102 protein-coding genes and 1 tRNA gene (2 of these 103 cut by a window edge) are annotated in these 114,942 nt (G+C 63.7%); 60 read left to right on the top strand and 43 right to left on the bottom strand.

What is annotated here, in order from left to right; all coding sequences use genetic code 11:
* Positions 1-222 carry the 5' portion of a CerR family C-terminal domain-containing protein gene (locus AC0L2M_RS10020; RefSeq protein ID WP_473534728.1) on the bottom strand. 507 nt of this gene lie to the left of the window's left edge, so the window shows 222 of its 729 coding nt (coding positions 1-222); the start codon lies at positions 220-222; its stop codon lies beyond the left edge, outside the window.
* Between the two features lie 90 nt (positions 223-312).
* On the opposite strand from AC0L2M_RS10020, the gene AC0L2M_RS10025 reads away from it, so the two are divergent.
* Together AC0L2M_RS10025 and AC0L2M_RS10030 are read left to right on the top strand one after the other, a co-directional pair.
* A complete protein-coding gene (locus AC0L2M_RS10025; protein ID WP_473534729.1) occupies positions 313-786 on the top strand; it encodes a CYTH domain-containing protein in 474 nt (157 codons plus the stop codon).
* Positions 783-1,730 (top strand): CHAD domain-containing protein, encoded by a 948-nt coding sequence (locus AC0L2M_RS10030; protein ID WP_419695355.1) that lies wholly within the window; start codon positions 783-785, stop codon positions 1,728-1,730. Before AC0L2M_RS10025 ends, AC0L2M_RS10030 begins: the two co-directional genes overlap by 4 nt.
* Before the next feature lie 45 nt (positions 1,731-1,775).
* Here the strand turns inward: AC0L2M_RS10030 and AC0L2M_RS10035 are convergent, their stop codons facing one another.
* The 4 genes from AC0L2M_RS10035 to AC0L2M_RS10050 all read right to left on the bottom strand — a co-directional run bounded on the left by AC0L2M_RS10035 (position 1,776) and on the right by AC0L2M_RS10050 (position 5,248).
* Positions 1,776-3,497, bottom strand: coding sequence for a SulP family inorganic anion transporter (locus AC0L2M_RS10035; protein WP_473534730.1), 1,722 nt, complete (start codon positions 3,495-3,497; stop codon positions 1,776-1,778).
* A 122-nt stretch (positions 3,498-3,619) separates the two neighbouring features.
* Positions 3,620-3,889 carry a helix-turn-helix domain-containing protein gene (locus tag AC0L2M_RS10040; protein WP_023801411.1) on the bottom strand — a complete coding sequence of 90 codons (270 nt, stop codon included), beginning with the start codon at positions 3,887-3,889 and terminating at the stop codon, positions 3,620-3,622.
* Positions 3,890-4,088: 199 nt separating this feature from the next.
* On the bottom strand, positions 4,089-4,790 hold the full coding sequence (locus AC0L2M_RS10045; protein WP_023801412.1) for a phosphatase PAP2 family protein: 702 nt from the start codon (positions 4,788-4,790) through the stop codon (positions 4,089-4,091).
* Between the two features lie 119 nt (positions 4,791-4,909).
* On the bottom strand, positions 4,910-5,248 hold the full coding sequence (locus AC0L2M_RS10050; RefSeq protein ID WP_023801413.1) for a hypothetical protein: 339 nt from the start codon (positions 5,246-5,248) through the stop codon (positions 4,910-4,912).
* A 204-nt stretch (positions 5,249-5,452) separates the two neighbouring features.
* On the opposite strand from AC0L2M_RS10050, the gene AC0L2M_RS10055 reads away from it, so the two are divergent.
* Positions 5,453-7,441 carry a PhoX family protein gene (locus AC0L2M_RS10055; RefSeq protein ID WP_473534731.1) on the top strand — a complete coding sequence of 663 codons (1,989 nt, stop codon included), beginning with the start codon at positions 5,453-5,455 and terminating at the stop codon, positions 7,439-7,441.
* Positions 7,442-7,531: 90 nt separating this feature from the next.
* On the opposite strand, the gene AC0L2M_RS10060 is transcribed toward AC0L2M_RS10055, so the two are convergent.
* The 4 genes from AC0L2M_RS10060 to AC0L2M_RS10075 all read right to left on the bottom strand — a co-directional run bounded on the left by AC0L2M_RS10060 (position 7,532) and on the right by AC0L2M_RS10075 (position 10,547).
* Entirely contained in the window at positions 7,532-8,212 is a 681-nt protein-coding gene (locus AC0L2M_RS10060; RefSeq protein WP_023801416.1) for a GNAT family N-acetyltransferase, read from the bottom strand.
* Positions 8,209-8,700, bottom strand: coding sequence for a MarR family winged helix-turn-helix transcriptional regulator (locus AC0L2M_RS10065; protein ID WP_473534732.1), 492 nt, complete (start codon positions 8,698-8,700; stop codon positions 8,209-8,211). Before AC0L2M_RS10065 ends, AC0L2M_RS10060 begins: the two co-directional genes overlap by 4 nt.
* A gap of 162 nt (positions 8,701-8,862) precedes the next feature.
* Complete coding sequence (locus AC0L2M_RS10070; RefSeq protein ID WP_128245696.1) at positions 8,863-9,624, bottom strand: ABC transporter permease; 762 nt, start codon at positions 9,622-9,624, stop codon at positions 8,863-8,865.
* Positions 9,621-10,547 (bottom strand): ABC transporter ATP-binding protein, encoded by a 927-nt coding sequence (locus AC0L2M_RS10075; protein WP_128169311.1) that lies wholly within the window; start codon positions 10,545-10,547, stop codon positions 9,621-9,623. The genes AC0L2M_RS10070 and AC0L2M_RS10075 overlap by 4 nt, the downstream gene beginning before the upstream one ends.
* Here AC0L2M_RS10075 and AC0L2M_RS10080 point away from each other — a divergent pair.
* The 7 genes from AC0L2M_RS10080 (at position 10,534) to AC0L2M_RS10110 (ending at position 16,208) form a co-directional block, all read left to right on the top strand.
* Complete coding sequence (locus tag AC0L2M_RS10080; RefSeq protein ID WP_156941598.1) at positions 10,534-10,695, top strand: hypothetical protein; 162 nt, start codon at positions 10,534-10,536, stop codon at positions 10,693-10,695. The genes AC0L2M_RS10075 and AC0L2M_RS10080 overlap by 14 nt on opposite strands.
* Before the next feature lie 70 nt (positions 10,696-10,765).
* The gene (locus AC0L2M_RS10085) at positions 10,766-12,124 is read left to right on the top strand and encodes a cytochrome ubiquinol oxidase subunit I (protein ID WP_287206317.1); all 1,359 of its coding nucleotides are present in this window, start codon (positions 10,766-10,768) and stop codon (positions 12,122-12,124) included.
* A 10-nt stretch (positions 12,125-12,134) separates the two neighbouring features.
* Positions 12,135-13,139 carry a cytochrome d ubiquinol oxidase subunit II gene (locus tag AC0L2M_RS10090; RefSeq protein ID WP_287066694.1) on the top strand — a complete coding sequence of 335 codons (1,005 nt, stop codon included), beginning with the start codon at positions 12,135-12,137 and terminating at the stop codon, positions 13,137-13,139.
* Positions 13,140-13,354: 215 nt separating this feature from the next.
* Positions 13,355-14,125, top strand: coding sequence for a transporter substrate-binding domain-containing protein (locus AC0L2M_RS10095; RefSeq protein ID WP_128169341.1), 771 nt, complete (start codon positions 13,355-13,357; stop codon positions 14,123-14,125).
* A gap of 38 nt (positions 14,126-14,163) precedes the next feature.
* The gene (locus tag AC0L2M_RS10100) at positions 14,164-14,835 is read left to right on the top strand and encodes an amino acid ABC transporter permease (protein ID WP_473534733.1); all 672 of its coding nucleotides are present in this window, start codon (positions 14,164-14,166) and stop codon (positions 14,833-14,835) included.
* 10 nt (positions 14,836-14,845) lie between these two features.
* Entirely contained in the window at positions 14,846-15,505 is a 660-nt protein-coding gene (locus AC0L2M_RS10105) for an amino acid ABC transporter permease (RefSeq protein ID WP_091591934.1), read from the top strand.
* Positions 15,483-16,208: an amino acid ABC transporter ATP-binding protein gene (locus AC0L2M_RS10110; RefSeq protein ID WP_027154711.1), complete on the top strand. Its 726-nt coding sequence runs from the start codon at positions 15,483-15,485 to the stop codon at positions 16,206-16,208. Before AC0L2M_RS10105 ends, AC0L2M_RS10110 begins: the two co-directional genes overlap by 23 nt.
* 170 nt (positions 16,209-16,378) lie before the next feature.
* Here the strand turns inward: AC0L2M_RS10110 and msrA are convergent, their stop codons facing one another.
* The 3 genes from msrA to AC0L2M_RS10125 form a co-directional block, all read right to left on the bottom strand.
* Positions 16,379-17,119, bottom strand: coding sequence for a peptide-methionine (S)-S-oxide reductase MsrA (msrA, locus tag AC0L2M_RS10115; RefSeq protein ID WP_473534734.1), 741 nt, complete (start codon positions 17,117-17,119; stop codon positions 16,379-16,381).
* 113 nt (positions 17,120-17,232) lie between these two features.
* Positions 17,233-17,511 (bottom strand): hypothetical protein, encoded by a 279-nt coding sequence (locus AC0L2M_RS10120; RefSeq protein WP_473534856.1) that lies wholly within the window; start codon positions 17,509-17,511, stop codon positions 17,233-17,235.
* 215 nt (positions 17,512-17,726) lie between these two features.
* The gene (locus AC0L2M_RS10125; RefSeq protein WP_473534735.1) at positions 17,727-18,794 is read right to left on the bottom strand and encodes a TadE/TadG family type IV pilus assembly protein; all 1,068 of its coding nucleotides are present in this window, start codon (positions 18,792-18,794) and stop codon (positions 17,727-17,729) included.
* Positions 18,795-18,958: 164 nt separating this feature from the next.
* Here AC0L2M_RS10125 and lepA point away from each other — a divergent pair, with 164 nt between their 5' ends.
* The 4 genes from lepA to AC0L2M_RS10145 all read left to right on the top strand — a co-directional run bounded on the left by lepA (position 18,959) and on the right by AC0L2M_RS10145 (position 25,918).
* Entirely contained in the window at positions 18,959-20,764 is a 1,806-nt protein-coding gene (gene lepA / locus AC0L2M_RS10130) for a translation elongation factor 4 (RefSeq protein WP_473534736.1), read from the top strand.
* 111 nt (positions 20,765-20,875) lie between these two features.
* Complete coding sequence (locus AC0L2M_RS10135; RefSeq protein ID WP_473534737.1) at positions 20,876-22,897, top strand: hydantoinase/oxoprolinase N-terminal domain-containing protein; 2,022 nt, start codon at positions 20,876-20,878, stop codon at positions 22,895-22,897.
* Positions 22,898-23,041: 144 nt separating this feature from the next.
* The gene (locus tag AC0L2M_RS10140; protein WP_473534738.1) at positions 23,042-25,234 is read left to right on the top strand and encodes a malate synthase G; all 2,193 of its coding nucleotides are present in this window, start codon (positions 23,042-23,044) and stop codon (positions 25,232-25,234) included.
* A gap of 141 nt (positions 25,235-25,375) precedes the next feature.
* Positions 25,376-25,918 (top strand): hypothetical protein, encoded by a 543-nt coding sequence (locus tag AC0L2M_RS10145; RefSeq protein WP_473534739.1) that lies wholly within the window; start codon positions 25,376-25,378, stop codon positions 25,916-25,918.
* A gap of 103 nt (positions 25,919-26,021) precedes the next feature.
* Here AC0L2M_RS10145 and AC0L2M_RS10150 read toward each other — a convergent pair whose 3' ends face one another.
* Complete coding sequence (locus AC0L2M_RS10150; protein WP_473534740.1) at positions 26,022-27,554, bottom strand: YifB family Mg chelatase-like AAA ATPase; 1,533 nt, start codon at positions 27,552-27,554, stop codon at positions 26,022-26,024.
* Positions 27,555-27,736: 182 nt separating this feature from the next.
* Entirely contained in the window at positions 27,737-28,678 is a 942-nt protein-coding gene (gene gshB / locus AC0L2M_RS10155) for a glutathione synthase (protein WP_473534741.1), read from the bottom strand.
* A 420-nt stretch (positions 28,679-29,098) separates the two neighbouring features.
* On the opposite strand from gshB, the gene AC0L2M_RS10160 reads away from it, so the two are divergent.
* The 12 genes from AC0L2M_RS10160 to AC0L2M_RS10215 all read left to right on the top strand — a co-directional run bounded on the left by AC0L2M_RS10160 (position 29,099) and on the right by AC0L2M_RS10215 (position 39,958).
* On the top strand, positions 29,099-29,866 hold the full coding sequence (locus AC0L2M_RS10160) for an SDR family NAD(P)-dependent oxidoreductase (protein ID WP_473534742.1): 768 nt from the start codon (positions 29,099-29,101) through the stop codon (positions 29,864-29,866).
* Positions 29,863-30,816, top strand: a complete 954-nt coding sequence (locus tag AC0L2M_RS10165) for a 2-dehydro-3-deoxygalactonokinase (protein ID WP_473534743.1) — start codon at positions 29,863-29,865, stop codon at positions 30,814-30,816. The genes AC0L2M_RS10160 and AC0L2M_RS10165 overlap by 4 nt, the downstream gene beginning before the upstream one ends.
* Complete coding sequence (locus AC0L2M_RS10170; RefSeq protein WP_473534744.1) at positions 30,813-31,454, top strand: 2-dehydro-3-deoxy-6-phosphogalactonate aldolase; 642 nt, start codon at positions 30,813-30,815, stop codon at positions 31,452-31,454. The genes AC0L2M_RS10165 and AC0L2M_RS10170 overlap by 4 nt, the downstream gene beginning before the upstream one ends.
* Positions 31,451-32,332 carry an SMP-30/gluconolactonase/LRE family protein gene (locus AC0L2M_RS10175; RefSeq protein ID WP_473534745.1) on the top strand — a complete coding sequence of 294 codons (882 nt, stop codon included), beginning with the start codon at positions 31,451-31,453 and terminating at the stop codon, positions 32,330-32,332. Before AC0L2M_RS10170 ends, AC0L2M_RS10175 begins: the two co-directional genes overlap by 4 nt.
* 95 nt (positions 32,333-32,427) lie before the next feature.
* A complete protein-coding gene (locus tag AC0L2M_RS10180) occupies positions 32,428-33,498 on the top strand; it encodes a D-alanine--D-alanine ligase family protein (RefSeq protein ID WP_128169327.1) in 1,071 nt (356 codons plus the stop codon).
* A gap of 107 nt (positions 33,499-33,605) precedes the next feature.
* Complete coding sequence (locus tag AC0L2M_RS10185; protein ID WP_473534746.1) at positions 33,606-34,274, top strand: helix-turn-helix domain-containing protein; 669 nt, start codon at positions 33,606-33,608, stop codon at positions 34,272-34,274.
* Between the two features lie 30 nt (positions 34,275-34,304).
* Positions 34,305-35,375 (top strand): extracellular solute-binding protein, encoded by a 1,071-nt coding sequence (locus tag AC0L2M_RS10190; protein ID WP_473534747.1) that lies wholly within the window; start codon positions 34,305-34,307, stop codon positions 35,373-35,375.
* Positions 35,376-35,385: 10 nt separating this feature from the next.
* Entirely contained in the window at positions 35,386-36,276 is an 891-nt protein-coding gene (locus tag AC0L2M_RS10195) for an ABC transporter permease (protein ID WP_128169330.1), read from the top strand.
* Positions 36,276-37,091, top strand: a complete 816-nt coding sequence (locus AC0L2M_RS10200) for an ABC transporter permease (RefSeq protein ID WP_473534748.1) — start codon at positions 36,276-36,278, stop codon at positions 37,089-37,091. Before AC0L2M_RS10195 ends, AC0L2M_RS10200 begins: the two co-directional genes overlap by 1 nt.
* Positions 37,058-38,167: an ABC transporter ATP-binding protein gene (locus AC0L2M_RS10205; RefSeq protein WP_473534749.1), complete on the top strand. Its 1,110-nt coding sequence runs from the start codon at positions 37,058-37,060 to the stop codon at positions 38,165-38,167. Before AC0L2M_RS10200 ends, AC0L2M_RS10205 begins: the two co-directional genes overlap by 34 nt.
* Positions 38,168-38,193: 26 nt before the next feature.
* Entirely contained in the window at positions 38,194-39,579 is a 1,386-nt protein-coding gene (locus tag AC0L2M_RS10210; RefSeq protein ID WP_473534750.1) for an NAD(P)/FAD-dependent oxidoreductase, read from the top strand.
* 25 nt (positions 39,580-39,604) lie between these two features.
* Positions 39,605-39,958 carry a cupin domain-containing protein gene (locus AC0L2M_RS10215; protein WP_023801450.1) on the top strand — a complete coding sequence of 118 codons (354 nt, stop codon included), beginning with the start codon at positions 39,605-39,607 and terminating at the stop codon, positions 39,956-39,958.
* A 68-nt stretch (positions 39,959-40,026) separates the two neighbouring features.
* Here AC0L2M_RS10215 and AC0L2M_RS10220 read toward each other — a convergent pair whose 3' ends face one another.
* The 6 genes from AC0L2M_RS10220 to dnaK form a co-directional block, all read right to left on the bottom strand.
* Positions 40,027-40,314 carry a DUF1330 domain-containing protein gene (locus AC0L2M_RS10220; protein WP_023801451.1) on the bottom strand — a complete coding sequence of 96 codons (288 nt, stop codon included), beginning with the start codon at positions 40,312-40,314 and terminating at the stop codon, positions 40,027-40,029.
* Between the two features lie 17 nt (positions 40,315-40,331).
* Entirely contained in the window at positions 40,332-41,015 is a 684-nt protein-coding gene (pyrF, locus tag AC0L2M_RS10225; protein WP_128174823.1) for an orotidine-5'-phosphate decarboxylase, read from the bottom strand.
* 20 nt (positions 41,016-41,035) lie between these two features.
* A complete protein-coding gene (locus tag AC0L2M_RS10230) occupies positions 41,036-41,632 on the bottom strand; it encodes an NADPH-dependent FMN reductase (RefSeq protein WP_128174788.1) in 597 nt (198 codons plus the stop codon).
* Positions 41,633-41,902: 270 nt separating this feature from the next.
* Entirely contained in the window at positions 41,903-42,508 is a 606-nt protein-coding gene (gene pmtA / locus AC0L2M_RS10235) for a phospholipid N-methyltransferase PmtA (protein ID WP_027154687.1), read from the bottom strand.
* 142 nt (positions 42,509-42,650) lie between these two features.
* Positions 42,651-43,781, bottom strand: coding sequence for a molecular chaperone DnaJ (dnaJ, locus tag AC0L2M_RS10240; protein ID WP_473534751.1), 1,131 nt, complete (start codon positions 43,779-43,781; stop codon positions 42,651-42,653).
* Between the two features lie 310 nt (positions 43,782-44,091).
* Entirely contained in the window at positions 44,092-46,008 is a 1,917-nt protein-coding gene (gene dnaK / locus AC0L2M_RS10245; protein WP_091591896.1) for a molecular chaperone DnaK, read from the bottom strand.
* Between the two features lie 558 nt (positions 46,009-46,566).
* Between dnaK and AC0L2M_RS10250 the strand changes: the two genes are divergently transcribed.
* From AC0L2M_RS10250 to AC0L2M_RS10265, 4 genes are all read left to right on the top strand, one after another.
* Positions 46,567-50,187 (top strand): hypothetical protein, encoded by a 3,621-nt coding sequence (locus AC0L2M_RS10250; RefSeq protein ID WP_473534752.1) that lies wholly within the window; start codon positions 46,567-46,569, stop codon positions 50,185-50,187.
* Between the two features lie 147 nt (positions 50,188-50,334).
* A complete protein-coding gene (locus AC0L2M_RS10255; RefSeq protein WP_023801458.1) occupies positions 50,335-52,293 on the top strand; it encodes an EB domain-containing protein in 1,959 nt (652 codons plus the stop codon).
* 132 nt (positions 52,294-52,425) lie between these two features.
* On the top strand, positions 52,426-53,103 hold the full coding sequence (gene rpe / locus AC0L2M_RS10260; protein WP_473534753.1) for a ribulose-phosphate 3-epimerase: 678 nt from the start codon (positions 52,426-52,428) through the stop codon (positions 53,101-53,103).
* A 226-nt stretch (positions 53,104-53,329) separates the two neighbouring features.
* On the top strand, positions 53,330-54,709 hold the full coding sequence (locus tag AC0L2M_RS10265) for a malonyl-CoA decarboxylase (RefSeq protein ID WP_473534754.1): 1,380 nt from the start codon (positions 53,330-53,332) through the stop codon (positions 54,707-54,709).
* Between the two features lie 41 nt (positions 54,710-54,750).
* On the opposite strand, the gene nagA is transcribed toward AC0L2M_RS10265, so the two are convergent.
* The 4 genes from nagA to AC0L2M_RS10285 are packed head-to-tail and all read right to left on the bottom strand — an operon-like array spanning position 54,751 to position 58,614.
* Positions 54,751-55,929: an N-acetylglucosamine-6-phosphate deacetylase gene (nagA, locus tag AC0L2M_RS10270; protein ID WP_473534755.1), complete on the bottom strand. Its 1,179-nt coding sequence runs from the start codon at positions 55,927-55,929 to the stop codon at positions 54,751-54,753.
* Positions 55,926-56,957, bottom strand: coding sequence for an SIS domain-containing protein (locus AC0L2M_RS10275; RefSeq protein ID WP_287290142.1), 1,032 nt, complete (start codon positions 56,955-56,957; stop codon positions 55,926-55,928). Before AC0L2M_RS10275 ends, nagA begins: the two co-directional genes overlap by 4 nt.
* The gene (locus AC0L2M_RS10280; RefSeq protein WP_128174772.1) at positions 56,954-57,736 is read right to left on the bottom strand and encodes a GntR family transcriptional regulator; all 783 of its coding nucleotides are present in this window, start codon (positions 57,734-57,736) and stop codon (positions 56,954-56,956) included. Before AC0L2M_RS10280 ends, AC0L2M_RS10275 begins: the two co-directional genes overlap by 4 nt.
* Positions 57,733-58,614 carry a glucosamine kinase nucleotide-binding domain-containing protein gene (locus AC0L2M_RS10285; protein ID WP_473534756.1) on the bottom strand — a complete coding sequence of 294 codons (882 nt, stop codon included), beginning with the start codon at positions 58,612-58,614 and terminating at the stop codon, positions 57,733-57,735. Before AC0L2M_RS10285 ends, AC0L2M_RS10280 begins: the two co-directional genes overlap by 4 nt.
* 200 nt (positions 58,615-58,814) lie before the next feature.
* Between AC0L2M_RS10285 and AC0L2M_RS10290 the strand changes: the two genes are divergently transcribed.
* The 6 genes from AC0L2M_RS10290 (at position 58,815) to AC0L2M_RS10315 (ending at position 65,157) form a co-directional block, all read left to right on the top strand.
* Complete coding sequence (locus AC0L2M_RS10290) at positions 58,815-59,771, top strand: N-acetylmuramic acid 6-phosphate etherase (RefSeq protein WP_287208334.1); 957 nt, start codon at positions 58,815-58,817, stop codon at positions 59,769-59,771.
* Between the two features lie 2 nt (positions 59,772-59,773).
* Complete coding sequence (locus tag AC0L2M_RS10295; RefSeq protein WP_287282984.1) at positions 59,774-61,033, top strand: ABC transporter substrate-binding protein; 1,260 nt, start codon at positions 59,774-59,776, stop codon at positions 61,031-61,033.
* Between the two features lie 231 nt (positions 61,034-61,264).
* Positions 61,265-62,188: a carbohydrate ABC transporter permease gene (locus AC0L2M_RS10300; RefSeq protein WP_023801467.1), complete on the top strand. Its 924-nt coding sequence runs from the start codon at positions 61,265-61,267 to the stop codon at positions 62,186-62,188.
* An 8-nt stretch (positions 62,189-62,196) separates the two neighbouring features.
* Positions 62,197-63,036: a carbohydrate ABC transporter permease gene (locus tag AC0L2M_RS10305; RefSeq protein ID WP_128185665.1), complete on the top strand. Its 840-nt coding sequence runs from the start codon at positions 62,197-62,199 to the stop codon at positions 63,034-63,036.
* Positions 63,033-64,094, top strand: coding sequence for a Gfo/Idh/MocA family protein (locus AC0L2M_RS10310; RefSeq protein WP_473534757.1), 1,062 nt, complete (start codon positions 63,033-63,035; stop codon positions 64,092-64,094). The genes AC0L2M_RS10305 and AC0L2M_RS10310 overlap by 4 nt, the downstream gene beginning before the upstream one ends.
* Before the next feature lie 64 nt (positions 64,095-64,158).
* Positions 64,159-65,157 carry an ABC transporter ATP-binding protein gene (locus AC0L2M_RS10315; protein WP_473534758.1) on the top strand — a complete coding sequence of 333 codons (999 nt, stop codon included), beginning with the start codon at positions 64,159-64,161 and terminating at the stop codon, positions 65,155-65,157.
* A gap of 203 nt (positions 65,158-65,360) precedes the next feature.
* Here AC0L2M_RS10315 and AC0L2M_RS10320 read toward each other — a convergent pair whose 3' ends face one another.
* From AC0L2M_RS10320 to AC0L2M_RS10340, 5 genes are all read right to left on the bottom strand, one after another.
* Positions 65,361-66,206 (bottom strand): fumarylacetoacetate hydrolase family protein, encoded by an 846-nt coding sequence (locus AC0L2M_RS10320; protein WP_473534759.1) that lies wholly within the window; start codon positions 66,204-66,206, stop codon positions 65,361-65,363.
* A 61-nt stretch (positions 66,207-66,267) separates the two neighbouring features.
* Positions 66,268-66,999 (bottom strand): SDR family oxidoreductase, encoded by a 732-nt coding sequence (locus AC0L2M_RS10325; RefSeq protein ID WP_473534760.1) that lies wholly within the window; start codon positions 66,997-66,999, stop codon positions 66,268-66,270.
* A gap of 182 nt (positions 67,000-67,181) precedes the next feature.
* Complete coding sequence (locus tag AC0L2M_RS10330) at positions 67,182-69,554, bottom strand: aldehyde dehydrogenase family protein (protein WP_473534761.1); 2,373 nt, start codon at positions 69,552-69,554, stop codon at positions 67,182-67,184.
* Between the two features lie 16 nt (positions 69,555-69,570).
* Complete coding sequence (gene deoC / locus AC0L2M_RS10335; RefSeq protein WP_473534762.1) at positions 69,571-70,620, bottom strand: deoxyribose-phosphate aldolase; 1,050 nt, start codon at positions 70,618-70,620, stop codon at positions 69,571-69,573.
* A 397-nt stretch (positions 70,621-71,017) separates the two neighbouring features.
* Complete coding sequence (locus AC0L2M_RS10340; RefSeq protein WP_091591868.1) at positions 71,018-71,845, bottom strand: ferredoxin--NADP reductase; 828 nt, start codon at positions 71,843-71,845, stop codon at positions 71,018-71,020.
* 220 nt (positions 71,846-72,065) lie between these two features.
* Between AC0L2M_RS10340 and AC0L2M_RS10345 the strand changes: the two genes are divergently transcribed.
* The 10 genes from AC0L2M_RS10345 (at position 72,066) to AC0L2M_RS10390 (ending at position 85,516) form a co-directional block, all read left to right on the top strand.
* The gene (locus AC0L2M_RS10345) at positions 72,066-74,153 is read left to right on the top strand and encodes a hydantoinase/oxoprolinase family protein (RefSeq protein ID WP_473534763.1); all 2,088 of its coding nucleotides are present in this window, start codon (positions 72,066-72,068) and stop codon (positions 74,151-74,153) included.
* 1 nt (position 74,154) lies between these two features.
* Positions 74,155-75,900, top strand: coding sequence for a hydantoinase B/oxoprolinase family protein (locus tag AC0L2M_RS10350; RefSeq protein ID WP_473534764.1), 1,746 nt, complete (start codon positions 74,155-74,157; stop codon positions 75,898-75,900).
* Positions 75,901-76,016: 116 nt separating this feature from the next.
* Entirely contained in the window at positions 76,017-76,793 is a 777-nt protein-coding gene (locus AC0L2M_RS10355) for an ABC transporter substrate-binding protein (protein ID WP_473534765.1), read from the top strand.
* 595 nt (positions 76,794-77,388) lie between these two features.
* The gene (locus tag AC0L2M_RS10360) at positions 77,389-78,516 is read left to right on the top strand and encodes a transporter substrate-binding protein (protein ID WP_473534766.1); all 1,128 of its coding nucleotides are present in this window, start codon (positions 77,389-77,391) and stop codon (positions 78,514-78,516) included.
* Positions 78,513-79,115 (top strand): ANTAR domain-containing response regulator, encoded by a 603-nt coding sequence (locus AC0L2M_RS10365; protein WP_473534767.1) that lies wholly within the window; start codon positions 78,513-78,515, stop codon positions 79,113-79,115. The genes AC0L2M_RS10360 and AC0L2M_RS10365 overlap by 4 nt, the downstream gene beginning before the upstream one ends.
* Positions 79,093-80,001 (top strand): ABC transporter permease, encoded by a 909-nt coding sequence (locus tag AC0L2M_RS10370; protein ID WP_374120329.1) that lies wholly within the window; start codon positions 79,093-79,095, stop codon positions 79,999-80,001. Before AC0L2M_RS10365 ends, AC0L2M_RS10370 begins: the two co-directional genes overlap by 23 nt.
* Positions 79,998-80,918: an ABC transporter permease gene (locus AC0L2M_RS10375; protein WP_473534768.1), complete on the top strand. Its 921-nt coding sequence runs from the start codon at positions 79,998-80,000 to the stop codon at positions 80,916-80,918. Before AC0L2M_RS10370 ends, AC0L2M_RS10375 begins: the two co-directional genes overlap by 4 nt.
* Positions 80,919-80,960: 42 nt before the next feature.
* A complete protein-coding gene (locus AC0L2M_RS10380) occupies positions 80,961-82,604 on the top strand; it encodes an ABC transporter substrate-binding protein (RefSeq protein ID WP_473534769.1) in 1,644 nt (547 codons plus the stop codon).
* Positions 82,594-83,538: an acetamidase/formamidase family protein gene (locus AC0L2M_RS10385; RefSeq protein WP_473534770.1), complete on the top strand. Its 945-nt coding sequence runs from the start codon at positions 82,594-82,596 to the stop codon at positions 83,536-83,538. The genes AC0L2M_RS10380 and AC0L2M_RS10385 overlap by 11 nt, the downstream gene beginning before the upstream one ends.
* A 208-nt stretch (positions 83,539-83,746) precedes the next feature.
* A complete protein-coding gene (locus tag AC0L2M_RS10390; RefSeq protein WP_473534771.1) occupies positions 83,747-85,516 on the top strand; it encodes an ABC transporter ATP-binding protein in 1,770 nt (589 codons plus the stop codon).
* Positions 85,517-85,546: 30 nt separating this feature from the next.
* Here AC0L2M_RS10390 and AC0L2M_RS10395 read toward each other — a convergent pair whose 3' ends face one another.
* Positions 85,547-86,029 (bottom strand): methyltransferase family protein, encoded by a 483-nt coding sequence (locus AC0L2M_RS10395; RefSeq protein WP_473534772.1) that lies wholly within the window; start codon positions 86,027-86,029, stop codon positions 85,547-85,549.
* Between the two features lie 131 nt (positions 86,030-86,160).
* Between AC0L2M_RS10395 and AC0L2M_RS10400 the strand changes: the two genes are divergently transcribed.
* A complete protein-coding gene (locus AC0L2M_RS10400; RefSeq protein ID WP_473534773.1) occupies positions 86,161-86,664 on the top strand; it encodes a MarR family winged helix-turn-helix transcriptional regulator in 504 nt (167 codons plus the stop codon).
* 183 nt (positions 86,665-86,847) lie between these two features.
* Positions 86,848-87,162: a hypothetical protein gene (locus tag AC0L2M_RS10405; RefSeq protein ID WP_473534774.1), complete on the top strand. Its 315-nt coding sequence runs from the start codon at positions 86,848-86,850 to the stop codon at positions 87,160-87,162.
* Between the two features lie 78 nt (positions 87,163-87,240).
* Here AC0L2M_RS10405 and AC0L2M_RS10410 read toward each other — a convergent pair whose 3' ends face one another.
* The 5 genes from AC0L2M_RS10410 to AC0L2M_RS10430 all read right to left on the bottom strand — a co-directional run bounded on the left by AC0L2M_RS10410 (position 87,241) and on the right by AC0L2M_RS10430 (position 98,290).
* Complete coding sequence (locus AC0L2M_RS10410; protein WP_287072072.1) at positions 87,241-87,474, bottom strand: hypothetical protein; 234 nt, start codon at positions 87,472-87,474, stop codon at positions 87,241-87,243.
* Between the two features lie 426 nt (positions 87,475-87,900).
* Positions 87,901-89,805: a DrmB family protein gene (drmB, locus tag AC0L2M_RS10415; RefSeq protein WP_473534775.1), complete on the bottom strand. Its 1,905-nt coding sequence runs from the start codon at positions 89,803-89,805 to the stop codon at positions 87,901-87,903.
* A gap of 1 nt (position 89,806) precedes the next feature.
* Positions 89,807-93,259, bottom strand: coding sequence for a helicase-related protein (locus AC0L2M_RS10420; RefSeq protein ID WP_473534776.1), 3,453 nt, complete (start codon positions 93,257-93,259; stop codon positions 89,807-89,809).
* A complete protein-coding gene (locus AC0L2M_RS10425; protein ID WP_473534777.1) occupies positions 93,240-94,940 on the bottom strand; it encodes a nuclease-related domain-containing DEAD/DEAH box helicase in 1,701 nt (566 codons plus the stop codon). The genes AC0L2M_RS10420 and AC0L2M_RS10425 overlap by 20 nt, the downstream gene beginning before the upstream one ends.
* 26 nt (positions 94,941-94,966) lie before the next feature.
* Positions 94,967-98,290: a DrmE family protein gene (locus AC0L2M_RS10430; protein ID WP_473534778.1), complete on the bottom strand. Its 3,324-nt coding sequence runs from the start codon at positions 98,288-98,290 to the stop codon at positions 94,967-94,969.
* 192 nt (positions 98,291-98,482) lie between these two features.
* Between AC0L2M_RS10430 and AC0L2M_RS10435 the strand changes: the two genes are divergently transcribed.
* Positions 98,483-98,905, top strand: a complete 423-nt coding sequence (locus tag AC0L2M_RS10435; RefSeq protein WP_473534779.1) for a very short patch repair endonuclease — start codon at positions 98,483-98,485, stop codon at positions 98,903-98,905.
* Here the strand turns inward: AC0L2M_RS10435 and AC0L2M_RS10440 are convergent.
* From AC0L2M_RS10440 to AC0L2M_RS10450, 3 genes are all read right to left on the bottom strand, one after another.
* On the bottom strand, positions 98,856-100,136 hold the full coding sequence (locus tag AC0L2M_RS10440; RefSeq protein ID WP_473534780.1) for a DNA cytosine methyltransferase: 1,281 nt from the start codon (positions 100,134-100,136) through the stop codon (positions 98,856-98,858). The two genes, AC0L2M_RS10435 and AC0L2M_RS10440, sit on opposite strands and share 50 nt — an antisense overlap.
* Positions 100,137-101,633: 1,497 nt before the next feature.
* Positions 101,634-101,710: transfer RNA gene (locus AC0L2M_RS10445), tRNA-Arg, on the bottom strand.
* Positions 101,711-101,901: 191 nt separating this feature from the next.
* Positions 101,902-102,789 carry a D-alanyl-D-alanine carboxypeptidase family protein gene (locus AC0L2M_RS10450; protein WP_473534781.1) on the bottom strand — a complete coding sequence of 296 codons (888 nt, stop codon included), beginning with the start codon at positions 102,787-102,789 and terminating at the stop codon, positions 101,902-101,904.
* A gap of 424 nt (positions 102,790-103,213) precedes the next feature.
* Between AC0L2M_RS10450 and AC0L2M_RS10455 the strand changes: the two genes are divergently transcribed.
* From AC0L2M_RS10455 to AC0L2M_RS10465, 3 genes are all read left to right on the top strand, one after another.
* Positions 103,214-104,320 (top strand): hypothetical protein, encoded by a 1,107-nt coding sequence (locus AC0L2M_RS10455; protein ID WP_473534782.1) that lies wholly within the window; start codon positions 103,214-103,216, stop codon positions 104,318-104,320.
* Between the two features lie 321 nt (positions 104,321-104,641).
* Positions 104,642-105,262 (top strand): nucleoside triphosphate hydrolase, encoded by a 621-nt coding sequence (locus AC0L2M_RS10460; protein WP_473534783.1) that lies wholly within the window; start codon positions 104,642-104,644, stop codon positions 105,260-105,262.
* A gap of 89 nt (positions 105,263-105,351) precedes the next feature.
* On the top strand, positions 105,352-105,738 hold the full coding sequence (locus AC0L2M_RS10465; protein ID WP_473495048.1) for a hypothetical protein: 387 nt from the start codon (positions 105,352-105,354) through the stop codon (positions 105,736-105,738).
* 27 nt (positions 105,739-105,765) lie between these two features.
* Here AC0L2M_RS10465 and AC0L2M_RS10470 read toward each other — a convergent pair whose 3' ends face one another.
* The 3 genes from AC0L2M_RS10470 to AC0L2M_RS10480 all read right to left on the bottom strand — a co-directional run bounded on the left by AC0L2M_RS10470 (position 105,766) and on the right by AC0L2M_RS10480 (position 108,025).
* On the bottom strand, positions 105,766-106,470 hold the full coding sequence (locus tag AC0L2M_RS10470) for a glutathione S-transferase family protein (protein ID WP_473534784.1): 705 nt from the start codon (positions 106,468-106,470) through the stop codon (positions 105,766-105,768).
* 87 nt (positions 106,471-106,557) lie between these two features.
* The gene (locus tag AC0L2M_RS10475; RefSeq protein ID WP_473534785.1) at positions 106,558-107,766 is read right to left on the bottom strand and encodes a beta-ketoacyl-[acyl-carrier-protein] synthase family protein; all 1,209 of its coding nucleotides are present in this window, start codon (positions 107,764-107,766) and stop codon (positions 106,558-106,560) included.
* 4 nt (positions 107,767-107,770) lie between these two features.
* Positions 107,771-108,025 (bottom strand): acyl carrier protein, encoded by a 255-nt coding sequence (locus AC0L2M_RS10480; RefSeq protein ID WP_010912831.1) that lies wholly within the window; start codon positions 108,023-108,025, stop codon positions 107,771-107,773.
* Between the two features lie 208 nt (positions 108,026-108,233).
* Here AC0L2M_RS10480 and AC0L2M_RS10485 point away from each other — a divergent pair, with 208 nt between their 5' ends.
* The 4 genes from AC0L2M_RS10485 to AC0L2M_RS10500 are packed head-to-tail and all read left to right on the top strand — an operon-like array spanning position 108,234 to position 110,057.
* On the top strand, positions 108,234-109,070 hold the full coding sequence (locus AC0L2M_RS10485; RefSeq protein ID WP_473534786.1) for an urease accessory protein UreD: 837 nt from the start codon (positions 108,234-108,236) through the stop codon (positions 109,068-109,070).
* A gap of 43 nt (positions 109,071-109,113) precedes the next feature.
* Complete coding sequence (locus AC0L2M_RS10490) at positions 109,114-109,416, top strand: urease subunit gamma (protein ID WP_023801505.1); 303 nt, start codon at positions 109,114-109,116, stop codon at positions 109,414-109,416.
* 40 nt (positions 109,417-109,456) lie between these two features.
* Positions 109,457-109,714, top strand: coding sequence for a DUF1272 domain-containing protein (locus tag AC0L2M_RS10495; protein ID WP_473534787.1), 258 nt, complete (start codon positions 109,457-109,459; stop codon positions 109,712-109,714).
* 37 nt (positions 109,715-109,751) lie between these two features.
* On the top strand, positions 109,752-110,057 hold the full coding sequence (locus AC0L2M_RS10500; RefSeq protein ID WP_473534857.1) for an urease subunit beta: 306 nt from the start codon (positions 109,752-109,754) through the stop codon (positions 110,055-110,057).
* 26 nt (positions 110,058-110,083) lie between these two features.
* Here AC0L2M_RS10500 and AC0L2M_RS10505 read toward each other — a convergent pair whose 3' ends face one another.
* Both AC0L2M_RS10505 and AC0L2M_RS10510 read right to left on the bottom strand, forming a co-directional pair.
* On the bottom strand, positions 110,084-110,578 hold the full coding sequence (locus AC0L2M_RS10505) for a hypothetical protein (RefSeq protein ID WP_473534788.1): 495 nt from the start codon (positions 110,576-110,578) through the stop codon (positions 110,084-110,086).
* Between the two features lie 126 nt (positions 110,579-110,704).
* A complete protein-coding gene (locus tag AC0L2M_RS10510; RefSeq protein WP_473534789.1) occupies positions 110,705-111,088 on the bottom strand; it encodes a hypothetical protein in 384 nt (127 codons plus the stop codon).
* A 179-nt stretch (positions 111,089-111,267) separates the two neighbouring features.
* On the opposite strand from AC0L2M_RS10510, the gene ureC reads away from it, so the two are divergent.
* The 4 genes from ureC to AC0L2M_RS10530 form a co-directional block, all read left to right on the top strand.
* A complete protein-coding gene (ureC, locus tag AC0L2M_RS10515; RefSeq protein WP_473534790.1) occupies positions 111,268-112,980 on the top strand; it encodes an urease subunit alpha in 1,713 nt (570 codons plus the stop codon).
* Between the two features lie 104 nt (positions 112,981-113,084).
* A complete protein-coding gene (locus AC0L2M_RS10520) occupies positions 113,085-113,573 on the top strand; it encodes a DUF29 domain-containing protein (protein WP_473534791.1) in 489 nt (162 codons plus the stop codon).
* Positions 113,574-113,729: 156 nt separating this feature from the next.
* Complete coding sequence (locus AC0L2M_RS10525) at positions 113,730-114,299, top strand: urease accessory protein UreE (RefSeq protein WP_287238323.1); 570 nt, start codon at positions 113,730-113,732, stop codon at positions 114,297-114,299.
* A protein-coding gene (locus AC0L2M_RS10530; protein ID WP_473525370.1) for an urease accessory protein UreF crosses the window boundary here: on the top strand, positions 114,292-114,942 show its 5' portion. The gene runs 21 nt beyond the window's last position; 651 of the gene's 672 nt are visible here — the first part of the coding sequence; the start codon lies at positions 114,292-114,294; its stop codon lies beyond the right edge, outside the window. Before AC0L2M_RS10525 ends, AC0L2M_RS10530 begins: the two co-directional genes overlap by 8 nt.

Here is a 114,942-nt window from a genome sequence, read left to right on the forward strand (position 1 = left end):
GATATAGTCGGCCGCAGCGTTGCGAAGCCCTTCCTTGCCGCCGAAATGATAGGCGATCGAGCCGATGTTGGCCCTGGCCTCAGCCGCGATCTCGCGCGTCGAGGTGCCGTCGAAACCCTGGCGTCCGAACAGTTTTAGCGCTGCGCGAACAAGAGCCGCGCGCGTCATGTCGGCGGGGGATGCCTCGCGTCGCGGAATTTTGGCGTTTGTCGGCTTGCTCATAACAAACATTTAATCAATCGAATGATTAAAGTCAATACTAGCCTATCTCAACCTTGCCATCTCCAGCCGCACGCGCTTTAGTGCGGAGCCATGGTCAAGGAAATCGAGCGCAAGTTCCTGGTCTCCGGCGATGGCTGGCGGGATCTGGTCGAAGCGGACATCCGCATTCGCCAGTTCTATCTCGTTGCCGCGCCCGACCGCTCGGTCCGCGTGCGTATCAGCGACGGCGCCTCGGCAAAGCTGACGCTCAAATTCGGCAGCAAGGCCCGCGAACGCGACGAATTCGAATATCCGATCCCTCTGGCGGATGCGGAAGAGATGCGGGCCTTCGCCATCGGTTGTGTCATCGAGAAGACACGCCACCATGTTAGGCACCGCGGCCATCTCTATGAAGTCGATGTTTTCGGCGGGATGCTCAGCGGCCTGGTGGTCGCCGAGCTTGAGACGCCGCAGGACGTGCAGGGCGAAATGCTGCCAGATTGGCTCGGCCGCGAAGTCACCGGCGAGCACAGGTTCTACAACGCGTCGCTCGCCCTCGAGGGGATTCCGGAGATCGCCGCATGAGCTATCGCATCGATCCGCGCCTGCCGTTGACTGGCGAGGTCAGGCGCATCCTCGCTGAGGAGATCGGCAAGGCGCTCGTCCATCTGGATGCGGCGCATGACAGGCCGGAGCAGGCGCTGCACAAATGCCGCAGGCGGCTGAAGAAGGTGCGTGCCTTGCTGCGCCTGGTCCGTCCCGGAGACGAAACATTTTGCAGTACCGAGAACCAATGCTACCGAGAGGTGGCTGCCCTGCTTGCCGGCCCGCGCGAGGCGACCGCGCTGGTTGAAACCATCGACCGGCTGGCAAAAAACTTTCCCGAGCAAAGCGCCGGCGGCGGTCTCGATGCCGTTCGCGACACGCTGGTGGCGCGCCAGCACCAATTGCATGGTGGAGTTGGCCTCGGCGCCGCGATAGCTGCCGCGACTGCCGCTTGCGAGGATGGCATCAGCCGCATCGATACTCTGGTCTTGCCCGACCAGCCCGAACAGGCCGCCGATGTGCTTGCCGAAGGCGCCCGCATCACTCTGCGTCGCGCCAGAAAGGCGCTGGACAAGGCGGGCTCCCGCGGTGATGCCGACGATTTCCATGATCTGCGCAAGGCGGCAAAGACTCACGGCATGCATCTGTCGCTGCTTGGAAGGCTGTGGCCGACGCCGATCAAGGCACGGCGCAAGGCGGTCGACGAACTTGGCGAAAAGCTGGGCGAACTGCATGATGTGTTCGTCTTGCGCACGCTTCTCGAGGCCCACGACCGGCCGCTCGGCTCTCCCCAGGAAACGCGACTGCTGAGCAAGCTGTTGAAGCGCTCGGAGAAAAGCCTGAAAAAGACCTGTCTTGCGGCGGCAGCCGATCTGTTCGGCGACAGGCCCAGGCGCTCGACAAAAAAACTCGCGCGCAAGGCGCGCACCGATCTGGCCGCCGCGCCGCACGAAGACGCCAGCGCGCCCGGCGCCGCTGCCTGACGCGGTGCTTGCGTCCGTCCGACATCGCTGACGATGAGGAGAGGGTTAGACCTCTCCCGGCGCGGCATTCTTCAACTGCGCTCGCGCGTCCCTGATCGAGGCGGCGTATGTCACCAGCGGCCGTTTGACGCCGTGGTTGATCAGCATGCGGCGTGTCTGCGGCGAAGCGCCTGATATGATGAAGCGCACGCCGGCGCGCCTCGCCTTGTGGGCAGCGCTCTCGATGACGTTGGCCGCCGTTGAATCGAAGAATGGCACGGCCGAGCAGTCGAGGATGAAGTTCTTGCGCTGGTCGGCGATGCGGTCCAGCACCGTGGCGACGGTCGAGGCGGCGCCGAAGAAGAAGGCGCCGGAAATCCGGTAGACGACGGTGTCGGCATCGCTGGCCTCGCTGGAATCGTATGCGCTGGCGGCGCCGGTTCTGTCGGCGACATCGTCCTGCACCAGTCCCTGATCCGGCTCAACCGCAATGCTCTTGGCCATGCGGTCGATGAACAGGATCGAGCCCAGCGCGAAGCCGACGACGATGCCTTCGGTGAGATCACGGAAGATGACGATCAGGAAAGTCGCCATCAGCACCAGCGCGTCGCCGCGCGAGGCACGCAGCAGCGTGGCAAAGGCCTGCTTCTCGAACATGTTCCAGCACACCACCGCCAGCACGCCGGCAAGGGCTGCAAGCGGGATGTAGCTGGCCAGCGGCGCCGCCACCAGCATCAGGGCAAGCAGGAGGGCCGAGTGGATCATGCCCGAGACCGGTCCATGCGCGCCGGCTCGCACATTGGTCGCGGTGCGGGCTAGGGTGCCGGTGGTGCAGATGCCGCCGAACAGGGCGGACGCGATGTTGGCGAAGCCTTGCGCCACGAGTTCGCAGTTGGAGCGGTGCCGCCTTCCTGTCATGCCGTCGGCGACCACCGCCGACAGCAGCGATTCGATCGCGCCGAGCAGCGCAAAGGCTAGGGCGTCCGGCAGGACGTCGATCATCCTGCCGAAGCTGATCGGCGGAAAGGCCGGCATTTGCAGGCTGCGCGGGATACCGCCGAAGCGCGTGCCGATCGTTTCGGCAGGCAGAGAAAACAGCGCCACGACAAGCGACGCCAGACCGATGGCGATCAGCATGGCGGGCCATTTCGGCCGCCACCGTTTCATCAGGGCAATGACGACGATGGTCAGCAGAGCGACGAAGGTGGCGGCGAGATTGATCGTGCCGGCCGCCTCGCCGATCGCCATCAGCTTCGGCACCAGCGGTCCAGGTTCTTTGCCGGCGAGTTTTAGCCCGAACAGCTCGACGATCTGGCCGGAGAAGATGATGATGGCGATGCCGGCGGTGAAGCCGACGGTCACCGGATAAGGAATGAATTTGATGTAGGTGCCAAGCCTGAGGTAGCCGATGACGAGCAGCAAGACGCCGGCCATCATCGTCGCCAGCAGCAACCCGTCGACGCCGACCCGTGCCACGGTTGCCGCCATCAGCACGATAAAGGCGCCCGCCGGCCCGCCGATCTGAAAACGGCTGCCGCCCAGAGCCGAGACGAGGAAACCGCCAATGATGGAAGTGTAGAGCCCGCGCTCCGGAGACACGCCCGATGCGATCGCGATCGCCATCGACAGCGGCAGCGCCACGATGGCCACGGTCAGTCCGGCGATGGCATCGGCCTTGAAGTGCTCTGATGTGTAGCCTTCGCGCAGCACCGTCGCCAGCTTCGGCGTGAACAGTTCGGAAAATGTCGGCTGCGCCGGTTGATGAATTGCCCGCTGGGTTCGATGCATGGACTGCCTTCCGCTCCTGATGCATGCCGCCAAAAAGTGCACAGCGGCCACGCATAAAACCAAGCAGGCAGCGGGATCGTCGGCAGGACTGTCGGCGGTCGCCGTCGCGACTCTATTTCGGCTCAGCCTGGCGGGTTCTGCGGCACGACCGGCTTGAGGCGCACCCCCCTGCCGCCGCGCTCGCTGGCCTGGTTCTCGCCGATCAGCTCCACGCCGGCCCGGTCGAGGGCCTGGATGACCTTCATCAGCGTATCGACCACGCCCCTGACCACGCCGTCGCTCGCTTCCATGCGCTGAATGGTTGGAAGCGAAACCCCGGCGCGCTCGGCGAGCGTCTTCTGATCGATGCCGGCCAGAGCCCTTGCGGCGCGCATCTGCGCGGCAGTGATCATCGGCTAAAAACCCCCGTCTGAGTCTGCATTCCATGTATAATACCATCATTGTGATGGATCAAGCATCATCATGCACATGTCAGACATGTGCACACCAGGCCGTTTGCATCTTGGCGAGCCTGCGCGCCCGCTGGGCCAGCACGCCCCAGCCGCCGCAACTTAGAGGAGAATTGGCGCAGCGTCGTTCGGAACGGGCGGTTCAGGCGCCGGCGGTCTGCCCGCGCCATCGCTGGAACGCCCATGCGACCAGCCAGCACAGCATCGCCCAGGCGAAGCCGGCGCACCAGCCGGCCAGCACGTCCGATGGCCAATGAACGCCGAGATAGACGCGGCTGATGCCGACGAGCAGTGCTGTCAGCACGGCAAGTGCCAGCACATAGATCTTGGTCGTTCGCCCAGGCAGGAAACGCGACGCCATGCTGCCCAGCGTCAAATATGTCACCGCCGACAGCATCGCATGGCCGCTTGGAAACGAAAGCGTCGCCACGTCGGCGAGATGCGAGACCAGGTCGGGGCGCGGCCGATCGATTCCGAGCTTCAGCGTGCTCGACAGGGCCTGCCCGCCCGCCACCGCGACGAAGACCAGAAACGCTGCTCCCGGCTTGTGGATCAGCAGCAGATAGACGATCACCGCCACTGTGATCAGCCCGAGCACGATGGCGCTGCCGAGGCTGGTAATGTCGCGCATCGCCCCTTCCAGCCATGGCGGTCCGATCGGATTGTCGGGCTGGCCCGCTTCACGGAAGGCGAGCATGATTTCCGTGTCGAAGGCGTGCGGCGTGGTGTCCCGCGCCACCTCCATCAGTTCCTCGAACCCCCACAGCCCGCCGGCGATGACCAGACCGGACAAAAGCACCGGGAATTCGATCCAGTTGAGCAGCTTGCTTGCAGTATTCTTCATCGACCCAATCGTCCTACAGCGCCGCGCGTCCTTTTGGACGCGCACAGGACGCTGTAGCACTTTGATTTGGCGCATGATCCCCAGCGAAAATCGTTTCCGATTTTCGGGGTCATGCGCAACTACAGTTTTTGCAGATAGGGTCCGAGCGTGATCAGCGCCACCGCTGCGACGGCGAGCACGATGCCGGTCGCCTGCAACGAATTGACGCGCTCGCCGAAGAACACCAGTGCCACCACGTTCACCGACACCAGTTGGATCACCGCCGACAGGCTGAACGACACCGACATGCCGAATTCACGGATCAGCCTCAGCATGATCAGATTGCCCGCTGAATAGAGCGCCAGAGTCAGAAGAATCTTGCCGAGGCTCGGCGCCAGCCCCCATTGCTTGGCCGCCGTCGCCGCCAGCAGGAAGATCACTGTCGAAATGCCGAGCTGCCCCAGTCCCCAGAAACTCACTTTTTTGCTCCTCCCGACGCCGTGCTTGCGCGCCTGCCGCAGATCTTGTTTCGGAAGCGTCGGTCGCGGTCAAGCGGCCTGATCAAAGACATGAAATCGGGCTGGAAATTGGTCGGCAACGTCATCAAACTGTGATCTGCTGGCGATACGCGGTCAGTCAAGCAACACGCTCCAGCCATCCCAAAGAGCCAGAGGCACGCCCCCATGACTGAACATCGCCCCGACGCCCATTTCCGCACCAGCCTGCTCGAGGAAAACGATGGGCCAGGAACCAATCCCACTGACAACCAGACGATGGGCGAAATCATCGCCGCGCGATTCTCGCGCCGTGGTTTTCTGCAGGGATCGCTCGCGGCAACCGCCATCGCCGCCACCGTCAGCCCGCTCGCGCTGATCCTCGCCGACGATGCCCGCGCCGGCGGCGGCTCGGTCTTCAGTTTCGACGAGGTCGAGGCAGGCGTCGACGACAAGCACCATGTCGCTGCCGGCTACGACGCCGACGTGCTGTTGCGCTGGGGCGATCCGCTGTTTGCCGATTCGCCGGAATTCGATCCGACAAAACAGTCGGCGCAGGCCCAGGAAAGACAGTTTGGCTACAATAACGACTATGTCGGCTATATCCCGATCGACGGCTCGGCCGAGCATGGCCTGCTGGTGGTCAACCACGAATACACCAATCCGCATCTGATGTTCCCGGGCCTTGTCACCATCGTCGATGGGGAGGCCAAGCAGGCGCCGCTGAGCAAGGAACAGGTCGACGTCGAGATGGCCGCGCATGGCGGCACCATCGTCGAGATCCGCAAGGCATCAGGCAAATGGCAGGTGGTGCGCGACGGCAAGCTCAACCGCCGCATCACCGCCAACACCGAGATGGCACTGTCCGGCCCCGTCGCCGGCCACGACCGCGTCAAGACCAGTGCCGATCCGACCGGCACGAAGGTCATCGGCACTGTCAACAATTGTGCCGGCGGCGTCACGCCCTGGGGCACCTACGTCATGGCCGAGGAAAACATACACGGCTATTTCTCGGGCGAGCTGCCGGAAGGCCACAAGGAAGCCACCAACTACAAGCGCCTGGGTATTCCCGAAGGCGCCTATGAATGGGCTGCGCATTACGATCGCTTCGACATCGGCAAGGAGCCGAACGAGCCGAATCGCTTCGGCTGGATTGTTGAGGTCGACGTCAACGATCCGACCTCGGTGCCGAGGAAGCGCACTGCCATGGGCCGCTTCAAGCATGAGGGCGCTGAATCGATCGTCGCCAAGGATGGCCGTGTCGTTTTCTATCTCGGCGACGACGAACGCTTCGACTATGTCTATAAATTCGTCACGGCCGGCAAGTTCAACGCCGAGGACCGCGCCGCCAACATGGATCTCCTCGACGACGGCACGCTCTACGTCGCCAAATTCGCCGAGGACGGGTCGATCGAATGGCTGCCCATCGTCTTCGGCCAGGGCCCGCTGACGGCGGAGAACGGCTTTGCCAGCCAGGCCGACGTGCTGATCGAGACGCGCCGTGCCGCCGATCTGCTCGGTGCCACCAAGATGGATCGCCCCGAGGACATCCAGCCCAATCCGACGACTGGCAAGGTCTACGTCATGCTGACCAACAATTCGAAGCGCAAGACGGACCAGGTCGACGCCGCCAATCCGCGCGCCGAAAACGCCTTCGGCCACATCGTCGAGATTGTTGAGGACGGTGGCGATTTTACTGCCACCAAGGGCAAGTGGGAAATCATGTTGAAATGCGGCGATCCCTCAGTGGCCGAAGTTGGCGCCACCTTCTCGACCGCAACCACCGCCAATGGCTGGTTCGGCATGCCGGATAATTGCGCCATCGATTCGGCCGGCCGGCTTTGGGTCTCGACCGATGGCCAGGGCCCGAAGGCCACCGGCCGCACCGATGGCCTGTGGGCGGTCGACACCGAAGGCGAGGCGCGGGCGACCTCGAAACTGTTCTTCCGCGTGCCGATCGGCGCCGAAATGTGCGGCCCGCTATTCACGCCCGACGACCAGACCGCCTTCGTCGCGGTTCAGCATCCGGCCGATGGCGGCGAAGACTGGGAGGCTTTTGGCCGTCCCTCTTACTACGAGGACCCGTCGACCCGCTGGCCTGACTTCAAGCCCGATATGCCGGTGCGGCCGTCGGTCGTCGCCATCACCAAACAGGGCGGTGGCAAGATCGCGGTCTGAATCGCCGCAAGGCGCTAGCAGCGCCAAGGAAGGATTTCGTCGATACGAAATCCTTCCTTTTCCTGATGCGCGGGAATGCGCCTGATGGGCTCATTCGGCGCGCTGAACCACGGCCACGTTCATCATGCTTCTCAACCTGAAGCCAATGGACTCGTATAATCCTATGGCCGTGGTGTTGCTGGCATAGGCGTGGAGATAGGGAACTTCGCCGCGCGCCGCTATCCGGTTTGCCACGAACAGCGACAGCAGCCTGCCCAGGCCACCGCCTCGAAATTCCGGATGTGAGCACACCCCGCTAAGTTCGGTATAGCCGGGTTGCTTCATGCGTTCGCCGGCCATCGCCGCAAGTCGGCCCTCGATCTTCACACCCCAAAAATCGCCGAGGCTCAAGGCTTCGAGCGTGAATGGGCCGGGCTTGGTCACCAATGCCAAGGCGAGCATCTCAGCTGCATCGTCCCGCGTCAGACGTTGCACGCGCTCGTCGGAGACCATCTGCAATGGCCGCTCGGCAATCATCTGAACCCCGGGCGCGGTCGAAGTCGCCGAAAGTTCCGCGGGCAGAGCAATGGCGTCCACCTGAAGCAGGATCGCACTCTCGCCTGGGGAGACAAGTTTTCCGAGCGCCTGCAGGCTTTCCGCATCGTCCGCGGCACTGGCAGCGAACGGAGCTATCGAGGGCCGATACCGCATGGCGAGGTCGTCACCTTGCGCGAAGGCGTGGTGTCGCGTCCGAAGCGCGCTCCACACGGGACGGTCAAGCAGGTGTTTCATTGCGCGGCACCTTCCGGCTTCTTTACACGACGGTCGAGAGGCGCCGCGGCGAGGCCGTCCTCGATGGCGGCCAGCTGATCAAGAAGCGGCCCAGAAAGATCCGCGCACAGATCCGCGACGGCATTCTCGATGCGCGGCCAGACGTCGTGCTTTGCAATATCGGCCAGCCGCTGGCCGTGCAGGGTAAGGCAGACAATCCTGCGCCGCTGGTCATCATCCGATGGACTGACCTCGACCAGTCCCAATTCGGCCAGAAGCGACACGCTCCGCGTTACACCTGGCTGCGCGACCCCGAGGGATTGCGCCAGTTCCCCGACTGGCAGCGGGCCCAGCCTGTCGAGCGCAGCCAGCAGCGGGTATTGGCTCGACTGAACCGGCACATCGAGGCAGTCGAGCAGGCGCTGCGTATCCGCCTGCAATTGCTCGCCAATACGCTTCAGCCTGCTGCCCAGGCACAGGAAGCCAAGGGACCTTATGACGTCTTCCATAATCAACCTGCCAGGCAATTGATAACATGATATATAACATTATATGGAAATCAAGCGCCGCCATCGCACGGCCGCTTTCAAGCGTCGTCACCAGATTTGGTCGTCTTGGGTCGGGAACATCGCTCGGATGCTGGCGCTGCGTCGCCTGGGCAGGCCGTTCAGTCAGTTCCGCAGCCGGTAGCCGGTCCTGAAAATCCACGCGACGATCGCTATGCAGATAAGCAGGAAAACCACGGTCATGCCGAGGCTGATGCCGATCGAGACGTCGGACTTACCGTAGAAACTCCAGCGAAAGCCGCTGACCAGATAAAGGACAGGGTTGAACAGCGTCACCGTGCGCCAGGTGCCGGGCAGCATGTCGATCGAATAGAAGCTGCCGCCAAGGAAGGTAAGCGGCGTGATGATCAGCAGCGGCACCAGCTGCAGCTGCTCGAAGCTCTTTGCCCAGATGCCGATGATGAACCCGAACAGGCTGAAGGTCACCGACGTCAGCACCAGGAAGGAGAGCATCCAGAACGGATGCTCGATGGTCAGCGGCACGAACAGCGACGCGGTCCCCAGGATGATCAGGCCGAGTATGATCGACTTGGTCGCCGCACCCCCGACATAGGCGATGATGATCTCCAGATAGGACACCGGCGCCGACAGCAGCTCGTAGATCGAGCCGACGAATTTCGGGAAATAGATGGCGAAGGAGGCGTTGGAGATCGACTGCGTCAGCAGCGACAGCATGATCAGCCCCGGCACGATAAAGGCGCCGTAGCTGATGCCGTCGATCTCGGTGATGCGCGAGCCGATGGCCGAGCCGAAGACGACAAAATAGAGCGATGTCGAGATGACCGGCGAGACAATGCTCTGCAGCACGGTCCGAAAAGCGCGCGCCATCTCCATCTTGTAGATCGCCCAGACTGCTCGCGGGTTCATGCGCCCTTCCTCACCAGGTTGACGAAGATCTCCTCGAGCGAGCTGTTTTGCGTGTCGATATCGCGGAACTGGACGCCGGCCGTCTCAAGGTCGCGCAGCAGCGAGGCGACGCCCGGCCGCTCGCTCTGGTTGTCATAGGTGTAAGTCAGTCGATCACCGTCCGGCGAAAGCTCCAGCGCGTAGCGCGACAATTTCTCGGGTATGGTGGCGAGCGGACTGCGCAATTCCAGCAACAGCCGTTTGCGGCCGAGCGTGCGCATCAGTTGCACCTTGTCCTCAACCAGCACGATCTCACCGCGATTGATGACGCCGACGCGGTCGGCCATCGCCTCGGCCTCCTCGATGTAGTGCGTGGTCAGGATGATGGTGACGCCATCCTCGCGCAGCCGGCGCACCATCGCCCACATGTCCTGACGCAGCTCGACGTCGACGCCGGCTGTCGGCTCGTCGAGGAACAGCACCCTCGGTTCGTGCGACAGCGCCTTGGCGATCATCAGCCGCCGCTTCATGCCGCCGGACAGGGTGATCGCCTTGGCGTCCTTCTTGTCCCACAACGACAGGTCGCGCAGCACTTTCTCGACAAAGGCGTGATTGGCCGGCTTGCCGAACAGGCCGCGGCTGTAGTTGACCGTCGCCCACACGCTCTCGAACGCGTCGATGGTCAGTTCCTGCGGCACCAGCCCGATGAGGCTGCGTGCGGCGCGATAATCCCGGCTGATGTCGTGGCCGTCGACGCTGACCGTGCCCGACGAGCGGTTGACGATACCGCAGACGATCGAGATCAGCGTCGTCTTGCCGGCGCCGTTCGGCCCGAGCAGCGCAAAAATCTCGCCGCGCTCGATATCGAGGTTGATCTCCTTCAGCGCTTTGAAACCGGTGGCGTAGGTCTTGGTGACCCCGGAAATGGAAATGATCGATGGCATGGTTGAAAAACGGCTGCTTGAAAGGAGGTCTGTTGATTTTAGTCCGCTGAATGTCGGTGCGCGCGGCCGGAAGTCAATGGCACTCCTGACATTCTGGACATCGGCGCATCCACCGCTGCGCGGTCCTGCGGCGTTCCGCCTCGCGTGACGCCACGCCGCTTTGACCGCCTGGCGCATCCGGCCTATCTTCCCTGACATAGCAGCAGCCGGAGCCCGCCATGGACCCGCTCATCCTTTCGCGCATCCAGTTCGGCGCCAACATCTCGTTCCATATCCTGTTTCCGGCTATCACCATCGCGCTTGGCTGGATGCTGCTGTTCTTCAAGCTTCGCTACAACGCCACCGGCGATACCGCCTGGATGCGCGCCTATTTCACCTGGGTGAAGGTGTTCGCGCTGTCCTTTGCCATGGGCGTGGTTTCGGGCGTCACCATGAGCTTCCAGTTCGGCACCAACTGGCCGGGCTACATGGAAATCGTCGGCAACATCGCCGGCCCGCTGCTCGCCTATGAGATACTCACCGCCTTCTTCCTCGAGGCGGCGTTCCTCGGCATCATGCTGTTCGGCTTCCGCCGCGTCTCCAACCGCATCCACACGCTGGCAACCGTGCTGGTGGCCGGCGGCACCACCCTGTCCGCCTTCTGGATCATCGCGCTCAATTCATGGATGCAGACGCCGGTCGGCTTCGAGATGCGCGACGGCGTAGCCCACGCTACCGACTGGTGGGCGATCGTCTTTAACCCGTCCATGCCCTACCGGCTCGTCCACATGCTGCTTGCCTCCGGCCTGACGGTTTCGTTCCTGATCGCCGGCCTGTCGGCGCTGCGCTATCTCTATGGCGACCGTTCGGAATCGATGTGGAAAGCCTTGCGCACCGGTGTCTTCACCGCGGCGATCCTGATCCCCATCCAGATCTTCGCCGGCGACCAGCATGGCCTCAACACGCTCGAGCATCAGCCGCAGAAGATCGCCGCCATGGAAGCCAACTGGAACACCGGCCCCAACGTGCCGCTGGTCCTTTTCGCGCTTCCCGACGAGGCGGCAAGGGAGAACAAATACGAGATCACCATCCCCGATGGCGCCAGCCTCATCCTCAGGCACAGCGCCAGCGGCGTCGTGCCGGGGCTGAACGACTATGCCGGCAACCACCCGCCGGTGTTCCCGGTGTTCTGGGCTTTTCGCATCATGGTCGGCACCGGCGTCCTGATGCTCGTCGTCTCCTGGTCGGCCGCCTTTTTCCTCAAGCGCCGGCATAGCCTGCCGAGACCGCTGGCGCTGGTGATGGTGCCGATGGCGCTGTCCGGCTGGCTGGCGACGCTGGCTGGCTGGTACACTACCGAGATCGGCCGCCAACCGTGGCTGGTCACCGGCGTGCTGAAAACTGTCGATGCCGTCGGCCCGGTCGCCGGCAGCCAGGTCGCGCTGTCGCTCGCGGTTTATCTCATCCTCTATGCGCTGCTTCTGATCGCCTATCTCGGCGTGCTGGTCTATCTGGCGCTGAAGGCGGCGAAGGACGGCGATGCCTCGCCGCTGCCGGGCGTTCTCGACGCGCCGCTGTCGCAGCCGGCGGCGAAATAGGAGAACGGCGATGACCCTCGACTGGCCGACATTGCTCCCCCTCATCTTCGCCGGCCTGATGGGCCTTGCCATCCTGATCTACGTCATCCTCGACGGCTTTGATCTCGGTATCGGCATCCTGTTCGCAGCCGCCGGAGACGCCGAGCAGGACACGATGATCGCCGCAATAGGCCCGTTCTGGGACGCCAACGAGACCTGGCTGGTGCTGGCCGTCGGCCTGCTGCTGGTCGCCTTCCCGCTGGCGCACGGCACCATCCTCACCGCGCTCTACATTCCGGTCTTCCTGCTCCTTGTCGGCCTGATCCTGCGCGGCGTTGCCTTCGATTTCCGGGCCAAGGTGCCGGCCGGTCACAAGCATCGCTGGAACCGCATCTTCTTCCTGGGCTCGGTCATCGCTTCGCTGGCGCAGGGCTACATGCTGGGGATCTATGTGCTGGGCCTTGATGTCGGCCCCGGCGGCATGGCCTTCGGCGCGCTGGTGGCGCTCTGCCTTGCCGCCGCCTATGCGGCGATGGGCGCGGCCTGGGTCATCTACAAGACGGAAGGCGAATTGCAGAAGAAGGCGGTGCTATGGCTGCGCCGGGCGCTGGTGCTGACCGCGCTCGGCATGGTCGCCGTGTCGCTGGCCACGCCGCTCGCCAGTCCGCGCATCTTCGACAAATGGTTCGTCTGGCCGGCCATGCTCTATTTGTCGCCGCTGCCGGTCCTGTCGGCGGTGCTGTTCGCATGGCTGTGGCGGCAGACCTTCCATCTGCCCAAGGCCGGCGACCGCCATGCGCTGACGCCGTTCCTGACGCTGGCCGCCATCTTCACGCTGGGCTTTGCCGGCCTCGCCTGGTCGTTCTATCCCTTCGTCGTGCCCGACAGGCTGACCATCTGGCAGGCGGCGTCCGCGCCGGAAAGCCTCGCCATCATCCTGGCCGGCACGGTGGTGGTGCTGCCGATCATCATTTTCTATTCGTTTTATGCCTACCGCGTCTTCGGCGGCAAGGCGACGGATCTGACCTACGACTGACTGGCAAACCGCCGAACTGCACAATATTTAGGCAGTCGATTGCTCGGGCGGCAGCGGCTCGTGAAGACTGCCTTGCCAATCCCACCTTGCCAATCCCGCCGGGAAAGTCCGATTCGCAGCGATTTCGATGGTCTGGCATGTCTGTTGCTTTGCCCTGGCAACCAATTGGTTTTGTCCAGTCAAAGGGAAAGATAATGAACCGTCGCAATGTCTGCATGCTGGCCTTCGCCGCCGCCGTTGGAATGGCCATGGCTTCGTCTCCGCAGGCGCGGGCCGACGCCTTGAGCGACATCGCGGCGCGCGGCACCGTCCGCATCGCCGTTCCACAGGATTTCCCGCCCTTCGGCAGTGTCGGCGCCGACATGACGCCGCAAGGCTACGACGTCGACATCGCCAATCTGATTGGCGAAAAGCTCGGCGCCAAGGTCGAGATCGTCCCGGTCACCAGCGCCAACCGCATTCCCTATCTCCAGACCAACAAAGTCGACCTGGTCATTTCCAGCCTCGGCAAGAATCCCGATCGCGAGAAGGTCATCGACTTTTCCGAAGCCTATGCTCCGTTCTACAACGGCGTGTTCGCTCCGGCAGACGTCGCCGTCGCAAAAGCGGAAGACCTCGCCGGCAAGACCGTTGGCGTCACCCGCGGCGCGATCGAAGATCTCGAACTGACCAAGGTTGTGCCCGCGAGCGTCGAGATCAAGCGCTACGAGGACAATAACGGCACTATTTCGGCTTTCCTTTCGGGCCAGGTCGAGGTGATCGCGACCGGGAATGTCGTCGCCGCCGCCATCCTCGAAAAGAACCCGCCCAAGCGGCCGGAGCTCAAGTTCCTGATCAAGAACTCGCCTTGCTACATCGGCATGAACAAGGAGCAGCCGGCGTTGATGGCCAAGATCAACGGGATCATCGCCGCCGCCAGGTCCGATGGCGCCCTCAACGCGATTTCGCAAAAATGGCTGAAGGTGGACCTGCCGGCTGAGCTGTGATCGCCGCCCGCCGCGTGTGGGAGGTCGGATAGCAAGCCATGACCTATCAGTTCGATTTCAGCTGGCTGATCGGATCTCTGCCGGTGCTGCTCAAGGGCATCCGGATCACCGTGCAGCTTATCCTGATCGGCGCGGTGTTCGGCGTGGCATTGGGCATTGCCTGCGCCTGGGTGCGGGCGCTGGGGCCGAAATGGCTAAAACCCGTCGTTGCGACCTATGTCGAGCTGATCCGCAACACGCCCTTCCTCATCCAGCTGTTCTTCATCTTCTTCGGCCTGCCGTCGCTTGGCATCAGGATGTCGGAACTGACCGCCGCCAACCTCGCCATGATCGTCAACCTCGGCGCTTACAGCTGCGAGATCATCCGCGCCGGCATCCGGGCCACGCCGCGCGGCCAGTTCGAGGCCGGCGCCAGCCTCGCCATGACCCCGTTCCAGACCTTCTGGCACGTGGTTCTGGTCCCGGCGCTGCAGCGCATCTGGCCTGCGCTGTCGTCGCAGATCGTCATCGTCATGCTGGGTTCGGCCGTCGTTTCGCAGATTGCCGCTGAGGACCTGACCTTCGCCGCCAATTTTATCCAGTCGCGCAATTTCAGGGCCTTCGAAACCTACATCGTCTCCACCTTGATCTACCTGGCGCTCGCCATCCTGCTGCGCCAGCTGCTGGCCGGCCTGGGCGGGATGCTGTTCCCGAGGAAGGCGTCGCGATGAGACAGGCGCCATGACCGAGTTCAGCTTCTGGGACATCCTGCGCAACCTGCTTCTGGCCGCCCGCTGGACCGTTGTCCTCTCGCTGGTCTCCTTCATCGGTGGCGGCATCGTCGGCGCGGCCCTGCTTTTCTTGCGCATCGGCGGCCGGCGTGGGATGCAGTTTCTGTCACGCGGCTACATCCAGCTGTTTCAGGGCACGCCGCTGCTGATGCAGCTCTTTCTGGCTTTCTTCGGGCTTGGCCTGTTTGGCATCGACGTTCCCGCCTGGCTTGCCGCCTGTGTCGCGCTCATCCTGTGGACCGCAGCCTTCCTCGCCGAAATCTGGCGTGGCTGCGTCGAGAGCATTGCCAAGGGCCAATGGGAGGCGTCAGCCAGCCTCGGCATGGGTTATCTCCAGCAGATGCGCTACGTCATCCTGCCGCAGGCACTGAAAGTGGCGGTGCCGCCGACCGTCGGCTTCTCGGTGCAGGTGGTGAAGGGCACCGCGCTCACCTCGATCATCGGCTTCGTCGAACTGTCGAAGGCCGGTTCGATCGTCACCAACGCGACGTTCCAGCCGTTCACCGTCTATGGCCTGGTCGCGCTCATCTACTTTGCTTTGTGCTGGCCGCTGTCGAAATCCAGCCAGCTCCTGGAAAGGAAGCTCAATGTCGCTCATCGCAATCACTGAGGTGAAGAAGCGCTTCGGCGACAACGAGGTGCTGAAGGGGATTTCCATCGACGTCGCGCCGGGCGAGGTCGTCGCCATCATCGGCAAGAGCGGTTCGGGCAAGTCGACGCTGCTGCGCTGCATCAACGGGCTCGAGACCATCGATGAAGGCTCGATCGTCGTCGCCGGCGCCCAGTTCCTGCCCGACGAGGTGCATCTTAAGGCGCTGCGCCTGAAGGTCGGCATGATTTTTCAGCAATTCAACCTGTTCCCGCATCTCACCGCCGGTGGCAATGTCATGCTGTCGCAGATGGTGGTGAAGAAGACGCCGAAGAAGGACGCCGAGGCGGTCGCGCGAAAAATGCTCGACCGCGTCGGTCTCGCCCACAAGTTCGATGCGTTGCCGGACGAATTGTCCGGCGGCCAGCAGCAGCGCGTGGCGATCGCCCGGGCGCTCGCCATGCAGCCCATCGCGCTGCTATGCGACGAGATCACCTCGGCGCTCGATCCCGAGCTCGTCGCCGAGGTGCTGGCCGTCGTCAAGGAATTGGCGGCGGAAGGCATGACGCTGGTGATGGTCACCCACGAGATGCGCTTTGCCCGCGACGTCTGCTCGCGCGTCGTCTTCATGCATCAGGGCCGCGTCCATGAGATCGGCGCCCCCGAGGACGTTTTTTCCAATCCCAGGACGCCGGAGCTCCGGCAGTTTCTGGGCGTGCAATAAGCTGTGTTGATATTCAGCCGGCCTGCAACCGGCGCTACTCGCGTACCCGAAAGTACGCTCCGTTCCGGTTCTCGGAATCCACCATTTTCGGCGCGGCCTGACCTGGTACCTCACCACACCTGACGCCGACATGCGTCCATTAGGACGCACCAAGTACACACGGGCAAAGATCAGCTCTTGTTGCCGGCCAGCACCAGCACCGGCTTGTCGCTGTAGCGGTCTGGGAATAGCGTCTTCAAATTCTCGACCTTGGGCAGGTCGTTGTAGACGATGTAGGGATAGGTCGGGTTCAGCGTCAAAAAGTCCTGGTGGTAGTCCTCGGCCGGATAGAATTTTTCCCCCGTCTCCAGCGTAGTCACGATCGGCTCCGGAAACACGTTGGCCTTGTCGAGCTGGGCGATATAGCTCTCGGCGATCTTCTTCTGCGCGTCGCTTTCGGCAAAGATCGTCGAACGGTATTGCGGGCCGCGGTCCGGGCCCTGGTAGTTCAGCTGCGTCGGGTTGTGCGCGACCGAGAAATACACCTGCAGCAACTGGCCGTAACTGACTTTGGACGGCTCGTAGATGATCTCGACGGCTTCGGCATGCCCGGTCCGGCCGGTGCCGACCGTCTCGTAGACGGCGGTGTCCTTGTCGCCGCCGGCATAGCCGGAGACGGCGCTGGTCACGCCCTTGACGTGCTGGAACACGCCTTGCACGCCCCAGAAGCAGCCGCCGGCGAAGATCGCCCTGGCGATGCCGGCGGCGGGTTTTTCGTCCATCGTCGGTGGCGGGATCACCACCGCCGCCTCGGCCGAGATCGCCGGCGTCTGCCACAAGGCGGCGCCGGCCGCCGCGAGCATCAGCGCCGCAAGCGCGCCCCAGGCGACGTTGGTCAATCGTTTCGCGGCGGTTCTTTCAATGCCGGCCATCTCTGATCTCTCCTGCATGAGGTTTTTCGACTATACGACAGATAGGTTCGTCGCGGTTTCACATTGCCGTGCGGGCGTGTGCATCGGCGGCCCGGCAGCGTTCCGGACGTGGCCTACTTGGCCGTGCCCATTGCGTCGCAGGTCTTGGTCGCCTCGTCCTTCTTTATCGCGTCGGTTTCCATGACACTCTTGTCCATGCAGTCCTTCAGCTTTTCGGCCGCCATCGGATCCGCGGGCTTCATCGCGTCGATCGCCGGCTTCATGGCGTTGGTCGCCATCGCATTGGCCGGCTTCATCGCATCTTCGGCGCGCGCGATGCCGCCGGCAAAAAGCGCCGTTGAGCAAAGCCCGAAGGCGAGTGCCGGCAAGGTCAGGCGGGTGAAGGCGGTCATGATGGTCTCCCAGAGTTGGTGGCGCGCCGGAATGGCGGTCACATCAGCTCTTCGCCGCCGCCTGGGCCTTCGTTACAGCCATCACCGCTTCGTGATCGCCCATCTCCGCCCGTCCTCGAATTGGCGCACAAATAAAAACGCCGCCCGGTGGCGGGCGGCGTTGTGATTTGCATTGCTTCGATAAGGTCGAGCGTTGCGCCGTTCCGCGTCCAGCGCTACTGCGTAAGCACTGTTTGCGAAGGCCGTTGATTGAAGTCGCACTTGCCGGTCACGGTGTAGAAGAAGTCGGCATTGGACACCGGAGCCGGCACGGGATTTCCGCCGTCCTCCCAGGCCTGCTGGCTGGATTGGCCGCACGGTACTGCGGTGAAGATGTCCACCTTCTCGCCGTTCGCGACCTCGACGCCGTCGATGTACAGCCGGTTCGATGTCGCCGAATCGTTGGATTTGAGCACGGGTGGCTTGGGCGGGTTTGCTCTTGCGGCATCCGGCACATCCATCTGCAGAAACAGTGAGTCCATAAGGCTGACATCGATCACCGCGCCGGCGCCGTTCGCCGGGTACATGGTGTTGGTGCAGGTGGTCAGGTATTTCTTGTTGCCGCTAACCTGGGTGATCGCCCCGGTTGGCAGGTTGTTGAAATTCTGCACCGTCTTGGTCGTGCATTTTTGTTCCTGGACCTTCGTCTCCGTCGCTCCATTGACCGTATACACTGTCGACGTGCCGTAGCCTTTCGGATCACCAAAATTGTTATAGACATAGGTGATCTTCATCAACGGGTTGACCGCCGTCTCGATAAATTTCGTGCCGAAGAGCGACACCGTCTTGTTCCAATGGCCCGACACCTTTTGGACCTTGAACGTGGTTTGCACCAGTGCCGGCCTCTTGCGCACCGCCGAAGCGACGCCGATCTGCACGGTATCGACGCGGGCGATCTGCATGAAGTTCGTCGGCATGGCAAAACTGGCCGAAGCATTGATGCTGGCGGTGCCATCGGCGGCGACGACGAAGCCGTCGAGCTTGGCGGTGCCTTGCCCGCTATTGGCCGCAAACGACTCATGCAGTTTCACCTGACGGTCCGCCAATGACGTGCTGGTCGGCAGCGTGGTGATCGCCAGGGTCGCGGCATCGAGCGCATTCTGCATCGAGCCCTTGGTCGCAACGGCTGAGTTGTAGTCGATTGAAAAGCCCAGAGCGGCACACATCGGGATAAGCATGATGGCGAGTATCGGCGCGAGGGAGCCGCTCTCGGAATTGAGAAAATGACGTCCAGATTGTGGCATTGCTTGGCCCCCCAAACGGTGACAGCTCGTGGCCTGTCACGCAGGGCGCGAACTATGCCCTAATCTGATGGACCAAAGTTTAACGGCTTTGCGTCCGCCGGCGGCTTATGCGCCGCGCCCGCCGCCGCTTGCCCGGGCAAGCTGCCCCTGCTAAAGCGCGCGACATGACCACGCCGATCAAGAACATCCGCAATTTCTCCATCGTCGCCCATATCGACCATGGCAAATCCACGCTTGCCGACCGGCTGATCCAGTCCACCGGCGGGCTGGAGCTGCGCGACATGAAGGAGCAGGTGCTGGACTCGATGGATATCGAGCGCGAGCGCGGCATCACCATCAAGGCGCAGACGGTGCGATTGAAATACCGCGCCAACAATGGCGAGGATTTTATCCTCAATTTGATCGACACGCCCGGCCATGTCGACTTCGCCTACGAAGTGTCGCGGTCGCTCGCCGCCTGCGAGGGCTCGCTGCTGGTTGTCGACGCCAGCCAAGGCGTCGAGGCGCAGACGCTGGCCAATGTCTACCAGGCCATCGACAACAACCACGAGATCGTCGTGGTGCTGAACAAGGTCGACCTGCCGGCCGCCGAGCCCGAGCGCATTCGCGAGCAGGTCGAGGAGGTGATCGGCATCGACGCCTCCAACGCCGTGCTGATCTCGGCCAAGACCGGCCTCGGCATCCCCGACGTGCTGGAGGCGATCGTCAACGACCTGCCGCCGCCGCGCGAAGGCGACATCACGGCCCCGCTGAAGGCGATGCTGGTCGACAGCTGGTACGACGCCTATCTCGGCGTCATCGTGCTGGTCCGCATCATCGACGGCGTGCTGAAGAAGGGTCAGACCATCCGCATGATGGGCACCGGCGCCAAGTATCTGGTCGAGCGCACCGGCGTCTTCACGCCGGCCCGCATCAATGTCGACGAGCTCGGCCCAGGCGAATTCGGCTTCCTCACCGGCTCGATCAAAGAAGTCGCCGACACCCGCGTCGGCGACACCATTACCGAGGACAAGCGCCAGACGGCGCAGGCCCTGCCCGGCTTCAAGCCGGCGCAGCCGGTGGTGTTTTGCGGCCTGTTCCCCGTCGACGCCGCCGATTTCGAGGATCTGCGCGCCGCGGTCGGCAAACTGCGCCTCAACGACGCTTCTTTCTCCTATGAAATGGAAACCAGCGCGGCGCTCGGCTTCGGCTATCGCTGCGGCTTCCTTGGCCTGCTGCATCTGGAAATCATCCAGGAGCGGCTGGAGCGCGAGTTCAACCTCGACCTCATCGCCACCGCGCCCTCGGTCGTCTATCGCTTGGCTCTGACCGACGGCACGACGAAGGAACTGCACAACCCGGCCGACATGCCCGACGTGGTCAAGATCCAGGCGATCGAGGAGCCGTGGATCCGCGCCACCATCCTCACCCCGGACGAATATCTCGGCGGCATCCTGAAACTCTGCCAGGATCGGCGCGGCATCCAGGCCGATCTCTCCTATGTCGGCAAACGCGCCATGCTGACCTACGATCTGCCGCTCAACGAGGTCGTCTTCGACTTCTATGATCGGCTAAAATCGATCTCCAAGGGCTACGCCTCCTTCGACTATCACCTGACCGACTACAAGGAAGGCGACCTGGTGAAGATGTCGATCCTGGTCAACGAGGAGCCCGTCGACGCGCTGTCGATGCTGGTCCACCGCACGGCGGCGGAAAAGCGCGGCCGCCAGATGTGCGAGAAGCTGAAGGAACTGATCCCGAACCATCTGTTCAAGATCCCGATCCAGGCGGCAATCGGCGGCAAGGTCATCGCCCGCGAGACGATCTCGGCCCTGCGCAAGGACGTCACGGCCAAATGCTACGGCGGCGACGTCTCGCGCAAGCGCAAGCTGCTCGACAAGCAGAAAGAGGGCAAGAAGCGGATGCGCCAGTTCGGCAAGGTCGACATCCCGCAGGAGGCGTTTATCCAGGCGCTGAAGATGGGCGATTGAGAAGCCGTCCGCGCGCAGCTGAGGGGGATCAGGCTTCGTGGCCCAGCGCTCGCGGCTTTATCAGCCGGCGCGTATCGGCTAAGGGCGGGGAGCAAAATCCCGGATCCGCCAATGACCGCCAAATCCTCCCCCCTGTTCCTCGGCATCGACACCGGCGGCACCTATACCGATGCCGTGCTGTGGTCGGAAGCCGGTGGCGCTAACGGAAAGGTTCTGGCCAAGGCCAAGGCGCTGACCACCCGCCACGATCTGGCGGTCGGCATTTCGGGCGCGGTCGATGCGGTGCTGCAAAAAGCCGCCACCGATCCGGCAGCAATAAAACTGGTGTCGATGTCGACGACGCTTGCCACCAACGCGCTGGTCGAGGGTCAGGGCGGCCGCGTCGCGCTGGTGATGATCGGCTTTTCCGAGGGCGACCTTGCCCGCGACGGGCTGAAGGCCGCGCTCGGCACCGACCCTGTGGTGTTCTGCCCGGGCGGCCACGATGTCCATGGCAATGCGGCAAAACTCGATCTGTCCGGGCTGGAGGCAGCGCTGCCGGAACTCGGCGCCTCGGTGTCCGGCTTTGCCGTCTGCGCCTATTTCGCCACTCGCAACCCGGCGCATGAGCTAAGCGCGCGGAACCTGATCCGCGGCATAACAGGCCTGCCGGTCACCGCCAGCCACGAGCTTTCGGCCAAGCTCGGCGGCCCGCGCCGGGCGCTGACGACGCTGCTCAACGCCAGGCTGATCTCGATGATCGACCGGCTGGTGGCGGCGACCGAGAGCTTTCTTGCCGCGCGCGGCATCGCCGCCCCGCTGATGGTGGTGCGCGGCGACGGCGCGCTGGTTTCCGCCGCCTTCGCCCGCCAGCGGCCGATCGAGACGATTCTTTCAGGCCCGGCCGCCAGCCTTGTCGGCGCTCGCCACATGACCGGCCTCGACAATGCAGTCGTCTCCGACATTGGCGGCACCACCACCGACGTGGCCGTGCTCGACCAGGGCCGTCCCAGGCTTGACCCGGAAGGCGCCACCGTCGGCGGCTTCCGCACCATGGTCGAGGCGGTCGCCATGCGCACCTTTGGGCTCGGCGGCGATTCCGAAGTGACGCTGGAGGACGGCGCGCTCAACCCAAGAATCCTGCTCGGGCCGCGCCGCCTGGTGCCGCTGGCGCTGGCCGGCATGATGCATGGCGAAGCGGTGACCGTCGAACTGGAACGCCAGATCCGCGCGGCCAACCCCAGCCGCATGGATGGCCGGCTGGCGGTCAGGACCGGCGTGCCGGAGCGGCTGGCTGCCGGCCTGACCGGCGCCGAGGCCAAGCTTTATGAGCTGATCGGCTCGACGCCTCTCGCCGTCGACAGGCTTTTGACATCAAACGCCCAGAACGCCACCTTGAACCGGTTGGTGTCGCGCGGGCTGGTGCATGTCGCCGGCTTCACGCCGTCGGACGCCGCCCATGTGCTGGGCAAGCAGGCCAACTGGGATGCCGCCACGGCTCGGCTCGGCGCCGAGCTGTTCGCCCGCAAGCGCGACGGCCGCGGACAGGCGATCGCCGCCACGCCGGAGGCGATCTCGGAACGGGTGCTGACCACGCTGACCCGGCTGTCGGCGGAAGTCATCCTCGAAACCGCCTTTGCCGAGGACGGGCTGGATGGCGCGGCGACCGTGGCGCACGCGCTGGTGCAGCGCGCCGTCGATTCCCATCCCGGCATCGCACGGCTGAGCGTCGCGCTCGACCGCCCGGTCATCGGCCTCGGCGCCTCGGCGCCGCTGCATTATGCCGGGCTGCCACCGCTGGTCGGCCATGACTGCGTGGTGCCCAAAGATACCGATGTCGCCAATGCGCTCGGCGCCGTCGTCGGCCAGGTCAGGGTTTCGGCGGAGGCGCGCGTCAGCCAGCCCCAGGAAGGGCTGTTTCGCGTCGCCTCAGGCGAAAGCGTGCGCGACTTCAATGACGAGGCGGCGGCGATCGCGGCAGCGGAAACCGATGTCCGCGCCATTGCCGCCGGGCGGGCCAGGGACGCCGGCACCGACAGCGCCGAAATCGAGATCGCCAGCGAATTCCGCGTCTCGACCGTCGAGGGCCAGCGCATGTTTATCGAGGCGCATGTGGTGGCGGTGGCGTCGGGCAGGCCAAGGATCGCGGTTTGAGGGAGAGCGCAATCTCCCCCAAAAGGGGAGATTGGCGGCTTTGGCCGGCGGCGAAAATGCCCTACCTTCACCCTAAGCTGAATTGACCCTGCCACCCTGACATGTCAAAGGCCCGGCCAAAGCCCTTCGTCTGGAGAAGCCCCGATGACCGATCGCGTCGAAATCGCCGGATTGCGGATTGCCCGCGAGCTTTATGATTTCGTCGTGAACGAGGCGCTGCGGGCCACCGGCATTGCAGCCGACGCCTTCTGGACCGGCTTCTCGGCCATTGTGCATGATTTGGCGCCGAGGAACCGGGCTCTGCTCGCAAAACGCGACGCGCTGCAGGGCCAGATCGACCACTGGTATCGCGACAATCGCGCGCCCGCCGACATGGAAGCCTACAAGGATTTCCTGAGGGAAATCGGCTATCTCGCGCCGGAAGGGCCGGCCTTCTCCGTCGCGACGGACAATGTCGACCCCGAGATCTCGGTGGTTGCAGGGCCGCAATTGGTAGTGCCGGTGATGAACGCGCGTTACGCGCTGAATGCCGCCAATGCGCGCTGGGGCTCGCTCTATGATGCGCTCTACGGCACCGACGCCATTCCCGAGACCGACGGCGCCGAGAGGGGCGCCAGGTTCAATCCCGTGCGCGGCGCCAGGGTCATTGCCTGGGCGAAGGGTTTTCTCGACGAATCGGTCCCGCTGACGACCGGCAAATGGGCAGGGGTGAACGGGCTTGCCGTGGCCAACGGCATGCTGCGGCTGAGCGAGGGCGCCGGCGCCACCACGCTCGCCGATCCCAAACAGTTTGCCGGCTATCGCGGCGACGCCGATAATCCCGAAGCCGTCCTGCTCACCCGCAATGGCCTGCATATCGAGATTGTGATCGACCGCAGCAACCAGATCGGCAAGACCGATCCGGCCGGCATTGCCGATGTCGTGCTGGAATCGGCGCTGACGACCATCCAGGACTGCGAGGATTCGGTCGCGGCGGTCGATGCGCAGGACAAGGTTTTGGTCTACCGCAACTGGCTCGGCCTGATGAAGGGCGACCTTGCCGAGGAGATTACCAAGGCCGGCAGCACGTTTACGCGTAAACTCAATCCCGACCGGTCGTACACCGCGCCTGATGGTGGCGCGCTGTCCCTGCCTGGCCGCTCGCTGATGCTGATCCGCAACGTCGGCCACCTCATGACCAATCCGGCGATTACAGATCGCGACAGCAACGAAGTGCCGGAAGGCATAATGGATGCGGCGATGACGGCGCTGATCGCGCTGCACGATATCGGCCCGAACGGACGACGCGCCAATTCCCGCGCGGGCTCGATGTATGTCGTAAAGCCCAAGATGCACGGGCCGGAGGAAGTCGCCTTCGCCGTCGAGATATTCGACCGTGTCGAGGCGCTGCTCGGCATGGCGAAAAACACCATCAAGATGGGCATTATGGACGAGGAGCGGCGCACCACCGTCAACCTCAAGGAGGCGATCCGCGCCGCCAAGGATCGCGTCGTCTTCATCAACACCGGTTTCCTCGACCGCACCGGCGACGAGATCCACACCTCGATGGAAGCCGGCCCGATGATCCGCAAGGGCGACATGAAGCAGGCCGTCTGGATTGCCGCCTACGAAGCCTGGAACGTCGACACCGGGCTGGACTGCGGGCTGGCCGGCCGCGCCCAGATCGGCAAGGGCATGTGGGCGATGCCCGATCTGATGGCGGCGATGCTGGCGGAAAAGATCGCCCATCCCAGGGCCGGCGCCAACACCGCCTGGGTGCCGTCGCCGACAGCGGCGACGCTGCACGCCACCCACTACCACAAGGTCGACGTCGACGCTGTGCAGGCGGCGCTGAAGAGCCGCCCCAAGGCAAAGCTCGACGACATCTTGTCGGTGCCGGTAGCGGTGCGGCCGAACTGGTCGCCGGAGGAGGTCCAGAACGAGCTCGACAACAACGCGCAAGGCATTCTGGGCTATGTCGTGCGTTGGATCGACCAGGGCGTCGGCTGCTCGAAAGTGCCTGACATCAATGACATAGGCCTGATGGAGGACCGCGCGACGCTGCGCATCTCCTCGCAGCACATCGCCAACTGGCTGCATCACGGCGTGTGCACCTCAGACCAGGTGATGGAGACGATGAAGCGCATGGCCGGCGTCGTCGACCGCCAGAACGCAGGCGATCCGCTCTACCGGCCGATGGCCCCTGACTTCGACAAGTCGATTGCCTTCCTCGCCGCCTGCGACCTCGTCTTCAAGGGCCGGGTCCAGCCCAACGGCTACACCGAGCCGGTGCTGCACGCGCGGCGGTTGGAGCTGAAGGCAAAGGAAAGACCCTCGATAGCGCGCACAGAGTTCTAGTATAACCCGACAGATATTAGCAATTGCTAAAACGTCGTTGTCCCGGTGCACGCGATCTGCTACGATTCAACCACCGACAAACGGCTCTGGGAGGCCGTGCGTCCGACATCATGCACAAGAACTCAAAACCGGAGAACGGCCATGACACGGCTTCTGACGGTCGCTGCCCTTGTGGCGGCGGGCAGTTTGGTTGCGATGCAAGGCGCAGCCGCCGATGACGCTGCGATGATCAAGAGCGCTGAATCCGCCGCACCCCCCGCTGTATCAAGCGGCGCTGCGATCCACGCTATGGATGAGAAGGGTGCAATGCGCACACTGCGCGAGGGCACAAACGGCTTCTGGTGCATGCCGGACAACCCGGCCACACCTGGCCCGGATCCAATGTGTGGAGATGCCAACGCGATGGAATGGGCGATGGCGTGGATTGGAAAAAAGGAACCGCCCAAGGGCAAGGTCGGCTTCATGTATATGCTGGCAGGCGGCACCGATGGCAGCAACACCGATCCTTATGCGACGAAGCCCGAGGAAGGCAACAATTGGGTGGAGACTGGACCGCACGTGATGATCGTCAACGCAACGGACATGATGCAGGGCTATCCGGCTGACCCCAAACCTGACACGTCCAGGCCATATGTGATGTGGGCGGGCACTCCCTACGCACATCTCATGATTCCGGTTAAGTAGCTGCCGCCGAATTGACTGGCGATAGCGATCAGGCTGCGTAGCGTCAGACTGTCGAGCTCCTGCGGGCCGGGCCGGTCACCCTGCCTCAAGGGGGAGGGGAACGTCACGCCGCCTGCGCCATTCGCTCCGAACTCATGCGGTACGAAATCGCCTCGGCCAGATGGATGCGGCCGACAGTCTCGCTGGCCTCGAGATCAGCCAATGTCCGCGCCACCTTCAGCACCCGGTGATAGGCCCGCGCCGAAAAGCCGAGCTTTTCACTGGCATCCCTGAGCAGCGACAGGCCTGATGCATCCGGCATCGCGATCTCCTCGATAACAGAGGGTGAGCAGTGCGCGTTGGTGGTGACGGAGGTAGCGCCGAGCCGCTCGAAACGTTCGCGCTGGGTTGTCCGCGCGCGGGCCACGCGCAGCGCCACATTGGCACTCTTCTCCGCCCGGTCCGGCCGGATCAGATCGCTGGCCGAGACCGCCGGCACCTCGATCCGAAGATCGATGCGGTCGAGCAGCGGGCCTGATATGCGCGCCTGATAGTCGGTGCGGCAACGATCGCCGCGCAGGCAGCGATAGCCCGGCTCGCCAGCCATGCCGCAGCGGCACGGGTTCATCGCCGCGACCAGTTGGATGCGCGCCGGATAGGTGACGCGATGATTGGCGCGGGCGATCATGCAGTCGCCGGTCTCCAGCGGCTGGCGCAGCGCATCGAGCGCCTGCGGCGAGAATTCGGGAAACTCGTCGAGGAACAGCACGCCGTGATGGGCCAGCGAGGCCTCGCCCGGCCGCACGCGCAGGCCGCCGCCGACCAGCGCCGCCATCGAGGCCGAATGGTGTGGCGCGCGGAACGGCCGCCGGTCGGTCAGCTTGCCTTCGCCAAGCTCGCCGGCCACCGAGGCGATCATCGAGACTTCGAGCAATTCCCTCGGCGCCAGCGGCGGCAGGATCGACGGCAGCCGCTGCGCCAGCATCGATTTTCCCGATCCTGGCGGACCGATCATCAGCATGTTATGGCCGCCGGCCGCCGCCACTTCGAGTGCCCGCTTGGCGGTCTCCTGGCCCTTGATGTCGGCAAGATCCGGCAGGTCGCGCGCCGAGGCATGGATGCCGGCCTCCGGCCGCGACAGCACCTGCGTGCCGCGAAAATGATTGGCGATGGCGATCAGGCTGCGCGGCGCCAGGATGTCGAAATCCTTGCCGGCCCATGCCGCTTCCGGGCCGCAGGCGAAAGGGCAGATCAGGCCCTTGCCTTCGGCATTGGCGCCGATCGCCGCCGGCAGCGCGCCGGCCACCGCGGCGATGGTGCCGTCGAGCGACAGTTCGCCAAGCACGACATAGCCGGCCAGCATGTCGCCCGGAATGGCGCCAAGCGCCGCCATCAGGCCAAGCGCGATCGGCAAATCGTAATGGCTGCCTTCCTTGGGCAGATCGGCGGGCGCCAGATTGACGGTGACCTTCTTCGATGGCATCGACAGGCCCGATGCGTGCAGCGCCGCCTGCACCCGCTCCCGGCTTTCGGCCACCGCCTTGTCGCCGAGGCCGACGATGTGCATGTTGACCTTGCCGGGCGCGATCATCACCTGCACGTCGACCGGCACGGCCTCGATGCCCTGGAAAGCGACCGTGCGGACCCGCGCAACCATTTTTCTGCCCCCGGACATGGGCTCGCCCGAAGCCCATGCGATCATGCCGCGAACGGCGTCATCTGAGACAACCACAGATTTTGGGCAAAGGCAAGAACATTACGGGAACAATCGAACGTTGTGCCTTGATGGCATCGCATCGGCTACGGACCGGAACCCCGCTGTTCCGCCAAGCATGGACGCTACTTGCGTTTGTCCTCGACCGCATCCCAGAACAGGCTGGCGATATCGGCGCCACCAAAACGCTGCACCTCGCGCACGCCGGTCGGCGACGTCACGTTGATCTCGGTCATGTAGTCGCCGATCACGTCGATGCCGACGAGGATAAAGCCGCGCTCCTTCAGCGACGGGCCGATGCGGGCGCAGATCTCGCGTTCGCGCTCCGTTAGTTCGGTTTTTTCGGCGCGGCCGCCGACATGCATGTTGGAGCGTGAATCAGTCTCGGCCGGCACCCGGTTGATGGCGCCGACCGGCTCGCCGTCGATCAGGATGATGCGCTTGTCGCCGGCTCGCACCTCCTTCAGATAACGCTGAACGATGTAGGGCTCGCGGAACACCTGGCCGAACATTTCGAGCAGCGAGGCGAGGTTGCGATCGGCCTCGTGCAGGTGGAAGATGCCGGCGCCGCCATTGCCGTAGAGCGGCTTGACGATGATGTCGCCGAACTCCTTGCGGAAGGCGGCAACCTCCTGGCTGTCCTTGGTGATCAGCGTTTCCGGCATCAGGTCGGGAAACTCGGTGACGAAGATCTTTTCCGGGCTGTTGCGCACCCAGGCCGGGTCGTTGACCACCAGCGTCCTGGGATGGATGCGCTCGAGCATATGCGTCGTGGTGATGTAGTTCATGTCGAACGGCGGGTCCTGCCTGAGCAGGACGACGTCCATCTCCGACAGGTCGGTGCGCACTTTCTCGCCGAGCGAATAATGATTGCCCTTCTCGTCGCGGACCTGCATTTCCTCGACGCCGGCAAACACCTTGCCGTCGCGCAGCGACAGCCGGTCGGGCGTATAATGGAACAGCTGGTGGCTGCGCCGCTGCGCTTCCAGCGACAGCGCAAACGACGTGTCGCCGGCAATCGAGACGGTGGAAATGTGGTCCATCTGGACAGCGATTTTCAGAGGCATGGCGGATCTCCGGCGGATCGGATGGGCTGCTTGCCCTTACAACCTCCCCGGTCATCTGCCAATCGCGACATTTTGAGGATTGCCTGCTGGGCCTCGACGAGGCGCTTCGGCTGCGCCGGCGGCAACGATTGCTGTTCGGCGGGCCAGTCGGTTTCGATGCCACGCTCGGCTATCTCAGAAATTCCCTCCGTGGCACCTTGCGCTCAAGGCGATCTGACGAGCGACTTGTCAGACATAAGCCCGCGAATTTGCTTTTTCTCCCTTGCTCCCCCGACCGGGCTGGCTAGGATGCGCGCCGACCGAGCCACGGCGCCGCGCGTCCTTTTGGACGCGCAAACGACGCGGTAGCACTTTGATTTTGCGCATGATCCTTTCCGAAAATCGAAACTGGGTTTCGGGGTCATGCGCAGGGAGGAAAAAATGATGCCATCGGCGCGCTTTGCCGACCTTGAGGGCGCTTCGGTGCTGATCACCGGCGGCGGCTCCGGCATCGGCGCGGCGCTGACCGAGGGTTTTGCCCGCCAGGGGGCAAAAGTCGCCTTCATCGACATCGCCGACGGCCCGAGCCTGGCGCTGGCCGACCGCATCGAAAAGGATCTCGGCCGCCGCCCCCTCTATCTCAAGACCGACATACGCGACGTCGAGGCGCTGCGGGCTTCGGCCGCCAGGGCGGCAGAGGCGCATGGCGACGTCACCGTGCTGGTCAACAATGCAGCACTTGACGATCGCCACGCGGTAGAAGACGTCACCGTGGAGTTCTGGGACAACAACCAGGCGGTGAACCTGCGTCCGCATTTCTTCTCCGCACAGGCGGTGGCGCCGGGCATGAAGCGCGCCGGCGGCGGCTCGATCATCAACTTCACGTCGACGTCGTTCCTGATCAACCACCCCGACATGCCGGCCTATACCGCCGCCAAGGCGGGGATCGTCGGCCTGACCAAGGGGCTTGCCGGCAAGCTCGGCGCCGACGGCATTCGCGTTAATGCGATCGCACCCGGCTGGGTGATCACCGAGCGGCAGAAGCAGCTCTGGGTGACCGAACAGGCGCTCGCCGCCCACGTGGCCAAGCAATGCATCAAGCAGGTGATGCAGCCGGAAGACATCGTCGGCACGGTGCTGTTCCTCGCGTCGGACGCTTCGCGCATGCTGACCGCACAGATGCTGATCGTCGACGGGGGCTTCCTGTGAACTCAGCGAGCAACGTGCCTTCTGTGGCCACCGTCGACTGGGGCACCACCCGTCTCAGAGTCTGGCTGGTCTGTGAGGCCGGAAACGTCCTTGCCGAGCGTCGCGGCGACGACGGGCTGATCACCGCGCAGGCGGCCGGATTTTCGACCATCCTCGAAGGACATCTGGCAGCGATGGGCGCGCCGGAAGCGATGCCCGTGATCATCTGCGGCATGGCCGGCTCGCGCCAGGGCTGGCTGGAGGCGCCCTATGTCAGCGTGCCGGCGCCGATCGGCGCCATCCTTGCCGGTGCTGCGCGCGTTCCCGGCCAGCGCCGCGACATCCGCATCGTGCCGGGCCTTGCCCAGCGCCTGGCCGACGCGCCCGATGTCATGCGCGGCGAGGAAACGCAGCTTGCCGGCGCCGGTTTGCCGGCAACAAGCCGCCATCTCGTCTGCATGCCCGGCACCCATTCCAAATGGGTGCTGGTCGAGGACGGCGCCGTTGCCGGTTTTGGCACCTGGCCGACCGGCGAGCTGTTTTCGGTGCTGGCGGCGCATTCGATCCTGCGCCATTCGCTGGGCGAGCAGCCCAAGCCGGTTGCACCAGGCAATCCGCTTTTCCAGCGCTGGTGCGAGATCGCGCTGGCCGAGGGCGGCGATGTCACATCGAGGCTGTTCTCGATCCGCGCTGCGGGCCTTTTGCAGGACCTGAAGGCCGACGATGCCGCTGCCTGCCTGTCCGGCCTGCTGATCGGCGGCGAGATCGCCTCGGCCAGCCGCCGCTATCGAAAAGGCGCGGCGTCGATCGTGCTGGTCGCATCCGGCGCGCTCGGCACCCTCTACACTGAGGCGTTCGGTCTTGCCGGGCTTGCGGTGAGAGCCGTCGATGCCGACGAGGCGGTGCGTGCCGGCCTCATCGAGGCGGCGCGCAAAAATGGCATGATTGCTGGAAGCGGAGTTGCCGCATGACCGAGACCGCATCGTTTCCGAAGCTCGAGCGCGGGCTTGTCGCCATCCTGCGGGGCCTCAAGCCGGACGAGGCGGTGGCCGTCGGCCGGGCGATCTTCGAGGCCGGCATCGAAGCGATCGAAGTGCCGCTCAATTCGCCGGACCCGTTTGTCTCCATCGCGAGAATTGTTGAGGCGCTGCCGGCGACGGCATTGGTCGGTGCCGGGACCGTGTTGACCGCAGCCGATGTCGACGGACTGAACAAGGCCGGCGGGCGGCTGCTGGTCAGCCCCAACATCGATGCGGAGGTCATGGGTCCCGCCATGAATTACGGCATGGTGACGATGCCGGGCGTATTCACGCCGACCGAAGCCTTCCAAGCCATCGGGCTCGGCGCCTCGGCGCTGAAATTCTTCCCGGCCAGCGTGCTCGGCGCGGCCGGGATCGCGGCGATGCGCGCCGTTTTGCCGGCTGAGGCGCCGGTCGGCGCGGTCGGCGGCGTGTCGGAGAAGGACTTTGCCGGCTACAAGGCGGCCGGTGTCAGCGTCTTCGGCCTTGGCTCCAGCTTGTTCAAGCCTGGTATGAGCGTCGACGAGGTGGCAACGCGGGCGCAGGCCGCAGTCGCGGCCTGGGACGCAGCGTTTGGAGCAGCGCCATGAGCGAAGCCATCGTTTCGGTTTTTTCCGACCATGTCTGTCAACTCGGCGAAGGCCCGAGCTATGACCCCGCCACCGAAACGCTCTACTGGTTCGACATCGTCAACGGCCAGCTTCTGGAAAAGCCCCTGTCCGGCGGTGCCGTCAAAATCCACGAGCTTGGCCAAATGGCCAGCGCGATCGCCGCCGTCGACGACAAAAGACAGTTGATCGCCACCGAAACCGGCCTGCATGTCCGCGACGTGGCGACCGGCAAAATGACGCTGCATACGGCCATCGAGGCCGACAATCCGGCGACGCGCTCGAACGATTCGCGCGTCCATCCCTGCGGCGCCTTTTGGGTCGGCACGATGGGCAAGGGCGAGGCAAAGGCCGCTGGCTCGATCTACTGGTTCTTCAGGGGTGAATTGCGCCGGCTCTATTCAGACATCACGGTGTCGAACTCGATCTGTTTTTCCGAAGATGGAACCGTTGCCCATTACACCGATACCAGCACCGGCCTGTTGATGCGCGTCGGCTGCGATCCGGCGACCGGCCTGCCGGCTGGCGAGCCAAAAATCTTCGTCGATCACCGCAAGGCCAAGGGCTATATCGACGGTTCGGTGCTCGATCGCGACGGTGTCCTGTGGAACGCCTGCTGGGGCGGCAGCGTCGTTGAAGCCTACGGGCCTGACGGCAAGCTCATCCGTTCGGTCGCGATGCCGGTGACGCAGCCGTCCTGCCCGGCCTTTGTCGGCAGGAATGCCGACCGGCTGGCGGTCACCTCCGCCTGGTCGGGCAAGGATGAGAAACAGCGCCTGCTGGATCCGCAAGCCGGCATGACGTTTCTGCTCGACATTCCGGTCAACGGCCGCTTCGAGCCGCGCGTGCTGATTGCCTAGGCTGACGTCGATTTCGCGAAAGCCTGATACATCCGCCATGCGATGGTAGGCAGTCGCGCTGCCAGGCCCGTTCATCGCCAGGAATCGTTGATGCCATGTCAAGCCGCAGGCCGAAGCTGATCCTAGTCTACGAGCCGGAAAACGCCTGCTTCGAGCGGCTGGTTGCCGATGGCCACGTGCCGGGGCGCGCCGCCGAAATCGCCTCCTATCTGGCGCAATCGACCGACATCGCCCCTGAGTTCGACGCGCTGGCCGCAGCCTGCCAGACGCGCGGCCTGTCCTTCGCGCCGGTGGCGCTCGACGATGCCGCAAATCTGCTTGCCGGTGAGGATCCGAAGACGACGCTGGTGTGGACGCTGACCGACGGCATCGCCTATTTCCGCGGCGGCGCGGCGCCGGCCCTGGCAAGGCTGAACGGCCTGAAGCTGCTCGGCGCCGATGATGCGCTGTTTGCGCTCTGCCAGGACAAGTTCCGCTCCGGCGCCGTGCTCGGCGCGCTCGGCCTGCCGGTGCCGCAATCCGGTTTGGCACGCGACGGCCGCTGGCTGGCCGAGCCACCGGCTTCGCCAGCCGGCTGGTTCGTCAAGCCGAACCGGCTCGGCGCCAAGATCGGCATCTGGCCGGATTCGCGCAGCAGAGATCTCGGCCACGCGCTTGAGCTTAGCCGGCGCGTCTTCGCTGCCTATCGCGACGATGTCGTCGTGCAGCCCTACGTCACCGGGCGCAATGCGCGCGCCAGTTTTCTCGGTCTGAAGCCGGACACCGGCGTCGAAGCGCTCGGCATCGTCTTTGTCGAGTCGGGAAGTGATTTCCAGACAATGGAAGACAGCCTGGCGCTCTACGGCGACACCGGCGAGGCGGCCAGGGCGGCGGGAACATATGCCGAGCCGGTGCTGCTGCCGGTTGCCGCCAGCCAGCCGCGAGCCGATGCAAGGATCCGAGGGATCGCGCAAAGCCTCATCGCCGGGCTTGGCCTGCGGGATGTGTTTTCCGTCGATTTCCGGGTCGAAGCCGACGATAGCATCCATCTCATTGAGTTCGAGGTCTGCCCGGGCCTGCCTTGCTTCGATTTCCGCGCCTATTGCCGCACGCAATGGGAGATGGGCCTCGCCGATGCGATGGCCGCGACCGCCGCGAGCCGTTTTTTGGCCTCGCCCACGAAATGAGCAGCGCCCGCGTACGCAGCCGCGCCGACGGGCCAGGACCGTGCCTCGACAAACGGCTTGCGTTCCGACATTTCACTTAATAGGGCGTTAAGTGAAGGAGGCGCTCGGTGAAAGTCGACCCTGCGACATCCCCGGAGGTAGCCGCGCTGGCGACGACGGAAGCCGGCAAGGCCAAGCATGTCGGCGGCCGGATCAAGGCCATTCGCATGGCCCGACGCATTTCGCTTCGCCAGCTGGCCGACATAGTCGGCACGACGGCGAGCTTCATCAGCCAGCTCGAGCGCAATCTGAGCGGCGCCAGCGCCAGCACTCTGATGCGGATCGCGGCAGCGTTGGATCTCGGCATCAACGAGCTGTTCGAGCAGACCGAAGGTGGGTTCCACAAGGTGCTTACCAGAGCCGACCGCCCCCTGCTGCCGATCAGCCACGGTTGCCGAAAGACGCTGCTGTCGCGGCGGCCGATCCATGAATTCGAGGTTTATTCGGGGGAGTTCGACGTCGGCGGCTCGACCGGCGACGACGCTTACACGCATGGCGGCAAGCACGAGATGTTCGTCGTCCTGAAGGGCACAGTCGAGCTGACGCTGGCAGACGAGCGCTTCGTCATGAACGAGGGCGACAGCATCGAGTACGCCACCTCGACGCCGCATCGTACAGAGAATATCGGCAAGACGCCGGCGCAGGTGCTCTGGATCATCGCCCCTCCGACCAGTGGCGCGGCGGAACTCAATCGATACACGCCCGGACAAGGCTCGCAGCCGGGCGGACCGAAGTAATGCGGGTGCACATAAATTGGGAGATAAAACATGAAGACCAAGATCGGACAGGTGGCCGCGCTCGGGCTGCTGATGATCACCACAGCAGCGCTTGCGCAGAGCAAGCCGGTGGCGGGCGAGGTGGCAGAGGGCTCGCTGAAGGGCAAGACGCTTACCTTCGTCTCGTATGGAGGCATTTATCAGGATGGTCAGATCGCCGCGCTGAAAGAGTTCGTCGACAAATCAGGCGTGACGCTGCTCAGCGACGGGCCAACCGAGATCTCGAAATTGCAGGCGCAGGTCGAGTCCGGCAATGTCACCTGGGACGTTGTCGATACCGGCGATTTCCCACCCTATGTCTATTGCGGCAAGCTGTTCCAGAAGCTGGACTTCTCAAAGATCGATACGTCCAACATTCCGGAGGGCCAGACCAGCGAATGCAGCGTGCCGGCCATGAACTATGGCGTGGTGCTGATGTACAACACCGAAAAGTACAAGGATAACCCGCCCAAGAGCTGGAAGGATTTCTTCGACATCGAGAAATTCCCGGGCTCGCGCGCCCTGGAGGGCAGCGGCGATCTGTCCGGTGGCATGATCGGGCAGGCACTGCTCGCCGCCGGCGGGTCGGTCGAAAACATGACGGTGGCCGATATCGACAAGGCTATCGAGAAGGTGAAATCGCTTGGCCCGGACACGATCTTCTGGAAGACCGGCGCCGATTCCCAGCAGCTCGCCGAATCCGGCGAAGCCGACATGATCGCGATGTGGACCGGACGTGCCATGACCGCGGTGAAGAACGGCGCGAAGTACACGCCGGCGTGGCAGGACTGGCTGGTGGTGATGGATCAGATGACCATTCCGATGGGCGTCAAGGACCCCGACGCGGCGCATGCGCTGATCAACGCCTATCTCGGCAAGAGCGCGCAGGAGACGCTTGCAAAAACCACCTCGTATACCCCGATCCACAAGGACGCGAAGCCCGAAGTGGACGAGATCACCGCGGCGTTCATGACCAACACGCCGGACAAGCTGAAGCTTGGCTATCAGCAGAACATCAAGTTCTGGGTGGAGAACTTCGAGGTGGCGAACGAAAAGTGGAATGGGTTGATGGCCGGCAATTAGGCCCGCCGCCGTGGCAACGAGAGCAATCGACAGCCGGGACACTGTTCCGGCTGTCGCGGCAGACGACCGGCGGCGCTGGTTTCGTGGACAGGCTTTCTGGCTCGTCGCGCCGGCGCTGCTGCTGCTCGTCATCTGCCTGGGCCTGCCGCTCGCCATCGTCACCTTGCGCAGCTTTTCCGAGCCGCAATGGGGATGGCAGAACTATGCCTGGTTCTTCGGCACACCGGTCAATCTGACCGTGCTTCAGCGGACCTTCGCGATCTCCGCCTGGGTGACGCTGGTATGTCTCATTGCCGGCTATCCCTATGCCTATGTGATGACTGCAGTCGGACCCAGGATGCGGCTCATCCTCATCCTGTGCGTGCTGGTGCCGTTCTGGGTGAGCGGCGTCGTGCGCACTCTGGCATGGGTCATCCTGCTGCAGGATTCCGGCGTGATCAACTCCGTCATCAGGGCAGTCGGCCTCAGCCCGGTCAAGCTGATCCGCACGCAGACAGGCGTGGTGATCGGCATGGCGCAGGTGCTGTTGCCGTTCATGATCCTGCCGCTCTATTCGGTGATGAAGACGATCGACCTGCGGCTCATGCAGGCGGCACGGAGCCTCGGCGCGAGCCCGGCGCGCGCCTTTGCCCAAGTCTATCTGCCGCTCTCGCTTCCGGGCGTCTACGCGGGCGCCATCATTGTCTTCATTCTTGCACTCGGGTTCTACATCACCCCGGCGCTGCTCGGTGGTCCGCGGTCGACCATGCTCTCGACCCTGATCCAGAACCAGGTGCTCAGCCTGCTCAACTGGGGCCGCGGCGGTGCGATGGGTGTGGTGCTGTTGATCGCCACCTTCGTCCTGCTCGCGCTCGCAGCACCGCTGTCGCGTCAACCGCACAAGATGGGCTCGAGACGCTGATGAAACAGCCCGGTCGAATCCTGCTCGGTCTGTACTGCCTGCTGGTCGCGGTCTGGCTGGTCGCACCGACAATCGTCGTCGTGCCGATGTCGTTCAACGACAAGAAGTCGCTGGCCTTTCCGCCATCCGGCTTTTCCTGGCAGTGGTACCAGAACTTTTTCACCAACCCCGAATGGTCGGCGAGCCTGGTCGGCTCGCTCAAGGTCGCCGTTGTCACGGCGCTGTTCGCCACCGTCATCGGCACGCTGGCGGCATTCGGCCTCGATCGCATGAAAAGCCGCGTCAGCGGCGTGCTGCGCGCGCTGCTGATCACGCCAATGGTCGTGCCGGGGGTGGTGCTCGCCGTCGGAATCTACGCGGTCTATCTCGATACGCGGTTGGTCGGCACCATGACCGGCTTCGTGCTGGCCCACACGATGCTCGCCGTTCCTTTCGTCATCATCGCCGTCTCCGCCAGCCTGGAAGTCTTCGACAAACGGCTGGAGACTGCTGCGGCCAGCCTCGGCGCGACCCGGCTGACGGCGTTCAGGACGGTGACCTTGCCGCTGATCGCGCCGGGCATCCTGTCGGGGCTGCTGTTTGCGTTCGTGACCTCATTCGACGAGATCATCGTCGCGCTGTTCATCACCAGCCCGTATCTGAAGACACTGCCGGTCCAGATATTCTCGAGCATTACCCGGGACGCCGACCCCACCGTTGCGGCAGTGGGCACGCTGCTCTTCATCGTGACTAGTGATCGGGGCGGGGCTGCTGATCGGTTCGAGACAGGGAAAACGTTGACATGGCCTCACCATCGACCCGCGGCGCAGCCATAGATCTCAAATCCGTCAGCAAGCACTATGGCAGCTTCATCGCCCTCGACAAGGTCTCGCTGCGCATCGAGCCGGGGGAGTTCATGACGCTGCTCGGACCCAGCGGTTCGGGCAAGACGACCACGCTCAACGTCATCGCCGGCTTCACCGAAGTCAGCTCGGGTTCGCTTGATGTCGGCGGCAAAAGCGTCATCGGCGTACCGGCGCACAAACGCAATATCGGCGTCGTCTTCCAGCACTACGCGCTGTTCCCGCATATGACGGTGAGCAGGAACGTCGCATATCCGCTGACCCTGCGCAGCATCGCCAATCCCGATCGCGCGGCCCGGGTGCGCAAGGCGCTGGACATGGTGAGGATGGCCGATTTCGGCCACCGCTTCCCCAGCGAGCTCTCCGGCGGACAGCAGCAGCGCGTCGCGCTGGCACGTGCCATCGTATTCGACCCGCCGCTGCTCTTGATGGACGAGCCGCTCGGCGCACTCGACAAGAAGCTGCGTGAGTGGCTGCAGCTCGAGATCAAACGGATCCACAGGGAATTGGGCACCACCTTCGTCTACGTCACGCACGATCAGGAGGAGGCCCTGGTCCGCTCGGACCGCATCGCCGTGTTCAACCAGGGACGCATCGAGCAGATCGGCACCGGTCGCCAACTCTACGACGAGCCCGAGACGTTGTTCGTCGGAAAGTTCGTCGGCGACTCGACGATACTGCGTGGTGCAGCCTCCACCTCCGGCAACGAGACCGCCATCGACGTAGCCGGACGGAAAGTGGCCGCCGCCAAACGCCTTGCCGACGGCGCCAAGCCGGTGATGCTGCTGCGGCCGGAGAAGCTGAGCCTCGCCAGGCGGGGAAAGGGCGGACAAGATCGAAACACCCTGCCCGGGCGCATCGGCGAGGCCATCTATCTCGGATCTGGCTCCAAATACGAGGTCGTGCTGGCCGACACCTCGAAGGCGATCGTGCGCTCGACGCTGGAGGCCGAAACCTTCGCCATCGGCGACGAGGTCGACCTCGTATTCGCGGGCAACGACGTGAAGCTGCTGGCCGACGACGAGAATGCCGATTTCACGCTGACCTAAAATCCTGTCTGGGAAAAATCGCGACAATGGACGTGAAGAAGAACGGCGACGTTTCATTCTGGTATGCCGACATCGGCGGCGTGCCCGGCTATCGACCGCCGCTGCAGGGCGATATCGTGGCCGACGTCTGTATCGTCGGGGCCGGCTACACCGGCCTTTGGACCGCCTATTATCTGAAGCAGGCAGCCCCGCATCTCAATATTGTCGTCATCGAGAAGGAGTTCGCCGGCTTCGGTGCTTCGGGGCGCAATGGCGGCTGGCTGTCCGGCGGCTTCTCATGGTCGCGCGAAAAATATGAGGAGGCAACCTCGCGCGCTGGAGTCATCGCCATGCAGGCGGCAATGACGGGCACAGTGAACGAGGTCATATCGGTTGCGGAAGCTGAAGGCATCGACGCCGACATTCGTCGCACCGACGAACTGCTGGTCGCAACCAACGAGGCGCAGGAGCAGCGCGCCAAGGCGATGTATGCCCATGCCAGATCCTGGGCGCTGACCGACGAGCGCGTCGGGTATATCGATGCAGCCGAGATGCGTCGGCGCATAGCGGTACACAACGCCCGCGGCGCCTTCGTCATCAAGAAGGTTGCGCGGATTCAGCCCGCAAAGCTGGTGCAGGGGCTCGCCAGGGCAGTGGAGCGGCTCGGCATCCCGATCTACGAACAGACGACCGTGCTGTCGATCGAGAGCGGCAAGGTCGCAACCAACCGGGGCGTGGTGCGGGCCGAAAAGATCGTGCGGGCGACCGAGGGTTTTACCGCGGGAATCGCCGGCCACGAAAGACTGTGGTTGGCGCTCAACAGCGCCATCGTGGTCACCGAGCCGCTTTCCGACAAGCTGTGGAGCGAAATCGGCTGGGATGGCTACGAGGTGCTCGGCGACGCCGCGCACACTTACTGCTACGCCCAGCGCACCCGGGAAGGACGCATTGCCATGGGCGGGCGCGGGGTGCCCTATCGGTTCGGCTCGAAGACCGACGTTCGAGGCGTCACCCAGCAGGCGACGATCGACAAGCTGCATAAAATCCTGACGACGCTTCTGCCGCAGACCAAGGGGCTCAAGCTCGACCATGCGTGGTGTGGAACGCTGGGCGTGCCGCGCGACTGGTGCACGACGGTGGGCTTTGACAGGCAGACCGGAATAGGCTGGGCCGGCGGTTATGTCGGCCTCGGCGTTTCCACCTCGAACCTCTCGGGGCGCACTCTGCGCGATCTGCTGCTGGGCAACGACACCGAGTTGACGCGGCTTCCCTGGGTCAATCGAACCGTGCGCAAGTGGGAGCCAGAGCCGCTGCGCTGGCTTGGCGTCCATTCGATGTATCAGCTCTATCGAATTGCCGACGAGCGGGAAGCAAAGGGGCTGCCGCGCTCGTCGCGGCTGGCCGCCCTGGCCGATCGCATCACCGGGCACTGAACCGCATCACTTCAGGAATTTAGCAATGATCGACTTCAAGACCTTCGCCCACCTGGCGCATATCGACCTCGGTGAGCCCCAGCCGAAGCCCACCTCGCTGGAAGGCGATCAGATGGAAGCAGCCAACACGCTTTGGACTTCCGAGGATGGCAAGATCGAAGTCGGTGTCTGGGAATGTTCGCAGGGCCGGTTCACCGCGCGCCGTGACACGAATTCCGAGATTTGCCACATCGTGTCCGGCCGCGTGACGCTGCACGGTCCTGGTGGCGCAGCCAAAGATGTCGGACCCGGCGAATTGCTCGTCCTGCCGCTTGGCTGGGAGGGCGAATGGACCATCCATGAGAAAACGCGCAAGCTTTACATCCTGCATTCGATCTGAACGCCGCGGGCACGTTCGCGACGGTTCCAAATGACTATGCACGCCACGGCAGTGGCCGCTGAACTAAACTAGACCCCTTCGACCAGCACGATCTCGCCGTCGGCCACCTTCTGCCGGATCGCGACGGCGCGCTGGTATTCGGGCGAGCGATAGCAATCGTGCGCCGCAGCCAATGACGGAAACTCGATGATCACGTTGCGGTCGCGGCCCGGCCCTTCTGCTTTTTCATGTGCACCGCCTCGTGCCAGGAAAACCGCGCCGAAACGATCGAAAGCCGGTTTGGCGGCAGTGACATAGTCCTTGTAGCCTTCCGCATCGCGCACATCGACGCGGGCGATCCAGTATCCCTTCGGCATGCTTGTTCTCCGAATTGTTAGGCCGAGCGCATTTCGTCAAGAATTGCTTCCGCGACCGCTCGCCTGTCGGCGGCGCTGACGATCGGCCGGCCGACGACGAGATGGCTGGAGCCGTTGCGGATCGCCTGCGCCGGCGTGACGACGCGTTTCTGGTCGCCATGGTCGCTGCCCTTGGGCCGTATCCCCGGCGTGACGACGGCCATGTTGGGGCCGACGATCCGGCGCACCGCCTCCGCTTCCTCGGCCGAGCAGACGATGCCGCCCATGCCGGCATGCAGCGCCTGCTCGGAGCGCCTCAGCACCAGCGTATGCGGGTCATGCTCATAACCGGCGTCGATCACGTCCCGCTCGTCCATCGAGGTCAGCACGGTGACGCCAAGCAGGCAGAGATCGCTGCCCCTGGCGGCCGCGACCGCTGCCTTCATCGTCTTCGGATAGGCGTGCAGCGTCAGCATGGTCATGCCCATCCTGGCAATGGCCTCGACGCCCTTGGCTACCGTGTTGTCGATGTCGAGCAGCTTCATGTCGAGGAAGATCCTGGTGCCGCCGCTGGCGAGCTCGCGGGCGAAGTCGAGGCCGCCGGCGAAGGCGAGTTGATAGCCGATCTTGTAGAAGGAGACGACCCCGTCGAGCTCGCGCACCACCGTCTCGGCGTCCTTCAGCGTCGGCACGTCGAGGCCGACGATCAGCCTGTCTTGCATGGTGCTGGCGCGCTCCTGGATCACGCCTCGATCCGCGTCGACAGCAGGCGCGAGGTTTCGATCAGCGTGCGGCATAGGTGCTCCATCGATCTGTGCAGTCGCTCGTCCCTGAAATTCCCGTCCTCATCGAAGGCGTTGCCGCCCTCCGGGACAGAGCACTCCGGCGTCACCACCTCCATCTGGCAGCGCACCAGCACGGCGCGCAGATGGTTGATGCAGCGTACCCCGGCGAAATGTCCTTTGGAAGACGAACAAAGGCCGGCGGGCTTGCCGGTGAACGGCCTGAACGACCGCCCGTCATCTGTGCGCACCCGGCTCACCCAATCGATTGTATTCTTGAGCAGCGGCGGGATCGAGCCGTTATATTCGGGCGTCGCGATCAGCAGCCCGTCATGGGCCGCGATTTGCCGGGCAAGCTTGATGGCGTTCTCGGGAATGCCTTTCTCCTTTTCCAGGTCCTCGTCGAGGATCGGCAGCGGATAGTCGGCAAGCGAGATGCGGGTCACCTCGGCGCCGTGCAGGGCGAGTTCCTTCTGCGCCACATCGGCGGTCCTGCCGCTGTAGGCGCCAGAGCGATTCGAACCGGCGAAGACGAGAATTTTCGCGATCACTGCTATCGGCCCCCTTGTTCCCGGACAGGTACAGCCAGGGATCTGTCAAATCAACGCCAACTTCGTCATCCTAGTGCGGAGCAGGAGCGAAGCGACGTCGCGGAGACCCTGGGATCCATTCCGCGATCTTGGCCGCGGAGTGCCGCGGAGCAGCATTCTGTACCGCTGCGGGGCTCAGATATCCCGGCATGGATTCTCGGGTCTGGGCTGCGTCGCTACGCTCCCGTGGATGACGAAGTGACGCGCGTTTCCACCGAACGGCTTTGCGCGGAGAAGCTAATGCGCCCCGCGCCGGTAGATCCACAGCTGCGTAGGTGGGATGTTGCGGATGACGAAATGGAAATGCTCGACCGTGTAGTCGCCGCGGCCGGGCGGGATCGGCGACAGCGGGCCGTAGGTCAGCTGCACGACCGGGCGGCCTGTCGGGATGCGGTCGAGAAGGCTTTCGACGTAGGCGACGCGCTGTTCGACCGGGAAATTGAGCAATGGCACGCCGGAGATGACCGAATCGAAGGTCAGGCCGCTCTTGTCGCCGAGCGTCGCATCGAGATTGAAGGCATCGCCCTCGATGACGTTGACGCCGGGATAGAGCTGGCGCAGATGGCGCACGAAATCGGGGGAGTATTCGACTGCGTAGAGATTTTCAGGCTTTACGCCGTGGGCGAGGATGGCTCGGGTGATGACACCGGTGCCGGGCCCGACTTCGAGCACCGGCAGGCCCGACATCGGGTTGACGACGGAGGCCATCTTGCGGGCCGTGATGGAACTGGTCGGCACGATCGAACCGACCGCCTTCGGCTTGTCGATCCAGCCCTTGAAGAACTTCAGTTCGTCGTCGAACTTCTCTGCCAGCGTCTTTCGCAGTCCGGGACCATGTGCCATGCAAGTTCTCCTGAACGGTCCCCCGAGTGGCTACTTAGCAGCTACGGGCTTCAAGGCAAGGCGGACGCCGGTATAAGGTGTTGATGACGCTAGGGGAGCTTCCGCTCGGTTGTATTCTACATCCGATTGGCGAGAGTCGCCATCAGCGCTCGCTGAAGGTCTCGAAAAAGTCCTTCATGCGGGCGAAAAAGCCGCTCGACTGCGGCGAATTATCCTTCGAGGAAAGCTGCTCGAACTCCTCCAGCAGCTCGCGCTGGCGGCGGGATAGGTTCTGCGGCGTCTCGACCGCGGTCTGGATGTAGAGATCGCCGACATTGTGCTGGCGCAGCACCGGCATGCCCTTGCCCTTGAGGCGGAACTGGCGGCCGTTCTGGGTGCCTTCCGACACCTTGACCTTCGTCTGGGTGCCGTCCAGCGTCGTCACCTCGAAGGAACCGCCAAGGGCAGCCGTCGTCATTGAGATCGGCACCTTGCAGTAGAGATCGGCGCCGTCGCGCTGGAAGAATTCGTGCGGCTTGACCGCCAGGAAAATATAAAGATCGCCCGACGGGCCGCCGCGCAGGCCGGCCTCGCCCTCATTGGCAAGGCGGATGCGGGTGCCGTCCTCAATGCCGGCCGGGATGTTGACCGACAGCGAGCGCTCCTCGGTGACGCGGCCCTGGCCGGCGCATTTCGCGCACGGCTCCTTGATGGTCTGGCCACGTCCCTGGCATTGCGGGCAGGTGCGCTCGATCGAGAAGAAGCCTTGCGTGGCGCGCACCTTGCCGTGGCCGTTGCACATCGAGCAGGTGACGGGCTGGGTGCCGGGCTTGGCGCCGCTGCCGGAGCATTCCATGCAGGAGATCGAGGCCGGCACGTGGATCTGCGCCGTCTTGCCGGCAAACGCCTCCTCCAGCGTGATTTCCATATTGTAGCGCAGGTCTGCACCGCGCTCGCGTCCGCCTGACGAGCGGCGCTGGCGCCCGCCCATCATGTCGCCGAAAATATCCTCGAAGATGTCGGCGAAACCGCCGGCGCCGAAGCCGTGTGCGCCGCCGTTCATGCCGCCCTGTTCGAAGGCGGCGTGGCCGAAACGGTCGTAGGCCGCCCGCTTCTGCGGATCCTTCAACGTCTCGTAGGCTTCGTTGATTTCCTTGAACTTGTGCTCGCAGGCATGATCGCCGGGATTGCGATCGGGGTGGAACTGCATGGCCAGCTTGCGGAAAGCGCTCTTGAGCTCCTTCTCGTCGGCCCCCTTTTGCACGCCCAGCGTTTCGTAGAAATCAGCTTTCATCTTTTCCCGCAGTCCGGATATTCAACGTCTTGAAGCACTTTGCGTCGTTCGCCGGCACGCTGTTCCGATTTAGGTGCGATGGAGCCGGGATGCCAGTGTTGACACGGGCTTGCCCGCACTTTTTCGATCAGGCACGCACTTTTTCGGCCAGAGTGGCAAAAAAGCCCGGCTTTACGCCGGGCTTACTACAGCGCCGCGCGTCCTGTTGGACACGCAAAGGACGCTATAGCACTTTGATTTTTGCGCATGATCCTTTCCGGAAATCGATTCCGATTTCGGGGTCATGCGCCTAAACCTGCCGGCAGGCCGCTTAGGCCGACTTCTTCTTGTCGTCGTCCTCGTTGATTTCCTCGAAGTCGGCGTCGACCACGTCGCTGTCCTTGGCGGCGTCCGCCTTGGCGTCAGCTTCCGCGGCTTCCTTCTGCGAAGCCTCGTACATGGCCTGGCCGAGCTTCATCGAGGTTTCGGCGAGCGCCTGCGTCTTGGCTTCGATCTCGGCGGCGTCGTCGCCTTCGGCAGCGGTCTTCAGCGCCGCGATCGCATCGGCGATCGCCGTGCGGTCGGCCTCGGAAACCTTCTCGCCATATTCCTTCAGCGACTTTTCCGAGGAATGCACCAGCGCCTCGGCCTGGTTGCGGGCCTCGACCAACGCGCGCCGCTTCTTGTCGGCCTCGGCATTGGCTTCGGCGTCCTTCACCATCTTCTCGATGTCGGCGTCCGAAAGGCCGCCAGACGCCTGAATGCGGATCTGGTGCTCCTTGCCGGTGCCCTTGTCCTTGGCCGAGACGTTGACGATACCGTTGGCGTCGATGTCGAAAGTGACCTCGATCTGCGGCACGCCACGCGGCGCCGGCGGAATGCCGACCAGGTCGAACTGGCCGAGCGCCTTGTTGTCGGCGGCCATTTCACGCTCGCCCTGGAAGACGCGGATGGTCACGGCCGATTGTGAATCCTCGGCAGTCGAGAACACCTGGCTCTTCTTGGTCGGGATCGTCGTGTTGCGCTCGATCAGCCGCGTGAACACACCACCCAGCGTCTCGATGCCGAGCGACAGCGGCGTCACGTCAAGCAACAGCACGTCCTTGACGTCGCCCTGCAGCACGCCGGCCTGGATGGCGGCGCCCAATGCGACGACCTCATCCGGATTGACGCCCTTGTGCGGCTCCTTGCCGAAGAACTGCTTCACGATCTCCTGGATCTTGGGCATGCGGGTCATGCCGCCGACTAGGACGACCTCGTCGATTTCGCCGGCCTTCAGGCCGGCATCCTTGAGCGCCGCCTTGCAGGGTTCGATCGTGCGCTGGACGAGATCCTCGACCAGGCTCTCGAACTTCGCCCGCGTCAGCTTCAACGTCAGGTGCTTGGGGCCGGTGGCATCGGCGGTGATGAAGGGCAGGTTGATCTCGGTCTGCGTCGTCGACGACAGCTCGATCTTGGCCTTTTCGGCCGCTTCCTTGAGGCGCTGAAGCGCGAGCTTGTCGCTGCGCAGGTCGATGCCCTGTTCCTTCTTGAACTCGGCCGCCAGATATTCGACCAGACGCATGTCGAAATCCTCGCCGCCGAGGAAGGTGTCGCCATTGGTCGACTTCACCTCGAACACGCCGTCGCCGATTTCGAGCACCGAAATGTCGAACGTGCCGCCGCCAAGGTCATAGACGGCAATGGTCTTGCCTTCCTTCTTGTCGAGGCCGTAGGCAAGTGCGGCCGCGGTCGGCTCGTTGATGATGCGCAGCACTTCCAGGCCGGCGATCTTGCCGGCATCCTTGGTTGCCTGGCGCTGGGCGTCGTTGAAATAGGCCGGAACGGTGATGACCGCCTTCTCGACCTTCTCGCCGAGATAGGCTTCCGCCGTTTCCTTCATCTTCTGCAGGATCATTGCCGAGATCTGGCTGGGCGACTGCTTCTTGCCGCCGGCCTCGACCCAGGCGTCGCCATTGTCGCCCTTGACGATCTGGTAGGGGACAAGCTTCTTGTCCTTTTCCGTAACCGGATCGTCATAGCGGCGGCCGATCAGGCGCTTGACCGCGAAGATGGTGTTTTCAGGATTGGTGACCGCCTGGCGCTTGGCCGGCTGGCCGACGAGGCGCTCGCCGTCGCTGTTGATGGCGACGATGGATGGGGTCGTGCGCGCGCCTTCCGCATTCTCGATGACCTTCGATTCCTTGCCGTCCATGATGGCGACGCAGGAGTTGGTGGTCCCCAGATCGATACCGATTACTTTTGCCATTTTTCTAATCTCTCCGCTAAGCAGGCTCTCAGGACCCGTACAGGCGTTCCGCCGAAAGCCCCTGTTCACAAGAAATTCCGCTTCGGCAACCGGCATTCCGGCGCCGAACGGCTTGGCGCGTATATAAGAACAGGCTGCGCGGCGCGCAAGCATTCTGCGCAAGGCATCCAACACATCCTTTTCTCGGCCCGGCCAGGGTTCTCCGGCCCATGAACCTTTCAGCGTCGGTTCGCACTGACACCCAGATGCGCTGCGTGGTGCGGCCCTGGAAAGGAAAGGCCATGACTGGAAATCCAGTCTCAGCGCGACCACCGCTTTCGGGGTGGGGTCGCTATGCCAGGCGTTCCGCTGGTTCCGTTGACCATGCGTAAGAGCCGGCATATCGTGATCACGAGGAAAGCAGACAAATTCGATCAGGGAAAACGTGCCGGAACGTCGCGCCTTGCCCTGGTTTGCGCGGAAACACCGGATGTTTCTCCCGTCGCCCGCGGGGGGAATTCCATGTCTTGCGACCACGGCGCGTTCGTACGCTCTCGTGCTGGCCGTTTGCGCCGTGCGATGCAAACAGCCAGCGGCTTTCCGGCGTTGGCGCTCGCCACCATCCTGTGGCTTGGCGGTGCCGTGCAGGCGCAGGAAACGCAGATCATCTATCCAGGCTCGATGGCGGTGACCGGATTTTCCGGTACCGTCATTCGTGATCCTGAGGAGGGCCTGCCGCCCAGCGTCGACCCGGTCGACGAGACCTTTATCGACACGACGCGCGCAACCTTGCGCGTCTTTGACGTTTCAAGGCTGGGCGGGCGGGCCTCCGGCCAACTCGTCTTCACGCCGCCGCCCTTCGAAGTGACGGCCGGGCAGATCGGCCAGGTGTTCGGCATCACCTATGACGACGGGGTACGCGACGGTGCTCCCTCGGGCATTGCGAACCTCTATGCCGGCGCCACCTCGCTGCATGGCGCCCGCATCGTCACGTCAGACGAAGATGCGGACGGTCGTCCCGAGCGGCAGCGTCGTGGTGCTGCCGGCGCCACCTTCATGGACGGCCAGTTCGGCACCGAGAACGGTGGCGGACCGGGCACGATCTGGAAGATCGACGGCATCACCGGCCAGGTCAGCAAATTCGCCGACCTCGAAACCAACAGCGGCCCTGGCATCGGCGACGTCACCTTCGACACTATCCGCCGCCAATTCTTCGCCAGCGACCTCGACACCGGTCTCATCCACCGCATCGATGCCAACGGCACGCTGGTCGACAGGTTCGACCATGGCGTTGCCGGACGCCCGGCGCACGGGCTGGCCCCGCTTGCCGACGATGGCTTGGTGATGGACATCGAGGATGCTGCCTTCGACAGCGAGGACCCCGACAGCTGGGGTTATACGCAGGATGAGCGTCGCGTCTGGTCCGTCGCCTATCACGGCGGCCGCCTCTATTATTCCGTCGCTGAAAAGGCCGATCTCTGGTCGGTGGGCGTTGCCCGCGACGGCAGCTTTGCTGGCGACCCGCGCTGGGAATTGACGGTCAAGGCCGACAACGGCCACGCCGTCACCGACATCGCTTTCGACATCAGCGGCTTCATGTACCTGGCCCAGCGCGGCCCGGTGGAAAACCGCTACGACTACAGCCGGTTCGCCGATACCGGCACGGGTGAGGTCTTCCGCTACGGGCGCGAAAACCCGGACGATCCGGCGACGGAATCAATCTGGGTGGAAATGCCGCAGGACTATGCGGTCGGCTTCCCGCAAGACAACCGGCGGTCGGCTGGCGGCCTCGACCTGCAATATGGCTATGACGCCGACGGCAATCTCGACGCGAGCATCTGCAGCGAGACGCTGGTCAAGACCGCAGACAAGTTGCGCGACAACCCCGCGCTTGCCGAACGGCTTGCCGGCGGCGGGCCGCTCGCCGTGCACGGTGTGCAGATCACGCCGACGGCGCTGGTCAAGCCAGCCAACGTGCCGCCTTTCGGCGCGTGGTTCGTCGACTTTGACGGCTATTTCGAAGACCCCGAGGTAGAAGGCCCTGAGGCAGAAGGGCATGTCGGCGACGTCGAAGTCTGGCATCCCTGCGAAGGCCGTACCGGCTACAATGAGCAGATACCGGGCGGCGGTTACCTGCCGCCTTTCTATCCGCCTGATTTTCCGCGGCCCGGCGGCATGCCTCCTTGCCTCGACAACGACCGCGACTGCGCCTCGATCCCGATCTGCCGGCGTGGCGACCGGGGCCGCGACTGCCGGCCGCCGGTGGAAAAGAAGGTCGATTTGATCCTGAAGAAGCGTGCCCGCACCCCGGTCTGCACGGCAGATGGTGTCTGCACCTTCGTGATCGATATCATCAACAACGGCAACGTCCGCTACGACGGGCCGCTGACGGTTACCGACACCTATCCGGGTGGCGTGCCGGCATCGTCGAGCTTCGGCCCGATCCCGCCATGGACATGCGGACCGAACGGCCCCGGCCAGTTCCGTTGCGACAATGCCGGCATCGTGCTCTCGCCGGGCGCCTCGACGCCGATCTTCGTCAAGGCGGTAATGCCGGCTGGTTACCGGCCAAACACGGTCGAGAACTGCGCCGAGGTGAAAGCCATCCCCGGCGAGAACAACCTCACCAACAACAGGGCCTGCGCCAGGCAACGCATCCGTCATCCCGACAGCGGCAAGCCGGCCATGCGCATCACCAAGATGTGCAGGGGAGCGCTGGCCGGTGCTGCGGTCGTCACCTGCCGCATCACCGTCATCAGCACCGGCACCAGTGCCCCCACCGGTCCGCTGCGGGTCAACGGTGCCGCGACGCTGGTGCCCGGCGGCAGGCCCGTTCAGATCCAGACCGTCACTCCCGACGGCGCGGAATGGACGTGCGGACCGGTTCCGGCCAATGCGTTGTCGTGCCAGATTCCCGGCGCCGTCATGACGCCCGGAACCAGCCGTCACTTCGACGTGGCGCTTGCAGCGAATGGCGTATTCGAGAACTGCGCACGCGGCTCCTACGGCCCGGCGCCAGGAGACGACGTCGTCCATCCGATCGGCAGGGCCTGCGCCAAGGGTGGCGGCGCCTCGACCATCCGTGTCGAGAAAACCGGCGATGCCGAGTGCCGGGTCGGCCAGCCCTGCTCGTTCGAGATCACCATCGCGAATGATGGGAAAAACGCCTTCTCCGGTCCGGTTCGCATTGGTGATGCGATCGGTGTCGAAGGCCTTGGCCGGCTGGAAGGCGTTGCGATCACCTCGATCGACCCGCCCTTCGGCTGTGCGCCGGAACCGGCGACCTTGCCTGCATCCTGCATCGCCAACCTGACGCTCGGCGCCGGGGAAAGCCACGTTCACCAAGTGACTGTGATCATTCCCGACGACGGCCGCCTGGCCAATCTGCAGGGCACCGGCAGCGGCCAGAACTGTGTCGGCGTGCTGTCGCCCGATACGCCGGTGCGAGGTGCCGGCAAAATGCTCTCCCGCGAGTCGGCCAATGTGCAGGGCGATCGCGGCAAGGCCTATGCCTGCCATCCCTTCACCATCAAGAAACAGGTGAAGAAGGCGTGCTCGCAGGGCCTCGTCATGAACGACGCCGGCCGCTGCGTCTGCCCGCAAGGCACCACTTTCCGCAACGGCCAGTGCTCGTCCGCTGGCGGCACGGTCATCATACCGAAGCCGAAGGAGCGCTGCGTGCTGCTCAAGGGCCAGATCCGTACCTCCGACGGGCGTTGTGTCTGCCAGCGCGGAACCGAGCTGGATAACCGCAGGTGCGTGTCGACCGACGAGCCTCCGGCACGCCTGTGCAAGCTGCTGCCTGGCCAGATCCGCACCAAGAGCGGCGATTGCGTCTGTCCGAGACGGACGGAACTGAGGGGCAGGGCCTGCATGCCGATCGTCACGAAGCCGACCGTTGAACAGTGCACCATCCGCGGCCAAGTTCACAACAAACGTGGCGCCTGTGTCTGCCCGCGCGGGACCGAGGTGATCAGAGGCGCATGCCGCCGGGCACAGCTGGAGTGCGCGCCTGGCTCCGGGCTGATCAACGGCCGGTGTCAGCCGATCATCAGGCGGCGCTGCCCGGTCGGGACAGTCGGACGGTACCCAGACTGCACTCCGATCCGCAGGGCGCCGACGCTGCAGATAAATCCGAACCTGCTGCTGAACCCGAGCATCCTGCAGCAGCCGAGGCGCAGGCCGCGGGCTCTCCAGTAGGGTCCCGGGCTCAGCCCAGCACCAAGACCTCGCCCGAGCAATCCGGCGGGGTTTTTTCGTCCGTCGGACGTGTTTCAGCCGCTGCGTGAACCTTATCGCCGCAGTCGGCGACAAACTCCCCGAAGCAACATTTCAGGGAGAGAGAAAATGTCTTCAGCCAAACATGCTTTCCGCAACACGGCAGCGGCCGCTGCCCTGATCGCAGCTGCGCTCGCCACCACGCCGGCCTTCGCCAAGCAGGCGAACATCAAGTCAATGTCGTTCAACACCGAAAGCGCCAACACGACAATCCATGTCGGCTCGAGCGACAAGCAAAAATGGGACACGCTGAAAAGCGGCAACGTCCAGTTCTGGGGCCACATGAAGCTCAACACACGGTGGCCAGGCTATGTGCAGGACGTCGGCGTGGCGCTCGGCGTTTGTGGACCGGGCCAGTGCGGCGCGTTTCCTCCGATCTGGAGCGCCTCGCCTGTCAGCCGCGACTACGATCACCAGCAAAATTTCTCCTTCGACCCCTCAATCATGCCGCTGTCCTCAGATAGCGGTATCGCCGTCGTGCCTTACGGCGACCAGATCATCGCCAGGTGCAACCAGCACCTCCAGCCCGATGGGCCGACAAAATCCTACTCGTTCACGCACAGTTTTCATGCGAGCTTCTCGGCACTCACCGACACGGCGCTCGACATGGACAATGCGGTCAGCGAGGCCCAGGGCGGCAGCTGGCCCCATCCGCTGTACGACTCGCACTATGCCGAGCATGGCTCGTTCGACGTCCAAATCGTCTGCGACCCCGTCATCAAGCCGCCGGTTCAGGACGTCGCCAATGATTTCGGCGAATTCGACGTCGAAAACGTCAAGCTGTTCCTGACCACCTACCAGTCGAACCAGGCCGGCTCGACGCCCGGTACGGTCTGCCCGTCGTTGAAGGTCACGAGCCGGGCGCAGGCCAACCAGGCCGGGCCGGTGTCGATGCGCATCTGGCGCCAGAAGAACGACGGGCCGATCACCTCCGAGGTGCAGCAGGCGTGGGCGTCATACGACGCGACCAAGAATGGCTATTTCGCCACCTATGAGAAATGGGAGGACGTCGGCGCCACCGCCTATTTCCAGTACAAGACCGAGATCATCGGCAACGGCCCGTTCGAACCTTTCGACGGCTGGAAGGACATCACCGTCCATTGCACCGGCGCGGGTGGGGGCGGCTTCACCGACGCACCTCAGGATAACCCCGAAAACCCGCCGGCGCATTCGGACTGGCAAGGCGAGGTCACCGTCTCGGACAGCGCTGGCTTCAAAAAACTCTGCCCGCGCAAAGGCCAGGTGGCGTTCGAGGTCGAGCGCGATGCGCCGGGTGCGTTTCACTACCGCATCAGTTGCTCGAACGGCGCATTCTTCACCGGCACGACAGCCGCCTTTAACAATGGCGGTGTGTTCAAGGCGAGTGCCGCACACGAACTTAGCATCGTCAGAACCCGCTCGATCCAGTGCACCCTGCAGGAGATCAAGCAGAACGGTTCGATCGCCACCGTCGACAACAGCACGGAGGATTTTACCTGCATCAAGCGCAATTTTGATCCGAATGCCGATGGTCTGGCGGTCGATACGCGACCCAATCCCGGCAAACCGCAACTTCCGCCGGTCGTCATCGATGCCGGCCGCACATGCCTGCCGAGCCAAAGGCTGATCCGTGGCAAATGCGTCGACAGGCCGGTCGTGGCTGCCTGCCGCAGCACCGAAAAGCGTGTCGACGGCAAATGCGTTGGGGTCAGCATCCACTGCCTGCCCGGTCACCATCAGGTCGGCCTGAAATGCGTGCGCAATGCAGTGATCGCCGACAGGTGCAAGCGCGACGAACAGCGCATCGATGGGAGATGCGTGCACAAGCCCTCCATCATTGTCGATTGCAAGCGCGGCTATCATCTGGTCGGCAATGCATGCGTCAAGAAGCCGGTGATCGTCACCGCCTGCCGGGCAACCGAAAAACTGCTGCGTGGACACTGCGTGCCCAAGCACCCTGTGAAGAAGCTCAACCTGCAGAAAGTGAAGCAAGGCAGCGGCAAGGTGTTGCCGCCACGACCGGCCAGGCCGCGGCATCCCGTGAACTGAAATCGCGACGCTTGAACAGGGGAGAGAGGTGGCCGATGCTGCCTCTCTCCTTTCGCGCTGGCACCGGATTCCTGTCGACAAGCAGCGCTGAGACGATTACGGCGAAGGCGGGCTCGAGAACGGGAAGCGAACATGGCTCAAAAGACCCTGATCGCGCCATCGGTGCTGGCGTCGGATTTTTCGAAGCTCGGCGACGAGGTCGAGGCGGTGGTGGCGGCCGGCGCCGACTGGATCCATCTCGACGTCATGGACGGGCATTTCGTGCCCAACATCACCTTCGGCCCGCCGGTGATCAAGGCGATCCGCAACCGCACCAAAACCTTTTTCGACTGCCATCTGATGATCGCGCCGGCCGATCCCTATCTGCAGGCGTTCGCCGAAGCCGGCTGCGACGGCATGACGGTGCATGCCGAGGCCGGGCCGCATCTCGACCGTTCGCTGCAGACGATCAGGAACTTGGGCAAGAAGGCCGGCGTGTCGCTAAACCCGGCGACGCCGGAAACGGCGATCGAATACGTGCTCGATCGGCTCGATCTGATCCTGATCATGACCGTCAATCCGGGTTTTGGCGGCCAGGCCTTCATCCCGGAGGTCATCGACAAGGTGAAGCGGGTGAAGGCGCTGATCGGCAATCGGCCGATCCGGATCGAGATCGACGGCGGCGTCTCGCCCGAAACCGCGCCACTGGTCACCGCCGCCGGCGCCAGCGTGCTGGTCGCCGGTGCGGCTATCTTCAAGGGCGGCAGCGTCGAAGCCTATCGGGCGAACATCGAGGCGATCAGGACAGCGGCCGACCAGGTGGCCGGCTGACGCTGCCGGCGCGACGTCACCGGCACGCGCTGTTCTCCCCAGCCGGTCAGGAATTCGTTGGCCGACGCCGGTGCGCCTGCGCTCGTGACATGCGATCCCCAGCCAAAATGGCCTTGTCCATTTTTGGCGATTTTATTGGCATATCCAAAACTACCATCCATATTCTCTGTCTCACCCTGATGCCTCTCCGGACCCTCCCGCAGGCTCCCCTTCGACGGTCGGATCGATGAATCGCAGCCCCTTCTTCGCTGACCTGCTGAACACCATCGCCGACCGCGGCCGGATGATGCTGAACCTCGTGCGCGGTGACGAGCCGGTTTCGGCCGACAGCCTGGCACGTTTGTGCGTCCGTCTGCTTTCCAGCCAGGGGGAGGCATCGGGCGTCGCCTATGCAAGAGAAATACTCGATCGCTGGCGAACTCTCGGCGCCGATGGCAGGCTGGCTTTCCTGCATGTACTGTGCGATCGTTTCGGCACCGATCACACCAGGCTTGCCGCCGCGGTGGATGCCTATCGCGCCGCGCCGGACGATCGTTCGGCACTTGCCCTGCACGACGCCGCCGAGCCGGCCAGGCAGGAGCTTTTGCGCCGCCTGAACCTGGCGCCCGGCGGCATCGAGACGCTGGTGCGCATGCGCGAGGATCTGCTTGCCCGGCTGCCCACATTGCCCGATCTCGCCATCGTCGATGCCGACTTCACGCACCTGCTGTCGTTATGGTTCAACCGGGGCTTCCTGGTGCTGCGGCGGATCGACTGGTCGACGCCGGCCAACATCCTGGAGAAAATCATCCGCTACGAGGCGGTGCATGCCATCCACACCTGGGATGATCTGCGCCGCCGGATCGAGCCCGCCGACCGGCTCTGCTATGCGTTCTTTCATCCGCAGCTCGGCGACGAGCCGCTGATCTTCGTCGAAGTCGCGCTCACCCGGGCGATGCCGACGACGATCGCCGAGCTGCTCGCCGACGAGCGGCCGCTGGTGCCGCCGCGGCAGGCTACGACGGCGGTGTTCTATTCCATCTCCAACTGCCAGGAGGGCCTGCGCGGCATCTCCTTCGGCAATTTTCTGATCAAGCAGGTGGTCGAGGACCTGCGCCGCGACCTTCCCGGCCTGACCGATTTCGTCACCTTGTCGCCAGTGCCGGGCTTTGCCCGCTGGCTGGCCGAGCAGGCCGAAACCATCCCCTCCGCCACTGAGGCGCTGGATCTCGTCGCCGACGAGGGCTGGCGTGCAGATGCTGCCGTGCGCGACCGCGCAGGCCAAGCCCTGCTTCCGCTTGCGGCACAGTATTTCCTCGAAGCTCGCACCGCCTCCGGCAAGGTGATCGACCCGGTCGCCCGCTTCCATCTCGGCAATGGCGCGCGGCTGGAGCGCATCGACCTTTTCGGCGATCTGTCGCCCCGCGCCTTGCGTCAGGCGCATGGCCTGATGGTCAATTATCGCTACAAGCTCGACGACATCGAGAAGAACCACGAGCTGTTCGCCGCCAGGAACGATGTGGCGGCCGCGCCCGCCGTGCGCCGCCTGCTGCCGAAACCGACGAGACCGTCTGCACCGCGGCTTCCGGCGCCAGCCCAGGTGATTGGGGACAAGAGGGACAGTTGAGCAACCAGCCGCTTCAGGCTGCGGGCCAAACGGCTGATATCTTAGGCACCCTTTGCGACACCGACCTCGAAAACCCTCTTGCCTTCTATCCAGACGCCCTTGACGTCCAATTCGTCCGAGAGTGCAACGATATCGGCGGCGGTGCTGTTGGCGAAGCGCCCGAGCCGGTGTGATTGGCCGATCGCCTGCGCCGGATAGAGCGAAGCCATGCGCAGGACCTCCGACAGGTCCAGTCCGACGATGCGGTGGACGAAGCGGACGGCGGCGATCATGTCGAGATCGGCGCCGGCCAGCGTCCCGTCGGCGAGCCGCAGGCTGCCGTCCTTGCGATAGATGGTGCGGCCGTTCAGCGTGAACGAGGTCATATCGGTGCCGATCGTCGCCATGGCGTCGGTGACCAGGAAAATTTTTGCCGGGTCCTGCTTGGCACGCAGCGCGATGGCCATGGTGGCGGGATCGACATGGATGCCGTCAGCGATGATGCCGGCAAACAATGTGCCTGTATCGATGGCAGCACCCGCCAACCCCGGCTCGCGGTTGCCGATCTGGCTCATGGCGTTGAACAGATGGGTGACCATTGTTGCGCCGGCATCGGCGAACGCGCGCGCCTTGGCATAGAAGGTGTCGGAATGGCCGAGGCTGACGACGATGCCGGCCTCGACCAGCGCCGAAACGCGTTCCGGGTCGACGGATTCCGGCGCTACAGTCGTCAGCAGCACCGGCAGGGTTTTCCGCGCCGCAACCAGCACCGCTTGGTCGGCATCCAGCATCGGCCGGATCAGCGCCGGGTCATGCGCGCCCTTGCGGGCGATCGACAGATGCGGGCCTTCGAGATGCAGGCCCAAAAAGCCCGGCACCTTCTGCTGCGCGGCCTCGACCCCGGCGGCAACCGCCGCTGCGGTGATGGCGGGCGTGTCGGTGATCAGCGTCGGCAGCAGCGCCGTCGTGCCGAACGGCGCATGTGCCCGGCAGATGGTCTCGATCGAGGCGACATCGGGGTGGTCGTTGAGCATGACGCCGCCGCCGCCATTGACCTGCAGGTCGACGAAGCCCGGTGCAAGCATGCCGCCGCCGGTTTCGATACGCTCGACGCCGGACGGAACGGCTCCGGCGGCGACGATGGCCTCGACGAGACCGTCTCGCACGACAAGGGCAGCGTCGTCGTGCCAGTCGTCGCCGTCAAAAATCCGGGCGCCAGTCAGGGCAAAACGGTCGCTCATATGGTTTCCGTCACCTTGCGAAGATTGGGTGGCGTGTCCGGATCGAGACCGCGATGGCGGGCAAAGGCCTCGACGAAGCCATAGAACGACACGATCAGCGCCAGCGGGTCGGTCAGTGGATGGCCGGTGGCGACATGCGGCAGGTGCTGAGCGCTTGTCGCCTTGTCCGAAGTCACGAAGACGGCCGCGCCCTTGCCCGCCAGGCTGTCGGCGGCCTCTGCGACCGACGGCTCGGAAGCATCGCGGGCGGCGAGCGCCAGCACCGGAAAGTCAGGCCCGACTAGCGCCAGCGGGCCATGCATCACTTCGGCAGCACTATAGGCCTCGGCGTGCATGGCGCAGGTTTCCTTGAATTTCAGCGCCGCCTCATTGGCGATCGCCGCGGACGGACCACGACCGAGGATGAACAGAGACTTCTGCGTCTCAAGGGCGCTGGCCAGCGCCATCCAGTCGCAGGCGATCGCCTTGCGGAAATGTTCTGGCAAACGGGCGAGCGCCGCCAGCAACTTGTCGTCCCCGGTGCTATGCGCCATCAAGGCGAGGCCGGCGACGGCTGAATTGACGAAGGTCTTCGTCGCCGCGACGCTGCGCTCCGGGCCGGCCAGGATGTCGATGGCGTAGTCGCAGGCCCGCGCCAGCGGCGAATCGGCGGTGTTGGTGATGGCGACGGTCAGCGAACCGCCGGCTCTCGCGGCTTGCGCCATGGCGACGATGTCCGGGCTCTTGCCCGACTGCGAGATCGCCAGGCAGGCCGAGCCGGCCAGCTTGAGCCTGGCGCCATAGATCGAAGCGATCGACGGGCCGACCGACGCGACGGCAAGGCCGGCGGTCAGTTCCACCGCATACTTCATGAACGTGGCGGCATGATCGGAGGAGCCGCGCGCTACGGTGACGACGAAGTTTGGATCGCGCTCGCGAATGCCGCGCCCGGCCTCGGTCAGCACCGCTGCCGAGCCGTCGAGCAGGCGCGCGGTCGCCTCCGGGATCTCCTCGATCTCGCGCCGCATATGGGTAATTGTCGCGCTCATGGCCGGCCCTCTTCGCCCGGCCCGCTCAGCCGGAGCTCGGCGACGAAATCATAGGCGTCGCCCCTGTAGATCGAGCGGGTGAATTCGATCACCTTGCCGCTCGCCAGATAGGAAATACGCTCGATGTGCAGGCCGGCAATGCCAGGCGGCACTTCGAGCAGGCGCGCGTCGTCGTCGCCGAGATTGGCGGCGGAGATGCGCTGCACCGCCCGCACCGGCCGATGGCCGGTCGTTTCAAGCGCCGCGTAGAGCGACGAACCGATCGCCGCCGGGTCGGGCAGCACGCTGGCAGACAGTGCCGCGCGCTCGATCGCCAGCGGCGTTTCGTTGGCGATGCGCAGGCGCGCCACCCGCGCCACCAGTTCGTTCGATGACAGGCCGAGCACCATCATCTCGTCCGGCGACGGCGCATAGAGGCCGCGGTCGAGCCAGGCCGAACGCACCGCCATGCCGCGCCGCGCCATATCCTCGGTGAAGGACGTCAGCCGCGACAGCGACTGCTCGACGCGCTCCATCCGCGGCGCGACAAAGGTGCCGGAGCCGTGACGCTGGACAAGGATGCCGTCCTTGACCAGATCCTGCACCGCCTTGCGCACGGTGACCCGCGAAATGTCGGCCTTGCTGGCGATGTCGCGCTCGGACGGCAGCGCGTCGCCCGGCCCGATCAGGCCGCGATTGACCGCGTCCTCGATGCTCTTCCTGAGCTGCAGATAGAGCGGCGCGCCGCTTTGCGCCGACTGTTTCAGCGTGGCGAAGATCTGGTCGGCGGCCTCGCTCATCGCGCCGCCTCCGTCGCACTCGAGAAAACCCGCACCGCCATCTGCACGGCGCCGCCCAGCGCGTCGTCGAGCGGCGGCTTCAGCAGCGCCCGGTAGCGCGCCGACAGGCGTCGTGCATAGAGCGGCGCCAGCCCGCCAAGCAGGCAGAGCGGATCGTCGTCGCCGAGATCGAGCACGCCAAGTGCTGCCTCGACGTCGGCGATTGCCTTGTCGAGGATCCAGTTGGCGACGGCGTCGCCCTTTTCGGCATGCTCGAAGACCTTGGGCGCGAAGCCACCGAAATCGCCGGGTTTTGCGTTGGTGGTGAACTCGACCAAATCCTCGGGATTGTCGCGGAAGATGGCGAGCATGGCCTGCGTCAGCGGCGATCCCTGGCGGATGCCATCATAGGCGAGCAGCGTCTGCTCGAGCAGGTCGCGGCCGATGCGGGCGCCGCTGCCCTGGTCGCCAACCTGGAATCCCCAGCCGCCGATGGCGCGCGACTTGCCGTTTTTGCGCGCCATGTAGGCGGTGCCGGTGCCGAGGATGGCCATGGCGCCGTCACCGGAGCCGACCGCGCCTTCCAGCGCGATCTCGGCGTCGGTCTCGACACGGTTTTGGCTGAACGGCAGGATCGCTTCGAGCTGCTGCCTGTAGGTGCCGACATTGGCGCCGGCGAGGCCGAGGACGGCCGGCGTCTGCGGGATCAGTTCGGGATCCTGCCCGGCGGCGACAAAGGCCTGCCTTGCCGCCTCGACAATGTTGGCCCTGGCGCCGGTGAGATCGGTGCGGATGTTGGCGGCACCGCTCTTGGCGCGGCCGACGACAGTGCCGTCCGCCGTTGCAAGAGCCGCCCTGCAGCTGGTGCCGCCGCCATCGATGCCAAGCACAAATTTCACACGATTTCTCCTCCGGGCGGATAATACCAATAAAATACCAATAGCCAAGGCTTAATTTTCGTTTCAAAAAGATTAAGGTGTATTTTATTGAAAAACCTGTGCATTTTGACGAAAGGCCAGTTCCGAGGCATGGAAATCGCTAATGCATATGGACAAGTGGTATTTTTTTGGTATTGTTTTGGGGATTGGAGGGAAAGCAAATGGCCGAAACGCGCACCGAAGCGCTTCACCAGAATGCCGAGGGGCTGGACATCCAGGCTCCGGACGCCATCCTTTCCTCGTTGGCCAACGCGCAGATCGAGGCCGCCAAGGCGGTGCGCGGCGCCGTTCCGGCCATCGCCAAAGCCGCCGAGATCATCGCCAGCCGGCTGAACAGCGGCGGCAAGCTCGCTTACGCGGCAGCCGGCAGCTCGGGCCTGATGGCGCTGGCCGATGCGCTGGAGCTGCCGGGCACCTTCGGCATTCAGCGCGACCGCATCGCCATCCTGATCGCCGGTGGCGACGATGCCTTCAAGACACTGGCCGGCGGGCCGGAGGACGACACCGAAGAAGCCTCGGCGGCGGTTGCCGCTGCCGGCATCGGCGAGGGCGACTGCCTGATCGCGGTCTCGGCCAGCGGCTCGACGCCCTATGCGGTCAGGGCGATCGAGGACGCCGGGCGCCGCGGTGCGGCGACCATCGCCATCGCCAACAACAAGGATGCGCCGCTGCTTCGGCTGGCCGACATCGCCATCCTGCTCGAAACGCCGCCGGAGCTGATCGCCGGCTCGACGCGCATGGGTGCCGGCACCGCCCAGAAGATCGCGCTCAACATGCTGTCGACGCTGGCCGCCATCCACCTTGGCCATGTCCATGACGGCTACATGGTCAATCTCATGGCCGACAACATCAAGCTGCGCGACCGCGCCGCCCGCATCGTCGCCGCGATCAGCGGACGCGACAGGGACGATGCGGCGCGCCTGCTCGAGAACAGCGGCGGCAACGTCAAGACCGCCATTCTGCTCGCCGCCGGCGCCGCCAGCGCCGACGCGGCGCAGAAGATACTGGAAGGCACCGGCCAGAAGCTGCGTCCGGCGCTTTCCGCGATCGAGGGGAGCATGGGGCGGAAAGCCCCTGTTCTCAAAACCGAACCTGAAAAAGGTCAACAGGGAGACTGAGCATGACAACCAAACTACTGACGGCACTGCTTCTCGGCACCAGCATTCTCGGCTCGGCCGGAATGGCCTGTGCCCAGGACGTAACGCTCAACATCGAAAGCTGGCGCGGCGACGACCTTGCCATCTGGAAGGACAAGCTGATCCCGGCTTTTGAGGCCAAGAACCCGGGCATCAAGGTGGTGTTCGCGCCGTCGGCGCCGACCGAATATGACGCAGCACTCGGCGCCAAGCTCGCCGCCGGCTCGGCCGGCGACCTGATCACCTGCCGCCCGTTCGACAAGTCGCTGGAACTGTTCAAGAAGGGCAATCTCGCTGATATCTCGACGCTGCCTGGCATGGAGAATTTTTCCGACGTCGCCAAGGCCGCCTGGCAGACCGACGACGGCAAGTCGAGCTTCTGCGTGCCGATGGCTTCCGTCATCCACGGCTTCATCTACAACAAGGACGCCTTCGACCAGCTCGGCATCAAGGTGCCGACGACCAATGAGGAGTTCTACGCCGCGCTCGACAAGATCAAGGCCGACGGCACCTACATCCCGATGGCGATGGGCACCAAGGATCTCTGGGAAGCCGCGACCATGGGCTACCAGAACATCGGCCCGAACTACTGGAAGGGCGAAGAAGGCCGTCTGGCGCTGATCAAGGGCGAGCAGAAGCTGACCGATCCGCAGTGGGTTACGCCGTTTGCCGAACTCGCCAAGTGGAAGCCCTATCTCGGCGACGGCTTCGAGGCGCAGACCTATCCGGACAGCCAGAACCTGTTCACCCTCGGCCGCGCCGCCATCTACCCGGCCGGCTCGTGGGAAATCGGCCTGTTCAACACCCAGGCGCAGTTCAAGATGGGCGCGTTCCCGCCGCCGGTGCAGAAGGCCGGCGACGCCTGCTACATCTCCGACCACACCGACATCGGCATGGGCCTCAATGCGGCGTCGAAGAATGCGGATGCGGCCAAGACCTTCCTGACCTGGGTCGCCTCGCCGGATTTCGCCACCATCTACGCCAACGCGCTGCCGGGCTTCTTCAGCCTGAACAACACCCCGGTGAAGATGGAAGACCCGCTGGCCCAGGAATTCGTTTCTTGGCGCGACAAGTGCAAGTCGACCATCCGCTCGACCTACCAGATCCTGTCGCGCGGCACGCCGAATCTCGAAAACGAGACATGGGTTGAATCGGCCAACGTCATCAACGGCACCGTCACGCCGGAAGCTGCCGCCAAGAAGCTGCAGGACGGCCTCGACAGCTGGTATAAGCCGGCGAAGTAAGAGCGAGCGCTATCCCCCCTCGAGGGGGAGATGTCGCCGGAGGCGACAGAGGGGGTCGGTAAAGGCAGGCTGCGACTTGATCGTTGCCGGGAGGCGCGGTCGAAGTCACGATCGCGCGGCCTTAGCCGACCCCACCCGCCTCGCTTCGCGAGGCACCCTCCCCTCGAGGGGGAGGGAGGTGCCGCACCCTTGGCGGCAATTGCAAGAACCTGATCGGCGGGGACCGAACGCATGGCCGCAGCACCGAAACGACCGTTCCGCTGGCATATCGTCGTCTTCCTGGCGCCGGCGGTGCTGGTCTATACGGCGATCATGATCCTGCCGCTGGCCGGCACGCTGCAGCTCTCGCTGTTCCGCAACATCGACCAGGCCCAGGTCTTCGTCGGGTTCGAAAACTTCCGCAGGCTGTTCGGCGATCCCAACTGGTCGGTCAATTTCTGGAACGCGCTGCGCAACAACGTCTGGTTCTTCATAATCCACATGATCGTGCAGAATCCGATCGGCGTGCTTTTGGCCGCACTGCTGTCCAGCCCGCGGCTGAGATTCTCCGCCTTCTACCGCACGGCGATCTTCGTGCCGACGATCCTGTCCTTCGTCATCGTCGGCTTCGCCTGGAAGCTGATCCTGTCGCCGCTGTGGGGCGTGGCGCCAAACCTGATGGATCTCGTCGGCCTCAAAAGCCTGTTCACGCCGTGGCTCGGCAAAGAACAATATGCGCTGACCACGCTCAGCCTGATCTCGGTGTGGCAGTTCGTCGGCATCCCGATGATGCTGATCTATGCGGCATTGCTGTCGATCCCAGAGGAGGTGATCGAAGCCGCCGAATGCGACGGCATCACCGGCATGTCGCAGTTCTGGAAGATCAAGCTGCCGCTGATCCTGCCGTCGATCGGCATCATCTCGATCCTGACCTTCGTCGGCAATTTCAACGCCTTCGACCTGATCTACACCGCGCAAGGCGCGCTGGCCGGACCGAATTACTCGACCGATATCCTCGGCACCTTCCTCTACCGCGCCTTCTTCGGTTTCCAGCTGCAGGTCGGCGATCCCAACATGGGCGCGGCGATCGCCACGATGATGTTCCTGATCATCCTTGGCGGCGTCTGCGTCTACCTGTTCCTCGTCCAGACGCGCCTGCGTCGCTATCAGTTTTAGGGGGCGATATGAGCACGGCAACCCACTCCCTGCCCCGCACCATCGGCGCCCATGCGGTGCTGTTGACCTACACGGTGATCGCGCTGTTTCCGGTGATCATCGTCATCATGAATTCGTTTAAATCCCGCGCCGGCATCTTCGGCGCGCCGCTGACGCCGCCGACCCCGAAAACCTTCGACCTGATCGGCTACACCACCGTCGTCGGCCAGGGCGATTTCATCCATTACTTCCAGAACAGCCTTGTCGTCACCGTCGCCTCGCTGTTCTTCGTGCTGCTGTTCGGCGCGATGGCCGCCTTTGCGCTGTCGGAATACCGTTTTCGCGGCAATTCGCTGATGGGGCTTTATCTCGCCCTCGGCATCATGATCCCGATCCGCCTCGGCACCGTCGCCATCCTGCAATTGATGGTGGCGAGCGGGCTGGTCAACACGCTGACGGCGCTGATCCTGGTTTATACAGCGCAAGGCCTGCCGCTCGCCGTCTTCATCCTGTCGGAATTCATGAAGCAGGTGTCCGACGATCTGAAGAATGCCGGACGCATCGACGGTCTGTCCGAATACACCATCTTCTTCCGGCTGGTGCTGCCGCTGGTGCGGCCATCGATGGCGACGGTCGCCGTCTTCACCATGATCCCGATCTGGAACGATCTGTGGTTTCCGCTGATCCTGGCGCCGTCGGAGGAGACCAAGACGGTGACGCTCGGCGCCCAGCTGTTCCTCGGCCAGTTCGTCACCAACTGGAACGCCATCCTGGCCGCGCTGTCGCTGGCGATCATGCCGGTGCTGATCCTCTACGTCATCTTCTCGCGGCAGCTGATCCGCGGCATTACTTCGGGAGCGGTCAAGTGAGTTCGGAAAAACCTCTTCGCGTCGTCGTAGCCGGGCTCGGCAATATGGGCCGCAGCCATGCGCTGGCCTATCACACCAATCCGGGTTTTGAGATCGCCGCGCTGGTCAACCGTTCGGACGTGCCGCTGCCGGCCGGGCTTTCCGGCTATGGCATCAGGCGCTCCTTCGACGAGGCGCTGCGCGACGAAAAACCAGATATCGCCTGTATCGCTACTTATTCCGACAGCCATGCCGACTATGCCGTCAGGGCATTCGAGGCCGGCTGCCATGTCTTTGTCGAAAAGCCGCTGGCGACGACGGTGGCGGATGCCAAACGTGTCGTTGCCGCAGCTAAGGCCAACGGCAAAAAACTGGTAATCGGCTATATCCTGCGCCATCACCCGTCGTGGATCAGGCTGATCGCCGAGGCGCGCAAGCTCGGCGGTCCTTACGTGTTCCGCATGAACCTCAACCAGCAATCCTCCGGCCATAGCTGGCAGACGCACAAGCAGTTGATGCAGACGACGTCGCCGATCGTCGATTGCGGCGTGCACTATCTCGACGTGATGCTGCAGATCACCGACGCCAGGCCGGTCGAGGTGCGCGGCATGGGGCTGCGGCTGAGCGACGAGATTGCGCCCACGATGTACAATTACGGGCATCTGCAGGTGCTGTTCGACGATGGTTCGGTCGGCTGGTACGAGGCCGGCTGGGGGCCGATGATCTCGGAAACCGCCTTTTTCGTGAAGGACGTGATCTCGCCCAATGGCTGTGTGTCGATCGTGATGAAGGAGGGCGTCAGATCCGACGACATCGACACCCACACCAGGACCTCGACCCTCCGCCTGCACAGCGCGGCGACCGGCGCGGACGGAAAATTCGCCAGGGCGGATGAGATACTGTCGATGGAAGGCGAACCCGGCCATCAGGAACTCTGCGATCGCGAACAGGCCTTTCTGCTCAAGGCGGTCCGCGAGGATATTGATCTGACCCGCCACATGGACGACGCCGTGAAGTCGCTCGCCGTCTGCCTTGCCGCCGACGAAAGCGTCCGCAGCGGGAAGGCGGTGCGATTGTGACAGGGGAAATTTCGTCAGGGATAGCGCTCTACAGCGCCCCCACATTCCAATCCGGAGGAACGCCGTGGGCTCGCTGAATATCGAGAATGTGAAGAAGGCGTTTGGGCCGGTCGAGGTGCTGAAAGGCATCAACCTCGAAGTGACCGATGGCGAATTCGTCGTCTTCGTCGGCCCCTCCGGCTGCGGAAAATCGACACTTCTCAGGGTCATCGCCGGGCTGGAGGATTCGACCTCGGGGCGTGTGGTCATCGACGGTGCGGACGTCTCCGCCACCCCGCCGGCCAAGCGCGGCATCGCCATGGTGTTCCAGACCTATGCGCTCTACCCGCATCTGACGGTGAAAAACAATATGGGCCTTGGCCTCAAGCAGGCGGGCACGCCAGCGGCCGAGATCGACCGCCGCATCGGCATCGCATCGTCGATGCTGTCGCTGGAGCCCTATCTCGCCAGGCGGCCGGCCGAGCTTTCCGGCGGCCAGCGCCAGCGCGTCGCCATCGGCCGCGCGGTGGTGCGTGAGCCCAAGCTTTTCCTGTTCGACGAGCCTTTGTCCAACCTCGATGCCGCACTGCGCGTCAACACCAGGCTGGAGATCGCGCAACTGCATCGCCGGCTGAAGGCGACGATGATCTATGTCACCCACGACCAGGTCGAGGCGATGACGCTGGCCGACAAGATCGTCGTGCTCAACGCGGGCAGGATCGAGCAGATCGGCGGACCGATGGAGCTCTACAATGCGCCGGCGAATGAGTTCGTCGCCGGCTTCATCGGCTCGCCGAAGATGAATTTCGTCGACGGCGCCAGGCTTGGCGAGACGGCCAAGACCATCGGCGTCCGCCCAGAGCATCTGACCGTCGATGCGAAATCCGGCGCCTGGAAAGGCACGGTCGTCCACGCCGAGCATCTCGGCGCCGACACCAACCTCTATCTCGACTGCGAGAAGGCCGGGCTGATCACCGTGCGCATTTTTGGCGTCTACAACGCCGAACCGGGCGCCACGCTCTACGCGACGCCGGATCCGGCGAAGACTTATCGGTTCGGGACTGACGGCAAGGTGCTGAAGTAGCGCCCCTTTTTCCTTCTCCCCTTGTGGGAGAAGGTGGATCGGCGCGCAGCGCCGAGACGGAAGAGGGGTGTTGGACGGAGTGCTGTCGGTGCCAAGCTGGAGCACCCCTCATCCGACCTCGCGGAGCCTGTCCTCGGGCTTGCCGAAGGCAAGACCCGTGGGCGAGGCCACCTTCTCCCACAAGGGGAGAAGGCAGAGCGCCGCTACTCGTCCGCCTTGAACGTCTGCTTCTGCATGCCCAGCCCTTCGATGCCGAGCTCGACGACGTCGCCGGGCTTCAGGAACACCGGGGGCTTCATGCCCAGCCCAACGCCGGGCGGCGTGCCGGTCGAGATGATGTCGCCCGGATGCAGCGACATGAATTGGCTGAGATAGGAAACCAGGTAGGCGACGCCATAGACCATGGTCTTGGTCGAGCCGTTCTGCATCGTCTTGCCGTTGACCTTCAGCCACATCGGGATGTTCTGCGGGTCCTGGACCTCGTCCTTGGTCACCAGCCACGGGCCGATCGGCCCGAACGTGTCGCAGGACTTGCCCTTGGTCCACTGGCCCTGGCGCTCGGCCTGGAAGGCGCGCTCGGACACGTCGTGCGCGACGCAGTAGCCGGCGACATAATCTAGCGCCTCGGCCTCGGTGACGTATTTCGCGGTTTTGCCGATGACCACGCCAAGCTCGACTTCCCAGTCGGTCTTGACCGAGCCGCGCGGGATCAGCACGTCGTCGTCAGGCCCGACGATGGCCGAGCTTGCCTTCATGAAGATGATCGGCTCCGGCGGCACGGTGGCGCCGGTCTCGGCGGCATGGTCGGAATAGTTCAGGCCGATGCAGATGAATTTGCCGGTGCCGGCGACGCAGGCGCCGATGCGCGGATTGCCGGAGACCGCCGGCAGCGATTTCGGATCGAGCTTCGACAATGTTTCGAGCGATGCCGGGTCGAGCGCCTTGCCGGCAATGTCGGTGACATGGGCGGAGAGGTCGCGGATCGTCCCATCCGCATCGAGCAGGCCGGGGCGTTCGCTCCCCGCTTCGCCATAGCGCAGCAGTTTCATTCTTTTTCTCCTGATTGCGGCGCAGAGGCCGTTTGCAAACTCAGAGTTTTCAAATGGCCTCTTAGATCGACCAGCCACCGTCGATATTATAAGCCTGTCCCGACGTATAGGTGGCGCCGGCCAGATAGACGGCGAGATCGGCGATTTCCTCTGCTGTGCCGAGGCGGCCCATCGGCTGGCGGGCGATGAAGGCGGCGCGGGCCGCCTCGTAGTCGCCCTGCGCATGCATGCGGTCCTCCAGCGACGGGCTTTCGACCGTGCCCGGGCAAATGGCGTTGCAGCGTATGCCCCTGCCGACATAGTCGGCGGCGACCGATTTGGTCAGGCCGATGACCGCCGCCTTGGTCAGCCCATAGACGAAGCGGTTGGGCACGCCCTTGGTCGAGCCGGCAAGCGACGCCATGTTGATGATCGAGCCGTCGCCGCGCTCCAGCATGCCGGGCAGCACGGCGCGGATGGTGCGGATCATCGAGCGGACGTTGAGATCATAGGCAAAATCGAGATCGGCGTCCTTCATCTCGAGGATCGAGCCGGAGTGGACGAAGCCGGCGCAGTTGAACAGCACGTCGACAGCGCCGATCTCGGCGAAGGCCGACGTCACAGCCTCGTCGTTCAGCACGTCGAGCTTGCGGGTCTTGATGCCAGCAATCTTGCCGAGGTCGGCGAGCAGCACCTCGTTGATGTCGGTGGCGTGGACGACAGCGCCCGCCCTGGCGAAAGTCAGCGCGCTCGCCCGGCCGATGCCTTGTGCCGCCGCCGTGACGACAACGATCTTGCCTCCCAGATCCGCCATGCTTTTTTTCTCCTTGTGGCCGCCCGGGTGCCTAGGGCGGCAAATGTTTTTTCTCGGTAAAGAACATCTATTAGCCCGTCAAGCCCGGCGCCGAGGCAGCGTCTTTCTCCCCGTCACTATACGGGGAGAAATGCCCGGCAGGGCAATGAGGGGCGGCGCCGACGTCGACAATCTACACACGCTCAATCGCCGTAGGGCACCCAGACGTTCTTGACCTCGACGGCACGGCGCAGCAAGGCATCGCCGGCGGCCTCGGCCGACGCCCAGTCGAGGCTGCGGCCGTTGCCGGTCCAGACGCGCTTGAGATTGCCGACAGAGTCGGCTTCGGCCCTAGCGCAGGTCTCGGCATCGGCGAACAGCCAGAGCCCGTCGACATCGTCATGCCTGGCCAGCACGCCGGCGAGCTCGGCGCTGCGGCCGGTGACGATGTTGATGGCGCCGGCCGGAACGTCGGAATATTCGATGACCTGGTAGAGATCGGTGGCAAGCAGCGGATATTTTTCCGACGGCACCGCGACCACGGTGTTGCCCATCGCCAGCGCCGGCGCCACCAGCGAGATCAGGCCAAGCAGTGGCGCATTGTCGGGTGCCACGATGCCGACGACGCCGACCGGCTCGTGCAGCGCCAAAGTGACGGCGCGGGCCGGCGGCTGGTGGACACGGCCCTCGAACTTGTCGGCCAGGCCGGCATAGAGGAACAGCCGCTCGATCGATTGCTCGACCTCGTCTCGCGCGGCCTTGGCGGTGGCGCCTGTCAGCTCCGTTAAACGCGCCGCGAATTCTCCGGCACGGCCCGAAAGATTTTCGGCCAGATAGTACAGCACCTGGCTGCGGTTATAGGCAGTCGCCTCCGGCCAGGCCTTGCAGGCACGTGCGGCCGCGACGGCATCGCGAACATCCTTACGGCTGCCGAGCCCGACCTCGCCGGCAAGCTTGCTCTTGGCAGTGGCTATATCAAGCGAATAATTGCCGTCCGGCCTGACCTGCTTGCCGCCGATGAACAGCTTTGCCGTGCGGTCGATGGCATCGCTTTCCGACCGCTCGATCGACTGAGCCGTAGCCGGTGCCGGCTTGATGGCCGGGCCGAGCGGCAGCTTTGCCGAGAGGTATTCGAGCATGCCCTCGCGCCCGCCTTCGCGGCCAAAACCGCTCTCGCGATAACCGCCGAAGCCGCAGGCGGCGTCGAACATGTTGGTGCCGTTGACCCAGACGACGCCGGCCTTCAATTGCGGCGCGACGTGCAGCGCGAGGTTGACGTTCTCGCTCCACACCGAGGCGGCCAGCCCGTAGCGCGTGTTGTTGGCGAGCTCGACCGCTTCCTCGGTGTTGCGGAAGCTCATGGTCGCCAGCACCGGGCCGAACACCTCTTCCTGCGCCAGGATGTTGGCCGGCGAAACGCCTGTCGCCAGCGTCGGCAAATGGTAATAGCCGGAGGACGGCAGCGCCACGTCCGGCTGCCAGCAGACGGCGCCCTGTTTGGCGCCTTCGGCGACCAGGCCCTTGACGCGATCGAGCTGGGTCAGGTCGACCAGCGGCCCGATATCGGTGTTCTTGTCGAGCGGGCTGCCGACGCGCAGCCGGCTCATCCGCGCCTTGACCTTGGCGATGAAGGCCTCGGCGATGCCCTCCTGCACCAAGAGGCGCGAGCCGGCGCAGCAGACCTGGCCCTGGTTGAACCAGATGCCGTCGACCAGTCCCTCGACGGCGCTGTCGAGGTCGGCATCCTCGAAGACGACGAAGGCCGACTTGCCGCCAAGCTCCAGCGATATTTTTTTGCCCGACCCGGCAGTGGCCTTGCGGATGATCTTGCCGACCTCGGACGAGCCGGTGAAGGCGATTTTTTGGACGCCGGGATGGTTGACGATGGCCCCACCTGCCTCCGGCCCGCCGTGGACGATGTTGACGACGCCCTTCGGCACGCCGGCGCGCTCACAAATCTCGGCGAACAGGATGGCGGTAAGCGGCGTGAACTCGGCCGGCTTCAGCACCACCGTGCAGCCGGCGGCCAGTGCCGGCGCGATCTTCCAGGCCAGCATCAACAGCGGAAAGTTCCACGGGATGATCTGGCCGACGACGCCGACGCCCTTCTGATCCGGGAAATCCCTGTCCAGCGCCTGCGCCCAGCCGGCATGGTGGATGAAATGGCGGATGGCCAGCGGCACGTCGATGTCGCGGCTTTCGCGGATCGGCTTGCCGTTGTCGATCGATTCCAGCACCGCAAACAGCCGCTGGTGGCGCTGCATGGCGCGGCCGATAGCATAGAGCACTTTGGCGCGTTGGTAGCCGGTGGCTGCGGCCCATTTCGGCAGCGCTTTTGTCGCGGCCGAAACCGCCGCGTCGATATCGGCAGCTCCGGCATCCGACACCTTGGCCAGCAATTTTCCCGAAGACGGGTCGCTGGTATCGAAGGTCTTGCCGCTGGCGGCCGCCTTCCAGTCGCCGCCGATGAACAGCGCTTTGGAGAAATCACGAGCGGCAAGCCAGGCATCGGCCTCATTGCGGGCCTCCGGAGCCGGACCGTAGTCCATGGCGTGATAGCGTTCGAGAATGTTCATGGAGCGCTCCCGATAGTCACGCCATCGCGTGGCGATGATTGGCCGAATAATGACCGGTCAAATGATGCTCGAGCTGGCGCTCGATGTCGGTCAGAAGGCTCGACGCGCCGAAGCGGAACAGGTCCGGCTCCAGCCACCGCCGGCCAAGCTCTTCCTTCATCAGCACCAGCCAGTCGAGCGAAGCCTTGGCGGTCGAAATGCCGCCGGCCGGCTTGAAGCCGATGAGGTAGCCGGTCTCCTCGAAATAGGCGCGGATGGCGCGCACCATGGCAAGGCCGACCGGCAGCGTCGCGTTGACGCTTTCCTTGCCGGTCGACGTCTTTATGAAATCGGCGCCCGCCATCATCGCCACCATCGAGGCGAGCATGACGTTGCGCAGCGTCGCGAGGTCGCCGGTGCCGAGGATCACCTTCAGATGCGCCTCGCCGCAGGCGGCGCGCATCGAGACGATCTCGTTATAGAGTTCCTGCCATTTCGCGGCAAAGACCAGGCCGCGCGGAATGACCACGTCGATCTCGTCGGCGCCGTCGCTCACCGAAGCTTCGATCTCCTGCAGCCGCGTCGACAGTGGCGTGAGGCCGTGCGGGAAGGCGGTGGAAACGGCGGCGACATGGATGCCGCTGCCGCGCAGCGCATCGACGGCGGTGGCGACGAAGGGATGATAGACGCAGACCGCCGCCGGGCGGATCTTTTCACCTGCAATGCCGAGGCCTTCGACGATGTCGCGGCGGAACGGATTGATCGCCTTGGCGCAGAGCCGGCGCACGCGCTCGTCGGTGTCGTTCGAGTTCAGCGTGGTCAGGTCCATGCAGGCAACGGCGCGCAGCAGCCAGGCGGCCTGGTTGTCGGCCTTGATCGAACGCCGCTTGGTCAGGCTGGCGACACGCCGTTCCAGCGCCGAGCGGTTGACGCTGCGCATCGATTCCATGAAGCCGAGATCGAGCGTCATGCCGGGGTTGCGGGCAATGCCGTGCGCTTGCGGCGCCGGCGCATTGGCAGCGGTGCGCGCCGGCAGCGGCATGATCTTCGAAGGTCCGCGCTCTGCTTCGCGGCTGGTGCTGCTCATCTCCTGCCCCTTTGTTCGACGACTTGCGGTCGAAGATAGACCGTGAAGCAGCGCTTCACGAGTCCTTCAGGCGGTCATAGCGGAAAAAGCCTGCTGTGACATCAGCCGAACAGCGCGGCGGCGTAGAATGAAAGCAGTAGCGATCCTTCCCACCGCATCAAAAAGGCCTGCAACATTTGCGATTAGCCGTAAGCCCCCATGCCTTCGTCATCCTAGGGCGAAGCAAGGAGCGAAGCGACGCGGCGCAGACGCTAGGATCCATGCCGTTACGCCAGCCGGAGAATGCAGCGGCTCAGGATAAAATGCTGATCTGCAGCGATCCTTGGCGCCCCCCTCTGTCCTGCCGGCGTCAAAGGTTCAGCACCGTCGTGGCGCTCGACCGAACTGTGTCAAGGCTCTACCCGACAAACGCGCGCTCGACGACGAAGCTTGCCGGATGGTGCAGCGAGCCTTCCTCGAAGCCGAGGCTTTCGGCCAATTCCTTGACATCCCTGAGCATGTGCATCGAGCCGCAGATCATGATGCGGTCGGTCTCCGGGTCGAGCTTGTCGATGCCGAGATCGGCGTAGAATTTTCCCGAGCCGATCAGCGCGGTGATGCGGCCCATGCGCTCGGAGGTTTCGCGCGTCGTCGAATTGTAGAGCGTGACGCGGCCGCCGGTCAGTTCGCCGATCAGCGGGTCGTTCTCCAGCTCTGCGACCAGCTCCTGGCCGTAGGTCAGTTCGGCATTGTCGCGGCAGGTGTGGGTCAGCACGACCTGCTCGAATTTCTCAAAAGTGTCGGGATCGCGCAGCAGGCTGGCGAAGGGCGCGATGCCGGTGCCGGTCGAGATCATGAACAGGCGCTTGGCCGGGGTCAGCGCGTCGACCACCAGCGTGCCGGTCGATTTTTGCCGCATGATGACGGTGTCGCCGATCTCGATTTTCTGCAGCTCAGAGGTCAGCGGGCCGTCCGGCACCTTGATCGAAAAAAACTCCAGCTCGTCGTCCCAGGCCGGGCTGGCGATCGAATAGGCGCGGAACACCGGCTTCTCGGCATTGGGCAGGCCGATCATGACGAACTCGCCGGAGCGGAAGCGCAGCGACTGCGGCCGGGTGATGCGGAACGAAAACAGCCGGTCGGTATAGTGCTTCACCGAGACGACGGTTTCGGCATAGACATTGGCCGGAATTGGGAACTGCAGCGGCCGGGCGCCGGCGGTGTTGAGCGCGGATGTGGTGTTCATCAAACCTAACCTTCTGGCCAACCCGAGGACGCTGACGCCAAATCTTCTGCTGCGCGCCCGAACCGATCAGGTTCCGGCGTGCCGTTCGCACACTGCCAAGCGGTAAGCTCTTGTGTCCGGAATTTATTAGTATACAAATGATATTTGCGTCAAGACGCCAGGCTGAAACACCTTTCCAAACTGAGACATATCTGTAGTCCTGACATTTCGGGTTTCGACAATGGAAGAGAATTTTTCGGCGCAGACGCTGGATTCCTCGGGCAGCGTCGTCGCCGGCATCGATGTCGGCGGAACCTTTACCGACCTGCTTCTGATCGACGGCCGTCACGGTGGCAAGGTGCATATCGCCAAGACCCCGACCACCATCGACAACCAGGCTTTTGGGGTCGTTTCGGCTCTCGACGCCACCGGTTTTCCCATCCGCGGCATCGACCTCATCGTGCACGGCACGACCACCACCACCAACGCAGTGCTCGAACGCCGGCTGGCCAAGACCGGCATGGTCACCACGCGCGGCTTTCGCGATGTCATCGAGCTTGGCCGGCGGACGCGGCCGCAGGCCTATGGCATGACCGGCAGCTTCGCCCCGATCATTCCGCGCAATCTGCGGCTTGAAGTGTCGGAGCGCGTCGAAGCCTCGGGCGCGGTGCGCATTCCGCTCGACGAGGTCGAGATGCGCGCGGCGGTTTCACAATTGATCGAGGCGGGCTGCGAATCGCTCGTCATCCATTTCCTGCATTCCTACGCCAATCCGGCGCATGAGCGGCGCGCCGCCGAGATCGCCGCCGCGCTTTGGCCGAACAGCTACATCACGACAGGCCATGCGCTGCTGTCGGAAGCGCGCGAATTCGAGCGCGGCGTCACCGCTGCGGTCAACGCCTCGGTGCAGCCGATCCTCGAGCGCTATGTCGAGCGGCTGCGCAAGGAATTGGCATCAAAAGGCTACGCCCGCGACTTCCTGATCATGAACGGCAATGGCGGCATGATCTCGGCCCGCTTTGTCACCCGCGAATCGGCCAAGACCGTGATGTCCGGCCCGGCCTCCGGCGTCATCGCGGCCGCCTATACGGGAAAACGCGCTGGCTTCGAAAACCTGGTCACCTATGACATGGGCGGCACCTCGACCGACGTGGCGCTGATCCGCAACGCCGAACCGGCGGTGTCGAACGAGATCGAGATCGAATATGCGATGCCGATCCACGTGCCGATGGTGGCGGTGCACACGGTCGGCGCCGGCGGCGGCTCGATCGCCCGCGTCGATGCGGCCGGCCTGATCCAGATCGGCCCGGAAAGCGCCGGCGCCAATCCCGGGCCGATCTGCTACGGGCGCGGCGGCAGCGAGCCGACCATCACCGATGCCAATCTGGTGCTCGGCCGGCTGGCGCCGAAAAAGCTGCTTGCCGTCGAAAATCCGGTCACCGTCGAGCACGTCACCGGCATTTTTGAAGACAGGATCGGCCGCCCCACCGGCCTGTCCGGCGTCGAGGCGGCGGGTGCGGTGCTGCGGCTCGGCAACATCAAGATGGCCGGCGCCATCCGCATGGTCTCGGTGTCGCGCGGCCACGATCCTCGCGATTTCGCGCTGTTCGCTTTTGGCGGCGCCGGTCCGCTGCATGCGACAGCACTGGCGCGCGAACTCGGCCTGCCCAAAGTGCTGGTGCCGGCGCGGCCGGGCATCACCAATGCGCTCGGCTGCGTCGTCGCCGATCTCAGGCACGATTTCGTCAACACCGTCAACCAGCCGGTGGCCGGCCTCGACGAAACCCAGCTTCAAGGCGTATTGGAACGGCATCGAAACGAAGGCGAAGAGCTGATCGGCAAGGAGGCGATAAAGCCGGAGACGATCCGCGTCACGCATTCCGCCGACATGCAGTTCGTTGGCCAGACCCACATCATCAACGTGCCGCTGCCGTCGTCTTCGGTGACGCGCGCCGTACTGCAGCAACTGTTCGAAAAAGCCTATTTCGCCCGTTTCAAGGTCGAGCTTCCGGAAATCCGCGCCAATCTGGTCAACCTCAACACCTCGGTCACCGGCGTGCGGCCGGCGATCGATCTTTCGCGATTGATCGACCCGGCTGGCCGCGCCAAAACGCTCGACGAGGCGTGCCGCGAAATCCGGCCGGTCTGGTATGGCGGGCGCTGGCACGACACGCCGGTCTATAGCAGGGAAAAGCTGCCGCTCGACGCCGCCATAGAAGGGCCGGCGATCCTCGAACAGATGGACGCCACCACCGTGCTCGAACCCGGCGACCGGGCGCGCCCGGACGCCGACGGCAACATCATCATCGACATCGGCATTGAGGCCTGAGATGGAAAAGCTCGACGCAATCACGCTTTCGGTCATCCAGGCGGCGCTGCAGCAGGTCTGCGACGAGATGGACCTGACCTTTTCGCGCGCCGCCTTTTCGCCTGTCATCGCCGAGGCCAACGACCGCTCCGACGGCATCTATTCGGCCGTCGATGGATCGCTGATCGCACAGGGCAGCCAGGGCCTGCCGGTGTTCGTCGGCGTGATGCAGTATTCGACCAAAACGGTGATCGAAATGATCGCCGACGGTCGCTGCCTGCCGCCCGAGCCAGGCGATATCTACATCGTCAACGACCCCTATCTCGGCGGCACCCATCTGATGGATGTGCGCTTCGCCATGCCGGTCTACAGGGACGGAAAAATCTTCTGCTGGCTGTCGAACACCGGCCACTGGCCCGATATCGGCGGCTCGGTGCCGGGCGGCTTTTCCGCCTCGGCGACGGCGGTCGAGCAGGAAGGCCTGCGGCTGCCGCCGGTGAAACTGTTCAAGCAGGGCGTGCTCGACCGCGAGATCTACGCCATCATCTGCTCCAACATCAGGGTTGCCGACCAGCGCATCGGCGACATCCGCGCGCAGGCGGCGGCACTGCTGATCGGCCAGGACCGGCTCAACGGAATCCTGAATCGTTACGGCAACGAAACAGTCGTCGAGGCGATCGCCGAGCTGCGCCGACGCGCCGCCGAACAGATGCGCGCCAACATAGCGGCCATTCCCGACGGCATTTATCGCTCAAAAGCCTTCGTCGATTCCGACGGGGTGGTCAACGAGCCGCTGACCATCGCGCTGGCGGTCGAAAAACACGGCGACACGCTCAGCTTCGATTTTTCAGGCTCGTCAAAGCCCTGCGCCGGGCCGATGAACAGCGTCCTGGCGACGACCTTGTCCTCGGTCTATCTCGCCATGCGCCACATTTTCCCCGATGTGCCGATCAGCGCCGGCGCCTTCGAGCCGCTGATCGTCAAGCGGCCGGAAGGCACTTTTCTCGACGCCAAATATCCGCGCCCGGTGTCGGGCTGCGCCGCCGAGGTTTCGCAGCGCATCGCCGAGGCGGTGTTCGCGGCGATGGTGCAGGCGCTGCCGGACAAGGTGACGGCGGCTCCCGCCGGCTCCAGTGGCAATTTCGCACTCGGCGGCAACGACCCGGCGCGCGGCCGCGACTATGTCATGTACCAGATCTCCGGCGGCGGCTATGGCGGCAATGCCGGTCACGACGGCCTGACCAATGGCTGCTCGACCATCGGCATTTCAAAATCGCCGCCGGTCGAAATCATGGAACAGGCTTTTCCGGTGCTCTACCGCCATTATGCTCTGCGCGAAGGCTCGGGCGGCGCCGGCAAGCATCGCGGCGGTTTTGGGCTCGCCTATGAGGTCGAGATCCTGCGCGGCGACGCCCGCGCCTCCTTCGTCATGGACCATGGCCGTTTCGGCCCGCAGGGCGCGCTCGGCGGCAGGGACGGCGCGGTCAACACGGTGACCGTTTTTCGCGACGGCCAGCAGCATGTGCCGCCGCACCTCTCCAAGGAGCAGGACATCGCGTTGAAGGCTGGCGACCGCGTGCGCGTCGGCACGCCGGGCGGCGGCGGCTATGGCGATCCCCTGCAGCGCGATCCGCAACTGGTGCTGCGGGATGTCAGGCTGGGGTACTATACGCCCGAACAGGCCAGCGAGAAATTTGGCGTCGCTCTTTCCGCGGACGGGTCGGCAATCGACCAGGCCGCCACTGAGCGGGCACGAGCAGCCGGCTGACTGCCGAAGTCTCCAATCGGCCTTGCCCGCCGTGATCGCCGCAGGGCATGTCGTTTCCGTCTTCGCCGCGCCCACAAAACCCCGTAGACTCAGGCCCATCAACGGAGATCTGGATCATGCGCCTTTTCGGTCGTTTCTTGGCTGCCGCTGCCGTCGCCATGGCGCTCGCCACCGGCGCTGCCTCCGCCCAGGACAAGAAACTCAGGCTCGGCACCGAGGGCGCCTATCCGCCCTTCAACTATGCCAATGCCGACGGCACGCTGGGCGGCTTCGACATCGACCTCGGCAAGGCGCTGTGCGCCGAGATGAAGAGCGAATGCGAGTTCGTCGTGCAGGATTTCGACGGCTCGATTCCGGCGCTGCAGGCCGGCAAGCTCGATGCCATCATCAACATCACCATCACGCCGGAACGCGCCGAGAAGGTCGACTTCACCCACAAATACTACCAGACGCCGCCGGCCATCGCGGTGCCGAAGGATTCGACCGTCACCGGCACCTCGCCCGAGGACCTGAAAGGCAAGGCGCTTGGCGTGCAGAGCGCCACGATCCATCAGAATTTCGCCGAGCAGAAATACGCAGGCTCGACCATAAAGCCGTATCCGACCGGCGACGATGCCCGCACCGACATGTTCAACGGCCGCCTCGACGCGGTGATGGACGGCTCGATCCTGCTGACCGAATGGCTGGAGAAGCCCGAGGGCGCCTGCTGCAAACTGCTCGGCACCCTGGCTCCCGACCCGGCCATCCATGGCCCGGGTGTCGGCATCGCGCTGCAGAAGGGCAACAAGGAGCTGGCCCAAAAGCTCGACGCGGCGATCGACACCCTGCGCGCCAACGGCAAATATAAGGAAATCAACGACAAGTATTTTGCCTTCGACGTCTACGGCGAGTAGGCGGAGGCGCTCCGAGCGGGGGGCTTGTTCAAACGCCAGGGCAATCGCTGTAGGCTGCCCCTCATCGCTACATCGCTTTCGTCATCCTGGGGCGAAGCAAGGAGCGAAGCGACGCGGCGCAGACCCCAGGATCCATGCCGTGCCCTCAGAGCGTCACGGCGGTACAGAACCTTTGATGGCGGAGCGAGGCGCCCCGCTCTGTCCGGCAGGACATCTCCCCCACAAGGGGGGAGATTGGCCGCCACCACCGCCTTCGCGAACCGCCACCGTTGCAAGAGCGAGCGGTGCGCCAAAACTGCCGATCTCCCCCCAAGTGGGGGAGATGTCCGGCAGGACAGAGGGGGCGCGAAGGATCACTACAGATCTGCATTATCCTGGTCCGCTGCCGGATAGGACGAGTTCTCTGCGAGACCCCTCGCGCAACCAGACGCAACGCGGTCACTTTCCCGGCCTCCACTTTCCCGCTTGACTGACCCGCCGTACCGAATACGCTAATGGAGAAAATACCGGCTCCGACCGCCGGGCGGCAAAAATGCCTCGTATGCCTCGCCTTCCGCGGCGGCGGCTGCGGGGCATTGTTATTTTGGGGATTTGCTTGGGACGGCGTATTGAAATCGGCATCCTTTACTCGCGGTCGGGCAACTACCGCCTGCTGTCCGAATCCTGCCGTTCGGGTGCGATGACGGCCATCGCCGATGTCAACGCCGATCCCGCCATCCCGATCGAATTCGTTCCGGTCGAGCGCGACCCGCAAGGCAACATCGATGGCTACGCGACGGGCTGCGCCGACATTCTCGCCAACAGCGGCGCGCGCCACATCATTGGCTGCATCACGTCATGGAGCCGCAAGGAGGTCATCCCGATCCTCGAGCGCGCCGGCGGCACGCTCTGGTATGCCTGTCCCTATGAGGGCTTCGAAGCGAACGAGCATGTCGTCTACATGCATGCTTGCCCGAACCAGCATCTCGTTCCGCTGCTGGCCCATGTCGTGCCGCGCTTCGGCGCCAACGGTTTCCTGCTCGGCTCGAACTACATCTGGGGCTGGGAGACCAACCGTGTCGCCCGCGACCTGATCGCAGACGCCGGCGGCAAGGTTTTGGGCGAGCGCTATCTGCCGCTCGGCGAGGTCGATGTCTCCAGGCTGATCGCCGAGATCCAGGCGACCCGGCCGGATTTCATCTTGAACAACCTGATCGGCTCCTCGTCCTATGCCTTCATCGCGGCTTATGCCGAGCTCGCCGAACGCGACCCGCATTTCAGGCCGGAGCGCTGCCCGATCTTGTCCTGCAATCTCACCGAATGCGAGTTGCCGGCGCTCAACGGGGCAGGCAATGGCCACCTTTCCGTCGGGCCGTACTTTCACGACATCTCGGCAGCGGATCGCCAGGGCGATTCGGCGCCCTCCACCATGCCAGCCTCGTCCTTCGAGGCAGCGGCCTATGCCTCGGTGCGGACGCTTGCCGTAATCCTCGCCCGCAATCCCGGCGCGCAATGGCCGGAGCTTCCCCAGGCCTTTGCCGGAACCTCGTTTCGAACCCCGCTCGGCGACATCTCCATCGATCCGCAAACCCAGCACGCCACCTTGCCGGTGCAGATCGGGCGCATCGAGGGCACCGCGTTCAATGCCGTCACGGTGACCAAGGGTGTCGCGCCCGATCCCTATCTGTCCCGCTATGACCGGACCGAGACATTCGGCCGCCCACGCCTGAGGGTGGTCTCGTGAGCAAGGTCCCGCGCATCCCGAACCTCGGCGGCGCCAAGGCCTTTGTCCTGCATCGTCCGCATCCGACGGTGCAGGCGATCACGCGGCAACTGTCGGCCATCGGCCTCGAGACGGTCGGCTGCTGGCCGGAACTGCCGGCCGAGGCGCTGGCGGCGGATTTCGTCTTCTTCGATGCCGATCTCGGCTTCGACGAACAATTCCCCTGGGCGCCCGGCGAGGCGCCGATGCCGCTGGTCGCGCTGATCGGCTCCGAAGCGCCGGGCCGCATCGAGTGGGCGCTGTCGCACAAGGCCGACGCCCAGTTGCTGAAGCCGGTCGGCAATGCCGGCGTCTACAGCGCCCTTTTGATCGCGCGGCAGAGTTTCGAGGCGCGCAAGCTTTTGGCAAGCGAGATATCGTCGCTTCGCCTGCGCGTCGCGGAGCGCCAGACCATCGTGCGCGCGGTGGAGGCTTTGTCGAAAGGCGCCGGGGACGGCCGCGCCTATGCGCAGCTGCGGTCGCTGGCGATGAGCTGGCAGATCAGCGTCGAGGAGGCCGCGCGCCGGATCGTGGCGATGACGGAAGAAGAAGGCGGCGATGACCAGTCCCATCGCGCCTGACCTTCCGGCAACCGGGCGCATGCCGGCCAGGCCGCGCGCCGGCGTCTGGCGGCGCCTGGTCAAGCGTCCCCTGGCATTGATCGGCCTGGTGATCGTTGCCGTCGTCGTGGCCGGCGCCATTTTGGCGCCGTGGCTGACCGGCTACGATCCGAACGAGCAGATGTTCGACGGGCTGACGCTTGAAGGCGCGCCCTTGCCGCCGAATGCCAGCTTCTGGCTGGGCACGGATCTGCTCGGCCGCGATCTGCTGACCCGCATCCTTTTCGGCGCACGCACCTCGCTGATCATCGGCATCGTCGCCAACGGCGTGGCGCTTCTGATCGGCACGCTGGTTGGCGTCACCGCGGGCTATTTCCGCGGCTGGATCGGTGGCGCGCTGATGCGCTTCACCGATCTGATGATGGCCTTTCCGGCGCTGCTGCTCGCCATCTGCCTGGCGGCGGTGCTCCAGCCGAGCCTGTGGATCGTTGCCATGGTGATCGCTCTGGTGAACTGGGTGCAGACCGCGCGGGTCATCTACACCGAGACCAGCTCGCTCGCCGAGCGCGAGTTCATCGACGCCGAGCGTACGATCGGGGCCAGCGCGCCACGCATCCTGTTTCGCCATATCCTGCCGCATCTGCTGCCGACGATTATCGTCTGGGGCACGCTCGGCATCTCGACCACGGTGCTGCTCGAAGCAACGCTCAGCTATCTCGGCATCGGCGTGCAGCCGCCGACCGCATCCTGGGGCAACATCATTTTCGAGAACCAGACATATTTTCAGGCAGCGCCCTGGCTGGTCTTCTTTCCTGGTGCGGCGATCCTGGCGCTGGCGCTGGCCTTCAACCTTATCGGCGACGCGCTGCGCGACATCCTCGATCCGACGCAAAGGGGCCGGGCATGATCGTCTATCTCGGCCGCCGCGTTATCCAGTCCGTGCTCATCCTGCTCGGCGTCTCGTTGATCACCTTTGCACTGCTCTACCTGCTGCCCGCCGACCCCGTCCGCCAGATCGCCGGCCGCAGTGCCACGCCCGAAACGGTCGAGAACATCCGCCGGCAGCTCGGCCTCGATCAGCCCTTCTTCATCCAGTACTGGCACTATCTGATCAGCCTGCTCAGCGGCGATCTCGGCCGCTCCTACATCCAGCGTTCCGAGGTCACGGAGCTCATCGTCTCGCGGCTGCCGGCAAGCCTGCTGCTGATGGTCGGCGCCATCCTTTGCGAGCTGGCGATCGGCCTGACGATGGGCCTTGTTGCCGCCGTCAGGCGCGGCACCGCCACCGACCAGACGCTGATGGTCGCGTCCTTTGTCGGCGTCTCGGCGCCGCAATTCGTCGTCGGCCTGCTGCTCCTTTACGTATTCGCCGTGCAGCTCGGCTGGTTTCCGATCGGCGGCTACGGCACCTGGCGCCATCTGGTGCTGCCGTCCCTGACCATGGGAATACTCGGCGCCGGCTGGTACGCCCGCATGATGCGCTCGTCGATGATCGACGTGCTGCGCCAGGATTATATGCGGACCGCCCGCGCCAAGGGCCTTGCGCGCGGCGCCATCATCTTCCGCCATGCACTGCCCAACGCCATCCTGCCGGTCATCGCCATGATCGGCATCGACATCGGCATCTTCATGGGTGGCATCGTAGTGGTCGAAAGCGTGTTCGGCTGGCCCGGCATCGGCCAGCTTGCCTGGCAGGCCATCCAGCGCGTCGACATTCCGATCATCATGGGCGTCACCCTGGTTTCGGCCTTCGCCATCGTGCTTGGCAATCTCCTGGCCGACACCGTCGCACCGTTCATCGACCCGCGCATCAAGCTCAGATGAAGCCAAAAAAGACCGGTAACAACCAGAGAAAGGGAACATGAGATGAAGAAATTCTTGACCTCCATCGTTGCGGTATCGGCGCTCGCGCTGATGCTCGGCATGACAAGCGCCCGCGCCGAACACGCCGTCGATCCGAACGCCAAGCCGGGCGGCGAGATCACAATTACCTACAAGGACGACGTCGCCACGCTCGATCCGGCCATCGGCTACGACTGGCAGAACTGGTCGATGATCAAGACCCTGTTCGACGGGCTGATGGATTACGAGCCGGGCACCACCAACCTGCGGCCCGACCTCGCCGAGAGCTACGAGATTGCGCCCGACGGCAAGACCTTCACCTTCAAGCTGCGCCAAGGAGTGAAGTTCCACAATGGCCGCGAGATGACCGCCGAGGACGTGAAATATTCGCTCGATCGCGTCACCAATCCGAAGACGCAGAGCCCGGGCGCCGGCTTCTTCGGCTCGATCAAGGGCCATGAGGATGTAACTGCAGGCAAGGCGGAAAGCTTGTCGGGCGTCACCGTCGTCGACCCCTACACCATCAAGTTCGAGCTGACCCGGCCCGACGCCACCTTCCTGCATGTCATGGCCATCAACTTCTCGCATGTCGTGCCGAAGGAGGAGGTCGAGAAATACGGCGCGGATTTTGGCAAGCATCCGGTCGGCACCGGGGCTTTCAAGTTCGCCGAATGGACGCTCGGCCAGCGTGTCGTCTTCGAGCGCAACCCGGATTACTGGCACAAGGGTCTGCCGCATCTCGACAAGGTCACCTTCGAGATCGGGCAGGAGCCGATCGTCGCGCTGCTGCGGCTGCAGAAGGGCGAGATCGACGTGCTCGGCGACGTTATTCCGCCGGCCAAGTTCCAGGAGGTGATGGCCGATCCCGAGCAGAAGGCCCGTGTCGTCGAGGGCGGCCAGTTGCACACCGGCTACATCACCATGAACACCACCATGGCGCCCTTCGACAATGTGAAGGTGCGGCAAGCGGTCAACATGGCGATCAACAAGGACCGTATCGTCCAGCTGATCAACAACCGCGCGGTGCCGGCAAACCAGCCGCTGCCGCCATCGATGCCCGGCTACGACAAGGAATTCAAGGGCTATCTCTATGACGTGGCCAAGGCCAAGGCTTTGCTTGCCGAGGCCGGTCATCCCGATGGTTTCGACACGCAGCTGTTCGCCATGAACACCGATCCCAACCCGCGCATCGCCCAGGCGATCCAGCAGGACCTGGCGGCAGTCGGCATCAAGGCCAGCATCCAGTCGCTGGCGCAGGCCAATGTCATCGCGGCCGGCGGCGACAAGGCCGGCGCGCCGATGATCTGGTCCGGCGGCATGGCCTGGATCGCCGATTTCCCCGATCCGTCGAATTTCTACGGGCCGATCCTCAGCTGCGCCGGCGCGGTTCCGGGCGGCTGGAACTGGTCGTGGTACTGCAACAAGGATCTCGACGCCAAGGCGGCGGAGGCTGACTCGATCGTCGATCCGGCCAAATCAGGCGAACGTGCCAGGATGTGGAGCGCGATCTACGGCAAGATCATGGAAGACGCGCCCTGGGTGCCGGTCTTCAACGAGCAGCGCTTCACCATGAAATCGCCCCGGATGGGCGGCGCCGACAATCTCTATGTCGACCCCGTCCATATCCCGATCAACTATGACAATGTGTATGTGACCGATGTGCAATAACTGCGACTACTCCATCCATGGGCGCCATCACCATTTCGGCTGGGACAATTCCTTTGTCCCGACTGAGCGGGTGGCGCCCGGTTCGACGATCGAGTTCCAGTGCCTCGATTCGTCGGGTGGCCAGCTTCAGGCCGACAGCACCGTTGCCGACGTCGCTTTGCTCGACTTCGCCAAGGTGAACCCCGTCACCGGGCCCATCTATGTCGAAGGTGCCGAGCCGGGCGATGCACTGAAGGTGACGATCGAGATGTTCAGGCCGTCCGGCTTCGGCTGGACGGCGAACATTCCGGGGTTCGGGCTGCTCGCCGACGATTTTCCGGAGCCGGCGCTGAACATCTGGACATACGACGCCGCCTCGCTCGAGCCGGCGCTGTTCGGCAAGCATGCGCGGGTGCCGCTAAAACCCTTTGCCGGCACCATCGGCAATGCGCCGGCTGAAATGGGCCTCCACTCGGTGGTGCCGCCAAGGCGCGTCGGCGGCAATCTCGACATCCGCGATCTCGCGGCCGGCACCACGCTCTATCTGCCGGTGGAGGTGGCCGGTGCGCTGTTTTCGGTCGGCGACACGCATGCCGCGCAGGGCGACGGCGAAGTGTGCGGCACGGCGATCGAAAGCCCGATGGATGTCGTGCTCAAGCTCGACCTGGTCAAGGACATCAGGCTGAAGACACCGCGCTTCACCACGCCAGGGCCAGTGACGCGCCATCTCGATGCCAAGGGCTATGAGGTGACGACCGGCATCGGACCGGACCTGATGACGGGCGCCAGGGAAGCGGTCTCGCAGATGATCGACCTGCTTGCCGGCCGCTACGCAATGGACCCGGTCGAGGCCTACATGCTGGTTTCGGTCTGCGGCGATCTCCGGATCAGCGAGATCGTCGACATGCCGAACTGGGTGGTGTCGTTCTACTTCCCGCGCTGCGTGTTTGAATGAACGCTGCGTTCCGTCACACCCCCCTCTGGTCTGCCGACCATCTCCCCCGCAAGGGGGGAGATCGGATGTCACGACGGATTTCGCCAATCTTCAACGGCGAAGAATGGCCGCGGGGGCGAAACTGCCAATCTCCCCCCTTGCGGGGGAGATGTCCGGCAGGACAGAGGGGGGTGCGCAGGAACACGACCTTCTCCCGGCCGCGCCCACAATGACCCTCGCCGACAACCCCATCCTCGATATCGCCAACCTCTCCGTCAGCGTGCGCGGCGAGGACGGCGAACGGGAAGTCGTGTCGGACCTGTCGCTGACGCTCAAGCGTGGCGAGACGCTTTGCATCGCCGGCGAATCCGGCTCCGGAAAATCGATGACGGCGCTGGCGATAATGCAGTTGCTGCCGCAGCCTGCCGCACGAATTTCCTCTGGCATGATCCAGCTTGGCGAAATCGACCTCGCGACACTCAACGAGCGCCAGATGCGCCGCATTCGCGGCGATCGCATCGCGATGATCTTCCAGGAGCCGATGACATCGCTCAATCCGGTGCTGTCGATCGGCCGGCAGCTGGTCGAGTCCATCGAGGCCCATACCGGCCTGTCACGCGCCGAGGCGCGCCGGCGCGCCGTCGAGGCCCTGAAGGCCGTCCGCATCTCGGAAGCCGAAAGCCGGCTAAAACAGTTTCCGCACGAACTGTCCGGCGGTATGCGCCAGCGCGTGATGATCGCCATGGCGCTGGCGCTGAAACCGGATGTGCTGATCGCCGACGAGCCGACGACGGCGCTCGACGTCACTGTGCAAGGCGAGGTGCTGGAACTGCTGCGCGATCTGCAGCGCGAACACGGCACCAGCGTCATCCTCATCACCCACGACATGGGCGTGGTTGCCGAAATGGCCGATCGCGTCGTCATCATGCGGCACGGCCGCATGGTCGAGCAGGGAACAGCCGCCGACATCTTTGCCCGCCCGCAAGCCGACTATACGCGTGAACTGCTCGCCGCCGTGCCGCGCATCGGAACCGGCGTTGGCCGCCAAAAATCCGCCGAACGAAAATCCGCCGAAGCGGAAATGCCCGGAAGCGTCGCGGTGGTCAACGATCTGCATGTCCGTTTCGACTTGCGCGGTGGCTTCTTCGGCCAAGTGAACCGCCGTGTCCACGCCGTCGAAGGCGTCAGCTTTTCGATCGCGCCGCACGAGACGCTGGCGCTGGTCGGCGAATCCGGCTGCGGCAAGTCGACCACCGCCAAGGCGCTGGCCGGGCTTGTGCCCTACCACGGCGATATCGTCATCGGCGGGCGCAATCTGGCGGGCCTTGGCCGTGACCAGCGCAAGGCGGTTCGCCGCGACGTGCAGATGATTTTCCAGGATCCCTATGCCTCGCTTGATCCGCGCATGCGCGTCGGCGACCTCGTTGCCGAGCCGCTGTTGATCCATGGCGTCGCTTCGAAGGAAGAGCGTAGCCAGCTTGTGGCGGCGCTGTTCGAGCGCGTCGGCCTGTCGGCCGACCAGATGGAGCTCTATCCGCACGAATTCTCGGGCGGCCAGCGCCAGCGCATCTGCATCGCACGCGCTTTGGCGCTCAGACCCAAACTCATCATCGCCGACGAAAGCGTTTCGGCGCTCGACGTGTCGGTCCAGGCCCGCGTGCTCGACCTGCTGAAGGAACTGCAGCGCGAATTCGGCATCGCCTATCTGTTCATCTCGCACGACATGGCGGTGGTCGAGAACATTTCCGATCGTGTCGCCGTCATGTATCTCGGCCAGATCGTCGAAATGGGCACCCGCGATCAGGTCTTTTCGAACCCGCGCCATCCCTACACGAAGCGGTTGATCGAGGCCGTGCCGGTGCCCGATCCGGCAATGCGCCGGCCGCGTTTCGCGCGTCTCGATCAGGAGATCCCGAGCCCGACCCGAAAAATTGGCGAAGAGCCGCCGAAACTGGCCCTGAGGGATCTTGGCAACGGTCATCTCGTTGCGGTTTCCTGACGTGCGAAACTGTCGGTATTCTTGCGACGCTCAGAGCCACCGCCGCACGGTTTGCCTGTAGCCGCGATACGCATCGCCGAACCGCCGCTCGAGATAGGCCTCCTCGCGGGCGACGACGCCGTAGCGGACCAGGATTGCAAGCGGCAGCGTGAGGACAAGGATCCAGATATTCTGCGCGGCCACGCCGATGCCGCCATAGATGAGGAACATGCCGAGATAGATCGGATTGCGCGTCCAGCCGTGGATGCCGGTCGTCACCAGCACGCGCGTCGGCTCATTCGTCGGCACCGGCGTCGTCGCGCGGGAGAAATTGCGAATGCCCGCGGCGAAAAGCGCAAAACCGACCAGGATCAGCGAGCCGCCGATGATCCAGGCCCCCGCAACCGGGAACGGCAAACGCAGCAGGCGATCCAGGACGAAGCCAATCAGCAAAGCAGCGAGAAAGAGCAGGGGCGGTCTCGCGATGACGCCTGCGGTTCCGCTGTCGGTTTGCCCAGCCGGGTCCATTGCCATGTCTGCTCCCGCAGATGCCTGGGGCTACGAAGCCCATAGCCGCCTAGAAACGACAACTAAGGTGTCATTCTAAAAGTTGACAACGGAGGTGTCAATTGCAGAGATTGGCCCGGACAAAAGGAACTGAAGCGATGGCGTCGGCACGATACGGGACGGACCGAACGACGGGGACGGATCCCACCGCTGACGGCAAGGCCGAGGCGATCACCGAGCTGATGCTCGAAGTGGCCCAGTGCTTCTTCAGGATACGGGCTCTTGGCCAGAAGACAGGGCTCATCACCGGTTGGGGCGGCGGTGCGTTCGGCTTCATGCGAAGCCTGGCGCTGCTTGGTCCGCTCACCGTGCCGCAGATCGCCCAGATGCGGCCCACCAGCCGTCAGCGCATGCAGCGGCTGGCGGATGAGCTTGCGGCCGAGGGGCTGGTCGAATTCATCGACAATCCAAAACACCGGCGCTCGAAGCTTGTGCAGCTGACGCGCAAAGGCGCCGCGCGCTACGGCGAGCTGAACGCCCAGCTCCTGGCGATCGCCTCGACCATGGGCGTCGCTCTCGACGAAGCGGACATCCGCAAGACCGCCGGGATCGTACGGCAGCTGAGCGACGATGTGAAAGTGCGCTCGGAGCGGCTGTCGTAGCGCTGGCGCGAAAGCGGCGCCATTGATAGGAATCCGCCGATGCTTGAGCGATGAGCTCGCCGGCCGTTTTCCACTTCCGTCCGGCCCGCCGGCGAACGATTGGCAGCCGGAACCTCTGCGGAGCTGAGGCGTTCGAACCGCAGGAGCTGAGAGCTGCACCTGCAATTTGCAAAGAGTACTGCAATGGCTCAGAAATCAAAGATAACCACAGGCACGAACGACCGGCCGCGCAACGAAACCATTGGCCAGTCCGGCGAAGGTCTGCCTGATGACAGCAGCACGTCGCTTGAGGTCGATGAGGCGGCCGTCGCCCGGTTAAGAAGGCAGCTGCAGGGCAAGCCTGCCGGTCAAGCCAATCCCGACGAAGTTCCGCCAGGCACTCCCAGTGCCGGCGAGCATATCTGTCGCCGCTGCGCCGGGACAGGCATGGTCGATGGCCGCACCTGCCCCGATTGCGGCGGAACCGGAAAGGTGACGACGCCGGTAGGCGGCGGCTAAGGCGGTCAGGATAGCGGTCACGTTTCGCGGCAACCTCGAATCACCGAGGCGCCAAGGGGCCGATGCAAATTGCGCGGATCAGATCGCCGGCACCCATTTCCAGAACACGCCCTCCATCCGTTCGGGGTAGTGCTTGAACTCGCATTCAAAGCGCCATCCGTAAGTCTTGGCGGCCGCCAGCGCTGCCGGGCTGACCGGGTTCATGCCCGTTCCCGGCGCGAACCAGTCTTCCAGCAAGTCGTCGGGCACGTAGGCGCCGATCCTCAAAGGCAGCTTTTCGAGGACGACATCCATTTCGTCAGGTGCGGACAATGGCTTCTCCCTTCGAGAGCTATCCACGTAGAAGTCATTCGAGGCCGATTGGGTTCCAGTTCGTCGGTGAGATCGAGGGTGACCATTGTGGGGCAGGAAGTGGCGCTGGTCGAGGCCCAGCAATTCGGCCGGACAGGCGGTTGTCTGCACGTGCGATGTGGAGTCATTGCACTTATGCCTTCAACGGATGGATGCGGTTCAAGCGAGATTGTGCCTGCGCATATATGATGAGCGTATCTATCCGTTAATGCGCCTCTGGTTCTTCGAGCGCGACCGCTTCGAGGACAAGTATGCCCGTCTGCGCGCTGATTGGTTGCACGGCAACCCCGATGATCGCCAACCTGATTTGTTCCCTGCGTAATGCGACGCGGCGCTGAGCATTATGAAGCGCTGCGCGAAAGACATTCGGATAATGGCAATCGCTGTTCAAACTCGCGCCAAAAAGCCGGACATGAAACCCAAGTCGGGATCGTCCGGCGTTCCGACGACGAGCGCTCGATCGAGGAGTAGATTGCTTTCCTCGCAACTCGTCTCCGGAAGCAAAGTGCATGCATGACAGGCTGAAAGATTCAGACTGAATAGCCCTTGGCCGCCGCTTTCAATGCACAAAGGATCGGAGGAACAGATCACCGCGTTCCGGACGGCCGATCGCACGGTCCCCTCCAATCGTTCTGGTTCGCCTTGCCGAACCAGCCCGCCTAGAGTTCCCTCAGAGTCCCCGCTCGCTGTGTACAGCAACAATCCGGCCATCGCTGTTTCGGGTTCATCGCAAACGTAGAGCCGCTCGCGAAGACTGGACGTGTCGTAGCCGCATTCGAACGCAAGCTGCCGGATGAGAAGGTGTGAGAAGGTGTGGATCAGCAGGCTGGTGGCCGAAACCGATTTCTGCGGCAGCCCACGCTCATGCTGCACCTGCCGCGATCGCTCCGCGATCGTCCGACAACGGCCACTAACGGCTCCGGTTCGGGCCCAATCCTCCACCGCGCTGCGCCTGAACTGAAGGAAGATTCCTTCGCCGCGTACAGAGAAGCCAGGCAACCACGATTTTGGCTTCCGCGAAAGCTGTGCGGGCTGACCAGTCAGCGCGTCGGGCGGAATCAGCCGAGAAAACCCAGTCAGGACTCGCGTTTCGCGGAGCTTCGAGACCAGTACGATGCGCTCGAATAGGCGCCCGAAGACGCCTCCGTAGTCCCCGCTGTCGCGAGTGACGGTATCGAAGTCGTGCCGCTCGTCGCGCGGTGGCCGGGGGCCGAGATAGGCCTTGTATTCGTCGTAGCGATACCGGATTTCACCGCTCGCCTCCAAAGTTGCCTCCTGGCTCTGAGCGCCGAGCCTCTCATTGACCGCGCGGACGAAAATGTCGCCGTCGACGCCAAAGGTCTTTGCCTTTCGCCGTAGGAAAGCATCAGGAATGACGCCATCGACGGTTGTCGAGATTATCTCCTCCCATGTATCGGGCCGGTCGAGCAGCTGCCGTATCTTGGCGGAATAGGGCGGAATCAGAATGGAGCTGACCACCTTGGCGAAATAGGCGTTGGACGCCCCTCGCTGGATCGTTTGCGGAACGTTGGCGCAGATTTCGTGTGCATCGGCGCCAAGCCAGGGTCGATGTCCCGGACACCCGGCTCCGTATATCTCGGTCAGGACGTTTTCCCGGAAGGCGCCCGCCATGGAGTTGCTGACGTTGCAGGCGGTGCACATCACCCTGACGCCAGCGAGACCGGCCGCCGGCGTCGAGTACAGATACAGCTGGCCGTCCTCGGCACTGCAGGACCGCTTCGCGTCCTTGTGCGCCCAAGCGCTCCACGGGAAATCCATTATGTGTCCGTTGGCGCACGCCGCTACGAATCTGACCGGAGCTAGGGCAGGTCGACGTTTCGCGTGCAGCTTGCCGCAGGGTTCACCCTTGCCGTCCACACGCCGGCCGAGGTTATCGCATTTTAACACATCGGCGTTGGACTGAGCATTCCAAGGCACGTTCTTCAGAATGCGGCAGCGAGGACAGAAGTACCAGTTCGGAAAGCGCACGAACGGCATGGGCGCGCGGTCGATGCGCGGGGCGGCGCCCACCGACGCCCGCTCCTGCGCTTCCGCCGGCGATAGGAAGTAGCGGATCGGTCTTCCCAGTTCGATCGTCAGCCGATCGGCGAGGCGACCGTCGAGAACTTGGCAGGCTGCGAGCAGGGCCGCGCGCATCTCACCCGACGTCTGTTCCGTCGGCCAGACGTCGAGACCGGCCGACATCAGAGACTCTTCCTTGAAGTCGATGACCGCGCCAACTCCGAATGGCACTACGCCTTGAGACCTTCGTAGTTCGCTACGTGCAGCCACCCTAAATCTCCTCTGCGTCCTCTGCCGCTATGTCGTAGACGTTGAGTACGCGAGCCTCCGAAGTGCCGTCCACGTTGCGCATCGACGTCGGCACCGGCCAGGAGTCGCGCTGGAATTCCTCGTCCCGATAACCGCCGAACGGATAGGCCAGGGTCGTGTCGGCGACCTTTCCGCCCATGCGGCCGTAGGCCGCCGGCCGATATTGGCGCCAGAAGCTAAGCCAGTCAGCGATCTCGGATGCCGCGGCGTCGAGCTCCTTTGCGTCGATGCTGCGTACCCGCATCAGGATCGCCTCTACCTCCTCCTCCACGGCGTCGTCGTAATCGCTGATCTGGGCCGGGTTTTCCACACCGGCCCGTTGCCGTGCGAGCGCGATGAGGACGCCGCGCATCCCGCGCTCTCGAGCCTGCGGCGAGAACGGCGTAACGCTGGTCGGCTCCACGTGCCGATATAGACTTTGATGATAGGCGACGAAGCGCTCGTAGTGCGAACGGTCGCGGCTCTTGGTCTGGGTGTAGACGGTCACCACTAGGCCCGGGACGTTGCGCCCGACACGGCTCGTCGCCTGGATGTATTCGGCGGTGCTCTTAGGCTGACCGGACATGACCAGAAGGCCCAAGCGAGGCACATCGACCCCGACGGCGATCATGTTGGTCGCCAGCAATACGTCGACAGGGGGTTGACCCTTCGGGTTTCGTCGCCAAGGCACCTTGAGTTGCTTGAGCACTTCGGGAATCTCATCCGCTTCACAGCGACTGGTGAGCTCCACGATCTCGCGGATGTAGCGACTGTCTCGATAGTGAATGCCAAGTCGGTGACGCAAACCCTTGATGAACTCAGGGATGTCGCCCACCGAAAGGGTCGCAGCGTGGCCGAGTTCCCGGAGCGAGTTGAAGTACCAAACCAGCGTCCCATATGGATCGACGACAGCTTGGCCGGCCTCGTCGGTTTCTGCGATGGGGATGTTGGCGAACTGCAGCAGCGGCGCACAGGCGCGGACGAGCGCTGTTTGATGGGATTTCACGGCGCTGCCGAGGAAGCCGACGTATTTCCGTCCCGGCGCTTCACGATCTTCATAGGCGAAATAGGATTCGCCGGCCCTGACAGCCTGCGGCGGAAACTCAAAGGCCTCGCGGTCATAAAGGTCGCGGCACTGCTGAGCGGCTCGCCTAATGGTGGCGGTCGACGCCACGATCTTATGGACATGTCCATCGCGACTGCACATTCGGTCGATCGCCGTCTCGTAAAGGCCCACGATTGTTCCGAGCGGCCCTGAGATCAGGTGCAGCTCGTCTTGTATGACGAGCGACGGCGGCGGTGCGCCGCTATGGAGCCCGAACAGGCGCCCTGCGTCCTCGCTCCATGCGATCTGCGCGAACTTATCGACGGTGCCGATCAGCAGAGTCGGCGGCGCAGCATAAATCTCGTCGTCGACCACAAGGACCGGCATACCGGCCGCGTCGCCGAACGGGCAAGTCTCATCTGGGCAGCGGAAACGAACGGTGCGGTCCGTCGAGTTTTGTGATCGAATAGAGACGTAACCCAGCTTGTCGGGATTATCGAGTTCAACGGCGCACCAGGGGCAGACCAAAACCTGGAATGGGTTCGTCGCATACCGTTCGCGCTGCTTAAGTTTATCGAGCGACCTCTTGGCGTCGGCCCGTCGGTTAGGCGACAGGCCTTCCCCGACCCATAGTCCGATCGAGATCTCGTCCTGTCCAAGGTCGGCGCCCAGGTAGCGCGTGCGACGTATGTGTTCCAGTGCGAGGATAAGGGAGGATGCCCTCTGAAACTGTTGAGCCGTCAACAGTCGAAGGGTGTAACGCATCAGTACGACTACGCCTGCCGGTGCGTCGCGCAGGCGCCCTAAGCAGACTGTGAAGGCTGTGAGACCGAGATAGGCCTCGGTCTTCCCGCCGCCCGTCGGGAACCAGATCAGATCGACCAGCCGCCGCTCCGGGTGGTCCGAATTCGTCATTCCCGCGACGTTCATGAGGACGAAGGCAAGCTGGAATGGTCGCCAGTGCCCTTTGCCCTTTGGCAGGCCACGATAGTCCGTCGGCGGATCAACGCGCGGCGAGTTTAAAGGGCGGTCGTCAAGTGATGAGTGAAACTGCTGCACCAACATCGCCCGGTTCATCAACCGGAACGCCAGCATAGTCTGCGGAACGGCCTCCAAAACCCCCACGCCCTCCAACATGCGGGCGTGGCAACGTCGACAATTGGCCAGATTTTCCTGCGCCGCGTCCCTAAGCTTGGCGGAAAGATCGAGCGAGAGAGACCGCTCGATCTTATCGATCCAGAGCAAATAGTCGGCTGCCATGCGTCGCAGCGCGTCGAGGATGGCCTCATCCGGCCTCTCGCCTTCGCCTTCCGCAAGGAACGCCATGGACAACTGCAGCGGCTCTTCGCCAAATCCGTGCTCGCGCGCTCTTATGGGCTGCAGCTCGTAGTTGGGCAGAGCGGCAGAAGATACCCTATCCGTAAGCCCGCGCTCGGACATCGCCTCCGCACCGTTCCAGTCCCCCGCAACTCCGTGGCCGAGCGCGAACGCGCGGCGATGACGATAGAGAAGCTCCAACGAGGCCATCTCGGCGTCATCAAGATCGCCGCTGTCGCGGTCGATGGGGAGGAACACCGCTGCACCGTTCTCCTCGCGAATCTCGATCGCGGTCTGGAAATAGCAGTCGTCGTTCGCCGCGGCGGCTATGCCAACCGAGCGATGGTTTACCGCCATTGCCGAGACCACAAGGCTGCCGCTCTCGCCCGGTCGGACCGTAACGTGAAGCTTTATCTCGGGATCGGAGGGATCGACGAGGATCGGAGCCTGCTTGCCGAAAACGGCGCCCACGGTCACCGGCACTAAATGTCGGTGGTGCGTCCGTCTATAGGCGGGCACCTCGCGCGTCGCTGGAATGATGCGGCCGTCCATCCCTGTTTCGCCCGCGCGCTCCCGAGGTTCAATGTGCTTGGTGGTGGCATAGGTTCCGAAGGTCACGACTGCGCTCAGCTTGGCCGGACCGTTCAGCCGGAAGGATATGCCGCAGGCCGAGGGACTAAATTCGTTGGCCAAGTTAAGCGGCTCGCGCTCGTCGGACGTTGAGCCTTCATCGGCCGAGCGGCCACCCGATCGCTTGGCTTCCCGCACCTGGGGATCGCTAAAATCGCCGCCGACGTCCTCCGCCGCGTGGCCATCCTCTGCCTGTTGGTCGTCCTCAAGAAGTGACTGGATGATCTTTTGGGGAAATAGCACGCCGGTGGCGTAAAGTTGCAGCGGCGATACGACCAGGAGTTCGGACCGAGCATCGTCGTCGTCGTCCGGAGCAGGACCGAACAGCTGCCGCCGAAGGCCGTCCACCAGGCTGTCGCGAAACGATCGATGACTTGCGAGACGTAGATCGCGAGGAGCGGGTACGCCTCCATCGGGCACTTGGTCAGCAGCGTGTTCGAGCATCAAGGTAAGCCTGGTCCACGAGCATATAAAGTTTTGATCGGGCGCGGGTCATGCCGACGTACAGGATCGCGCGAGTCCAATCGGATATCGGGTCAAGGGGTGGCACATCAGTCAGTATGATGACCTCATTTTCAAGCCCCTTAAAGGCGGAAATGCTTGCCGCTGAGATCGCCTCGTTCGGACATGGGCCCGCCTCGGTTTCGAGCCGACAGATCATCTTACCGACGTCGGGCGGATGACGCGTCACGCAAGCCTCCGAGCTCCCTTTCGCAGACAGGATCGTTATTCCGGTCGGAGGCACGCCGTCACGCAGAAGTTCGACCAATAGCGCCTTCAGCTTTCGGCCCTGCTCCCGTTCATCGGAGAAGAGCCTGTAGTCCACCGTCGACTGCAGCATGCGCCGGCAAACCGGCGGCTCGCTGCCTGTCACTTCGCAGAGTTCGGTGACCACGGCTTTCGGATTCCTATAGTTCTCACGCAGGATGAATTCGGCGGGCGACGATGCGCGCAGGGTTGCCAGGACGCCGTCGTCCATTCGTCCGTAGACGTCGGACTGCGGACCGGTATCGAGGAAGATCAGCCAACTGCCGGTTCGGAAGCCGCCTGCCAGAACTAGGTCGAGGCAATTCATGATCGCACCGTCGAGCACGTCCTGCGCTTCGTCGACGACAATCGCGTCGTACTGGGGTAACTCGTTCTCCTCCAAAAGCGCGTAGGCAGCCTTCTCAAACAAGTCGGGAAAGATACGGGTGTAGCGGTCCGCAGCGGCTCTTGAGGAGCGTAACTGCTGTTCGAACCCGCCTTTGCGAATGAGGTCGCTCATGAAGCCGTGCACGGTCGAAATTCTGACGGCCTCCCCGGCATCGAGGGCGTCGGCGGCCAGAAAGCGTCCGAGTTGGTTATTGAAGCAGAGGAACAAGATCTTCTTGCCCGAGGCAGTCAAGCGCCGGGCGGCTTCAGCGGCTATCAGCGTCTTGCCGGTCCCGGCGGCGCCGTCGCAAATAATCCTCGGATTACGGTCGTTCAGGGCATAGTCGAGCACGCCGAACTGGGCGGCACTCAACGAGGCCAGCTCCCGCCTACTATCACCGATTAGGCCGCGGATTGTAGGCACCAGCTCGAAATCGCCTCTTAGGACCGTGACGATCTGGGTGACGAGGGCCAACGTAAGCCTAGGTGGCGCGGCCCGGCCGAGCGACATTCGCCGGTCGCGGAAATGATGCTCCAATCGCTCGATATAGCGGATGAAGGAGAAGTCCTTGTCGCGTTCGTCGTAGACGACGTCGGGATCCCATTCCGGGCTTCGCATTCTGAATGTTATGTGCGGGAACGCCGTGCCCCATCCCAGCAGAAAGTTGTTGCGCTTCAGCCCCAACTCCGCCTCAAGGTGTTTGCGGAGCGGATGTGTCGTCTTCTCGGCTTGGGCGAAAGGGCTCTCGACTGAGGTGTAGGTGCGTCCTTCCGGGCCGATCGTCCAGGAGCCGTCGCTTCGCACGACGTTGCCGCCTTTGACTTCGATACAGAATACGCCCGCTGGCCCCACGACGACGAAGTCAGCCTCGGCGTATTCCTTCTCGTAGTGGCGGACGAGTCCTACGGAATGCAGACAAGCATAATCGTCCGAACCCGCCGCGTCCCGGATAAGTGCGAACATTTCCGCTTCGCCGCGGTTGGCCTTCACGGACAGTCTCGACGGATACATCCTCGTCATGCGCCAACCCGGTCGATTGGGTCGGGGCTGCCATTTGCGTCAGGCGAGGCCAAGGTTCGTAAGCGGCCGACAACGTCATGCGGAACGTCGCAGATGTCGCCGACGCTCTGCACGCGATGCAACGCATATCGCAGGACGGAGTCGCCGTGCTCGACTTTCAATTCCGACGCTTCGAGATCGATGTCGCCCGCGAAGAGTTCCGCCACAATGGACTCGGCCGCCTTGGCCCGCGCACGGTAGATCAGATCGATCGCCTGCAACACCTTGGGCAGGATATCCAGCAGCTCGGCGTCTCCCGTCAACCTGGCGACCACTGGCAACACCTCTCTGTAACCTCGCGGCGCTACGGTTGCTGTCGTCGAGGTCCAGGATCGAATCGTCGCCGTATGGCGCTTGACGCCGGCTTGCGCCAGCCGTCGAGCGGTCGCCGACGGATCGAATCCCGTGCGGTCCATGTATCTTCGGAAGGCCCGCTTCCAAATACCAGCTGTCTGACGGACATCGGCGGCCGTTTCGAGGAACCGGTCGGCCCGAACGTCAATCAGATCGCGATCTCCGCCGATGGACAGAGCCAAGAGGCACCCCGGCTCTAGGGATGCGACGCTCCGAAACAGCACTTTTTCGGCATTGCCGGTCGATTGGGCGTCAACGGTAACGCTGGTCGGGTCGGCCAGAACGATGACCTTGCCGCTTGCAGGCAGGAAGGCGTAGGCGCCAGGATGCTCAAATATGACCAGCTGAGCTTTCGCCGTCGGCTGATGTTCGCGCCCCTGGAACACGGCGCGGCGGACGGATTCAACGCTTCGTGCCTCAAGCTTCTCGAACTCCGGCGCATCGGATTCGTCGATGACGTCGTCATCTACGTTCGCCGGCATTCGTGGAGGCGCAAGACGTCGAGTGGTCTCATCGTTCCAGAGCTCGGGGGCGCGACCGGTTGCGCGCAACCGACCCGCCAAATTCGACAGGGCCCGGAGTGTCGACACTTCGATGCGTCTTTCCCATTTAGCGCCTGCGGCCGTGGTTCGTTCGAACCATCGCCGCTCAAAGGGATAGAAGAGGAGGTCCAAGCGTTCGCTGTACCCTCCGCCAGCCAGTTCCCGCATGCTCAGGCGATCAAGCCAACCAGGCACGACGACACGGTCGTAAGGCGCGCCTGACCTCACCCCTTCAAGGTTGGTCCAGATCATGCCGCTTAGCTTCGGGTCGCTTTCTGCATCCTCTCGGCAAGCGGCAGCAACGGCAGCGGAGCGGCAGACCACAGCCGTCGCTTCGCCGCCGGCAATGTTGGCGATGGCGGCAAGGGCGCTGCGCCGTTCAAAGGGGGGAAACTCGCCTTGGGTGAGCGGTGCGAAGATTTCGTGCAGTTCGGCGGCCAGTGTACTGAAATTGCGAAGGCTGGATGCCTGCATAGCGATCGTCCGCACGAGACCGCGCAGGTTTTTGTCGGCGTCGGAACTCGCCAGTGGTCGCGCTAGGGCAGCGCGCATGAAGGCGGAAACGAGCAATTCGAGATTCTGGAGGCTCGAATCCGTCCCCTTCGTGTCGCTCGCTCGGATCATCCAGGCGTCGACTGCTTCAAGAAACTCGTGAGGGGCAGCATGGATCCGGTGAACTGTGTTCCAATGCACTCCCTGACGGGCAAGCATGCGCTCCGCGGCATCGTCGATCTCTGCGGGGAGTCCGGTCGGTGGTGGTTGAACATCGAGATCCTCGAGGTACCAGACATCGAACCCTCGATTCAGCAGTTCGGCCGACGCCTCGCGGTCGAACAACTCGACCAGGACGCATATATGCGGAGGAGGGTCACCGCCGTCAGAGGTAAGGGATGCGTGAAGCGCTCGCATTTGCCTAGCCCCGTCGACAATTACCCGCCAGCCGCGAACCTGCGGCGGAGGGTTGCGAATTAAGTCATAAGCCGTATCGGGATCGCTGCAGGCATAGATGAACGGAGCATCCGTCGCGGTCGCGCCGATGTTCTCTTGGCGGTCGTCGGTAACGTAACGCAGGCCCACCGCGGCTCCCATATCTCTGCCGAGCGGACGAATGCTCGCGACGAAGCGATCGAGTTTCGACCGTGGACCGAGAAGTAGGACGCACTCCTGATCGCCCGCTCGCGTTCTTGTGGTGCCTGTGAGGTTGAGCAAGGGATCCACGTGACGGCTTTTGAGCCAATCGCCGAAGTCCCTGCCGCCGGACAGCCTTTTGTGAGGAGTTGGTGTCGCTGCCATGTAAGGCGCAAGACTGCGCGGGGCGGTTAGACTCCCACTTTTGTCGACGCCGAGCCGGAACCGGCGTTCGGCCCCCACGTCCGTTTCGCCTAGATAGACCACCTTAAACGCTGAAACTTCATCGGAGACGACAATGTGCTGACCCACAGACCATTCGGAGAGGCGTTCTCGATCGAGGTTGGCCTGACGACGCGATGCCTCCACAGCCGCGAACAGAGCGGCCAAAAGGGGGAATGGCCCGGCCTCACGCACGACCAGCATTGAAGGCCGCACCGCTTCGTATAGGGCGTCCAGAGCTGCACAGCAGACGTACTGGCCATAGAGGTCAAGGGGGCGCGACGGCGTACCCGTCAGCGCCAAATCGGCGACATAAGGATAGCTCTGCAGCAAGCCCATAAGCAGCGGCAGGCACCGCGTCTGTTGCTCGACCGCTGCATAGGCGAGGTCGATGACATAAACGTCGTCGAGAAGGCCGAGAAAGCCGTAGGAATCGCTCACCGCGTCCTGATGCTCGGCGAAGTAGAGCAGCGCCGATCTTGCAGTCCGGCCGGCAAAAGTGTCGCCTCCGGCAGCCGCAAACAAGGCTTCGATCTTCTCAATGACATTTTTCAAGAGAGGCGAGGTCGAGAAGCTCACCAGCTCCGCCATCGGCGCCACGAGGCGGCTGCGTACATCGGCGGGGTCGAACGATGCGTCGGCATAGATCGCCAAGCGACCTTCGATCTCGGCGATCTCCCCCGGACTCAGATGTCGCCCGACCACGTGCCGGTCGAGCTGATCGCAAACGGTCTTGATCGTCGTTTCCAGCACCCAGTTGAGATCCTGAATGTCGGATTCGGTGAGAGATTGGCCGGCTCGTTTGTCCAGGAACGCCAAGCCGGCAGCAGCCGCGGCCGCCACGAAACCTCCGGCGGCCGCGTGCTGCCTGTATTGCGAGCCGATCCAAAGCCACTGATGTAACTGTCGGGTCGGGAAATCCAGCGTCTGGCTTGCACGAGACAGGGTGGCGGAGACCACAGCAACAGTCGCGGCCGGATCTTCGGCGGGGCAGAGGGCGATTTGCTCGAGCGCCTTCAACTCGGCCGCGAGCATTTCGGTTCGCTTCTGCGTCGGATACCAATGCCCCAAGAAACCTCCCCCCGAGGCTACACAATCCAGCCTGTGATGCTTACGTTGTCAAACGAAACATAACGGAACTCTCTTGAACTACACGACTAAGCCTTGTGATAATCTAAATGCGCCGGCAAAACTTTGAGCAATCGGCGCCGCGGTGCGGTTTGGGATATGGACAGAATAACGCCGGAGACCCGATCACGCATAATGTCTCGGATCCGGAGCGCAAATACCGCCCCTGAGCACAGCGTGCGACGGGAACTCCATGCCGCGGGGTTTCGTTTTCGACTGCATGTCCGCGACCTTCCTGGGCGACCCGACGTGGTGCTGCCCAAATACCGGACCGTGGTCATGATCCACGGTTGTTTCTGGCATGGTCATGACTGTCCGCGGGGTCGCAGGCCGTCGGCCAACGCAGAGTTTTGGGCGCGCAAGATCGAACGCAACATGGAGCGGGATGCGGCTGCTGTCGCGGCTCTGGAGGCGTCGGGTTGGGCCGTTCTGACTATATGGACTTGCGAACTGCACAAGGGCACGAGCGACGTCATCGAGTGGCTTGTGCCGTTGAGGGCTGCGAACCGCCGATCGGCTTAACAGAGGACGCCAAGTGCGCGGCGAAGAAGCGAGCTAATTTCGGCGGAACAGCGTTGCCGATCATCCGTGCCACCGGTTCAATCATCTCAGTCGGATAAAAGACGTAATCGTCCCCGAATGATTGCAGAGCTGCGGCCTCGCGCAGCGAAATGCCTCTGATCTGGGCGGTATCGTAATGGCCGAAGCGGCCGTTCGAAATGCTGTGGCAACGCGTCGTGATCGTCGGCGACGGACAGTTCGGTCGCATCCGCGTGTATACGTCAGTAAAACAACGATCGTCGAGACGGGCGTTGACCTTGCGATGGCACTCCAAGCTTAGGTCACCATGCTCGGTAGTTTCGAGATAGAGATTGCTCTCCCCTGGCTTCGCTGCCGCGAGTCGTTTGAGGTTCAGCGGGCTGAGGGAGCGGGTGCGATGGTTGGGAACGGTCGGGTCGTTCTCGCCTGCTCCCAGGACCGGGAAACGCATGATAGCTTCATGGACTGAAACCGGCGACGCCGACTGGTCGACCTCCGGAACATGAAGCGCATCCTCGATCAACGTAGAGAGTGCCTCTTCGCGAACCAGCTCGCTGCGGATTGCCAAAAGGATCGACCGCTTTCGGTATTGCGGAATGCCGAATCCAGAGGTGCAGATTCGGCGAGTCCCTGTCGTGTATCCGAGTGCCTTTAGCTTCGCCTGGAAGTCGTCCCAGATTCCGCCGTATCGGGGGTCGCCGATACCGGCGACGTTCTCCGACAGCACCATCTCAGGCCGATGGCGCTCGACGAACACTGCGGCTTCGATCAGCAGATTGCTGTCGCGCTCTCGCCGCTTCTTGCGGGCGTCGCTGAGTTCCTTGCGCGCCAGCGTCGTGAACGGCTGGCACGGTGCGCAGATCGCGAATAGCAGCGGTGCCGATCGGGCGGCAGCCCGATATTTCGCGATCAATGTGTCGAGCTTCTCAATCAAAGCCGCCTGCTGACCAGCGGGATATAGCTCCGTACTCGGAAAGATGTCGTACTCCAGGTAGCCCGGCTCGGCCGCGTCCAAGGTTCGGTTGGAATTGTTTTCGACGTAAGTTCGTCGACACCGAGGCTCCTTGTCGACACCGGCGATGACGTAACCCCCAGCGTCAATCAGGCCCCTGGTGGTTCCCCCAGCGCCACAAAAAAAGTCGACAGCGAGAAACCGTGGAGTCGGACCGGAAGGATCGGCTTTTTCTCCGTTCATTGGGGTATTTGAAATCACGCCCTCTCTAGTCGCTTGTTGCGAAGACGTGTTCTTGCGCGCTGTTTTCCGACGAATCCGCCGAAGCTCGGAACGCGACTCTCGGACGGCCCGCCGTCCGCGGCCGTTCGCACGAAAATTGCCAGACACCCGCCCTCCTCAGAGTCTATCGCACTTCCGGCCGCTTAGCACCGAACCGAATCGCAACCTTACGGAGGCACCGCATATCGGGCAAGGACAGATTTGGTCGATTGCCGCAAGAACTCACACCGTTTAGGCCCCAATAGCCCGCGCGCTGTATTGTGAGTTTGATGCGCTCTCTGGCCCATTCACTTCATGTCGTCGACATGGACAATATCGCATGAGAAGGAACAGAGCTTGGTCCGAATGTGGACAACGCGATGTACCGCTCCGCCGCTACAATCAAAACACACGCCTCTAACAATAACCCTTAGTGCTCCCAATGGACCTCTGTAGCAAGGAATTCCCACATAATCGATCTTACGCGTAGACCTTCGGCATCGTCGACCGCGTAGCGGTAGGTGCCGTCTTGCACGACGACCCAGTCTCCGTCCATGTCCTGCCCAGTGGCAATGCGCGTCATCATCCGGCTGCCAGCCTCGGGCCAAGCGGAGCAACCTCCTGCGTCAGCTGTGCCTTCGAACTCCGCACGTTCGAATTCTGACATGCTGGTCAAGGGGCTAGCCCACACATGATCGGGAGTCTCCATCTTGGGCTCGCCGAACTCGAAGAATGCATGGCCTGCGCGTTCTTTAGGACCACCCGTTCGATGCGCTCCATGTCCGGCTGCCAAACGATGCGTGTCTCCCCTCCCGCCACAGGAAACTCCCTCTTCGTCTGATCTATCATTGCGCGCAGGGCCGCGCTCTCGGTTAGCGCTCGCGCAGCGCTCGCGTTCGTTTGCTTTTCGGGATCGGTCGAACCGGTGAGAACGCAACTGAGGAAGGCGACCGCATACTGCTCGTCTCGCGAGAAGCCATTGTTGCAGTCGCGACAGATCGTGACGACGGGGAGGTGATGCGGGCGAGTTTTGACCAGCAGGCTTTTTGTCGGGACGTGATCCTCAGTTGTCTCAAGTTCGGTGAGCCGCCTAGTGCAGTGGATACACCACGACCTTTGTCGATCGTCGACGAACTCTTCGATTCTCTCCATCTCGTCCTTCCCATTCAGGATAATATAGCATGTCGCAACTGCGCGGGGCGTGGCGTCTATGTGCGTCGGAGGTCCCCAACGGTGGTACGATCTAATGTAGCCGGATCGTAAGCGAGCGCCGTCCTCTCAAGTTCAAGCTCATTCTGCCGTATCCAACGAAGTGCGTCGGCACGATTGGTAAAGCTCTTGCTTCTTGGGGCATGCCCAATGCGTCGGACTTGAGCCTGCCATTTGTCGTTTGCGTATCAACGCCATGTGGCGTTGCTCCTTGTGACCAGATTGTGACTGGCTGTAGAAAGGAGCATTCTTAGGGGCGGGGAGGCGTCTCTAAGTCAGGGAAAAGAGTGGCGCACCCGACAGGATTCGAACCTGTGACCTCTGCCTTCGGAGGGCAGCGCTCTATCCAGCTGAGCTACGGGTGCCTTCAGGATCGACAATCCGGAAAACGAACCAGCCGGTAAACCGGCCAGCCACGGCTTCTTAGCGGAAGCCGGCGCGGGCTTCAACGGGCAAGTGGCCGGCGGCAGGTTGCAAACTCGGAATAACGCATTGCCGTCACCTGTCAAGTCGAAACCGCCCCCACCGATCACGAGCTCGCCCCGCCGTCCGCCCCTCACTGCTCCCCGGCATACAACAACCGTGTCGTCGTGTTCGATGACGGCGACAGGTTGCGCTGGATCAGTGCTTCGACGTGGTCGTTGCGCTGGCGCGCGCTGTCGGCGCCCATCACCACCAGGATGAGGCGGCGGCCGTCGGCATCGTAGGAGGTGACGATGTTGAAGCCTGAGGCTCTGATATAGCCTGTCTTGATGCCGTTGACGCCGCGGACGCGGCCGAGCATGTCGTTGTGGCCGCGCACCAGCGTGCCCCGGAACATGAAGTCGCTTTCCGAAAAATAGTGGAAATGCTGCGGGAAGCGGGCGCGCAGCGCCGTGCCGAGCACCGCCATGTCGCGCGCCGTCGTCAGCTGGCCGGCGTCCGGCAGGCCTGAAGCGTTCCGGAAGACGGTGCTGCGCATGCCGATCTGGCGCGCCTTGGCGGTCATCATCGCGGCGAACGCGTCTTCGCTGCCGCCGAGATATTCGGCGATGGCGACCGCCACGTCATTGGCCGATTTGACGGTGATCGCCCGGATCGCCGAGTCGACGTCGATCGTCTCGCCGCGCCGGAAGCGCAGCTTGGTCGGCGGCTGCCTGGCGGCGGTGGCCGAGACCGGGATCAGCGTCGCCTTGCTGACGCGGCCCTGCTCCAGCGCCTCGAACAGCAGGTAGAGCGTCATCATCTTGGTAAGCGACGCCGGATAGCGCGGCGCCGTCGAGTTGGCCTCGAACAGCGTCCTGCCGCTGCTGCCGTCGACGACGACAGCCGCATATTTCTGCGCCGGCGCCGGCACCGCCAGCATGGTCTCCGTCGGCGTCGTCGCGCAGCCGGCGACAAGCGCCAGCAGCGCAAACGCCGCGACAAATCTTTGGATAAGCGAAAAGAGGCGCGGTTTGGACACTGGTCTTAGGTAAGCCGTTGCTGAAACGAGTGGGAAACTAGCGTAACCCTAATGGCCCGTCCATTTGGTTAATGCCGTTCTTCACTGCAATCGCTTCCAGGTTGAATTCACCCTGCTCCGGGTGTTGGCGCCGCCCCTCATTGCCCTGCCGGGCATTTCTCCCCGTATAGTGACGGGGAGAAAACCGCCTTCGCGAACGATTTCGCCAATCACCAGCGTTCGCAAGTAGGGCGCCGACGTTGCGGCCAGCTTCTTTCTCCCCGTTTACGGGGAGAAATGCCCGGCAGGGCAAATGAGGGGCAGCGCCGACGATCGACAATTGAGCTCCACATGGAGTTCCGGCCTGACGTGAAATACCGGGACTGCGCTTGCGCAACCGGCACCGAGCGGGTTTGCTGGCGCCGGCAGAATCAGCAGGTGCGCCATGGATACGCTCACGATCAAGGCAAAAGGCATTTCGGTAACGGTCGATCTCACCGTCGGCCATCTCGCCGACATGACGATCGATATCGACGGGCGCCGGCTAAAACCGCTGCATCGCGCGCCGTGGGTCGACGAGCCGCGCGAGACGCTGCCGCAAGACCTGCCAGCCGGCACCGTTAGGCTGTCCGGCGATTTTTTATGCGCGCCGTTTTCGCGCAGCGATGTCGAGGAAGCGCCCTTGCACGGCTGGCCGGCCAACAGCCCATGGGATATCGTTGCCTCCGCGGCGACAGTCGATGGCTGGCGCGCCGTTTTCCGGCTGCAGCACAAGGTTTTGGGCGCCACGGTCGAAAAAATCCTGACCCTGCGCGACGACCATCCCTTTCTCTACCAGGAACATGTCTTTTCCGGCGGTTCGGGCGGCATTTCCGTCGCCCATCATCCGATGACGGTGATGACGGACGGCGGCAGGCTGGCTTTTTCGCCGAAGCGGTTTGCGGCAACGCCGGACGACCCGCTCGAGCCCGATCCGGCCCGCGGCCGTTTCCTACTCGCCTATCCCGCGCGTTCGACCGACCTGACGCGTTTTCCCGCCGCCGATGGCGGCACGCTCGACCTGACCGACTATCGCATGGACCAGAGCCGAGAGGATTTCGTCACGCTGGTCGAGGCCGATCATGGCGGGCCGGGCTGGACCGCGCTGGCGCGAAAGGCGGAAGCCGATCTGGTTGTGGTGCTGAAAAACCCGGCCGAACTGCCGGTCACCATGCTGTGGATCAGCAATGGCGGGCGCGACTACGCGCCGTGGAGCGGCCGCCATCGCGGCGTGCTCGGCATCGAGGACGGCCGCACCGCGCTCGGCCACGCCGCGTCGCTGGGCGACAACTGGCTGAAGCGGGAAGGGGTGGCAACCGCCTTTGCCCTCGGCGAAGGCGGCAACGTCTCGTTCCGCCACGTCATCGGCGCACTGCCCTTATTCGACGGCGAGCCGCCGCGCGATATCGCCACCGCGCAGGGGCGCATGCGCATTGCGACGGCTGACGGTTCGATGCGGGATGTCGCTTTCGACGGCGATTTCCTGCGGATCGGCCGATCCGTGCCCGCCTGATTGGGCTGTGTCGGGGGCGGCGCTTCGGTTGGAGTTAGCCCTCCTATTGCGAGCGTTGGCGCTGCCCCCTCACCCGGATTGCCAACCGAATTGCAAAGGGCAATTCGGGGCAATCCGACCTCTCCCCGAGGGGAGAGGAGATCGCCAGCGCCGACGCTTCTCTCTTCTCCCCAATGGGGAGAAGGTGGCCGCGAAGCGGCCGGATGAGGGGGCAGCGGCGCCGACCTCGACAATTGGTCGATCTTCAATAATCCCGCGTTTGAAATTCCCGCCAACTATCGCCAAGATGCGATCCAAAACACTTAGGCCAGAAAGACTCCGATGTCCGAGATTGCCCACCTCGCCGCCACCATCTTCAAGCGCGCCGGCAAGGCGCGGCGCTTTGTCGTTGCCATCGCCGGTCCTCCGGGGGCCGGCAAGTCGACGCTGTCGGCCCGCCTGCATGAGCTGCTGCCGGAAGGCGCGGCCGAAATCGTGCCGATGGACGGCTTCCATTACGACGATATCGTACTCGAGCAGCGCGGCCTGCGCGCGCGAAAGGGCGCTCCGGAAACCTTTGACTTTGCCGGCTTCGAAACCTTGCTGAAGCGCATCCGCGCCGCCGAACCCGACATCGCCATTCCGGTGTTCGACCGCAGCATGGAGCTGTCGCGCGCGGCCGCGTCGATCATCGCCGCCGACACCAAGTTCATCCTGGTCGAAGGCAATTATTTGCTGCTTGACGAGGAACCGTGGTCGCGGCTGGCGCCGCTGTTCGATTTCTCGATCTTTGTCGATGTGCCGCGCGCCGAACTCGAGCGCCGGCTGCTCGAGCGATGGCACGAGCATGGCCGCTCCGACGATGACGCCCGCGCCTGGATCGCTTCCAACGACATGCCCAACATCGACCGCGTGCTTGCCCGCCGCCGCCCCGCCGATCTGGTGCTTGGCGATCAACCCTGATTCGCAAGGACCGCCCGGCCTGGAACCTTAGGACTTTCCGGCCGTTATCTCGAATACGGCAATAATGCTGACATGAGGAAGACTGTCCGATGGCTACACCGATGGCAAACAAGGCAAGAAAGCCTGCGCCCGGCAAGGGCAGGGCAACTCGATCCAGGGCAACTGGATCAAAGGCAACTGAATCGAAGACCGGCGCTGGCCCGGCCGTTGCCGCCCGCTCCAAGGATGCAAAGCCCAGTTTTGGCAAGGCAGCACCGAAGAAAGTGACACCGACCGCCGCCAAAACCACGGCAAAACCGGCTAGGTCGAGGAAGTCGGCAAGTGGCGGCTCGATGGCCGACAGCGCGATGCGCACCGTCAAGACGACGGCCAATGTCGCGGCCGGCGCAGTTGTCGCCACCGCCAAGACCGCTGCGTCCCTCGCCGCTTCCGTCATGGGCAAGGGCGGCTCAAAACCCAAAACCAAGGCAAAATAGCCGGTTTTCGGCGCCTGCGCCGATGCGCTAGCCCCGGGCAGGGATAGCAAGACCCCTTTGCACCGCTGGTCGGGCCAAGCCGCGCTCCAACCATGCCGCGACATGGGAAAAATCGTCGAAGCCGACAAGCTCCCTTGCTTCGTAAAAACCGATCAGATTGCGCACCCAGCCCAGCATAGAAATATCGGCGATGGTGTAATCGTCGTCCATGATCCAGCTGCGGCCCTTCAGCCTCGTCTCGAGCACACCGATCAGCCGCCGCGATTCGTCGCGATAGCGCGCCAGCGGGCGCTTGTCGGCGATCTCGCGTCCGGCGAATTTGTGGAAGAAGCCGACCTGCCCGAACATCGGCCCGATCGAGGCCATCTGGAAGAACACCCACTGGATCGTTTCGTAACGCCGCACCGGGTCGGCCGGGATCAGCCGGCCGGTCTTGTCGGTGAGGTAGAGCAGGATGGCGCCGGATTCGAACAGCCCGATCGGCTTGCCGCCCGGGCCATCTGGATCGATCATCGCCGGGATCTTGCCGTTCGGGTTCAGCGACAGGAATTCCGGCGTCCAGCTCTCGTCCTTGCCGATGTTCACCGCATGCGCCTCGTAGGGCAGGCCGAGTTCCTCCAGCGCGATCGACACTTTCACTCCGTTCGGCGTCGGGAACGAATAGAGCTGGATGCGGTCGGGATGGCTGGCCGGCCAGCGCGTGGCGATCGGAAAGGCGGACAGGTCGGTCATCGAAACTCCTGGGATTTTTTTCGCGCAAGCGCGCCGTCGTGGCGCGTGGCAAGACGCGTCTCGCCGAAGCTGGGGATTCGGTTGCCGTCAGACCGCCTTGAACGCCAGCACCGCATTGGTGCCGCCGAACGCAAAACCGTTGCTGATCGCGGCGCGCACCTTGCGCTCGCGCGCCACATTCGGTGTGATGTCGAGATCGCAACCGGCGTCGGTTTCGCGAAAATTGGCTGTCGGCGGCACGATGCCTTCGCGGATCGCCATCACGCAGGCGATCAGCTCCAGCGCGCCCGACGCGCCGAGGCAGTGGGCATGCATCGATTTGGTCGAGGAGATCGAAAGTTTTTGGGCATGGTCGCCGAAAACGCGCTTGATCGCCGCCGTCTCGATCTGGTCGTTGGCCTTGGTGCCGGTGCCATGCGCATTGACATAGTCGATGTCCTCCGGGTTGAGCCTGGCATCGACGAGGCAGAAGCGCATCGCCGCCTCCGGCCCTTCGATGGTCGGCGCGACGATGTCGGAGGCATCGCCGGAAAGGCCGGCGCCGGCAATTTCGGCAAGGATCGTGGCGCCGCGCGCCATGGCATGCTCAAAAGTTTCCAGCACGACCATGCCGGCGCCTTCGCCGAGCACCAAGCCCTGGCGATCGGCCGAAAACGGCCGGCAGGTGTCGGGCGCCAGCACCCGCAGCGCCTCCCAGCCTTTCAGGATGCCCCAGACCAGCGGCGCATCGGTGCCGCCGGCGAGCATGACGTCGGCGCGGCCAAGCCTGATCTGGTCGACCGCCGAGGCAATGGCGTGATTGGACGAGGAGCAGGCCGAGGTGATGCCGAAGACCGGCCCGCGAAGGCCGAGATTCATGCTGACATGGCCGGCCGCAGCGCCCGGCATCACTTTCGGCACGGTGAAGATGCCGGTGCGGTTCTTGCCCTCGAGCAGGATGGCGCGATAGCTCTCTTCGATCGCCTCCCAGCCGCAGACGCCGACGCCGACGATGGAGCCCATCCGGTAGGTGTTGGCCGCGTGCAAGCTTAGCCCGGCTTGTTGCGCGGCCTCGCGCGCGGCGATCGTCGCCAACAGGCTGAAACGGTCCATCGACACGGCCTGCTTGCGGTCGATGCCGTGCTCGGGAAGCGTCCTGATTTCGCAGCCGACCCTGATTTTCAGGTCATGCAGCTCCGAATTGACGATCGGGCCGATGGCCGAACGGCCGGCGCGCATCTCGCCCCAGATCGTCGGCACGTCGGTGCCGAGCCCGCACAGGCCGCCGATGCCGGTGATGACGACGCGCTTGTGCATTCGGTCAGGCTTTTTTCGCGATCAGCGCGCGAACCGCCTCGACCATGTCGCCGACGTTCTTCAGATTGCTCCAGGCGTCGACCGTGTTCATCTCGATCTCGATGCCATACTGTTCCTCGAGGTCGAAGATGATCTCCGTCAGTTCCAGCGAATGGATGCCAAGCGAGGTCAGTTCGGTGCTGGTGGTGATCTCTTCGCCACCCGGCTCGGCATGAGCCTTGATCTTCTCGATGATGTCCGTTGCCAGCTGGTCAGCCATTCGGTTCCTTCCCCAACCCTCGTCGTTTCCCGGCGCCAACGGATCGGCGCCCGTTTTTCCCCAGGTTCAGACCGTCACCGTCGCCTTTTATCCGGCCAGGCGTTGTGTGACCGTACCAAGACGGCTCCTCTATAGAAACCGAAACGTTGTCAAGCAACAAGCTATATGTCGACAAAGCCGGCGCTGTGCTTAAGTTGGCGCCGTGGATATGATCGGACAGGACCTGACCTTTGTGCCGCCGGCCCAGCGCGTCGCCGGCACGGCGCGGCTTGCCTGTGAGAAGGATGGCGGCCGCACGCGGCTTCGGCGGCTTTATCAGGATGGATCCGCCAAGATCCGCATGCCGGCCGTCTCGGCCGATCCGCTCGAAGCCGTGCTGATCAACACCGCCGGCGGGCTGACCGGCGGCGACCGCCTCGGCTGGCAGGTCGATGTCGGCGCCGGCGCCTGCGCCAGCATAACCACCCAGGCCTGCGAGAAAATCTACCGCGCTGCGTCCGATCGTGCCGAGGTGCGGGTCAAGCTGACCGTCGGCGCCGGCGGCCGCATCGCCTGGCTGCCACAGGAAACCATCGTCTTTGATCGATCTGCCTTTGCCCGCAGGCTCGACCTGGAGCTTGCCGCCGGCGCCGAGGCGCTGGTGCTCGAGGCGACCGTTTTTGGCCGCCTCGCCATGGGCGAACGCGCGGCGCACGGCGCTTTCCACGACCGCTGGCGGGTCAGCCAGGACGGAGCGCTGGTTCATGCCGAGGATTTCCGCATCGGGCCGGACATTGCCGCGATTCTGGGCCGTTCCGCCGTGGCCGGCGGCTCCATCGCTATGGCGACGGTGCTGATGATCTCGCCGCGGGTCGAGGCTTTGCTCGATCCGGCCCGCGACATCATCGGCGGCCAGGGCGATGCCAGCGTCTGGAGCGTGAAGAAATCTGGCAAGCTTCTTGCGAGGCTGTTTGCCGAGGACGGCTACCAGCTCCGCAAGCGGCTGGTTCCGCTCGTCGAATTGCTCAACGGACGGGCCGGTCTGCCCAAATTATGGTCACTCTGATTTCCGATTACGCCATCCTGACTATGCTATTGCGGGGAAACGCATGAATCTGACGCCAAGGGAAAAGGACAAGCTGCTCATCGCCATGGCGGCGATTGTGGCGCGCAAGCGGCTCGAACGCGGCGTCAAGCTCAATCACCCGGAGGCGATCGCGCTGATCACCGACTTCGTCGTCGAGGGTGCCCGCGACGGCCGCCAGGTCGCCGAGCTGATGGAGGCCGGCGCCCACGTCGTCACCCGCGCGCAGGTGATGGAAGGCATCGCCGAGATGATCCACGACGTCCAGGTCGAGGCGACGTTTCCCGACGGCACCAAGCTGGTGACCGTGCATGAACCGATAAGATGAGGGCCGATACGGTGAGGGCCGACAAGGTGAGGTGAGAACAATGCTTGAGCTGCGCCCCAACTGCGAATGCTGCGACAGGGACCTGCCGCCTGAGGCGACGGATGCGCTGATCTGCACCTTCGAGTGCACCTTCTGCGCCGAGTGCGTGGACCGTGTTCTGGGAGGCATTTGCCCTAACTGCGGCGGTGATTTCGCACCGCGCCCGATCCGCCCGGCAGCGATGCTGAACAAATATCCCGCCTCGACAAGGCGCGTCCTCAAGGCCGAAGGCTGCGGCCCGGAGCGCCGCGCCGCGTGACGGCACGATCCTGACAGCGAAAGGCATATCGATGGCGATGATCCCGGGCGAAGTCATCACGGCAGGCGGCGAGATCGAACTCAACAAGGGCCAGCCGACCATCACCATGAAAGTGGCCAACAGCGGCGACCGGCCGATCCAGGTCGGCAGCCACTATCATTTCTTCGAGACCAATGAGGGGCTGAAATTCGATCGTGACAAGGCGCGCGGCATGCGCCTCGACATTGCCGCCGGCACGGCGATGCGCTTCGAGCCCGGCCAGGAGCGCGACGTCACCTTGGTGCCGCTCGGCGGCAAGCGCGAGGTCTACGGGTTCCAGCAGAAGATCATGGGCGCGCTGTGAGATCAGAAGCGTGGCGCGGTTTCGGCTCAGCCGGGCGGCTTGGCCGCCGCGTAGATGACGACCTTGCCAGGATCGTCGAATTCGACGGCGAGAACGTCTTCGGTCTGCACGCGTCGAGAGTCGATGGCGTTGAACAGCAATGCATTCGCCTCGATCTCGTCGCGGAGTTCCGCAATGTCGTCCTGATGCTGCTCGACCTTGCTTTCGATCGCTGGCGGCAGCCCGCCTTCCGTGCGCGCGGCGTCGGTAAGGAACACGATGTCGACCTTGTCGAGCTTGGACGTCTTGCGCACCGCGCCGATGTTTTCACGCGTCCGCTCGATCGCGGTAGTGACTTTGCCGGCCTCGACAGCCGTGTTGGTCTCTTCCTGGCCGACCTCCGAGCCGATGATCTTGTTCTGGGTCTCAGGGCCTTCAAGGCCCTGCGCATTCAGTCCGGCCTGGGGAGCGCTCGCCGCAAGAAACGCTGTTACGGCAAGCATATGCAGCCATCGGGTGTCGGGGAAGGTGGTGATCGCCATCGCTCGCTCTCAGAGCCTCTTTCGAGGCTCGGTTCTAGGCCAAAAAGTCGAAACGTATTCCGCCCTGCGAAGGTTCCCTCCCTGATGCGGCAGGCCGGCCTCGTGCCGGCCCGCCACAGCGCGTCGTCAGCTCGCTTTCTTGGTGATCAAGGTCAGCGAGCCGTTGGCGTCCATGCTGGCGGCGATCACTTGCGCCGAGGTCAGCCCCTTGGCTTCGAGCGCGGATTTGACTTGGGGGGTCGCGTCGATCGAGCTGCGCAATTTCTGCAGGCCGTCCTCGCCGCGCTTGGCGATCACTTCGTTGACCTTCGTCTGCGTTTCCTTGGGCAGTTCCTCGATGTCGACGACGTTGACGGTCTGGATCGCCGGCGCTTGCGGCTGAGCGCCGGGCGCTGCGGGAGCGGGCGAAGCCGGCGGCTCGGCAGGCTGCGGCGCAGGCTGTTGCTGGGCGCTGGCGGCGGACGCGAGCAGCAGGGTGGCGGCGGCTGCGAGGGATATCGTTTTGCGCATAAAACTTCCTTTCCATCGATTGGCAAACGGTCGTTTTGGGGTGACCCTGCCACCTCAAACGTTAAATGGGATCGGAAGGTGTCGCCCAGCAGGTCATTGCGTGACCATAGGATGGCGACAATGTGGGGCCGGGCTTCGCCCCGGCCGTATCTTGGGTCGTATTTCGGGAGCAATTGCTGATGGCTAGAATCACCCGCGCCGCCTATGCGCAGATGTACGGCCCGACCGTCGGCGACAAGGTGCGGCTTGCCGATACCGAGCTGTTCATCGAGGTCGAGAAGGATTTCACCCTGCATGGCGAAGAGGTGAAATTCGGCGGCGGCAAGGTTATTCGCGATGGCATGGGCCAGAGCCAGGTGTCCCGCGCCCAAAGCGCGGTCGACACCGTCATCACCAATGCGCTGGTCGTCGACGCGTCAGGCGGCATCTTCAAGGCCGATATCGGCCTGAGCGACGGCCGCATCGCCGCGATCGGCAAGGCCGGCAATCCCGACATGCAAGACGGCGTCACCATTATCATCGGTCCCGGCACCGAGATCATCGCCGGCGAGGGCAAGATCCTCACCGCCGGCGGCTTCGACGCGCATATCCACTTCATCTGCCCGCAGCAGATCGAGGAGGCGCTGATGTCCGGCATCACCACCATGCTCGGCGGCGGCACAGGACCGGCGCATGGCACGCTGGCGACGACCTGCACGCCCGGCCCGTGGCATCTGGCGCGCATGATCCAGTCCTTCGACGCCTTCCCGATGAATATCGGCCTGTCGGGCAAGGGCAACGCGTCGTTGCCGGCCGCGCTTGAAGAAATGGTGCTGGGTGGTGCCTGCTCGCTTAAGTTGCACGAGGACTGGGGCACGACACCGGCGGCAATCGACTGCTGCCTGTCGGTCGCCGACAACTATGACGTGCAGGTGATGATCCACACCGACACGCTGAACGAGTCCGGCTTTGTCGAGAACACGGTGGCGGCGATCAACGGCCGCACCATCCACGCCTTCCACACCGAAGGCGCCGGCGGCGGCCATGCGCCCGACATCATCAAGGTTTGCGGCCTGCCCAACGTTATCCCGTCGTCGACCAATCCGACCCGGCCCTACACCGTCAACACGCTGGCCGAGCATCTCGACATGCTGATGGTCTGCCATCATCTGTCGCCGTCGATCCCCGAAGACATCGCCTTTGCCGAAAGCCGCATCCGCAAGGAGACCATCGCCGCCGAAGACATTTTGCACGACATCGGCGCCTTCTCGATCATCTCGTCGGACAGCCAGGCCATGGGCCGCGTCGGCGAAGTGGCGATCCGCACCTGGCAGACTGCCGACAAGATGAAGCGCCAGCGCGGCTCGCTGCCGCAGGAGACCGGCGACAACGACAATTTCCGCGTCCGCCGCTACATCGCCAAATACACGATCAACCCGGCCATCGCGCACGGCCTGTCGAACGAGATCGGCTCGGTGGCGGTCGGCAAGCGCGCCGATCTGGTGCTGTGGAACCCGGCCTTCTTCGGCGTCAAACCGGACATGGTGCTGGTCGGCGGCATGATCGCCGCCGCCCCGATGGGCGATCCCAACGCCTCGATCCCGACACCGCAGCCGATGCACTACCGGCCGATGTTCGGCGCCTATGGCAAGGCGATGACCAATTCGTCGGTGACTTTTGTCTCACGGGCGGCGCTCGATGCCGGCCTGCGCGGCCGGCTCGGCGTCGACAAGCAGATGGTCGCCGTCGACAACACCCGCGGCGGCATCGGCAAGCATTCGATGGTGCTCAACGACGCCACCCCGCATGTCGAGGTCGATCCCGAAACCTACGAAGTCCGCGCCGACGGCGAATTGCTCACCTGCGAACCGGCCACCGTGCTGCCGATGGCGCAGAGATACTTTTTGTTTTGATCCCTACAAACGCCCTGTTGGCGGGGCGTCAAATTCGGTGCTCAGTTGTCCAAGCTCTGACGTGCCGTTTTGCGATTGTCTCGAAATTGCGGCATGATGGCCTCATGAACAGGATTGATCGTCTCAGGGCCCTCACTCCCTACGAAGCGGACTACGTCCAGTGGTGCGCCGAGCAAGGCGCGTTGTTGCGCGAAGCTCGTTTCTCCGACCTCGATCGCGAAAATCTTGCCGAGGAGATCGAGAGCTTGGGGAGACGTGACAAACGAGAGATTCGCAGTCGGATGGAGGTGCTGCTTGCACATCTCCTGAAATGGGAATTCCAACCCGGCCATCGAAGTCATAGTTGGCAGTCGTCAATTTCCGAACAGCGCATCTGGATCGGAAACATCATCAAGGACAGCTCGAGTCTTCGCCGATATCCCGCTCAGATTTTCGACGAGGCATATAAAGACGCTTTGCTTGTCGCGGTCAGGGAAACGGGTCTCAGGAAATCTCACTTTCCAGGCGAGCCTTCCTTCACATGCAAGCAGGCGCTCGATGAACGATTTTGGCCGGGCAATCCACTGTCGATGGGCGATTTCCTGCGGGATTAGCTGGCTTCTTCGGCGACCGTCGCTTTCACATCGCCTTTGTCGCCGCCGCCCTGGTCTACCAATATCGTTCATCCTGCGGCTCTTCGACACGATCGTTTGAGCAGCATTGGGGCGGCGCACGCGATAGGCTACGCTTGTTGGGAGAGGCAGTTTTACATGAAGCTCGACATCCGCACCGATTTCACCAAATTCCCGCGTGCCGTCTCGGTTCTGAGCGCCGGCGAGGCAGGAGCGGTCGCGCCCTACGATCGTGCGGTGCTTGCCCATGACGAGCGGCATCTGCGCCGCCGCGCAATAGAAACGGCCCGTAGCGATAGAGTGCTGGTCGACCTGCCCGAACCGGTGGCCTTGAACGATGGTGACCGCTTGGTGCTGGAGGATGGCCGTCATATCGAGATCGTCGCGGCCGAGGAACCGCTCTACGATATCCGTGCCAGCGGCCCTGTCCATCTGGCCGAGCTTGCCTGGCATATCGGCAACCGCCATCTTGCCGCCGCCATCGAGGCTAACCGCATCCTCATCCTGCGCGATCACGTTATCAAGGCGATGCTGGAAGGTCTGGGCGCCACGGTGAGCGACGTCTCCGAGCCGTTCAAGCCGGTGCGCGGCGCCTATTCTGGGCACAGTCACGGTCATGCCCATGCCGAGGCGCATGCGCACAGCGGGTCGCATTCCCATACCCATGGCGAATCGCATACCCACAGCCATTCGCACGACCATGACTGACCAGCCTTCCAACGTCGCTTTGTTGCGGCTGATGGCGTGGCTGTCGCCTGCCTTCCCGGTCGGCGGTTTTTCCTACAGCCATGGTCTCGAACAAGCCGTGCATGCCGGCCTGGTCGCCGACAGCAAAGACCTCGCCGCATGGCTGGAGACGCTGGTCGAGATGGGCTCGGGCTGGAACGATGCCGTGCTGTTTGCCGAAAGCTGGCGGCGAGCCCGCCAAGCCGGCGATCTCGCCGAAATCGCAGCCCTCGCCGAGGCCTTGGCCGGCTCGCGCGAGCGCCACAGCGAGACCATGCTGCAGGGCGCCGCCTTCCTGAACGCGGCGTCGGCCTGGCCGTGTCAGGTGCTCGACCGTCTGCCGGCCGAGTGCGCCTATAGCGTCGCCGTCGGTGCAACTGCAGGTGGCAATGCCATTGCCCTGCACGATGCACTGTCGGCCTTCCTGCACAGCTTCTTTTCCAACCTCGTCCAGGCCGCGATCCGGCTCGGCGTCGTCGGCCAGACCGGAGCGACCGCGCTGCTCGCTGGCTTCGAGCTGCTGGCGTTGGAAACTGCCGCCCGCGCTGCCGGCTCGACGCTGGACAATCTCGGCGGCTGCGCCTTCGTCTCGGATGTCATGGCTATGAAGCACGAGACGCAATAT

The sequence above is a fragment of the Mesorhizobium sp. WSM4806 genome, assembly GCF_055811635.1.

Coding starts and splice junctions, on each gene's coding strand:
- AC0L2M_RS10025 (WP_473534729.1), top strand. CDS start 313: ATGGTCAAGGAAATCGAGCGCAAGTTCCTGGTCTCCGGCGATGGCTGG.
- AC0L2M_RS10030 (WP_419695355.1), top strand. CDS start 783: ATGAGCTATCGCATCGATCCGCGCCTGCCGTTGACTGGCGAGGTCAGG.
- AC0L2M_RS10035 (WP_473534730.1), bottom strand. CDS start 3,497: ATGCATCGAACCCAGCGGGCAATTCATCAACCGGCGCAGCCGACATTT.
- AC0L2M_RS10040 (WP_023801411.1), bottom strand. CDS start 3,889: ATGATCACTGCCGCGCAGATGCGCGCCGCAAGGGCTCTGGCCGGCATC.
- AC0L2M_RS10045 (WP_023801412.1), bottom strand. CDS start 4,790: ATGAAGAATACTGCAAGCAAGCTGCTCAACTGGATCGAATTCCCGGTG.
- AC0L2M_RS10055 (WP_473534731.1), top strand. CDS start 5,453: ATGACTGAACATCGCCCCGACGCCCATTTCCGCACCAGCCTGCTCGAG.
- AC0L2M_RS10060 (WP_023801416.1), bottom strand. CDS start 8,212: ATGAAACACCTGCTTGACCGTCCCGTGTGGAGCGCGCTTCGGACGCGA.
- AC0L2M_RS10065 (WP_473534732.1), bottom strand. CDS start 8,700: ATGGAAGACGTCATAAGGTCCCTTGGCTTCCTGTGCCTGGGCAGCAGG.
- AC0L2M_RS10070 (WP_128245696.1), bottom strand. CDS start 9,624: ATGAACCCGCGAGCAGTCTGGGCGATCTACAAGATGGAGATGGCGCGC.
- AC0L2M_RS10080 (WP_156941598.1), top strand. CDS start 10,534: ATGATCGATGGCATGGTTGAAAAACGGCTGCTTGAAAGGAGGTCTGTT.
- AC0L2M_RS10075 (WP_128169311.1), bottom strand. CDS start 10,547: ATGCCATCGATCATTTCCATTTCCGGGGTCACCAAGACCTACGCCACC.
- AC0L2M_RS10085 (WP_287206317.1), top strand. CDS start 10,766: ATGGACCCGCTCATCCTTTCGCGCATCCAGTTCGGCGCCAACATCTCG.
- AC0L2M_RS10090 (WP_287066694.1), top strand. CDS start 12,135: ATGACCCTCGACTGGCCGACATTGCTCCCCCTCATCTTCGCCGGCCTG.
- AC0L2M_RS10095 (WP_128169341.1), top strand. CDS start 13,355: ATGCTGGCCTTCGCCGCCGCCGTTGGAATGGCCATGGCTTCGTCTCCG.
- AC0L2M_RS10100 (WP_473534733.1), top strand. CDS start 14,164: ATGACCTATCAGTTCGATTTCAGCTGGCTGATCGGATCTCTGCCGGTG.
- AC0L2M_RS10105 (WP_091591934.1), top strand. CDS start 14,846: ATGACCGAGTTCAGCTTCTGGGACATCCTGCGCAACCTGCTTCTGGCC.
- AC0L2M_RS10110 (WP_027154711.1), top strand. CDS start 15,483: ATGTCGCTCATCGCAATCACTGAGGTGAAGAAGCGCTTCGGCGACAAC.
- msrA (WP_473534734.1), bottom strand. CDS start 17,119: ATGGCCGGCATTGAAAGAACCGCCGCGAAACGATTGACCAACGTCGCC.
- AC0L2M_RS10120 (WP_473534856.1), bottom strand. CDS start 17,511: ATGACCGCCTTCACCCGCCTGACCTTGCCGGCACTCGCCTTCGGGCTT.
- AC0L2M_RS10125 (WP_473534735.1), bottom strand. CDS start 18,794: ATGCCACAATCTGGACGTCATTTTCTCAATTCCGAGAGCGGCTCCCTC.
- lepA (WP_473534736.1), top strand. CDS start 18,959: ATGACCACGCCGATCAAGAACATCCGCAATTTCTCCATCGTCGCCCAT.
- AC0L2M_RS10135 (WP_473534737.1), top strand. CDS start 20,876: ATGACCGCCAAATCCTCCCCCCTGTTCCTCGGCATCGACACCGGCGGC.
- AC0L2M_RS10140 (WP_473534738.1), top strand. CDS start 23,042: ATGACCGATCGCGTCGAAATCGCCGGATTGCGGATTGCCCGCGAGCTT.
- AC0L2M_RS10145 (WP_473534739.1), top strand. CDS start 25,376: ATGACACGGCTTCTGACGGTCGCTGCCCTTGTGGCGGCGGGCAGTTTG.
- AC0L2M_RS10150 (WP_473534740.1), bottom strand. CDS start 27,554: ATGGTTGCGCGGGTCCGCACGGTCGCTTTCCAGGGCATCGAGGCCGTG.
- gshB (WP_473534741.1), bottom strand. CDS start 28,678: ATGCCTCTGAAAATCGCTGTCCAGATGGACCACATTTCCACCGTCTCG.
- AC0L2M_RS10160 (WP_473534742.1), top strand. CDS start 29,099: ATGATGCCATCGGCGCGCTTTGCCGACCTTGAGGGCGCTTCGGTGCTG.
- AC0L2M_RS10170 (WP_473534744.1), top strand. CDS start 30,813: ATGACCGAGACCGCATCGTTTCCGAAGCTCGAGCGCGGGCTTGTCGCC.
- AC0L2M_RS10175 (WP_473534745.1), top strand. CDS start 31,451: ATGAGCGAAGCCATCGTTTCGGTTTTTTCCGACCATGTCTGTCAACTC.
- AC0L2M_RS10180 (WP_128169327.1), top strand. CDS start 32,428: ATGTCAAGCCGCAGGCCGAAGCTGATCCTAGTCTACGAGCCGGAAAAC.
- AC0L2M_RS10190 (WP_473534747.1), top strand. CDS start 34,305: ATGAAGACCAAGATCGGACAGGTGGCCGCGCTCGGGCTGCTGATGATC.
- AC0L2M_RS10200 (WP_473534748.1), top strand. CDS start 36,276: ATGAAACAGCCCGGTCGAATCCTGCTCGGTCTGTACTGCCTGCTGGTC.
- AC0L2M_RS10205 (WP_473534749.1), top strand. CDS start 37,058: ATGGCCTCACCATCGACCCGCGGCGCAGCCATAGATCTCAAATCCGTC.
- AC0L2M_RS10210 (WP_473534750.1), top strand. CDS start 38,194: ATGGACGTGAAGAAGAACGGCGACGTTTCATTCTGGTATGCCGACATC.
- AC0L2M_RS10215 (WP_023801450.1), top strand. CDS start 39,605: ATGATCGACTTCAAGACCTTCGCCCACCTGGCGCATATCGACCTCGGT.
- AC0L2M_RS10220 (WP_023801451.1), bottom strand. CDS start 40,314: ATGCCGAAGGGATACTGGATCGCCCGCGTCGATGTGCGCGATGCGGAA.
- pyrF (WP_128174823.1), bottom strand. CDS start 41,015: ATGCAAGACAGGCTGATCGTCGGCCTCGACGTGCCGACGCTGAAGGAC.
- pmtA (WP_027154687.1), bottom strand. CDS start 42,508: ATGGCACATGGTCCCGGACTGCGAAAGACGCTGGCAGAGAAGTTCGAC.
- dnaJ (WP_473534751.1), bottom strand. CDS start 43,781: ATGAAAGCTGATTTCTACGAAACGCTGGGCGTGCAAAAGGGGGCCGAC.
- dnaK (WP_091591896.1), bottom strand. CDS start 46,008: ATGGCAAAAGTAATCGGTATCGATCTGGGGACCACCAACTCCTGCGTC.
- AC0L2M_RS10250 (WP_473534752.1), top strand. CDS start 46,567: ATGCAAACAGCCAGCGGCTTTCCGGCGTTGGCGCTCGCCACCATCCTG.
- AC0L2M_RS10255 (WP_023801458.1), top strand. CDS start 50,335: ATGTCTTCAGCCAAACATGCTTTCCGCAACACGGCAGCGGCCGCTGCC.
- rpe (WP_473534753.1), top strand. CDS start 52,426: ATGGCTCAAAAGACCCTGATCGCGCCATCGGTGCTGGCGTCGGATTTT.
- AC0L2M_RS10265 (WP_473534754.1), top strand. CDS start 53,330: ATGAATCGCAGCCCCTTCTTCGCTGACCTGCTGAACACCATCGCCGAC.
- nagA (WP_473534755.1), bottom strand. CDS start 55,929: ATGAGCGACCGTTTTGCCCTGACTGGCGCCCGGATTTTTGACGGCGAC.
- AC0L2M_RS10275 (WP_287290142.1), bottom strand. CDS start 56,957: ATGAGCGCGACAATTACCCATATGCGGCGCGAGATCGAGGAGATCCCG.
- AC0L2M_RS10280 (WP_128174772.1), bottom strand. CDS start 57,736: ATGAGCGAGGCCGCCGACCAGATCTTCGCCACGCTGAAACAGTCGGCG.
- AC0L2M_RS10290 (WP_287208334.1), top strand. CDS start 58,815: ATGGCCGAAACGCGCACCGAAGCGCTTCACCAGAATGCCGAGGGGCTG.
- AC0L2M_RS10295 (WP_287282984.1), top strand. CDS start 59,774: ATGACAACCAAACTACTGACGGCACTGCTTCTCGGCACCAGCATTCTC.
- AC0L2M_RS10300 (WP_023801467.1), top strand. CDS start 61,265: ATGGCCGCAGCACCGAAACGACCGTTCCGCTGGCATATCGTCGTCTTC.
- AC0L2M_RS10305 (WP_128185665.1), top strand. CDS start 62,197: ATGAGCACGGCAACCCACTCCCTGCCCCGCACCATCGGCGCCCATGCG.
- AC0L2M_RS10320 (WP_473534759.1), bottom strand. CDS start 66,206: ATGAAACTGCTGCGCTATGGCGAAGCGGGGAGCGAACGCCCCGGCCTG.
- AC0L2M_RS10325 (WP_473534760.1), bottom strand. CDS start 66,999: ATGGCGGATCTGGGAGGCAAGATCGTTGTCGTCACGGCGGCGGCACAA.
- AC0L2M_RS10330 (WP_473534761.1), bottom strand. CDS start 69,554: ATGAACATTCTCGAACGCTATCACGCCATGGACTACGGTCCGGCTCCG.
- deoC (WP_473534762.1), bottom strand. CDS start 70,620: ATGAGCAGCACCAGCCGCGAAGCAGAGCGCGGACCTTCGAAGATCATG.
- AC0L2M_RS10340 (WP_091591868.1), bottom strand. CDS start 71,845: ATGAACACCACATCCGCGCTCAACACCGCCGGCGCCCGGCCGCTGCAG.
- AC0L2M_RS10345 (WP_473534763.1), top strand. CDS start 72,066: ATGGAAGAGAATTTTTCGGCGCAGACGCTGGATTCCTCGGGCAGCGTC.
- AC0L2M_RS10350 (WP_473534764.1), top strand. CDS start 74,155: ATGGAAAAGCTCGACGCAATCACGCTTTCGGTCATCCAGGCGGCGCTG.
- AC0L2M_RS10355 (WP_473534765.1), top strand. CDS start 76,017: ATGCGCCTTTTCGGTCGTTTCTTGGCTGCCGCTGCCGTCGCCATGGCG.
- AC0L2M_RS10370 (WP_374120329.1), top strand. CDS start 79,093: ATGACCAGTCCCATCGCGCCTGACCTTCCGGCAACCGGGCGCATGCCG.
- AC0L2M_RS10375 (WP_473534768.1), top strand. CDS start 79,998: ATGATCGTCTATCTCGGCCGCCGCGTTATCCAGTCCGTGCTCATCCTG.
- AC0L2M_RS10380 (WP_473534769.1), top strand. CDS start 80,961: ATGAAGAAATTCTTGACCTCCATCGTTGCGGTATCGGCGCTCGCGCTG.
- AC0L2M_RS10385 (WP_473534770.1), top strand. CDS start 82,594: ATGTGCAATAACTGCGACTACTCCATCCATGGGCGCCATCACCATTTC.
- AC0L2M_RS10390 (WP_473534771.1), top strand. CDS start 83,747: ATGACCCTCGCCGACAACCCCATCCTCGATATCGCCAACCTCTCCGTC.
- AC0L2M_RS10395 (WP_473534772.1), bottom strand. CDS start 86,029: ATGGCAATGGACCCGGCTGGGCAAACCGACAGCGGAACCGCAGGCGTC.
- AC0L2M_RS10400 (WP_473534773.1), top strand. CDS start 86,161: ATGGCGTCGGCACGATACGGGACGGACCGAACGACGGGGACGGATCCC.
- AC0L2M_RS10405 (WP_473534774.1), top strand. CDS start 86,848: ATGGCTCAGAAATCAAAGATAACCACAGGCACGAACGACCGGCCGCGC.
- AC0L2M_RS10420 (WP_473534776.1), bottom strand. CDS start 93,259: ATGCTCGAACACGCTGCTGACCAAGTGCCCGATGGAGGCGTACCCGCT.
- AC0L2M_RS10430 (WP_473534778.1), bottom strand. CDS start 98,290: ATGCTCGCGGCCGAGTTGAAGGCGCTCGAGCAAATCGCCCTCTGCCCC.
- AC0L2M_RS10435 (WP_473534779.1), top strand. CDS start 98,483: ATGGACAGAATAACGCCGGAGACCCGATCACGCATAATGTCTCGGATC.
- AC0L2M_RS10455 (WP_473534782.1), top strand. CDS start 103,214: ATGGATACGCTCACGATCAAGGCAAAAGGCATTTCGGTAACGGTCGAT.
- AC0L2M_RS10460 (WP_473534783.1), top strand. CDS start 104,642: ATGTCCGAGATTGCCCACCTCGCCGCCACCATCTTCAAGCGCGCCGGC.
- AC0L2M_RS10465 (WP_473495048.1), top strand. CDS start 105,352: ATGGCTACACCGATGGCAAACAAGGCAAGAAAGCCTGCGCCCGGCAAG.
- AC0L2M_RS10470 (WP_473534784.1), bottom strand. CDS start 106,470: ATGACCGACCTGTCCGCCTTTCCGATCGCCACGCGCTGGCCGGCCAGC.
- AC0L2M_RS10475 (WP_473534785.1), bottom strand. CDS start 107,766: ATGCACAAGCGCGTCGTCATCACCGGCATCGGCGGCCTGTGCGGGCTC.
- AC0L2M_RS10480 (WP_010912831.1), bottom strand. CDS start 108,025: ATGGCTGACCAGCTGGCAACGGACATCATCGAGAAGATCAAGGCTCAT.
- AC0L2M_RS10485 (WP_473534786.1), top strand. CDS start 108,234: ATGATCGGACAGGACCTGACCTTTGTGCCGCCGGCCCAGCGCGTCGCC.
- AC0L2M_RS10490 (WP_023801505.1), top strand. CDS start 109,114: ATGAATCTGACGCCAAGGGAAAAGGACAAGCTGCTCATCGCCATGGCG.
- AC0L2M_RS10495 (WP_473534787.1), top strand. CDS start 109,457: ATGCTTGAGCTGCGCCCCAACTGCGAATGCTGCGACAGGGACCTGCCG.
- AC0L2M_RS10500 (WP_473534857.1), top strand. CDS start 109,752: ATGATCCCGGGCGAAGTCATCACGGCAGGCGGCGAGATCGAACTCAAC.
- AC0L2M_RS10505 (WP_473534788.1), bottom strand. CDS start 110,578: ATGGCGATCACCACCTTCCCCGACACCCGATGGCTGCATATGCTTGCC.
- AC0L2M_RS10510 (WP_473534789.1), bottom strand. CDS start 111,088: ATGCGCAAAACGATATCCCTCGCAGCCGCCGCCACCCTGCTGCTCGCG.
- ureC (WP_473534790.1), top strand. CDS start 111,268: ATGGCTAGAATCACCCGCGCCGCCTATGCGCAGATGTACGGCCCGACC.
- AC0L2M_RS10520 (WP_473534791.1), top strand. CDS start 113,085: ATGAACAGGATTGATCGTCTCAGGGCCCTCACTCCCTACGAAGCGGAC.
- AC0L2M_RS10525 (WP_287238323.1), top strand. CDS start 113,730: ATGAAGCTCGACATCCGCACCGATTTCACCAAATTCCCGCGTGCCGTC.